The sequence below is a fragment of the Janthinobacterium sp. RA13 genome (assembly GCF_000745325.1).
Classification (GTDB): Bacteria; Pseudomonadota; Gammaproteobacteria; order Burkholderiales; family Burkholderiaceae_D; genus Janthinobacterium; species Janthinobacterium rivuli.
In genome coordinates this window covers 3,544,823-3,658,554 of record NZ_JQNP01000001.1, presented here as the reverse complement: position 1 = coordinate 3,658,554, position 113,732 = coordinate 3,544,823, and the positions used below count along the sequence as shown (strand labels likewise).

The window sequence follows — 113,732 nt, the reverse complement described above, 5'->3', positions numbered from 1 at the left end:
CCGGCGCGGCATCCACCAACCTGGCGCTGGCGACCCTGCGCAACAATGCCCTGATCCGCGTGAGCCGCAGCATCCTGGGCAGCCTGGTGGCCGTCACGGGCGAGACGTGCAACCTGGCCATTCCCGAAGGCAATGCGATCGTCTACGTGGACCGGGTGGAAACGCAGGAACCGCTGCGCCTGCACCTGGTGCTGGGTTCGCGCGCGCCCATGCATTGCACGGCCAGCGGAAAATTATTTCTGGCGCACATGACCCTGCTGGAGCGGCGCGAGCTGCTGGCCATGCTGGGCCTGGAAGCGCGCACGCCGAAAAGCATCACCGACCCCGTGCTGCTGGAACGCGAGATCGTGCGCATCGCCCGCCTGGGCATCGGCATCGATGACGAGGAATTCGTGCACGGCATGGTGGCCGTGGCCGTACCCATCTGCGCGGCCGACGGGCGCATCGTGGCGGCCGTGGCCTGCCACGCGCCCGTGGCGAGAAAGTCCGTGGAGCAACTGCTGCAACACGTGCCGCAGTTAAAAGAAGCGGCCGTCAAGCTGCGGCCGCTATTGCTGGCGGAAAACAGCTAAGGTTTCAAGACCTTTGCTACTTTGGCCGCGCGCAAGCGGAACGCATCGGGCATGCCCGAGCCCAGCAGCGGACGCAGATATAACCTGAAAGCATCGGTGACATCCGTGCCGCTGGCGCTGATGAATTCGTCTTCCATGGTGCGCGTCTTGCCCGCCACTTCGGAAAGCGGCAGCAACTCGTAATCGACGGAATAAAAGCCCGTGCGCTTGATGGCAACAGAGCCGTCACGGTCGCCCCACATGGCGAACTGCACCGCCTTTTCGCCCACTTCGCGCGCTTCGCGTTGATCGACATCAGAGACGCAGCCGATGAAGGAGCGCTGCAGATAGCCGAAGGTATCGCCGCGCACGCGCTTGATGCCCAGTTTGGCCTTGATTTCGTCGCACAGCAGGTCGGCCAGCGCGCCCGTGCCGGACAATTGCACATTGCCGTGCGCATCGCGTTCTACTTCTTTCGCCAGCAGGCTGGCGATCGGTTCGCCCGAGGCGTCGTGGATGCCTTCCGAGACGGCGATCACGCAGCGGCCATATTTTTCATAGGTCGCCTTCACGTCGGCAAGGAAGTTCTCGAGCACGAAGACACGCTCGGGCAGGTAGATCAGGTGCGGGCCATCGTCGGGGAACTTCTTGCCCAGCGCCGAGGCGGCCGTCAAGAAGCCCGCGTGGCGGCCCATCACCACGCCCACGTACACGCCGGGCAAGGCTGCGTTGTCGAGGTTGGCGCCGGCGAACGCTTGTGCGACGAAACGCGCGGCCGAGGGAAAGCCGGGCGTGTGGTCGCTGCCCACCAGGTCGTTGTCGATGGTTTTCGGGATGTGGATGCAGCGCAGCGGATAGCCGGCCTTGTGCGCTTCCTCGCTGACGATGCGCACCGTGTCGGACGAGTCATTGCCACCGATATAAAAAAAATGTTCGATCTCGTGCGCGCGCAGCACTTCGAAGATTTGCTGGCAGTAGGCGATGTCGGGCTTGTCGCGCGTGGAACCGAGGGCCGAAGACGGCGTGGCGGCCACCAGTTCCAGGTTGTGGCTGGTTTCCTGCGTCAGATCGACGAATTCTTCATTGACGATGCCGCGCACGCCATGCAGCGCGCCATACACGCGCGTGACATGCTGAAAGCGCCGCGATTCGAGCACCACGCCCACCAGCGACTGGTTGATGACGGCGGTGGGGCCGCCTCCCTGGGCAACAAGAATTTTTCCAGACGGCATGGGATTTCCTCGTAAATGGAACGGCCCTCCAGCCTACTCCTTTTTTGCCGCGGCGCTGTCTTTTTACCCCAGGTCATGATGCGCTTTTATTCCGGCGCACGGATATGCTCGACCAGCCCCGTGCTGCGGCGTCCCGGCGCCGGCGTCAGCCAGCTGACCAGCACGGCGGCGGCCAGGCCGGCCGGCACGCCGAAGATGCCGGCGGAAATAGGCGCGATATGCATCCATTGACCGCTGGCATTACCGCCCAGCATGGTACTTGTGTGCAGCATGTAATACAGGCATACGCCAAAGCCCATCAGCATGCCGGCCAGCGCGCCCTGATAGTTGGCGCGTTGCCAGAACACGCCCAGCACCAGCGGCGGGAACAGGGTCGAGGCGGCCAGGGAAAAGGCCACGCCCACCAGCGACAAAATGTCCGCCGGCTTTTGCGAGGCCGCATAGGCGGCGATGAAGGCCACGGCCAGCAGCAGCAATTTTGAAATCGTCACGCGCTTTTGCGTCGAGGCCGTGGGATCGACCACCTTGTAATACACGTCGTGCGACAGGGCGTTGGAGATGGCCAGCAGCAAGCCGTCGGCCGTCGACAGGGCGGCGGCCAGGCCGCCGGCCGCCACCAGGCCGGAAATCACGTAGGGCAGGCCGGCGATCTCGGGCGTGGCCAGCACCAGCACGTCGGCATCGATGGAAATTTCCGCCAGTTGCACGATGCCGTCGCGGTTGACGTCGACGATGCTGATCAGGGGACTGAGCTTGTCCACGTTGGCCCAGTACGACACCCAGGTGGGCAGGTTCGCGTATTGCGTGCCCACCAGCGCCGAGTAAATGTCGTATTTGACCAGCACAGCCAGCGCGGGAATCGTGAGGTAGATCAACAAGATGAAGAACAGGGTCCAGAAGACGGAGACGCGCGTCTCGTGCACGGAGGGCGTGGTGTACGATCGCATGAGGATATGCGGCAGGGCGGCCGTGCCCAGCATCATGCAGAACACGAGAGCCAGGAAATTGTTGCGCTTGATGTCAGACTGTTCCCGGTCGGCGGCGGGAAACGGCTGCGCGTGCGGAATGATCGGCTCGGCGCGTTTCTGGTTTTGCGCCTGCGCCGTCTGCCACAGCACGCGTGCCTCGTCCGGACTCTTCGGATAGGCAATCAGATAGCGTTCCGCGTTGCGGATGTCGAACAGTGAGGCATTGCGTTGGCGCAAACTATCGAGCTGGCGCTGGGCCGTCAGATGGCCCTGTTCCCAGGAAGCGGGCAAGCCGTCGATGCGCGCCTGGTAGCTGATGGCGCGCTGGTGGAAGATGGCGCGCACCTCGTTTTCTTTCGGATCCGTTTCCAGCACGTGTTCGCGCGCGCTCAGTTGCGGCAGTACCTTGCCGTAGGCGATCTGCGGCACGGGATTGTCCGCATGCTTGACCGACAGCCATATGGCGGGAATCAGAAAGGCGACGAGGATGATGATGTACTGCGCCACCTGCGTCCAGGTGATGGCGCGCATGCCGCCCAGAAAGGAGCACACGAGGATGCTGGCCAGGCCCAGGAAGATGCCGACGGAAAAATCCACGCCCGTGAAGCGCGAGGCGATCAGGCCGACGGCGTAGATCTGCGCCACCACATACGTAAACGACACGATGATGGTGGCGGCCACGGCCACCACGCGCACGCTGGCGCCCCGTTTGTCGGTGCCGCTGCCATAGCGGGCGGCGAGGAAATCGGGAATCGTGTACTGGCTGAACTTGCGCAGGTAGGGCGCGATCAATAGCGCCACCAGGCAATAGCCGCCCGTCCAGCCCATGATGAAGGCCAGGCCGTCGAAACCGTTCAGGTACAGGCCGCCCGCCAGGCTGATGAAGCTGGCTGCCGAAATCCAGTCGGCGGCCGTGGCCATGCCGTTGAACATGGCCGGCACCCGGCGCCCCGCCACATAGTATTCGGTGACGTTCGAGGTGCGGCTGATGACGCCGATGGTGGCGTACAGGGTGATGGTGACGAGCATGAACAGGTAGCCGATCCATGCGCGCGGCATGCCTTCCTGCTCCAGCACGGACAAAGCCAGCAGGAAGGCGGCGAAACCGGCCGTAAACAGCAGGTAGTAGCGGCACAGGCGGGCAAAAAAGCTGCGCTGGGCGCTCATGTTTGCTCCTCGGCATGAAAAGCCCGGTCCAGGCGCCGCATGCGCCAGGCATAGAAGGCGATGATGGCCAGGTACACCAGCGAGGCGCCCTGGGCCGCCATATAAAAGGGCAGCGGCCAACCGAACAGATTCAGATGCAACAGTTCGCGCGCATAAAACACGGTCAGGAAGCCCGTCAGCAGCCAGACCAGCAACAGGATGGCCGTCAGGCGCCGCGTCTTGCGCCAGTGCACATCGCGGCGCGCCTGCAGCTCGGGGCTGGGCGTGCGCGCCGGCCGCGCCGGGGGAGCGCTTGGGCTTGGCTTATCCATACGTGATGTCATCCTCTTCTGGCGCGTCCGGCAACAGCAGGGCGATGCTCAGGCGCAACAGGGTGCCCGGCAGCTTCGGCGACTGCGCGCGCGGATTGTTAAAAATATCGACTTCGGCGCCATGCTGCTGGGCAATTTCGCGCACGATGGCCAGGCCCAGGCCGCTACCGTCGACATTGCTGCCGAGAATGCGGTAAAAGCGTTCGAACACGTGGGCCCGCTCGGCCGGCGCAATGCCGGGGCCCGTATCTTCCACTTCCAGGATGGCCAGCTCCAGGGTGCTGCGCACGCGCACGGTGACGCTGCCGCCGGCTGGCGTATAGCGCAGGGCATTGTCGATCAGGTTGCTCAGCAGCTCGCGCAGCATCATGGCATTGCCGGAAATCATGATCGAATACGCGGGCTGCTCGAAGCCCAGGTCGATATGCTGGGCAAACGAGGCTTGCACCCAGTCCTGCACCACGCCGCGCGCCAGTTCGCTCAGCTCGATTGGCTCGAACGCCGTGCCCGCCTGCGGCTGGTTTTCCGCGCGCGCCAGGGCCAGCAGCTGGTTGACCAGGCGCGTGGCCGCTTCCGAGCTTTTCGCCAGTTGCAGCAGCGAGCGGTGGATTTCGTCGTGGTCGGTCTGGCGCAGGGCCAGCTCGGACTGCATGCGCATGCCGGCCAGCGGCGTCTTCATCTGGTGCGCGGCATCGGCGATGAAGCGTTTCTGCATGTCGATCGACAGCGACAGCCGCGCCAGCATTTCGTTGAGGGAACCGACCAGCGGCGTGATTTCCTCGGGCACCTGGCCCGATTCGATGGGCGATAAATCGTCGGGCGGCCGGGCGCGTATGCGCTCCTGCAACTGCGCCAGCGGCGACAGGCCGCGCGCCAGGGCAAACCAGACCAGGGCCAGGATCACGGGCAGGATGATGAACTGCGGCAAGATCACGCCCTTGATGATTTCATTGGCCAGCTGGGCGCGCTTTTCCAAGGTTTCCGCCACTTGCACCAGTGCGCGGCTGGGCTCGTCGTCGTTGCTGGACGGAATGTCGAGATAGCTGAACGCTACGCGCACGGGCGCGCCATGGATGGTGTCGTTGCGAAACAGCACCATGCCGCTGCGGTATTTGTCGGGGTCCTGCGGCGGCGGCAAATCGCGGTCGCCGTCGATGTATTCGCCGCGCGGCCCCACCACCAGGTAATACAGGGTGTCGATATCGTCGCCGCGCAGGAAGTCGCGGCCGCTATTATTACTGCTCTTTTCCGGCACGCGGCGCAGCATGGCGCCGTCGGCCTGCTTGACCTGCTGCGTGAGCACGGTCACGCTGTCTTCCAGCGCATGGTCGAACGGCTGATTGGCGATGCCCTTGGCCACCAGATAGGTGATGGCGATGCTCATCGGCCACAGCAGCAACAAGGGCGCCAGCATCCAGTCGAGGATTTCGCCGAACAGCGAATGCTCGATGGTGTCGTCCTGTTCCGTGGTGGGCGGCTCGAACCAGTCGTCGTCGTCCGGCTCGTCTGCTGGCGCCTCGCGCGCCTTCACTTGCTGGCGGGTCCGCTGGCCGGGCTGGCCGACTCGCCTGCTTCGGCGTGCAGGCGCGCCGCTTCCGAGTATTTTTCCAGGCAATAGCCGAGGCCGCGCACGGTGGCGATGCGCACGCCGCCCACCTCGATTTTCTTGCGCAGGCGGTGCACATACACTTCGATGGCGTTGTTCGACACTTCTTCGCCCCATTCGCACAGGTGGTCGACCAGCTGCTCTTTCGAGACGAGGCGGCCGGTGCGGCCCAGCAAGATTTCCAGCAAGCCCAGTTCGCGCGCCGACAGGTCGAGCATCTGGTCGTTGATGTAGGCGCTGCGCCCCACCTGGTCGTAGCTGAGGGGGCCGTGCTTGATGATGGTGGCACCGCCGCCGGCGCCGCGGCGCGTCAGGGCGCGCACTCTTGCCTCCAGTTCCGACAGGGCGAACGGCTTGGCCATATAATCATCGGCACCGAGGTCGAGGCCATTCACGCGTTGCTCGATGGAATCGGCGGCCGTCAGGATCAGCACCGGCAACAGTGAGGCGCGCGCGCGCAGGCGGCGCAGCACTTCCAGGCCGGACATCTTGGGCAGGCCCAGGTCGAGGATCAGCAGGTCGAATTCCTGGGTGGACAGGGCCGTATCGGCCTCTTGCCCCGTCTTGACGTAGTCGATCGCATAACCGGACTGGCGCAGCGAGCGGGTCAGGCCATCGGCCAGCACGCTGTCATCTTCGGCAAGTAAAATACGCATGGTGCACTTCCTATGCTTGCGGCGGTAGAAGTTTGTATTGTGTTTCATTTTCCGCAAGGTGGCGAGTTTTTGTGAGAAACCAGGCTTGTATTGATCTGTTTCAAAACAAATCCACGTTCCGCTTGCATTGATCACTGTTTTTTTATACAGTACTGTCTGTGTAAAGAATTTAACCCACTGGCGCTATCGCAGGCTGCACGGTTCACGTAGATGCGTCACGTGAATCCGCACCTGTAGAACGGCTGAAAGAACATATGGACGATAAAAAAGCTGTAGTACCCGCATCGGAAAAAGCCAAGGCGCTCGCCGCCGCACTGGCGCAGATCGAGAAGCAGTTTGGCAAAGGTTCGGTCATGCGCATGGATGCCAGCGCACCGATCGAAGAAGTGCAAGTCGTGTCGACCGGTTCGCTCGGCCTCGATATCGCCCTGGGCGTGGGCGGCTTGCCGCGCGGCCGCGTGGTGGAGATCTACGGTCCGGAATCGTCGGGTAAAACCACCCTGACCCTGCAAACCATCGCTGAAATGCAAAAACTGGGCGGCACCTGCGCCTTTATCGATGCCGAGCACGCGCTCGACGTCGGTTACGCGCAAAAGCTGGGCGTGAACCTGCATGAGTTGCTGATCTCGCAACCGGACACGGGCGAGCAGGCGCTGGAAATCTGCGACGCCCTCGTGCGTTCGGGCAGCGTCGACCTCGTCGTCATCGACTCCGTTGCCGCACTGACGCCACGCGCCGAGATCGAAGGCGACATGGGCGATTCCCTGCCAGGCCTGCAAGCGCGTCTGATGTCGCAAGCCCTGCGCAAGCTGACCGGTTCCATCAACCGCACGAATACCCTGGTCATCTTCATCAACCAGATCCGCATGAAGATCGGCGTGATGTTCGGCAGCCCGGAAACGACCACCGGCGGCAATGCGCTGAAATTCTACGCCTCCGTGCGCCTCGATATCCGCCGCACCGGCTCGATCAAGTCGGGCGACGAAGTGATCGGCAACGAAACCAAGGTCAAGGTCGTCAAGAACAAGATCGCGCCACCGTTCAAGGAAGCGCACTTCGACATCCTGTACGGCGCCGGCACCTCGCGCGAAGGCGAAATCCTGGACCTGGGTTCGGATGCCAAGATCGTGGAAAAATCCGGTTCGTGGTACAGCTACAACGGCGAACGCATCGGCCAGGGCAAGGACAACGCCCGCGCCTTCCTGCAAGAGCGTCCGGCGCTTGCCCGCGAAATCGAAAACAAGGTCCGCGCGTCGCTGGGCGTGCGCGAACTGCCGCCGCTGGCTGTTGAAAAGCCGGAAAAAGCCGATAAAGCCGCCGACAAGGCTGCCAAGGCTGCGGAAGCCAAGCCAGAGTAGGCCGGGTTCGCGCGGCAAAGCCGCGCGTAATCCGACAACACCACAGACGCCAACAATGTTGTCGGATGACGGCCCAATGGGCCTGATCCGAGCTACGCATGGCTTGCTGCAAGGTAGGACCATGATCGCCGTCCCGCGCTGTTGCGCCGGGCGGCGATTGTGTTTGGGTGGTCTGATCGTGGAATGAAAGACAAGGTGGGTGTATGGCCGCAGTACAACTGAGCCTGAAGGGCAGGGCGCTACGCTTTTTGTCGATGCGTGAGCACAGCCGCATGGAATTGCGGCGCAAGCTGCAGCGCCATGCGCAAGAGGGCGATGACGTGGAAGCCTTGCTCGACAGCCTGGAGCAAGCGAACTGGCTGTCGCAGGAGCGCTTTTCCGAGTCGCTGATCCACCGCCGCTCGGCCCGTTTCGGCAACAGCCGCATCATGGCGGAGTTGCAAAGCCATGGCATCGGTGGCGAGGCGCTGCAGGAACTCAAGGCGGGCCTGGCGGAAGGCGAGACCGCGCGCGCGTGCGAAGTGTGGCGCCGCAAATTTGGTGAAGTGGCGCAGGATGCCGAGCAGCGCAACAAGCAGATGCGTTTTTTGATGCAGCGCGGCTTTTCGCAGCGCGCCGTGCAGGTGGCCCTGAAGGGGCTGGATCCCGACGAGGAATAAGGCAGTTCATGGCGGCCCCGCCGTGCCGCCATGAAGTGCGCTCTCAAACGCCGTCTGTTTCCCGTATGGCGACGCCGCGCGATCGGGTATGCTGGCGCTCGAACGCTGTGCGATGCGCGCGGCACCACTGATCGTGACAGGATGCAAGATGAGCAACTGGAATGCCGGCTATATGGCCGAAATCGCTTATACCTATGGCTATTACGAAGAATTGAATCCCTTGCGCTTGCGGCTGCCCCTGCTGGCCGCCGGCCTTGCCTTGCCGGCCAGCGGCACGGCTTGCGAGCTGGGCTTTGGCCAGGGCATCAGCGCCAACATCCATGCGGCGGCGTCCGCCACGCGCTGGCATGGCAATGATTTCAATCCTTCCCAGGCCGCCTTTGCGCAGGAGCTGGCCAGCGCGGCCGGCGCCGGCGCGCAGTTCACGGACGAATCGTTCGCGCAGTTTTGCCGACGCGACGACTTGCCCGATTTCGACTTTATCTGCCTGCACGGGATCTGGAGCTGGGTCTCGGCGGACAATCGCGCGCTGATCGTCGACTTCCTGCGGCGCAAGCTGAAAGTCGGCGGTGTCGTCTTCATCAGTTACAACACGCAGCCAGGCTGGGCCGCCATGATGCCGATGCGCGACCTGATGGCCGAACATAGTCGCGTCATGAGTGCCCCGGGCCAGGGCGTGCTGGACAGAGTCGCTGGCGCCATCGATTTCGTCGACAGGATGATTGCCGCGCAACCGCGCTTCCTGGAGGCCAACCCGCTCCTGGCGGACCGCATCGACAAGCTCAAGGCGATGGATGGACATTATCTTGCCCATGAGTATTTCAATGCCGACTGGCAGCCGATGGCCTTTTCCAGCGTCGCGGCCATGCTGGGCGAAGCCAAGCTCGAGTTTGCCGCGTCCGCCACCTATACCGCTCTGGTCGACATGCTGAACCTGACGGCCGAGCACCAGCAATTCCTGGCCGAGATACCCGATCCCACCTTCCGCGAGACGACGCGCGCCTTCCTCGTCAACGAGCAGTTCCGCAAGGATTACTGGGTCAAGGGCGCGCGCAGGCTGACGCCGCTCGCCCAGGCCAGCGCCTTGCGGGCCGTGCGCGTGATGCTGGCCGTGCCGCGCGACGAAGTGGTGTTGAGCGTGCATGGCGTGCTGGGCGACGCCGATATGGATGAGCGCGTGTATGCGCCCGTGCTCGATGCCATGGCCGACCATCGCGTCTATACGATAGGCGAGCTGGAGCAGCAACTGGCGGGCAGCGAAGCCAGCCTGGCCGCCTTGCTGCAGATCATGCTGGTGCTGGTCAGCAAGGGCAGCGTGCTGGCTGTCCAGGACGAGGCCGACATCGCCGTGGCGCGGCCGCAGACGGCGCGCCTGAATGCGCACCTGCTGGAACAGGCGCTGGCAAGAACCGATTTGAACATCCTCGCCAGTCCCCTGACGGGCAGCGGCGTGGCTGTACCGCATTTACAACAGCTCTTCCTGTGGGCGAAACTGCAAGGTTGTTCAACGCCGCAAGAATGGGTGCGCGCGACATGGCCGGTGTTGCTGCGCCTGAACCAGTTGGTGACGAAGGACGGGCAGCCCTTGTTGACGGAAGAGGAAAACCTGGCCGAACTGCTGGCGCACGCACAGCATTTCGCTGCGCGTAACTTGCCTATTTTGCGCATACTGGGCGTGACAGACTGAGGCGCGGCGCCGGCCAGCTTGCCAGTGCCTGCCGACCTGCTTCCGAGTTATTTAAATTGTGAATGTTTGTCATTCATTTTGCGATTTTCATTGATAATTTGCGGCGGGCGGCCAGACCAATAAATAATTATGTTGCGGCGCAACTAGCGCCCTGTGTGCTACACTTTTAGGGTTTTTGCGGCGCCGCAGGTGCGGTTGCTGTTCGTAGAAGCTGCGAACGGCGTGCTTTATGCACATGGCTGCTTACTAATTATGGCCGCGCAAGCGGCATCGGTCTTATGCCCCTGTCAACTCCCGTATCCCGGCGCGCCCTACGGCACTCCCGCGTTATCGACGTCCAAGCGTATGTGCGCGACGACGGCCTGTGGGATATTGACGCCCGTATCACCGATATCAAAAGCTATGACGCGACCCTGGCCTCGGGCCCCCGTCCCGCCGGCGCCCCTCTGCATGACCTCCATTTACGCATTACCGTCGATCGCGAACTGACCATTGTCGAGGCCGAAGCTGCCTCCGATGCCGTGCCCTATCCCGGTTTTTGCGATACCATCGGCCCCGCTTACCGGGCGCTGATCGGTCTGAATTTATTGAAGAATTTCCGCCGCGACTTGAAACAGCGCCTGGCGGGAATCGCTGGCTGTACCCATTTGACCGAACTGGCGCAAGTCTTGCCGACTGCGACGGTTCAGGCATTTGCCGGCGATGTCTGGTCGACCCGCGACGGTGCGAATGCTGACTTATCGCATGAAAAGCCGTTTCAACTCGACAAATGCCACGCCCTGCGCACCGATGGCGGGGCGGTGGCACAGTATTACCCGCGCTGGGTAGCCAAGCCGTGACCCCGGCGCTTTCCTGTTTTTTTTGCACCACTAACCGTATTTTTACACATCAGTATCAGAAGGGAAGCCAGCATGAAAATCCATGAGTATCAAGCCAAAGAAATCCTCCGGCAGCACGGAGTGACGGTACCACGCGGTATCCCGTGCATGTCCGTCGAAGAGGCAGTCAAGGCTGCGGAAACCCTGGGCGGCCCGGTGTGGGTCGTCAAGGCACAGATCCACGCAGGTGGCCGCGGCAAGGGCGGCGGCGTGAAAGTGGCAAAATCGATCGAGCAAGTCAAGGAATACGCTGACCAGATCATGGGCATGCAGCTGATCACGCATCAGACCAGCGCCGAAGGCCAGAAAGTCAACCGCCTGCTGGTGGAAGAAGGCGCCGACATCAAACAAGAACTGTACGTGTCGCTGGTCACCGACCGCGTTACCCAGAAAATCGTCCTGATGGCGTCGTCCGAAGGCGGCATGGACATCGAAGAAGTGGCCGAGAGCCACCCTGAGAAGATCCACCACGTCACCATCGATCCAGGCACCGGCCTGACCGATGCCCAGGCAGACGACATCGCCGCCAAAATCGGCGTGCCTGCCGGCTCCATCGCCGACGCCCGCGTCAACCTGCAAGGCCTGTACAAAGCGTACTGGGAAACCGATTGCTCGCTGGCCGAGATCAACCCGCTGATCGTTACCGGCAGCGGCAAAGTCATCGCTCTGGACGCCAAGTTCAACTTTGACCCGAACGCCCTGTTCCGTCATCCGGAAATCGTCGCCCTGCGCGATCTGGACGAAGAAGATCCAGCTGAAATCGAAGCGTCGAAATTCGACCTGGCCTACATTTCGCTCGACGGCAACATCGGTTGCCTGGTGAACGGCGCCGGCCTGGCCATGGCCACCATGGACACGATTAAACTGTTCGGCGGCGAGCCAGCCAACTTCCTGGACGTCGGCGGCGGCGCCACGGCGGAAAAAGTCACCGAAGCGTTCAAGATCATGCTGAAAAACCCAGGCCTGAAAGCCATCCTGGTGAACATTTTCGGCGGCATCATGCGTTGCGACGTGATCGCTGAAGGCGTCATCGCCGCAGTGAAAGCCGTCTCGCTGAACGTGCCACTGGTCGTGCGCATGAAGGGCACCAACGAAGACCTGGGCAAAAAGATGCTGGCCGATTCCGGTCTGCCTATCATCGCAGCCGACACCATGGAAGATGCAGCCAAGAGCGTCGTTGCCGCTGCTGCCGGTCAAGCTTAATTAAGGAATCAACATGTCCATTCTGATCAATAAAGATACCAAAGTCGTTACCCAAGGGATCACCGGCAAGACCGGCCAGTTCCACACCCGCGGTTGCCGCGACTACGCGAACGGCAAAGCTGCCTTCGTGGCAGGCGTGAACCCGAAGAAAGCCGGCGAAGATTTCGAAGGCATTCCAATTTTCGCTAACGTGACCGAAGCGAAAAAAGAAACTGGCGCCAACGTGTCCGTGATCTACGTACCGCCAGCAGGCGCGGCAGCGGCGATCTGGGAAGCTGTCGAAGCTGAAATGGATCTGGCCATTTGCATCACCGAAGGCATTCCTGTCCGCGACATGATGGCTCTGAAAGACCGCATGGCTAAAGCCAACAGCAAAACCTTGCTGCTGGGCCCTAACTGCCCAGGCCTGATCACGCCAGACGAAATCAAGATCGGCATCATGCCAGGTCACATCCACAAGAAGGGCCGTATCGGCGTGGTGTCGCGTTCGGGCACCCTGACCTATGAAGCAGTGGGTCAGCTGACCGCACTGGGCCTGGGCCAATCGTCGGCAGTCGGCATCGGCGGCGACCCGATCAACGGTCTGAAGCACATCGACATCATGAAGATGTTCAATGACGATCCAGATACCGACGCGGTCATCATGATCGGCGAAATCGGTGGTCCAGACGAAGCCAACGCGGCTTATTGGATCAAAGACAACATGAAAAAACCGGTCGTTGGCTTCATCGCTGGCGTGACCGCTCCTCCAGGCAAGCGCATGGGCCACGCCGGCGCGCTGATCTCGGGCGGTGCCGATACGGCACAAGCCAAGCTGGAAATCATGGAAGCTTGCGGCATCACCGTGACCAAAAACCCGTCGGAAATGGCGCGTCTGCTGAAAGCCATGCTGTAATTTCAGCCTGGTCACCGCAGTACAAAAAAGGAGCTTCGGCTCCTTTTTTTTGTCCGCAAGACAGGCCGATTCCCGGCCTGGGCGGACGATGCTGGTCCGAACCTGCCCAAATGTGTCGCTTTTCTTTCCATGCGTGCCACCGCTGCCCGGGCGCGCCGCTGGCATGGCGCTTGCAACGTACCTGGCGTGAGCAATGCACCATGGGAGGATACGATGCACGCGCAAAGCGGATTTACCCTGATAGAACTGATGATCGTGGTGGCCATCGCCGGCATCCTGGCGGCCGTGGCCATTCCCCAGTATGGCGACTATACGATGCGGGCCAAGGTCAGCAACGTGCTGGCGGCCGCTGCCCCGTTAAAAACGGCCGTGGCCCTGTGCGTGCAGGAAAACGGCGGCGAGGCGGCCGCCTGCAGCACGCCCACCCAGGCCGTGCCCAGCGCCATTCCCGTGTTCAGTGCCACGCGCGAAGTGGCCAGCGCCACGGTGAATAAGGGCGATATCGTGCTGACCCTGGCGGCCGACCTGGGCACCGGTATCGGTGGACAAACCGTGACGATGACCATGAAGCCGGGCACGAGCAGTCTGACCTGGTTCAATAGCACCACCGTGACGAATCCGGCGGCGAAGGAGGCGATTACCAAAAACAATATTCCCGACGTGACGCCGACGCTCTAGGTGACGCTTGTCTGCCCGGTGTCAGACGATTTTTTGCCGGTCCGCGATCAGCGCTTCATAGGTGAGGTTTTGCAGCAGGGTGTAGTGGGTCGGTTCCAGGTCGATGAATTGCACGCCATACGTATAGATTTCCGCCACCTCGGCGGCATGGCCATTCGACGGCTTGCCCACGCTGACGTTCTGGATGCGGGCGCGCGTATTGACGCGCATCTGGTGCTTGTTCGGCTGCACCAGCAGGGTAAAGCTCAGGGCCACGCCCTCATCGTCCGGTGTGAGCATGCCGGGCGCCTCGATCAGCGCGCCCGAGACGCTGAGGTTGACGATGAACACGGGCACGGCCGCCACGTCGCGGTAGCTCAGCTGTGCCGGAATGTCCACTTTCACGCGCATGGCCGTGCGCAGGCTGGTGCCCTGGATGGCGTCCGGAAAGCTCAGGTGCACATAGTTGAGCGGGCGGCCAAAGATGCGCAGCACGCTGCAGGAAAACGAACACACGGTGACGCCGGAAAACACGCGGATGGTCAGCTTGTCGCCCTCGTTGAGCACGATGGAAGCGCCGTTTTCCATGGGAATCTTGACGATCAGGTACTCATCTTTCACATAGCCGATCAGGGTCGAGAAATGCTGGATGGGCTTGATGGTGCGGTGTGTGATGAACTGGATGCGGCCACCCACCTGCAGATTCATGGCCTCGAAGTCGAAGTCCTGGAGCTTGGTTTCCACGGCGGGCTGCTTGCTTGTCATGCGATGCTCATCTGGATATGGACGACTCGCAGTATGCATGATTTCTTGATGAAAAAGCATTTATATCAATGAAATTCATATTGGCATCGAAAAATGCCAGGTGCACGCGCCGCCGCGCGGTGCAGGCTTTACAATTGCTTCAATATTGACGAATGTAAATCCTATGCCGCGCAGCTACTTCTGGACCATGTTGTTCCTCATCCTGCATCAAATCGACGCTGCCTACTGGAAAGAGTGGGAGATGTTCCATCTGCCGGGCGGCGTGCAGGGTTTTCTCGTGTTTAACCTGGCGGCGATTGCCGTGGTGCTGGTGGGCTATAAGCACGTGTTGCTGTCCACCGCGCGGGCACCTTTTTATGCGAGCTGCTGCGCGGCCCTGGGCGTGGCCACCTTCCTGATCCATACCGGCTTTGCGCTGGCAGGACAGGAGCAATTTCACTTGCCGCTGTCCAAGGCCATCATCGCGCTGTGCCTGTCCGGCGGCGCCTGGCTAGTGTACGATTTGCGCCGCTTCCAGGAGCAACTGGCGCGCCAGGCAAAATAATTACAGCTCGGCATGCCAGTCACCCGACTTGCCGCCATGCTTTTCCAGTACGCGCACATTCGTCATGACCATGCCCCGGTCGACGGCTTTGCACATGTCATAAATTGTCAGCAAGCCGATCTGCACGGAAGTGAGCGCTTCCATTTCCACGCCCGTCTTGCCCGTCGTGTCGACCTGGGCGCGGCAGTGCACGCTGTTGGCCGCTTCATCGACTTCAAAATCGACGGTGACGCGCGTGAGGGCCAGCGGGTGGCACAGGGGAATCAGGTCGCTGGTACGCTTGGCGCCCATGATGGCGGCGATGCGGGCGATGCCCAGCACGTCGCCTTTTTTTGCATTGCCTGAAATGATCAATGCCAGGGTGGCGGGCTGCATGCGGATGGTGCCGGCGGCCACGGCGCTGCGGCGCGTGTCTTCCTTGCTGCCCACGTCGACCATATGGGCCTGGCCCGTGGCGTCGAAATGGGTCAATTCCCCGGCGGGGGCTTGCTTGTCTGCTGTTGTCATGGCGTCAAAAATAGGTGAGGAGTGGGGCGCGGCACGCGTGGGAATGGGTGCCGCTAACAAGGTATGATAGCACCCGTGAATTCAAAAACTCCCCTCCAGACCGTACTTGAAAACGCCGCCGCCGCATGGCTGCGCCAGCCATGGCGTGTATCCCTGCTGGCCGCGCTGTGCTGCGCTGCCCCTTCTGCGCTGGCGCAAACCTATACCTCCGCGCCAGCGGCGCCGGCCGCCAGCGCGGCGGCCAAGCCGGCGAGCAGCTGGACGCCGCTGGCCGTGCCGCCGGCGCCAAACCTGCCGAACCTGGGCGACACCTCGCGCGAAGACCTGTCGCCGGCGATGGAGCGCAAGATCGGCGAGGAAATCATGCGCGGCATCCGCGGCGACCGCGACTACCTCGATGACGCGCCCTTGCTCGAATATCTGAATACCTTCGGCAACGCGCTTGTGGCGGCGCGTCCCAGCGTGCGCGGCGAAACGAATTACGATTATTTCTTCTTTGCCGTGCGCGATCCCCAGTTGAACGCGTTTGCCTTGCCTGGCGGCTTCATCGGCGTGCACTCGGCCCTGGTGCTGGCGGCGCAAACGGAGGCGGAACTGGCGTCCGTGCTGTCGCACGAGATCGGCCATGTGGCGCAGCGCCATATCGCGCGCATGCTGGGCCAGCAGCGCCAGGATGCCCTGATGCCGCTGGCCGCCATGCTGCTGGCGGCGCTCGCTTCGCGCGCCGGCGGCGACGTTGCCATGGGCGTGTTTGCCGCCGGCCAGGGCCTGGCCATCCAGCGCCAGCTCAATTTCGGCCGCGACGCCGAACGCGAGGCGGACCGCATCGGTTTCCAGATCATGGGCGAAGCCGGTTTCGACACCACCGGCATGGTGGCCTTCTTCGGCCGCATGCAGGCGGCCAGCCGCTCGTACAGCGACCTGATGCCCGCCTACCTGCAGACCCACCCGCTGACGACGGAACGCATCGCCGACATCCAGGCGCGCATCCGTGAGCAGCCGTACAAGCAGCGGGCGGACAGCCTGAGTTTCCACCTGGCCCGCGCCCGCGCCCGCGTGCTGCAGGATGAAAGCGTGCAAGGTTTGTTGAATGCCAAGGCCCTCTTCAAGACGCAGCTGGAACAGCAAAGCCGCTTCCAGGTGACGGCCGCCCACTACGGCTTGTCCTTTGTCGCCGTCAAGCAGGGCAAGCCGGCGGAGGCGCAAAAGGAACTCGATGCGGCCAATGCGGCACTGCACCAGCCGGCCGCGCCAAATGTGCTGACGTCGGGCGGCACGCAGGGTCCCAATTCCCTGCTGGCCGCGATGGCGCTGGAAGTGCTGTTGATGCCGGCGCAAAAGAAGGAAGTGGCGCAACAGGCGTTGAAGGCGGCCGACGCTGCGCGCCAGCAGTTCCCCCTCTCGCGCGGCATTGCCCACCAGTATGCGGAAGCGTTGATGGCTGCCGGCAAGCTGGAGCAATCGACCCTGTATTTGCGCGAGCAGGTGCAGCTGTACAAGGAAGAGCCGGAACTCTACGATTTACTGGCGAAAGCTTATGCGGACCAGGGCAAGATGACCTTGCAGCACATGGCGCTGGCCGAATCGTACGTCTTGCAGGGCGCCACCATGGCCGCGCTGGACCAGCTGACGATCGCCCGCAAATCGACGGACGCGACCTTTTATGACCAGGCCGTGATCGATGCGCGCGAACGCGAACTGCAGGAAAAGCGCCGCGAACAGATCAAGGACCAGAAGGGCTAGTCCTGATCGGCTTGCGGCACCGGCTGGAAGTCGAAGGTTTGCGGCACGGCATCGTAGCGCAGCGGCTGCACGGCAATGTGCTTGCCCGCGTGCAATAGGGTCAAGCTGCCCTGGTGCAATTCCAGCCAGTCCAGCAAGTCGTCGTTGCTGGCCACTTGGCCATCGACATGTAGCGCATCGAGCACCTGCGACAGGTCGCGGTCATCCACCTGCGCCACGATATCGCCATGGCGCAAGATCAGCATGCCGTCGTCGCACCAATACACTTGCTCGATCTGTTCCAGCGGCGCGCCCGTCTGCAAGACAAAACCGTGCTGCGGATCGCTGCGGGCGATATACGGCGTCGCTTCCAGGTTCACATACACGCGCTGCGGGCCGTTCTGAAAAAACCAGCAACCGCGTTCGTCCTGGGCGTAATTGCGGTTGATGAAATTCAACAGGGCCGCGTGGGCGATCTTGTCGCCGGGCAGTTGTTGCTGTTGCGCCTGCTGGTCGCGCATGCGCCAGTGGCCGCGCGCATCCAGGCCCAGCCAGCCGTAGCAGTGCGGTACGTTCGGCCATTTGGCCAGGGCTTGCTTGACGAGTTCATCCATGTGTAGCGTTTTCCATGTGAGTGGGCGCACCGCCAGCGTGCCAGCTTTGCGACACAGACGGCGCCATGTTGCCGTTTTCAAAAAAGGAGAGCAGCCGTTGCGGCAGCCAGCGTGTGCTTCCCGGCAACTTGCCGGCGGCAAAGCCGACGTGGCCGCCGTGGCGCGGATACTCGAGCGTAACCGTCGGCGCGGCGCTGCGCGGCAGGAAGCGTCCGGGCAGGAAAGGATCGTTTTGCGCATTCAGTACCAGGGTCGGCACGGTGATGTCGTGCAAGACGTGCTTGGCGCTGGCGCGGTGCCAGTAATCGTCGGCGTCGCGGTAGCCGTGCAGGGGGGCCGTGACGACATTGTCGAAGGCGTGCAAGTCGCGCGCGGCCAGCATGGCGTCACGCGCGAACAGGCCGGGGAACTGCTCCAGCTTGGCCAGGCATTTCGGTTTCAAGGTGTTCAGGAACATGCGCGTGTAGAGCCGGTTGGCGCCCGAAGACAGAGCCTTGCCCCCTTGCGCCAGGTCCAGCGGGGCCGATACGGCCGCGGCCGCATCGATGAAATCGGCCTGGTGCTGCGACTGGCCCAGCCAGCACAGCAGGGCGTTGCCGCCCAGCGACACGCCGGTCGCGTAAAATTTACCGGTGGCGCGCGGGCGCAGGCGCTGCACGATCCAGTCCACTTCCTGCGCATCGCCCGAATGGTAGAAACGCGGGGCCAGGTTGGCTTCGCCCGAGCAGCCGCGAAAATGCGGCACGGCGCCGGACCAGCCGCGCGCGGCCACCTCGGCCATCAGGGCGCGCGCGTAATGGCTGTTCGACGAGCCTTCCAGGCCGTGGAACAGCACCACGAAGGGCTGGCCAGGCTGGCCGTCGACCAGGTCGACGTCGACGAAATCGCCATCGGGCGCTTGCCAGCGTTCGCGGCGGAAGGCCACGGCCGGCTTGGCAAGGCACACGGCCGGATAAATCGTCTGCGCGTGGCCGCCAGGCAGCCACAGCGGGGCGGTATAGAAAAGAGACAAAGCCATCAGTGCAGAATCTGCGCTCCCGCGGCATCGGCCGGTGCGCCACCGGGGGCGATGGAGGCGTGATGCAAGACGATGCGCCAGCCGCGCGGCGTTTTTACGTACACGTTCGTGGCCAGCAGGTGCGCCGGACCGCCTTCTTCCTGGGTCACGCCTTCGATGACCGTGTGCACCGAGCTCATCAGATTGTGCGTTTCATGCAGCTGCGCTGGCACGATGTGCAGGCCGCCGCCGGTCAGGATGGTTTCCCACGAGGCGCGGATGGCGGCGTGGCCGATCAGGCGCGCGCCGCCCGGGTGGATGCAGACGATCTCTTCATCGTCGGCCCATAGCGCCATCAGCGCTTCGAGGTCGGCGCGGTGCAAGGCATCGTAGAACGCCGCTTCGACTTCGGCGGCGCTGCCATTGAGTTCTTTCAGACGTTTCATGACGACTCCGGCTTGATCGGTACAGCTCAGTGTGCAAATGAAAACGGCGCGCTGGGGGCGCGCCGCTGGGCAGTTTAATGGTGGCCGGCGCTGGCGCCTTCCTTCAGGGTGTAGGCCGTGCCGCAGTAAGGGCACTTGGCGATACCGTCCTTGTTGAATTCCAGGAACACACGCGGATGCGACGACCACAATGGCATGGCCGGGTTAGGGCAGTGGGCTGGCAAGTCTTTACTGTCGAGTTCGACCGCTGGCTGGGTGGTTTTTGTCATCTTGTCATGCTCCGTGAGGCTGTATGGAAGGAAGTCGGCTGCTGCCAAAAGCACGATTTTAACGGATTCAGGCAGACAGCAAAAATCATGGCTAAAATGTCGGCTCGATCATCTTCGGCTGCGGCGCGGGTTTTTGCGGAAATATGGCAGCTGCAGCGCCACACTGACTGGATTTGCCTTGCCGGTATTACCGTTGCGCCATTGCGCCCCGCGCACCATTGTTGTGCAGTTACCACACTACCTCGGCCGGAGCGCCGCGTGAACGCCGTCCCGGCCGCCAAGGACGACGCCCTGCTGAAAGACGCCTGGCGCGCCGGCCTGAACCTGGGTGCGCCCACCCTGCTGGGCATCGCCGCCTGGGGCATGGTGGTGGGCGTGGCCATGGTGAAAAGCGGGTTGACGGTTGCGCAGGCGGGGGCCATGACCCTGTTTGTCTTCGCCGGCTCGGCCCAGCTCGCATCTTTGCCCCTGCTGGCCGCGCAGGCGCCTGTGTGGGTGATCTTCGCCACGGCCCTCGTCGTCAATTTGCGTTTTGTCATCTTTTCCGTGCTGCTGGCGCCGCATTTTTCCCATCTGCCGTGGCGCCAGCGCTTTGCGCTCGGCTATGTGGCGGGCGACATCACGGTGGGCCTGTTCCTGCAGCGCTATCCCCATGAAACGCCGGACCCGGCCAAGCTGCCCTTCCTGAAAGGCTTGATTTACCCCAACTGGCTGGCCTGGCAAATCGGTTCCTTCATCGGCATCGTGCTGGGCGCCGTCGTGCCGGCCGAATGGGGGTTGGGTTTTGCGGGCACCCTGGCGATCCTGTGCGTGACGGTGCCGCTGATTCTCAGCCGCGCCGCCCTGTGCGGCGTGCTGGTGGCGGGCGCGGTGGCCGTGCTGGCCTTCAGCCTGCCGTACAAGCTGGGCTTGCTGGTCGCCGTGGTGGTGGGCATGGTCAGCGCCATGGCCGTGGAAGAATTGACCGAGAAATGGACAAAACGTCATGTTTGACGGCATCGACCTGGGCGGGAGCGACGTGTGGATCGCCATCGCCGTGCTGGTGGTGGCAACGGCCGCCACGCGCAGCACCTTTTGGCTGATCGGCCACCACGTCACCATTCCACGCCGCGTGGGCGAGATGCTGCGCTATGCGCCGGCCTGCGCGCTGGCGGCCATCATCGCGCCCGACCTGCTGATGGAGGGGCAGCAAGTGCACTTGGAATTGTCGAATTTGAAACTCTTGTCGGGGATTGCCGCCACGCTCTTTTTCGTGATCCGCCGCAATATGCTGCAAACCATCGTCTTCGGCATGCTGGTTTTCACGGGCTTGCGACTGTTGCACGTTTTTTAGTAAAGCAGGACAAATCGGGGATTTGCTCTGGTCATTGCGGTAAAATAGCGCACTTCCTTCCACTCGTCATCTGGATCGCCATGTCAGCTGTTCTCAACTTCATCCGTCTGCAAGATTTGATCGCCCAAAATGCACTGCAAGGCAAGCGCGTGTTTATCCGCGCCGACCTGAATGTCCCGCAAGATGACAGTGGCAAGATCACCGAAGATACGCGCATCCGCGCCTCGGTGCCGGCCATCCGCGCCGCCCTCGACGCTGGCGCCGCGGTCATGGTGACGTCGCACTTGGGCCGTCCGACGGAAGGCGAGTTCAAGCCTGCCGACAGCCTGGCGCCCGTAGCCGCCCGCCTGTCCGAGCTGCTGGGCCAGGAAGTTGCATTGAAACAAAATTGGGTCGATGGCGCCGGCCTGGAATCGCTGGCTGCCGGCCAGGTCGTCCTGCTGGAAAACGTGCGCGTCAACAAGGGCGAAAAGAAAAACAGCGATGAGCTGGCGCAAAAAATGGCCAAGCTGTGCGATATCTACGTCAATGACGCGTTCGGCACGGCCCACCGCGCGGAAGCCTCCACGCACGGCATCGCCAAGTTCGCCCCCGTCGCCTGCGCCGGTCCGCTGCTGGCCGCTGAACTGGATGCGCTGGGGAAAGCCTTGCACGCCCCGGCCCGGCCATTGCTGGCCATCGTTGCTGGTTCGAAAGTATCGAGCAAGCTGACCATTTTGAAAGCCCTGTCCGACAAGGTCGATAACCTGATCGTCGGCGGCGGCATCGCCAACACCTTCATGAAGGCCGTCGGCTTGAACGTCGGCAAGTCGCTGGTGGAAGCGGAACTCGTCGAGGAAGCCAAGGCCATCATCGAGATCATGGCCAAGCGCGGCGCGCAAGTGCCGATTCCCGTCGACGTCGTGTGCGCCAAGGAGTTTTCGCCCACGGCCGTTGCCACCGTCAAGGACGTGGCCGACGTGGCGGACGACGACATGATCCTCGATATCGGCCCGAAAACGGCGGCCCTGCTGGCGCAGCAAATCGCCGCGGCTGGCACCATCGTGTGGAACGGCCCGGTCGGCGTGTTCGAATTCGACCAGTTCGGCAACGGCACCAAGACTCTGGCCCTGGCCATTGCCGAGTCGAAAGCTTTCTCGATTGCTGGCGGTGGCGACACCCTGGCGGCGATTGCCAAATACGACATTACCGATAAAATCAGCTATATCTCGACCGGCGGCGGCGCTTTCCTGGAGTTCCTGGAAGGCAAGACTTTGCCAGCCGTCGAGATCCTCATGCAGCGCGCCGCTTGAGGCGCTGCCGTTAGCCGTTCAGTACCAAGCGCAGCCTGATCGCTGCGCTTTTACCTTGCCGGGCGGCATAGCCGCCAGGTCTTGCTCACCTTCGCTCGCGCACAAGGACTCCTATGCCACGCGGTACAAAAATCGTAGCAACAATCGGCCCCGCTTCCACCGACTTCGATATCCTGGTGAAAATGATACGTGCGGGTGTCGACGTGGTGCGCTTGAATTTTTCCCACGGCAAGGCGCAAGACCATATCGACCGCGCGGCGCTGGTGCGCCTGGCGGCGGCCGAGTGCGGCCGCGAAGTGGCCATCATGGCCGACATGCAAGGGCCGAAGATTCGCGTCGGCAAGTTTGAAAACACCCGTATCCAGCTGGAGGCGGGAGAGCGCTTCATCCTCGACGCCAAGTGGGGCGAGAATGGCGAACTGGGCAACCAGGAAAGAGTCGGCCTCGACTACAAAGCCTTGCCGCGCGACTTGCACAAGGGCGACGTGCTGCTGCTGAACGACGGCCTGATCGTGCTGATCGTCGAGCGCATCCACGGCAGCGAAATTCACACCACCGTCAAGATCGGCGGCGAGTTGTCGAACAACAAGGGCATCAACCGCCAGGGCGGCGGCCTGTCCGCGCCCGCGCTCACGGCCAAGGATATGGAAGATATCAAGACGGCCATGAGTTTCCAGGCCGACTATCTGGCCATTTCCTTCCCGAAATGCGCGACCGACATGGAAATGGCGCGTCAGCTGGCCAATATCGCCGGCGAGCCGTACCACCACAAGCCGATGATGATCGCCAAGATCGAGCGCGCGGAAGCCATTCCTGCCCTGCAGGAAATTCTCGACGCTTCCGACGGCATCATGGTGGCCCGTGGCGACCTGGCCGTCGAGGTGGGCAATGCGGCCGTGCCAGCCTTGCAGAAACGCATGATCAAGATGGCGCGCGCATCGAACAAGCTGGCGATCACGGCCACGCAGATGATGGAATCGATGATCGTCAATGCCGTGCCAACCCGCGCGGAAGTGTCCGACGTGGCCAATGCCGTGCTCGACGGCACGGACGCCGTCATGACGTCGGCCGAAACGGCCTCGGGCAAGTACCCGATCGAGACGGTGGAAATGATGGCCGCCATCTGCGTGGAAGCGGAACAGTCCGAATACAACAAGCTCGACGCCGATTTCCTCAACGTCACGTTTACCCGCATCGACCAGTCGATCGCCTACGGCGCGCTGTTTACGGCCCACCATTTGCGCGTCAAAGCCATCGTGGCGCTGACGGAATCCGGTTCCACCGCCTTGTGGATGAGCCGCCACAGTATCGACACGCCGATCTACGCGCTCACGCCCAGCGTGACGACTTTGCGCAAAGCCGCGCTGTACCGCAATGTTCGGGCGTATCATCTGATGCAGAACGCCCCCAGCGCGCAAGTGCTGAAGCAGGCGGAAGACTTGCTGGTGGAACAAGGTATCGTCCGCAAGGGCGACATGATCGTCGTTACCTGGGGTGAACCGATGGGTCAGGTGGGCGGCACGAATGCCCTGAAAATTGTCAAGGTAGGCGACCTCGAAGCAGTGCTGATCTGATGTAAAGAATTCAGGCGCCGCCGCGGTCATCGACCGCGAAGCGCCGCAACGGTTTCTATTGTTATCTGGAGTATTACCATGTCTCTCGTATCCATGCGTCAACTGCTGGACCATGCCGCCGAAAACGGTTATGGCATTCCTGCTTTCAACGTCAACAACCTGGAGCAAGTGCAAGCCATCATGGCCGCCGCCGATGCGCTGAACTCGCCGGTGATCATGCAGGCGTCCGCTGGCGCGCGCAAGTACGCCGGTGAAGCGTTCCTGCGCCACCTGATCGACGCCGCCGTCGAAGCGTATCCGCACATTCCCGTCGTCATGCACCAGGATCACGGCCAGTCGCCGGCCGTCTGCATGGCCGCCATCCGCTCGGGTTTTACTTCCGTGATGATGGACGGTTCGCTGGAAGCGGACGGCAAGTCGGTCGCCTCCTACGACTACAACGTGGAAGTGTCGCGTGAAGTGGTGAAATTCTCGCACGCCATCGGCGTGACGGTGGAAGCGGAACTGGGCGTGCTCGGTTCGCTGGAAACCATGAAGGGCGACAAGGAAGACGGCCACGGCGCGGACGGCACCATGACGCGCGAGCAACTGTTGACGGACGTGGCGCAAGCGGCCGACTTCGTGCAGCGCACCCAGTGCGACGCCCTGGCGATCGCCATCGGCACCTCGCACGGCGCCTACAAATTCACGCGCAAGCCGACGGGCGACATCCTGGCCATCGACCGCATCAAGGAAATCCACGCGCGCATCCCGAATACCCACCTGGTGATGCACGGTTCTTCGTCGGTGCCGCAGGAATTGCTGGCCATCATCCGCGAATTCGGCGGCGACATGAAGGAAACCTACGGCGTGCCAGTCGAGGAAATCCAGGAAGGCATCCGTCACGGCGTGCGCAAGATCAACATCGACACCGACATCCGCCTGGCGATGACGGCTGCCGTGCGCAAGTACCTGTTCGAGAACCCGTCGAAATTCGACCCGCGCGACTTCCTGAAGCCAGCGCGCACCGCCGCCGAGCAAATCGTGCGCGCGCGCATGCAGGCTTTCGGCTGCGAAGGCCAGGCGTCGAAAATCAAGGTCATCACGATGGAAAAAATGGCCGAGCGCTACAAGGCCGGCGAGCTGTCGCAAATTGTGAAGTAAAATTCTGTCTGGAACGGGCCGGAAGCAATGCTCCGTGCCCGATTTTCTCGACCGGCGGGCACCCCCTGCCTGCCGGTTTCGTTTCATCCAACTATTCCCCCGCTATGAACAGCCTCTATCAGACTTCCATCCATTCCCTGCCATTGCTGGGCCACGGCAAGGTCCGCGACAACTACGCCGTTGGCGACGACAAGATTCTGATCGTCACCACGGACCGCCTGTCGGCCTTCGATGTCGTCATGAACGAGCCTATCCCCGGCAAGGGCAAGGTCCTCAACCAGATGAGCGACTTCTGGTTCGAGAAACTGGGCCATATCGTGCCAAACCACCTGACCGGCGTGGCGCCGGAATCCGTGGTGGCAGCTGATGAAGTGGAGCAAGTGCAAGGCCGCGCCGTCGTGGCCAAGCGCTTGAAACCGATCATGGTCGAGGCAGTCGTGCGCGGCTACATCATTGGTTCGGGATGGAAAGATTACCAGGACACGGGCAGCATCTGCGGCATCGCGCTGCCAGCAGGCCTGCAACAGGCGGAAAAACTGCCGGAACCGATCTTCACCCCGGCGGCCAAGGCCGAATTGGGCGAGCATGACGAAAACATCAGTTTTGCCGAAATGGAAGAGCGCATCGGCGCCGACCTGGCCGCCAAGATGCGCGACGTGGCCATTCAACTGTACAAGACGGCCGCCGAATACGCTGCCACGCGCGGCATCATCATCGCCGACACCAAGTTCGAATTCGGCCTGGACGACAATGGCGTCATGCATCTGATGGATGAAGTGCTGACGGCCGACTCGTCGCGTTTCTGGCCTGCCGATTCGTATCAGCCTGGCATTTCGCCGCCATCGTTCGACAAGCAATTCGTGCGCGACTATCTGGAAACCCTGACCTGGGGCAAGACCGCACCGGCGCCTGCGCTGCCGGCCGACGTCATCGAAAAAACCCAGGCCAAGTATTTTGAAGCCATCGAACGCCTGACGGGCGAGAAGCTGAAGGCCTGAGATGACTGAGCAAAACAAGCCGCTGGTCGGCGTCATCATGGGCTCGTCCTCGGACTGGGACGTGATGCAGAACGCGGTCGCCATCCTGAAACAGTTTGGCGTGCCGTACGAAGCGCAAGTCATTTCCGCGCACCGCATGCCCGACGAGATGTATGCGTACGCGAAAAGCGCGCGCGCGCGCGGCTTGCGCGCCATCATCGCCGGCGCCGGCGGCGCGGCCCACCTGCCTGGCATGGTGGCCGCGATGACCATCGTGCCCGTGCTGGGCGTGCCCGTGCCGTCGAAATACTTGCGTGGCGAAGATTCCATGCTGTCCATCCTGCAAATGCCCAAGGGCGTGCCGGTGGCCACCTTCGCCATCGGCGAAGCGGGCGCGGCGAATGCGGCGCTGACGGCGGTGGCGATGCTGGCCGCCAATGACGACGCCCTGGCCGAGCGCCTGGAAGCCTTCCGTGCCACGCAAACGGCCGCCGCCAAGGCCATGGTCTTGCCTGAATAATGTGTTTGAAAAATAATGAATAGTAAATCGACTTCCCCATTGCTGCCTGCCGCCCATCCATCGGCGTGGCTGGGCGTGATGGGCGGCGGCCAGCTCGGCCGCATGTTTGCCCAGGCCGCCCAGAGCATGGGTTATCAGGTTGCAGTTCTTGAACCTGTGCTGGAACCGGCCGCCACTTGCCCTGCGGGGCAGGTGGCGCAGCGCCTCATCAATGCCGGCTATAGCGATGTCGCCGGCCTCGACGCCCTGGCGGCGCAATGCCTGGCCGTCACCACGGAATTCGAGAACGTGCCGGCCGACAGCCTGTCGCGCCTGGCCGAACGCGTGTTCGTGGCCCCGAACGCCCATGGCGTGTCGGTGGCGCAGGACCGCATCGCGGAAAAGCGTTTCTTTGTCGACTGTGCGGAGAAATCGGGCGTGCTGCCGGCGCCGCACATGGTCATCGCCACGCAGCTTGACATCGACGCCATCAGCGACGACTTGCTGCCGGGTATCTTGAAAACCGTGCGCATGGGCTATGACGGCAAGGGCCAGTTCCGCGTGCGCACGCGCGACGATGTGCGCGCCGCGTTCGCGGAAATGGGCGAAGTAACTTGCCTGTTGGAAAAGATGCTGCCGCTGGCGTATGAAGTGTCCGTGCTGACGGCGCGCGGCGTGGATGGCGAATCGGTCGTCTATCCGATCGCCGAAAACGTGCACCGCGACGGCGTGCTGTTTACCACCACCGTGCCGGGTCCGAACGTGTCGGATGACTGCGCCGCCAAGGCGCAGCGGGCGGCGCAAGCCATGGTGGCCGAACTCGGCTATGTCGGCGTGCTGTGCATCGAATTTTTCGTGCTGGAAGATGGCAGCCTGGTGGTCAATGAAATGGCGCCGCGTCCGCACAACAGCGGCCACTACACGATGGATGCCTGCGTCACCAGCCAGTTCGCGCAGCAGGTGCGGGCCATGGCGCGTCTGCCGCTGGGCGACGTGCGCCAGCATTCGCCGGCCGTGATGCTCAACATCCTCGGCGACGCCTGGTTTGCCGGCGACAGCGATGCTGCCTGCGAACCGGCGTGGGACCAGGTGCTGGCGCTGCCGGGCGCTTGCCTGCATCTGTATGGCAAGGATGATCCGCGCCGTGGCCGCAAGATGGGCCACCTGACCTTCATCGCCGCCACCTTGCCGGAAGCGCAGCAGCGCCTGCGCGACGCTTGCCTGATTTTGGGAATCGCGCCGTGAGCGTGTCCGCGCAAGACTTGGCAGCTGCTGCCGCCGTGCTGGAGGCGGGCGGCCTCGTCGCTTTTCCGACGGAAACCGTGTACGGCCTGGGCGCCGATGCGGAAAACCCGGCCGCCGTGGCACGCATCTATGAAGCCAAGGGCCGGCCTTCCGACCACCCCGTGATCGTGCACGTGGCGCCCGGCGCCGATCTGGCGCACTGGTCCGACGACATTCCAGTCGAGGCGCAGCAACTGGTGGACGCTTTCTGGCCCGGTCCGCTGACTCTGATCGTCAAGCGCGCCGCGCATATTCCCGACGCCGTCTCCGGCGGCCAGGACACGGTGGGCTTGCGCTGCCCGTCGCATCCGGTGGCTATCGCCTTGCTACGCACTTTCAAGGGTGGCAAGGGCGGCCTGGCGGCGCCGTCGGCAAACAAATTCGGCAACGTCAGCCCGACCACGGCGCAGCACGTGCGCGATGAATTCGCGGCGGAACTCGCCAGTGGCTTGCTGGGCCAGGTCCTCGATGGCGGGCAGAGCGACGTGGGCATCGAGTCGACCATCGTCGACCTGTCGCGCCTGGCCACACACGGTCCCGTGCTGTTGCGTCCCGGCCATATCAGCAGCGAACAGATCGCCGCCGTCATCGGCCGCGCACCGGCAGTGGCGGACGCTGCCGCGCCGCGCGCCTCGGGCACCTTGGAATCGCACTACGCGCCGCACACGCCTGTTGCGATGCAGCACAGCGACGACGTGCGCGCCACCCTGAACCGCCTGCTCAATGACGGGCGCCGCGTGGCCCTGATCCATTACTCGGATCTGCCGCCGGCCAGCGCCAGCGTGCGCCTGGCCGCGACACCTGAAAATTACGCACATGCGCTGTATGCCTCGCTGCGCACGATGGACCAGGTCGGCGCCGAGCTGATACTTGTCGAAGCCCCACCCACCGGCCCCGCGTGGCTGGGCGTCAACGACCGTCTGCGGCGTGCCGCGTTCGGCTCAAGTGGTATCTTGCAGCAATTCCTGTCCTTCTGAAAAAAGCCCCGCAAGGGGCTTTTTCTTGATGCAGCGCAATAGCGATGCTTGCCACGAAACATAGTAAATCCGCCATAATCCATCTGATCGCCCGGCCATGACAGGGCGCCGTCAGTGTTGTTATTTCGTTGATTTTTAAAACATATTTTCTATACAAGCCTGAGGAACGATGGCATATTAGTTGGGTAGCGAATAGCACGCCCGTTCGTTTAGAAACCAGAAAAAAGACCGAGGAGACAAAATGCATCAAACCAAATTCGCGCTGGCCGTGCTGGCAGCGGCTGTCCTGGCAGGTTGCGGCGGCGCCAGTGGCGGTGATCAAGCCTTGAAAGTCAAATACACGGCGCAGGTGTCGTTCGGCGACAGCCTGTCCGATGTCGGTTCGTATGCCGTCGCCGGCGTGGCGGCGAGCGGTGGCGGCAAATTCACCATCAATGGCGACAATACCAAGATCAATCCTGAGCTGACGGGCAAGAACTGGACCGAGCACCTGGCCGCGCAATTCGGCTTGCCGGCGCCATGCGCCGCCGAAACGGGCCTGGAAGGCAGCGTACCGAGCCTGCAGGCCCCGCGCGTCAAGCATGCCGGCTGCTTCGGCTACGCCATGGGCGGTTCGCGCGTCACCAACCCCGTTGGTCCGAACAACAAGCTGGCGGGCGGTGCGCTGGGCGCCCTGACCGTGCCCGTGGTGACGCAGATCGCGAACCATCTGGCGGTTTCCGGCGGCAAGTTCAGCGGCACGGAAGTCGTTTTCGTGATGGCCGGCGGTAATGACGTGCTGTTCCTGCTAGGTCAATTGCAAGCGGGCGCGACGGACGCCGGCAAGAAGGCGGGCGCTGCCGCGGGTGCGCAAGCATTCGCCACCAATCTGACCATGGCCCTGGCGGCCGGCGCCACCAATCCCAACACGGCAGCGGCAGCCATCGGTGCGGCGGTAGCGACCGCCAGTGCGGCGCCTGGCGCGACATCGACATCGATTGTGCAGGCCGCCGTCTTCGCTGCAGCCAACCAGCCGGGCAATGCCGCCGTCGGTTCGCCCACCGTGTATGGCCCGCTGGTCGCCAAGGCGCAAGCCGATGCGACGGTGACGGGCAATGCTGCCGGCGCCAAGGCCGGTGCCGAATACGCTGCTGCCCAGGGGCCGTTGCTGGTTGCCGAGATGAAAAAAGCTGGTATCGAACTGGTGGCGCAGGTCAAGGACCAGATCATTGCCAAGGGCGCCAACAATGTGGTGCTCAACAACCTGCCGGACGTGGCCGGTACTCCATCGGGCCTGAGCAAGGATGCCAATACCAAGGCGCTCATCAATGCCATGGTCAGCACCTTCAATGGCGAGCTGAGCGCCGGCTTGAACGGCAATGCGAAAGTCTTGCTGGTCGACGTGTATGCCGTCAGCCATGACCAGGGCGTCAATCCTGGCCCGTATGGCTTGACCAACGTCACGGAAACGGCATGCGACCTGTCGCCAGCGAAAAATTCACTGGGCAGTTCGCTGGTCTGCAATGGCACCAACCTGAAAGCGGGCGACGTCAGCCACTACTCGTATGCCGACGATGTGCACCCTACGCCGTTCAACAACCTGTTGCTGGCCCGTTACGTGGCCAAGGACATGGTCGTGCGGGGCTGGCTGTAAGGATGGCCGCGCCAGCTACGTCGACGGGACGTGGCTGGCGCTGGCAGCGACAAGTTTGGATAGCCCGGCTATCCGCACATAATGATCAGGAGACAAGATGAAGAATCGTTTGAATACCGCTGTACGCGTGCTGGCCGCGGCTGCCGCGATGGCCATGGCGACGGGCGCTTCGGCGCAAAGCGCAGGCACCTGGATGGTCAAAGCCGGCCTCAACAAGATCACGCCGCACGTGGACAGTGGCGACATTTCCGCGCCGGCACTGCCTGGCACGAAAGCCGACGTCAAGTCGGATACCAAGCCCATCCTGACCTTTGCCTACATGATCACGGACAATGTTTCCGCTGAAATGATCCTCGGCGTGCCGTACAAGCATGACCTGATCGGCGACGGTTCCATCAAGGGTACGGGCAAGCTGGGGACGGCGGAAGCCTTGCCGCCGACGGCCTTCATCCAGTACCGTTTCTTCCAGCCTAATGCGATGATCCGCCCCTACGTGGGCGCGGGCTTGACGTATGCTTATTTCCAGAAGGAAAAAGGTTCGGGCCAGATGACGGCCTTGCTGGATCCGGGTGGAAAACCAGTGACGTACCGCATGGACAACAAGCTGACCGGCAGCCTGGTGGTCGGCGGCACCGTGGCCTTCAACGAGCGCTGGTTTGCCGACGTGGCCGTGGTCAAGACCTACCTGAAAACCAGGGCGAAATTCTCGACGGGGCAGACGCAGGACATCAAGCTCGACCCGGTTGCGGTGAGTGTCAGCATCGGATACAACTTTACGCTGTAAAACAAAAAATCCGCCTCGGCGGATTTTTTTTTGTCCCGTTCCCGCTCAGGCTGGCGGGGTATTGAACTTTCCATTGTGGAAGATCAAGGGCGGCTGCGCGGCAAACGCGCATTGTTCCACTTCGCCCACGAAAATGACGTGGTCGCCTTCGGGATAGCGGCTGCGGTTGTGGCATTCGAACCAGGCCGATGCGCCTTTCAGGATGGGCTGGCCCGTGCGCGACAGTTCGTAGTCGACGTCGTCGAAGGGATTCGGCGTGCGGCGTGAAAAGCGCGTCGCCAGTTCCGCCTGGTCGGCGCCCAGCACATTGATGACGTAATGCGAGTTGCCGCTGAAAATGGGCATGCTGTTCGCCACGGAACCGAGGCTCCACAGCACCAGCGGCGGCGACAGCGAGACGGAATTGAAGGAACTGGCCGTCAAGCCACGGAAACTGCCGTCGGCCAGGCGCGTCGTGATGACCGTCACGCCGGTGGCAAACTGTGACAGTGCCTGGCGGAAATGTGTCGTATCGAATTCTTGCGCTGGCGCGCGGGGAGAGCGTGTGTTCATGGGTGACCTGTCTATTTGCTGACATTATGCCAAAAATCGGCCGCGCCAGCGCAATCGTGGCCAGCATGTCCCTATGTGCGGTGCTTAACGCGCCGTTTCAAGCGGCGCTGCAGGCCGTTGCGCTTTACGTTACAGTGATGAAATGATACGTCGCAGAGGCGTTGCGGGAGGGCATCATGCATCAACAGACGGAAGTGGCGGTATTCGGCGGTGGCTGTTTCTGGTGCCTGGCCGCCGTGTACGGGGAAGTGCGCGGCGTGACGCGCGTCGAGGCCGGCTACACGGGCGGCAAGGTGCCTGACCCCAGCTATGAACAGGTGTGCACGGGCGAGACGGGCCACGCGGAAGTGGTGCGCCTGGAATTCGATCCCGCCATCATCAGCTATCACGACTTGCTGGAAATCTTTTTTACCTTGCACGACCCCACGACCTTGAATCGCCAGGGAAATGATGTTGGCACGCAATACCGTTCCGTCATCCATTACCAGTCGGCCGCGCAGGAAAGCGTGGCGCGCAAGGTCGTGGCCGAGATGGCCGGTGTGTGGGATGCGCCCATCGTCACGCAGCTGGCGCCGGCCGCCACCTTTTATCCAGCCGAGGAGTGCCATCAGAATTATGTCGAGCAGCATCCCTTGCAGGGCTATTGCGCCCTGGTTGTCGTGCCGAAGGTGGAGAAATTCCGCGCCATGTACGCGGGACGCCTGAAGTGAACGCCCCGCGTGCCTGTCAGTTCTCGAGCACGGGCGCCGGCTTGGCGTCCTGCGCATACATGTAGTTGCGCGACCAGGGCAGCGTGGAAGAGCGCCGGCCCGCCTTCACGCAGACGATCTGGTACAGGCTGATCAAATCTTGCTCGAAGGCATAGGCGCAGCCGGCCAGGTAGACGTGCCAGATGCGGAAGCGCCGCTCGCCCGCCAGCGGACGGATCTGCTCGGCGTGGGCTTCGAAATTCTCCGTCCACAGGGCGCAGGTGCGCGCATAGTGGCGCCGCAGGTTTTCCACATCCAGCACTTCCAGCCCGCCTTGCTGCATGGTTTTCAGGACATTGCCGATGTGCGCCAGCTCGCCGTGCGGAAACACATATTTTTCGATGAATTCGCCGCCGCCATACGGCGTTTCGCCATTCTCCGGATCGGTCGAGGTGATGCCGTGGTTCATCGCCATGCCGTCCGGCGCCAGCAGCTTGTGGATGATGGAAAAGTAGTCGGGCAAGTGTTTCAGGCCCACGTGCTCGAACATGCCCACGCTGGTGATGCGGTCGAACTGGCCGGTCACGTCGCGGTAATCTTGCAGGCGGATGTCGATCAGGTGGGCCAGGCCGGCCGCCGCCACGCGCTCGCGCGCCAGCGCGTACTGGTTTTCCGACAGGGTCACGCCCACGCAGCGGGCGCCATATTGCTGCGCGGCGCGCATGACGAGCGCGCCCCAGCCGCAGCCGATGTCGAGCAGGGTCTGGCCCGGCTGCAGCTGGATTTTCTTCAGGATATGGTCGATCTTCTTGACTTGCGCCTGCGCCAGGGTCTCATCGCCCTGTTCAAAATAGGCGCAGGAATACACGAGGGCGGGGTCGAGAAACTGTTCATAGAAGGCGTTCGACACATCGTAGTGGTAGCGGATGGCTTCGGCATCCTTGCTCTTGTCGTGTGTAAAGCTGCGCACGATGCGGGCCAGCTTGCCTTCCGGCTTCAAGGTATTGCGCGCCAGGGCATTGCAGATGGAAATCATGTCCATCGCTTTGCCCTTGACCTCGATATTGCCTTCCACATAGGCCGAGCCCAGGTTGGCCAGCGACGGGTTCAGCAGATAGCGGGCCGAGGCGACGGTCGGCAAACGGATGGTGACGCTGGGCGTTTCGCTGGACAGGTCGACGTGCTGGCCGTTCCACAATTCTATGCGTAGCGGCAAGGCGGTCTTGCTGCGGATGCTGGCAATCCAGGACTTGAGTTGGTTTTGTACAAACAAAATGGCCTCCAATGCAGCGGCCGCCGTGGCAGCCGCAAATTGAGAAACAATGTCATTTAGTAACTTCTATCCTCATAGCCTACACCGATATTGACCAGCTTGCTTTGCGCCGCCCCGCCTATCCTGCTCAAGGTTGCAAGCGTTGCATGCTCCATTGCCCGTCAGCACCACGCGTAAACACGATGCGGTCGTGGAAGCGCGAACGGCGTCCCTGCCAGAATTCGATGCGTTCCGGCTGCAAGCGGTAGCCGCCCCAGTGTGCCGGGCGCGGCGGCTGCGCGTCGCCGACGGCGGCCACCACGGCCTCATAATTGCTTTCCAGCGCGGCGCGGTCGGCGATGGGGGCGCTTTGCTGCGAGGCAATCGCAGACAGCCGGCTTTGCAGGGGGCGCACATTGAAATACTCGTCGCTCTCGGCCGCCGTGGTTTTCACCACCGTGCCTTCGATGCGCACTTGCCGCTCCAGCTCGCGCCAGAAGAACAGCAGGGCGGCGTGTGGATTGTGTTCGAGCTGCTGGCCCTTGTCGCTGTGGTAATTTGTGTACCAGGTAAAGCCCCGTTCATCGAACTGCTTGATCAGCACGATGCGCGAGCTGGGCTTGCCTTCAGGACTGACGGTGGACAAGTCCATGGCGTTCGGTTCCATCACTTGCGCGTTGACGGCCTCGGCAAACCATTTCTGGAACTGGGCGATGGGATCGGCCAGCACATCCGTCTCGCTCAGGCTCGATTGCACGTAGTCGGTGCGCATGGCGGCCAGCACGGCGGCCGGGTCCGGCACTGCGGGCACTTCCGGCGCGATGCCGCGGCGGCGCTGCATGGCCGTGCCCAGCCGCTCCATTTGTTGCGCGCTGAACAGGCGCTTTGCCATCGGTGCCAAATGCCCCTCTTCCTTAGTCATGTGGGCCTGGTAGGCGGCGACATAGGCGGCCACACCCTCGGCGGCCAGCTGCATGCCCGTGCCGGCCGCGATGGCGTCCAGTTCCGGGCGCAGGGTCAGCCAGGCCTGATCCATGCGCTGGTGGTCGGCGAGGATTTCCGGTACCAGCGTGGACAGCAATGCCGCATCGTCGCCCGTGGCGGTCGCCTGCAGCATGGGCATCAAGTCCTGCTCTTCATCGTCATGGTGCAGATGGGCGGCTTTATTGAAATATTGCAACACCGCCTTGGCCGCCTGCTGCGCGTCCGCCGTGTTGCCGTGCTGCGCCAGATGGCCCAGCAGGTTTTGCAGGGTCGTCAGCTGCTTGCGGATCTTGTCGTGGCAATGCTTGAGCACGGCGATGGGCTGGTCAAAGCCGGGAACGGAGTCGAACAGGGGAGAGGTCATGGCGAGTTCTCGTGGTGGGCGGTGTGGGGGCGTGGCGACAGTACGGCTTGTCGCTGTGTCAATTCGGCTATTTTAGAATATCCGCCAGCGCAGTGTCCGTTAAAATGGCGCCATGCATACCTCCACCAATGAACAAATTTCCATGGACTTGACCGAGATCGATTTTGAGCGGCGTTTCGGCGGCATTGCCCGCCTGTACGGCGCCCCCGCGCTGGAACGCTTCCGCGCCGCGCATGTGTGTGTGATCGGCGTGGGCGGCGTCGGTTCCTGGATCGTCGAAGCGCTGGCGCGCAGCGCCGTCGGCCGCCTGACCCTGATCGACCTCGATAATGTTGCCGAATCGAATATCAACCGCCAGATCCAGGCCATGAGCGACACCATCGGCCAGGCCAAGATCACGGCCCTGGCCGAACGCATCGAACTGATCAACCCGTTTTGCCAGGTCACGCAGATCGAGGATTTTATTACCCCTGATAATCTGGAGCAGTTGCTGGGCGGACGCGATTTCGACTACCTGGTCGACGCCATCGACAATGCCAAGGCGAAAGCGGCCGTGATCGCGTATTGCCGCGCGCGCAACATACCCATGCTGACCATCGGCAGCGCGGGCGGCCAGACGGACCCGACCCTGATCACCGTGCGCGACCTGTCGAAAACGGAACAGGAACCGCTGCTCAAGCGGGTACGAAAACTGTTGCGTACTGAATATGGTTTCCCGCGTGGCGTGAAAAACAAATTCAATGTCGATGCCGTGTTTTCCATGGAACCGTTGAGCACGCCAGAGAGCGCGGAAGCGTGCGCCATCGATGGCAGCACGCCGGCCGGCGTCACGGGCCTCAATTGCGCCGGCTTCGGTTCCAGCGTGGTGGTGACGGCCAGCTTCGGCATGGTGGCGGCCGCCCATGCGCTGAAAAGCTTGCGCCAGGACAAATCAGCCGCCGTGCCGGACGCCGCCTAGCTTAATTTCCTACTGGCCAAGATGCGGTAGTCACCGCTGCTTTTGATCGATTCCACCAGCACCAGCTCGTCCGCCTGCCAGGCAATGGGCGCGAAGTCCCCGATGGCCGGTGGCGGCGCCTGGCGCGCCAGGGTGATGTGCGGCGTGAAGCGGTCGTGTTCGAAGCGCGGCGCCAGTCCCTGTTCCGCCAGGCTCTGCATGCAGGCCGTGCGCAAGTTGAGCAAGGCCGGCGAGGGCTGCGCCAGGGCGGCCCAGGCCAGCGCCAGCTGCGCAAAATGGCTGGCGTGGTCGAACAGCAGGGGCATGGCGCGCGCCTGCATGTGTTCCAGGATACCCAGCAGGGCCGGCAGATCGCTGACCCGGCGCTGGCCCAGGAAGGCCAGGGTCAGGTGCAGCTTGTCCGCGCGCACAGGTTTGCCGTCCAGACGCGCCTGCCAGGCGGCCAGGGCCGCGCGCGTGGCCGCATCGGGCCACAGCGCGTAAAACAGGCGGGGGCAATGGGTATCGGGCGACAAGTTTTTCCTATCGTTGCGGCGGTTTGCTATTATTGGCGTTCCCTGCCGGTTTGCTGGCGCAGGGATCTCACCGAAACTCACTGAAAGAATACATCATGACGCGTAGCTCCGTTTTGTTTGCCCTGATCTGCTCCGTCGCCGCGTCGCTGGCGCAGGCACAGGCGCCAGCGCCTGTTCCCGCCTCCGCCGTCTCGCTGAGCCCCGGCCCTGTCGCCGATAAACTGATCCTGATCGACAACAAGGTCGGCACGGGCAAGGAAGCGTCCGCCGGCAATGCCGTCACCGTGCACTACACGGGCTGGCTGTATCGTCCGCTGGCGAAAGATTCGCGCGGCAAGAAATTCGACAGCTCCGTGGGCCGTGGCCCGTTTGACTTCCCGCTCGGCAAGGGCATGGTCATCAAGGGCTGGGACCAGGGCGTGGCCGGCATGAAAGTGGGCGGCAAGCGCACCCTGATCATTCCAGGCGAACTGGCTTACGGTCCGCGCGGCGCCGGCAATGGCGACATTCCGCCGAACTCGGCACTGATCTTCGACGTGGAATTGCTGGACGTGAAGTAATTGTTCGGTTTGGCGGCGGCGCATCCCCGCGCCGCCGCCATTTACGTTCTGAAACGCGGTAGACTGGGTTCTTCTGTAATTGCTGTGGAGACCACCCCCATGAACATCGCCAACGACGTCACTGAACTGATCGGCAACACCCCCCTGGTGCGCATCAACCGCATCGCCGCCGGCAGTGTGGCCACCATCCTGGCCAAACTCGAATTCTACAATCCCGCGCACAGCGTCAAGGACCGTATCGGCCTGGCCATGATCGTCGCCGCGGAAGCCGCTGGCAAGATTCATCCTGATACCGTCATCGTCGAGCCCACCAGCGGCAACACGGGCATCGCGCTGGCCATGGTGTGCGCCGCGCGCGGCTACCGTTGCACCCTCGTCATGCCCGATACCATGAGCCGCGAGCGCCGCATCCTGCTGCGCGCCTACGGCGCCGAGCTGGTGCTCACGCCCGGCAGCGAAGGCATGCTGGGCGCCATCCGCAAGGCCGAGGAACTGGTGGCGGCCGACCCGCGCTACCTGATGCTGCAGCAATTCAACAATCCCGCCAATCCCGCCATCCACCGCGCCACGACGGCCGAGGAAATCTGGCGCGACACGGATGGGCAAGTCGATATCGTCATCGCCGGCGTGGGCACGGGCGGCACGATTACCGGCATCGGCGAAGTGTTGAAGGAACGCAAACCCGGCGTGCAAGTGATTGCCGTGGAACCGGAAGCGTCGCCGATGCTGTCGAAAGGCACCAAGGGACCGCACCCGATCCAGGGCATCGGCGCCGGTTTCGTGCCGCAGATCCTCAACACGACCATCTACGACGAAATCATCTGCGTCAAGAACGACGATGCGTTCGCCACGGCGCGCCTGGCCGCCAGCGACGAAGGCTTGTTGGTCGGCATCTCGTCGGGTGCCGCCCTGTGGGCCGCCCTGCAAGTGGCGCGCCGTCCGGAAAACGCGGGCAAGACCATCGTCACCATCATTCCGTCGTTTGGCGAACGCTACTTGAGCACGGCTTTGTACGCGGGCCTGGGCGACTGATCTTTACTGTTAAACAGTAGCGACAGGTCTATCCCTTCCGCCAGCGCCAGGTTGCCCGCGTCGCCCGGATGCAGGTGGTCGCCCGAGTCGTAATCGGGCAGCAGGCGCAGCGGGTGGGCCGGGTCGCGCGCCAGCGCGTCGAAGTCGAGGACGGCATCAAACAGGCCGCTGGCGCGTATCCACGCATTCAATTGCTGTCGCAATGCATCTTTATCAAGCTGATAATAGTCGCTCAGGGGCGTGCCGGGCAGAGCGCCTGCGAACGGCGTCAGGGTGGCCGCGATCACGCGCACGCCGCGGCTGCGCGCCTGCTCCACCAGCTGGGCGTAGCCGTTTGTTAACTCCTCCAATGTCGGCCGTTTTTCCCGTGGCGCAAACGCCGTGCCGGGCCAGCTGATGTCATTGATCCCCAATAAAACGATGACCGTGCGCACGCCAGGCTGCGCCAGCACGTCACGCTCGAAGCGGGCCAGGGCATTGTCTCCCATGCCGTCGGACAACAGTCGCCCACCGGAAATGCCCGCATTGACCACGGCCACGCCGTGCGGCGCCAGGCGTTCGGCCAGGAAATCGGGCCATCGCGCATCCATCCCCAGGCTGGCGCTGGCGCCATCGGTGATCGAATCGCCAAGGATGGCTACAGTTTGCGCCCCCGGCGCCGCCTCCACCTGGATGGCCGTCAGTAAAAGGCGCGCCGTGGTGGCTTGCACGCCGGGCCCGTCATCGATGCGCGCCGCCTGCGTCTGGTCAAGCGGGGCGATCCACGTCGTCTCGCGGCCATCCCAGTGAAACGTGGAGACGGGACTGGCTTGCGGCAAATGGATGCTCACCGTCAGCCGGGCCAGGTCCGGCACGGACAGCTCGACGGGGTCGCTGACGAGCGGTGCGCCCGGCGCCACGCTGGCCGCCGGCTGGCCGGAAAACGTCAGCGTGCGCACGCTGCCGGGTTGGATGGCTGAGCCGGACGCGGCCAGGGCCACCGTGGCCGCGCCAATGCGCAGCGGCGCCTTGCCATACGCATTCGACAGCACGATGCGCACGCGCGGGCCGCCCACGCTGAGGCGCGCCACCTGGCGCACGGTGTGCCCGTGCAGCACGGCGGGCACATTGCTGGGGAACAGGAAATCGCTGCTCCACACGGCTTGGGGGCTGGCCGTCCAGCTGGCCAGCCAGGTGGGTGCGGGATCGACCGCATGCGCGGCGGGAGCACTCAGCGCCAGGCTTAGCAGGATGGCGGGGAGAAGGGACAATCGTTGCATGGCGGCTCGCTTCATCAAGGGGAATGTGGGCATGATGAAAGCAAAGCCATTTATGCACTAGACTATCTCATCGAAGAACATTTATGAGTTGAATTCACAATGGCCAGACTGGAAGTGAACCGCTCCGGCGAGCTGGAAGTGTTTGTGCGCGTGGTCGAGCTGGGCGGCTTTTCCGCCGCCGCGCGCACCTGCGGCATGACGCCATCGGCCGTCAGCAAGCTCGTTGCGCGGCTGGAGGAGCGCCTGGGCGCGCGCCTGCTGAACCGCTCCACGCGCCAGCTGCGGCTGACGGCCGAAGGCTGCGGCCTGTACGAACGGGGGCGTCACGTGCTGGCGGCGCTGGACGAGGCCGAGCGCTGCGCGGGCGTGCAGGATGTGCCGCGCGGCAGAATCAAGGTCAATGCGAACGTGCCGTTCGGCCAGCATTTTTTGTTGCCGCTGGCGCCGTTGTTTCTCGAACGCTATCCCGAGGTGACACTCGACATCGTGCTCACGGATGCCGTCGTCGATATCCTTGAGCAGCGCACGGACGTGGCCGTGCGGGCTGGCCCGCTGAAAAGTTCAAACTTGCTAGCGCGCAAGCTGGGCCAGACGCGCATGGCCATCGTGGCGGCGCCCGCCTACCTGGCGCGGCGCGGCATGCCGCAGACAGCGGCCGAGCTGGCATCGCACAATTTGCTCGACGCCAATTACGCGCGCGCCCGCTCGGGCTGGCCGCTGCGCCTGCCCGAGGGCGACGTCGTCGTGCCTGTCGTCGGCAATGCGCAGGCCAGCGATGGCGAAGCCTTGCGGCAGCTGGTGCTGGCGGGACTGGGGCTGGCGCGCCTGGCCGCCTTCCAGGTGCGCGCCGATATCGCGGCCGGCCGTTTGCAGGCCGTGCTGGAAGAGTTCAACCCGGGTGACAGCGAGGAAGTGCATGCCGTGTTTGTGGGCCAAGGCGGACATGTGCCGCTGCGCGTGCGCGTCTTTCTTGATTTCCTGGCGCAGAACGTCAAGCTGAACTGATGCATTAGGCTACAGACGGACACGGCCGCGCAGTACAATATCGGACGGGCCGCAATGGTTCGGCCCGTATTGTGCCTTTGAATGGAAATATGTTCCTGGTAAAACCTGAACGCCGCCGCCTGCTGCAGGTGGGCGCAACCGTGGCTGTCATCGCGCTGGGCCTGGCCTCGCGCGCCTATCCCCAATTCGTCCCCGCCGCGCTCGGCAAGTATCCGGGCGACGCCCTGTGGGCCATGATGATCGTCTTTGCGCTGGGCATCATCGCCACGCGCATGCGCACGTGGCAGCTGGCCTTGTGGTCTCTGCTGATCTGCTTTGGCGTCGAATTCGGCCAGCTGATCCAGGCGCCGTGGCTCGTCGCGCTGCGCGCGCATCCGCTGGGACACCTGGTGCTGGGCTCTGCCTTCGGCTGGGTCGATCTGATCGCCTACACGGCCGGCGTGGCGATCGCGGCGCTGGTGGATAAAGCGGCGCTGTTCAAGCGCCGCTAATCCTGATTACTTCACGTTGCCTTCAGCATCGCGCAGTTCCACCGGCGCCAGTTTCAGCTTGCTCAATTGCGGGGCGATCTTCGCCTTGTCGCCCACGCCGATGACGATCAGCTTTTCCGGCTGCAGGTATTTTTTCGCCACCTGCTGCACCTGCTTGTCCGTCACGCTGGCAAAGCGCTGCGGCAAGGTCGTGTAATAGTCGAGGCCCAGACCGTAGATATACGCGTTCGCCATGCTGGCGCTGATGCTGGCGTTCGTGTCGAACTGGCCGGGCAAGGACAGCACTTGCGAGTTGCGCGCATTCGCCAGTTCCTTGTTGCTCAATGGCTTGGCGATCATGGCGCGCAGTTCCTTGACGGTTTCCGACACGGCCGGACCCGTCACATCGGTGCGCACACTGGCGGCAATCGAGAATGGTCCAGGCTGGTTGCGGTACTGGAATTGCGAGCGCACGCCATACGTGTATCCCTTTTCTTCGCGCAAGTTGGTGTTCAGGCGGCTGGTAAACAAGCCGCCCAGCGCCGCGTTCATCACTTGCAGCGGCGCGTAGTCGGGCGTGGCGCGCGGCACGGCGATGGCGGACAGGCGCACGGCCGTTTGCGGCGCGCCCGGCTTGTCGACCAAAATCAACTTGGCCTTCGTCGTCTGCGGCGCGGCGGCTACGGCCGGCGCCACCGTGCCTGGCTTCCAGCTGCCGAACTTCGCTTCAGCCAGCGCCTTCAATTCCGCTTCGCCGATATCGCCCGAGACGATCAGCGCCGCATTGTTGGGCAGATAATGCTGCTGCCAGAAACCTTGCAGGTCGGCGCGGCTGGCCGCTTTCAGCGCCGCTTCCGTGCCCAGCTGGATGTAGCCATACGGGTGCTGCGGGCCATACAGGGCCGCCGCTTCCACTCTGGCCGCGACAAAGCCCGCGTTTTCGCGCTGCTGCGCCAGCTGTCCGATGCGGCTGGCGCGCTGGCGCTCGACTTCTTCCTGCGGGAATTGCGGGTGCAGCACCACGTCGGCCAGCACGTCGAGCGCCTGCGGGAAGGTGGCTTTGAGCGACGTCAGCTGGGCGAACGAGGCATCCGTGCCGGAGCCGGTGCTCAGCAGGGCGCCCAGTTGCGCCACATCGTCGGCGATCTGCGGCGCCGTGCGCGTGGCCGTGCCTTCCTGCAGCAATTGCGCCGTAAAGCTCGATAAGCCCGGCTGCGCCAGCGGATTGGCGCCCGAGCCGCTCTTGATCACCAGCTGGCTGGACACGAGCGGCACGGCCCCGTTGTAGTGGTGAATCACGGTCAGGCCGTTCGCCAGGGTGAACGATTTTCCTTGCGGTAAAACAATCTTTGGTGCGGGACCAGCCTTCGGCACGGCATTGCGCCATGGCTCGTCCGCATTGATGGCCGTGCCTGGCGCAGGCTTGACCTTGCCCGGCGCCGGTGTCGGCACTTCCGCGCCCAGGTCCGGCGTGCCCGGTACGCCGTAGACGACCACGCGCGACTGGTTTTTCAGGTACTGGTCGACGGCGCGCTGCACGCCGGCCGCCGTCACCTGGCGGTAGCGCGCGATATCCTTGGCCAGGTAGCCGGGGTCGCCCAGGTACTGGTTGTATTCGTTGAGCAAGTTGGCCACGCCGCGCCCGCCCATTTTTTCCACCTGGCTCAGCATGTTGGTCTCGATGCTGTTGCGCGCCCGCTCCAGTTCCTTCTCGGTCGGGCCCTTGGCGCGCAGTTGCTCCAGCTCCGCCTGCAGGGCTTGCTCAATTTCCTCGGGCTTGCGGCCCGGGCGCGCCGTCGCGTCGATGGTGAAGATGGAGGTGAGGGCGTTCGAGCCCTGGCTGGCGCCCACGTCTTGCGCGATCTGCTTGTCGTACACCAGGGATTTATATAAACGGCTGGACTTGCCGCCGGCCAGGATGTGCGCGGCGATCGACAGTTCCGCGTCATCCTTGGTGTAGGCGGACGGCGTCAGCCAGGCCATGAAGACGCGCGGCAATTCGACCCGGTCCTGCACCACGATGCGGCGTTCCTGCGTGATGGGCGGCGTCACGACATCGGGTCTCGGCACGGCCGGGCCGCTCTTGAAGCTGCCGAAATATTTATTCACCAGCTCCTTGGTTTTCGCCTTGTCGATATCGCCGGCGATCACCAGGCTGGCGTTGTTGGGGCCATAGTATTTGCTGAAGAATTCCTTGATGTCGGCCAGTTTCGCGTTCTGGATGTCCGCGTGCGAACCGATGACGCTGGCGTAATACGGGTGGGTCTTGGGAAACAACTGGTGGTACAGGGCTTCCTGCACGATGCCGTAGGGCGCATTTTCCACGCTCTGGCGGCGTTCGTTGCGCACCACGTCCTGCTGGTTCGTCAGCGCAGTCTGGTCGAGCACGTCCAGCAGGTAGCCCATGCGGTCGGAATGCGTCCACAGGGCCAGTTCCAGCTGGTTCGACGGTACCGTGTCGAAATAATTGGTGCGGTCGAAATCCGTGCTGCCGTTCGAATCCGTGGCGCCCGCGCCTTCGAGCAACTGGTCGGCCATGCCGCGCGGCACGTGCTTGGTGGCGGCAAACATCATGTGCTCGAACAAATGCGCAAAGCCCGTCAGGCCCGGCGCTTCATTCGCGGGACCCACGTGGTACCAGATATTGACGGCCGTGACGGGCAATTTATGGTCTTCCACGAGAATGACGTCGAGGCCGTTCGGCAAGGTGTATTTTTCGTAGGCGATATGCGGCACGGCCGCCGCGCCCGTCGTGACGGCCGCATCGGCGGCGTGGGCGAGGGTGAGCGGGGCGCCGTACAGCGACAGCAACAGGGCGGGGAGGGCCAGCAGTTTGATCGGTTTCATGCATGCTTCCAGGGATAGGTGGAGAAGACGCTGCGGCTCGCTCGTGGCTGGCGCAGCGGTACGTTACTACGGCCGGTGCTACGGTCGGTGCTACAGTGTATACAGCAGGGCCGCGCCGCCCAGCACCAGCAGCGCGCTGGCGACGGAGACGATGGCCGCGGCGCCCAGCAAGCGCCATTCGCGCGGAGAAAACCAAGCGGTGGACAGGGGCGCTTGCGGCGCAGGCTGGGGCGCGGCCGCCGGCAAGCCGCCCGCCGCGCGCGCCTGCGCCGCCTGCGCCGCCAGCGCCTGCGTGGCGGCGTCCAGCAGGACCAGCTGGCGCTCGACGGTTTCCGCCAGCACGGCTTCGTTCAGCGCCACGAGAGCGAATATCGGGTCATCGACGTCGACCTTGATGCCCGTCTTGTCGAACACGTGGCTGCGCAGTTTGTGCCGGTCCATCTACCACTGCACCTTGTCGAGCTGTTCGAAGATGTCGCGGTAGACGACCTTGATACGCTGCTTTTCCATGATGTTGAACTTGTCGTTCTGCAGCACTTCCTGCATCGTCAGGCGCGCCGTGTTCATCTTCTTGACGTCCGCGCCGAAGGTGTCGGGATTGCGCTGGCTCAGGGTGATGCTGCCTTTCACGCGCGCGCGGTTGTCGCTGTACGACTGCGATTCGACGAATTGCTTGCCCGACGCCGATTGCAGCAGGCCAAAGTGTTCGTTTTGCCACAGCACCAGCGGCACTGTCGTCGACTGGGCCGTCGCGACAAAGCCCGTGGCCGTGTCGTGCAGGGTGTCGCCGCCGCCGACGATGGTGTGGATGTACACCTTGCGGCCCGATTCTTCCAGCAGCGAGAAACAGTCGTTTTCCAGCAGGTAGCCCATCAGCGGCGAAAAGGTGTTGGCGCCATTGTCGATCACGCAGTTGCCGTCCGTGTCGAGGATGTCGATCATCAGCGCGTCGAAGCGTTTCGGGTCGATGTTGCGCGCATCCGTCATCACGGGCACATGCTTGACGTTCATCGCCTTGTAGCGCGAAAAAGTCGCGTTTTCCTGGTCGGTGTCATAGCAGCGCAAAGGCGTATTGTCCTTGCCGCCTATCCACTGGGCCAGCAGGGTAGAGACGAGGGTCTTGCCGATGCCGCCCTTGCCCTGCAGGATGAAATGTACCGTGTTTTGCATTGCGACTACTCCAAGTTGTTGCGTCAGTGACAATCAAAGATCCGTGACAGCGGCGACTGGCATTTTTACCACAATCCTTTGCAAATATGCCATGCGGAACAGCGAATCTGGTTATGATGTTAATCAGGATACCATTGATACAGAGCAAGTTTTGTGTGAAAAATGCACCCCAGAGTGTGAACGAGGACGCAGTGCCGATCTCCAGTCTCGATAAAGCCGACATTGACCGTCTGAATCAGCAAGCCCTGGCTTGCCTGGTCGGCAACCGCCGCCAGGCGCGCCGGCTGGCGCAGATGGCGCTGGCGGCGGCGCAACGGCAACAGTATGCGCGCGGCGGCGCGTATGCGGAACTCAATCATTGCTGGCTCGCGTATTACGCGGGCGAGGCCGAGCCGTCGTGCGAGCGTCTGGGCGCGTATTTTCAGCACAGCGGCGACCTGGAAGGGGGCATGGAAGTGGCCGCCCTGCAGGGCGCATATGCGAGCCGGCGTGGCGATTTTGCCGATGCCGAGCAGCATTTCCTGCAGGCGCGCAGCCAGGCCGCGCAGATCCCCGATTCCTTGCACAAGTTCATGCTGTACGCGCGCCTGGGCGTCGATGCCCTGAACCGTGGCGATACGCAGGACGGCCCGCGCAACTTTTTGCTGGCGCTGGACATCGCCGAACGCTTCGGCAGTCCCGCGCACCGGGTCAACAGCCTGTCGAACCTGGCCTCGTCGCAGCATGACCTGGGCAACGATGAGGACGCGATCCCCCTGCTGGTCGAGGCGCTCGAGATCATCGGCACGCAAAAGCTCAAATACCAGCAAACCATCGTCTCGGCCAACCTGGCCATGTGCTTATTGGCCACCGGCAAGCCGGCCGAGGCGCTGGCGCTGGTGGAGCCGTTTTACGAGTGGCCGGAAGAAGACCTGGCCGTGCGCGCCTTCCTGTTCTGCATCGCCGCCCACGCGGCCATCCTGCTGCGCCAGCCCGAGAGCGCCCTGCAATTGCTGTTGCGCGCAGAAGAATATGCGCGCCGGGGCCAGGACCTGGAAGAGCAGATGCATGCGTGGCTGGTGCGCGGCAAGCTGGACTTGCATGCGGGCCAGACGGCGCAGGCGCTGGCCTCGCTGACGCAGGCGCACAGCCTGCTGAGCTGGACGCGCAATCCGTTTCACCAGCAGCAGATTTTGCGCGGCTTGTCCGATATCAATGCCCAGCTGGGAGAATGGCAGGCCGCGTATGGCTATTTGCAGCAATACCAGGCCGCCTACGAGGCCAGCAGCAAGTCGGCGCGCGCCTCGCGCAGCCTGATGCGCAACCTGGAAAAGGAAATGCACAGCCTGAAGGCCGAGCGCGACAAGGCGCTGGAACTGCAGGCGGCGCGCGAGACGGAAAACGCCAAGCTCGAGCACCTGAACCGCGAACTGGCGCACCAGATCCTGCACGTCAATTCCCTGCAGGACAGCCTGAAGGAACAGGCCATGCGCGACCACCTGACGGGCTTGTACAACCGCCGCCATTTTGAAACGTGTCTCAATGCCATCCTGCACGAGGCCGATGCGGATGCGCCCGTGGCCATCGCCATCATCGACCTCGATTTTTTCAAGCGCGTCAACGACACCTACGGACACAACTTCGGCGATGAAGTGCTGATCCAGTTCGCGCGCCTGGTGGAAGGCCAGTTGCGCGGCAGCGACATGGTGTGCCGTTATGGCGGCGAGGAATTCTGCCTGCTGTTGCGCGAAGCCGACAGCCTCATCGCCGCGCACAAGATCGACGATATCGCCGCGCGCTACCGCCAGCTGCTGATCCAGCAGGCGCCGCACAGCTTGACGGGCTGTACCTTTTCGGCCGGCATCGCCGAATATCCGCGCCACGGCGCTGGCCGCCACGAATTGCTGATGCGCGCCGACAGCGCCCTGTACGCGGCCAAGCAGGCGGGCCGCGACCGCGCCTGCATCGCCGACGCTACTGGATAAAGCGCAGCAGTTCGCGCAGCGCGTGCGCCACGGCCTGCTCGCGCACGGCTTGCCGGTCGCCCGCGAATACCCGCCGCTGCGTCTGCACGCGTCCGTCCATGGCCCAGCCGAAACAGACGGTGCCGACGGGTTTGCCCGGCACGCCGCCCGTGGGGCCGGCGATGCCCGTGGTCGAGACGGCCACCTGGGCTTCGCTGTGGGCCAGGGTGCCTTGCGCCATGGCGGCGGCCACTTCCTCGCTGACGGCGCCGTGTGCGGCGATCAGTTCGGCAGGTACGCCCAGCATGCTGGTCTTGGCCCCGTTGGAATAGGTGACGAAGCCCCGTTCGAACCAGGCGCTTGAGCCTGAGACGTCCGTGACGGCCTGGGCCACGCCGCCGCCCGTGCACGATTCGGCCGTGGCCAGCAGCAGTCCCTTCGCCTGCAAGGCCAGGCCGACGGCGGTGGAGAGGGGGACGAGTTCCTTGCTCATGGATGGCTCCTGCATGCGGTGAAAATGATGGCAAGACTGTAGCATGGTCAACGGTAAAAGAAACTTTCCCCGGTCACAGCGAAAATGCGTACACTCTTTTATACATTTGCTACCACTTCGGGCCGGCAGGCGGGCCGCCGCTGCGCTACCCGGGTGCGCATCGCTCGAACAGGCAAGCGGCATGGTGCCGCGCCTTCGGATTGCATTATCTTTACTCGGTTGTCATGGTAATTCTGAACTGGACCTGGTGGCGTCATCCTGGCCCCCTGCGCCGCCCCGCGCGCGGCCGCCGCCTCCCTCTTCGCTGGGGCTGGCTATTGCTGCTTTTGGGCGTGCTGTGCGCCGATGCGCGGGCACAGGTGCCGGGGGAGCTGGAACGCCAGGTCAAGGCCGGGTATCTGTACAAGTTTGCCGGCTTTGTCGAATGGCCCGACGGCAGCTTTGCCCGGCCCGACTCTCCGCTGGTGATCGGCGTGGCGGGCGCCGATGCGCTGGCCGAGCAGCTCGAACAGAGCGTGGCCGGGCATAGCGTCAACGGCCGCGCCGTGCAAGTGAAAAAAGTGCGCCGCGGCGAAACGCTGGCCGGGCTGCACGTGCTGTACCTGGGCGCGCTGGAGAAAACGGCGCTGCAGGAAATGCTGGCCGCCAGCCGTGGCCTGGCGTTGCTGACGGTATCCGATTCGGATGAGGTCTACGCGATGGGCAGCATGATCAATTTTGTGATGGCCGAAGACAAGGTCCGCTTCGACGTGGCCTTGAAACCCGTGGCGCAGGCGCATATCCGCATCAGCGCGCGCATGCTGCTGGCCGCCTACCGCGTGCAGACGGGAGGCGCCTAGATGATCAGACTGCGTTCCATCCGCCACAAGCTGATGTCGGTGGTCTTGCTGACCACCCTGGTGGCGCTCGTCATTTCGCTGGGCACCATCGTCGTCTACGACTTGCGCGCCTACCACCGCAATCTGGTGGCCGACATCAGTACCCAGGCCGAGCTGCTGGGGCATATGAGCTCGGCCGCGCTGGCCTTCGACGACGAGCGCCTGGCGCTGGAAAACCTCAACCTGATGCGCATCCGTCCGCGCGTCACGGCCGGCGCCCTGTACAAGGCCGACGGCAGTCTGTTCGCCAGCTACCGCGCGCATCAGCACGTGGGCGAGCTGCCGTCGATGGCGGGCAAGGAAGGCGTCAGCATCGCGGGCAAATCCGTCGAATTGTTCAAGCCCATCGTCGACAATGGCGAACTGCTGGGCACCGTGTATCTGCGCGCCGATTACGAACTGGCCGGCCGCACGGCCGATTACCTGGCCATCGCGCTGAGCGTGACGGTGCTGGCGCTGCTGGTGGCCTTGCTGCTGCTGCGCCGCCTCGATTTCGTCATCACGCAGCCGATCCTCGATATCGCCGACGTGGCGCGCGAAGTGATCGAGACGGGCGACTATTCGCGCCGCGCGCGCAAGCTCAGCGTCGACGAAGTGGCGCAGCTGGTCGATTCCTTCAACAAGATGCTGGCCGAGATCGAGCTGCGCACGCAGGCGCTGGAGCGCTCGAACGGCGAGCTGGCGAGCGAAGGCGAACAGCGCACCGAGGCGCAGCAGGAAGTCATGCGCCTGAACCAGGAACTGGAAGTGCGCGTGCACGAGCGCACGATGCAGCTGGAAATGACGAATGGCGAACTGGCCATGGCGATGGAAGAGGCGCGCAGCGCCAACTATGCCAAGTCGGCGTTCCTGTCGTCGATGAGCCACGAATTGCGCACGCCGCTCAACGCCATCCTGGGCTTCGCGCAAATCCTCAGTTCCGACCGTCTGCCGTCGACCCTCGAGCAAAAGAAGGAGTTCGCCGGGCATATCCTGAAATCGGGACGCCATTTGCTCACCCTGATCAATGAAATCCTCGATCTGGCGAAGGTGGAATCGGGCACGGTCAGCCTGTCGCTCGAACCCGTGGGCCTGGACGCCATCTTGCAGGAATGCCGCGACATGATCGCGCCGCTGGCCAGCCAGCGCGGCATCGGCATGGCCTTCCCCGACGCTTGCCCGCTGAACGTGCTGGCCGACCGCACGCGCCTCAAGCAAATCCTGCTGAACCTGCTGTCGAATGCGCTCAAGTACAACCGCGAGCGGGGGCAGGTGGCCATCGATTGCGCGCCGCAGGCGGGCGGGCGGGTGCGCATCAGCGTGCGCGACACGGGCGTGGGCCTCGACGGCGAACAGGTGGCGCTGCTGTTCCAGCCTTTCAACCGGCTGGGGCAGGAAGGCGGCACGGAAGAAGGCAGCGGCATCGGCCTGGTGGTCACCAAGCGCCTGGTCGAGCTGATGGATGGCAGCATCGGCGTGACCAGCGTGCCCGGCGAGGGCAGCACCTTCTGGATCGAGCTGCGCGTGGTCGACGCCTTGCCCGCACCCGACACGCTGGCCTTGCCGCGGCCGGACCTGGCCGGCGCGCTGCTCGAGCACAGCGGCCCCGTGACCTTGCTGTACGTGGAAGACAATCCTGCCAACCTGACCCTGGTCGAGGAAATCGTGCGCTACTGCCCGCAATTGCAACTGCTGACGGCGACCGATGGCCGCCTGGGCGTGGAAATGGCGCGCACGCACTTGCCGCAGCTGATCCTGATGGACATCAACCTGCCGAACGTGAACGGCACGGACGCGCTGAAACTGCTGCGCGCCGATCCGCGCACGGCGCACATCCCCGTCATCGCCCTGACGGCCAACGCCATGCCGGGCGACGTCGAGCGCAGCCTGGCGCTGGGCTTTTACCGCTACCTGACCAAGCCGATCAACCTCGATGAATTTACCGAGGCGATCAACAGCACCCTGGCCTATGTGGCGCAGCAGCGCCGGCAGAAGGGAACCGGCGCACCATGATCAGCCAGGCCGATATCTATGCGGCGAAAATTCTCATCGTCGACGACCAGGAAGTCAATCTGCGCCTGCTCGAGCATTTGCTGCACAGCGGCGGCTACACGGCCCTCACCAGCACCCTCGACGCGCACGCCGTGGCCGGCCTGCACCAGCGCCACCAGTTCGACCTGATCATCCTCGACCTGGTGATGCCTGGCATGAGCGGCTACGAGGTGATGGATACCTTGCGCCCGCTGGAACTGGAAGGCTATTTGCCCGTGCTGGTGATCGCCGCCGACCCGGACGCCAAGCTGGCGGCGCTGGAAGCGGGCGCACGCGACTTCATCAGTAAACCGTTCGATGCGCTCGAGGTACTCACGCGCATCCGCAACATGCTCGAAGTGCGGTTGCTGCACCGCGCCGCGCGCCACTACAACATCCTGCTCGAACGCACGGTGGGCCAGCGCACGGCGGAACTGCAGCGCTTTCGCGGCGCCATGGACGCCACCACCGACGCCATCTTCCTCGTCGACGTGCTGGGCATGACCCTGGTCGACGTCAACGATGGCGCGTGCCGCCTGCTCGGCTATGCGCGCACCGAACTGCTGGCGCTGGCCCCTGGCACCTTGCTGCCGTCGCCGCCGGCCCCGCCGCTGGCCGCGATGCCGGGCGGCCCGGCCCACCTGGCCACGGAAGTGACGGAGTGCGAACTGGTGCGGCGCGACCTGAGCCTGATCCCCGTGGAGCTGGGCTGGCACTGGTATGCGCAGGCGCCCGTGGGGGGAGGGCAGGGCACGGGCGGTCTGCTGCTGATCGCCGTGGCGCGCGACATCAGCGAGCGGCGCCAGGCGCAGGAGCGCCTCAAGCACCTGGCCCATTACGATGGCTTGACGGGGCTGCCGAACCGCAGCCTGTTTTACCAGACGCTGGCCCAGGCTGTCGAACTGGCGCAAGAGAAAAGCTGGCGCATCGTGGTGCTGTTCATCGCGCTCGACCGTTTTAAAAGCATCAACGACACCTTGGGCGCGGCGCTGGGCGACGAATTGCTGCGTCAGTTCAGCAACCGCCTGGTCGAATGCGTGCGCCTGCGCGACACGGTGGGGCGATTGGGCAACGACGAATTCGCGTTGATACTCACCATGAGCCGCAACCAGCAGGAAGCCGTGGCCGTGGCCAACCAGGTGCGCGAAGCCTTGAGGGCGCCATTCGATTTGCGCGGCCATGCGGCCACCCTGACGGCCAGCATCGGCATCGCCATGTATCCGGACGACGCCACCGACCCGGAAACCCTGATCAAATACGCGAATACGGCCATGGGCGGCGCCAAGCAGGCGGGCCGCGACGGCTACCGCTTTTTCACGGCCGGCATGAACGTGCAGGTGCTGGCGCGCCTGGACCTGGAACTGGCGCTGCGCCATGCGCTCGAACACGAGCAGTTCATCCTGTACTACCAACCGAAGGTGGATTTGCGCACGGGGCGCATCAGCGGCGTCGAAGCGCTGCTGCGCTGGCGTCGTCCCGGCTACGGCCTGGTGGCGCCGGCCGAATTCGTGCCGGTGCTGGAAGACACGGGACTGATCGTGCGCGTGGGGGCCTGGGTGATCCAGGCCGCCTGCCGCCAGATCGCCGAGTGGCGCGACAGCGAAGTGGGACCCGTGCACGTGGCCGTCAATGTGTCGAGCCGCCAGTTTGCCGAAGGCGACCTGGAAGGCGAAGTGACGCGCGCGCTGGCGCAGCATGGCGTGGCGCCGGAATTGCTGGAACTGGAACTGACGGAAACGGCGCTGATGTCGAATGCCGAGCGCACCATCGTCGTACTGGGCAAACTGAAGAAAATCGGCGTGAAGGTAGCCATTGACGATTTCGGCACCGGCTATTCGAGCCTGGCGTATCTGCAGCGCTTCCCCATCGACAAGCTGAAAATCGACATCGCCTTCGTGCGCAACATCACCAGCAATCCGAATGACGCGGCCATCGCGCTGGCCATCGTCAGCATGGCGCACAGCCTGAAACTGAGCGTGGTGGCCGAGGGCGTGGAATCGCGCCCGCAGCTCGAATACCTGCGGCGCAACCGCTGCGACGAAATCCAGGGTTTCTATTTCAGCCGCGCCCTGCCGGCGCTGGAGCTGGGACAGATGATCGTCGCCGGCGCCGGCCTGCCGCCCGGCCACGACCCGGCCGCGCAACCGGCGCAAACGCTGCTCATCGTCGATGACGACGTCAACGTGCTGTCGTCATTGCACCGCCTGTTCCGTCCCGAGGGCTACCAGATCCTCACGGCCAGCACGCCGGCCGAAGGGTTTGAAATGCTGGCCCTGCACAGGGTCCACGTGATCGTCTGCGACCAGCGCATGCCGAGCATGAGCGGCACGGAATTCCTCAGTAAAGTGAAAGAGCTGTACCCGGAAACCATCCGCATCATCCTGTCCGGCTACACGGGCCTCGAAGCCGTGCTCGACTCGATCAACCGCGGCGCCATCTACCGTTTCTATACGAAACCGTGGGACGACACCCAGCTGCGCGACAACATCCGCCTGGCTTTTCAACACTACTGGATGGTGAACCAGCCGGGGCTGGCGCGCGTGGCGGTGCGTTAGCTCAATCGCTGAAGTGGTCGAAAGAGCTCAAGGCCAGATCCAGCGCTACTCCCTTTGCATCCACCAGCCGCAAGCCTGTGTGCGCCTCGATGCGCCCGACCCTGGTGACAGGCGTGCCGCAGCTGGCCGCCAGGGCGGCGATGGCGTCGCGTGACGCTGCGGGCGCCGTGAAGCACAGTTCATAGTCGTCGCCGCCGGCGGCCGTGTAGCGGCGGCGCAGTTGCATGTCTTGCCGCGCCAGCACGGGGCCGGCGGGCAGGGCGTCGACGTCGAGGGTGGCGCCTACTTGCGACGCTTTTAATATGTGGCCCAAATCTCCCACCAGGCCGTCCGAAATGTCGATGGCCGCATGCGCGAGGCCCGCTTCGGCCAGCGCGCAGCCGAGCGCCACGCGCGGCGTGGGCGTGTGCATGCGCGCACCAGCAGTGGCCAGGTCCTCTGGCGCCAGCTCCTGTTCCATGCGGTAGCCAGCCAGCGCCAGTCGCGCGTCGCCCAGGGTGCCGCTGACCCAGATATCGTCGCCCGCTACGGCCGCGCTGCGGCGCAGGGCCTGGCCCGGCGCCAGTTCGCCAAACACGGTGATGCAGATATTCAAAGGACCCTTGGTGGTGTCGCCGCCGATGAGTTCGCAATTAAACGCGTCGGCCAGCGCAAACAGGCCGTCGGCAAAGCCGGCCAGCCAGGCGCGTTCGGCTTGCGGCAGCGCCAGGGCCAACGTGAATGCCACGGGACGCGCGCCCATGGCGGCCAGGTCGGACAAATTCACGGCCAGGCTTTTGTGACCGAGCATGCGGGCGTCGGCGCCGGCAAAGAAATGCCGGTCCTCGACCAGCATGTCCGATGAGATGGCGATCTGCTTGCCGGCGCCGGGCGTCATCAGCGCGCAATCGTCGCCGATGCCCAGGGTGGCGCGGCCGGGGCGCTGGCGCACGAAATATTGTTTGATCAGGTCGAATTCGGAAAGCGCGTCGTGTGGGGCCATGGCGTGGTCAGTTCGTTGAATGAGGGTGTGGCCCGGCTATTATAGGCTGGCCTACAATACGGGTCTTTTCCACTGCCGAGCAACCTGCCATGCCCATTCTCGATATTCACGACCTGCTGCAATCCTGGCTCGACCATGGCTGGCTGCGCGACCCGCAAGCCGTCGGCCTGGCCTCCTTCGAGGCGCAGGAACTGGTGGCGTGGGGCTTCGACGCCATCAGCGACGGCGGCCAGTTGTGCCTGTATGAAGACGAGCGCCTGTTCCGCAGGGGCAAGCGGTCTGTGCAGGCGTCGTTCAAGGCGTATCTGCAGCGCGGCCAGCTGGGCGCGAATGGCCTGGATCTTGGCTATCAGGTGCACCTGGCAGGTTTCCTGCGCGCGGCGCGGCAGCCTTTGCCGGCGTTTCGTGTGCTGCTGGAACAGGGGGAGCGCAGCGGCGCCTTGCTGTTCGAGAATGGCCTGGTGCTGCAGTTTGCCGCCAACTTGCGCGGCAAGCCACGCCATTACTATCTGACCTTGGTCGAGGGCCACGTGGCCGATGCCCAGCTTCCCGACCGCGACAGCGATATCGACTTGCGCGCGGCCAGCGCGCGCCATGTCCAGGCCATCTACGACAGCCGCGACCCTGCCGAACTGCAGCGCCTGGCCCGGCGCGGCAATGCGGCGCTGCGCGAACTGGCGCACCTGCTTTCCTAAATTTTCTTCGCCTGCGCCATGCCGTGCAGCAGCTTGGCCAGCAACTGGTCGAGCTGGCGCTGCTCCTCCGCGTTCAAAGCCGAGAGCATGGCGCGCTCGTTCTCCACGTGCAGCAGCACGAGTTTTTCTATCAGTTCCAACCCCTTTTGCGTCAGGGCCACCAGCACGCCGCGCCGGTCCGTCGGGTGCTTCTGGCGTTCGATCAGGCCGGCCGCTTCCAGCCGGTCGATGCGGTTGGTCATGCCGCCCGAGGACAGCATGGCCGCTTCGTACAGGGCCGTCGGCGTCAAGCTGTAGGGCGCGCCCGAGCGGCGCAAGGTCGCCAGCACGTCGAATTCGCCCGGTTGCAAGCCGTGTTCGGCGAACAGCGGGTTGAGCCAGTCGCGCGCCATCAGCTGCGCCACCGTGCCCAATTGGCCCACCAGCTGCATGGCGCGCGTATCCATCTGCGGCAGCTCGCGCTGCCATTGTGCGGCGGCAAATTGCGCGCGCGTGTGTTCTTGCGGGGTGTCTGTCATGGGGATCCATTTATCTTGACCTCAAGATAGATTTCTATCTTTATGTTAAGATACTTTTCATCGAGTCATATTTGATGACGCATTAAACCATGTGCCTCCCAGCGAGGCAAGGACTATCCCATGCCTTCCACACGCCCTGCCGCTTCCCCTTCATCTTCATCTTCAGCTTCTTCGGCCCTGCTGGTGGCCGCCATCATCCTGCTGGGCCTGAACCTGCGGCCCATCCTGGCCGCCATCGGCCCCTTGCTCGACAGCATCCAGGCCAGCACGGGCCTCAGCAATGCCGACGCGGGCTTGCTGACCACGGTGCCCGTGTTTGCCATGGGCTTGTGCGCGCTGGCGGGCGCGCAGTTGCAGCGCCGGCTCGGCGTGGCGCGCGGCATTAGCTTGGGCATCGCCATCATCGCCGCCGCCTGCGCGCTGCGCTGGCCCTTGCACGGCAGCGGCGGCCTGATCGCCACGGCGGCCCTGGGCGGCCTGGGCATCGCGCTGGTGCAGGCGCTGCTGCCGGCCTTCATCAAGCGTCATTTCCCCGAACGGGCAGGCCAGCTGATGGGCTTTTATACGACGGGCATCATGGGCGGCGCGGCCATTGCCGCCGCGTCCGCTTCACCGTTGGCGCAATCGCTGGGCTGGCAGGCGCTGCTGGCACTGTGGGCGCTGCCTGCCGTGGCCGCTGCGCTGCTGTGGCGCCGCGCATCGGCTGCGCGCGTGGACGTGTCCGGCGGCGCGGGCGCCAGCCTGCCCGTGGGCAGTGGCCGCGCCTGGCTGCTGATGGTATTTTTCGGTATTGGCACGGGCGCCTACACCCTGGTGCTGGCCTGGCTGCCGCCGTTTTACACGGAACTGGGCTGGAGCGCGGCCGACAGCGGCTTGCTGCTCGGCGCCTTGACCCTGGTGGAAGTGCTGGCGGGACTGGTGATTTCCAGCGTCATCCACCGCTTCCCCGACCGCCGCATCCTGTTATTGCCCGTATTGTTGTCCGTGCTGGCCGGCCTGGCTTGCCTGATCGTGGCGCCCGTGCAACTGGCCATTCCTGCCGTGATATTGCTGGGCTGCGGCATCGGCTCCCTGTTCCCCTTGTCGCTGATCGTCAGCATGGACCACGTGCGTGACCCGGCCGGCGCCGGCGCGCTGCTCGGTTTTGTGCAGGGCGGCGGCTACATCATCGCCAGCAGCATGCCGTTCATTGCCGGCCTGATCCGCCAGCACTCGTCCAGCCTGGCCCAGGCGTGGATGGTGATGGCGGGCGGCGTGGTGCTGTTGTTGCTGATCGCCGTGCGCTTCGCGCCCGGTGCGCGGCTGGCGTCGCCGGCGGCAAAAATCGCGTAGGCTGTCGGCTTGTCCTTGATAGAAAGATCCGCCATGGCTGACCATCCCGCCACGCCACCATCCCTGCTGCCCGCCAACCGCCGCATCGTGCTGTCCGGCGAGGATGCGCTGCGCATCCTGCGCGAGATCGAATTCCTGCTGCAGTCGCTGCATCACATCGGCCGCCATTATTATCCCGATGGCGACGATGACGGCGCCGATGCCGAGCGTCGCGCGCGGTATTGCGCGGAGACGACGCGCTTCATCGACGCGCAGCAAGCGACGACGCGCCTGGCGCTGATGCGCAGCATTTTGTCCGCCCAATTCGACACGACACTGGGCGCGGACGACATGGACGATATCGAGCGCGCCGTCGAAGCGTTGCCGCTATGGCGCGCCTCCGATGATCCATCACAAAAACTAATTGAAATCTAAAATTTGATAGTTTTTCCTGTTCAGGACGTTTGCATCGCCGGACGGCCTTACAATGCTAGGTTATGCGTTTTCGTGATATCAGACTGTGGCTAGCGGAAAATACCTAGCTAATTGAAAGAATCGGTCTGATAAAATCCGGAACACCCGATCGACCAAACAGGAAGGCAGCACAGCATGGATTCGTCATCTGATAAAAAAGAAGAATTGCGTCAACAATTGCGCTTGGCCGCACTCGAGTATCACGAGTGCCCGCGCCCCGGCAAAATCAGCGTGACGCCGACCAAACAACTGACCAACCAGCGCGACCTGGCACTGGCCTACTCGCCAGGCGTGGCGGCACCGTGCGAAGAAATCGTCATCGATCCGGCGAATGCCTATAAATATACGGCGCGCGGCAACCTCGTGGCCGTCATCACCAACGGCACGGCCGTGTTGGGACTGGGCAATATCGGCCCGCTGGCCGCCAAGCCGGTGATGGAAGGCAAGGGCGTGCTGTTCAAGAAATTCGCCGGCATCGACGTCTTCGACATCGAGATCAACGAGATGGACCCGGACAAGCTGGTCGACATCATCGCTTCGCTGGAACCGACCTTCGGCGGCGTGAACCTGGAAGACATCAAGGCGCCCGAGTGCTTCTACATCGAGCGCCAGCTGCGCGACCGCATGAAGATTCCCGTCTTCCATGACGACCAGCACGGCACCGCCATCATCGTCGGCGCGGCCATCCTGAACGGCCTGAAAGCCGTCGGCAAGAAAATCGAAGACTGCAAGCTGGTCGTGTCGGGCGCGGGCGCCGCGGCGCTGGCCTGCCTCGACCTGATCGTCGACCTGGGCTTCCCGCTGAAAAACATCTACGTCACCGACCTGGCCGGCGTCGTCTACAAGGGCCGCACGGAACTGATGGACCCGGACAAGGAACGCTTCGCGCAAGACACGCCGCTGCGCACCCTGGCCGAGATCATCCCGGACGCCGACATTTTCCTCGGCGTCTCCGCCGGCGGCGTGCTGAAACAAGACATGGTGCGCAAGATGGCGCCAAACCCATTGATCCTGGCGCTGGCCAACCCGAATCCGGAAATCCTGCCGGAAGAAGTCAAGGCCGTGCGCAGCGACGCCATCATCGCCACGGGCCGTTCGGATTACCCGAACCAGGTCAACAACGTGCTGTGCTTCCCGTACATCTTCCGCGGCGCCCTCGATTGCGGCGCGACGACGATCACGCGCGAAATGGAAATCGCCGTCGTGCACGCGATCGCCGACCTGGCGCATGCCGAGCAGTCGGACATCGTGGCCACCACCTATGGCATCAGCAACCTGTCGTTCGGTCCTGAGTACCTGATCCCGATGCCGTTCGATCCGCGCTTGCTGATCAAGATCGCGCCAGCGGTGGCCAAGGCGGCCGAGGATTCCGGCGTTGCCACGCGTCCGATCAAGGACTTGCAAGCGTACGCGGACAGCCTGCAGCAATTCGTCTACCGCAGCGGCACCTTCATGAAGCCGCTGTTCCTGATGGCGAAATCCACGCCGGCCGAACTCAAACGCATCGTCTACGCCGAAGGCGAAGAAGAGCGCGTGCTGCGCGCCGTGCAAGTGGTGGTCGATGAAAAACTGGCGCGTCCTATCCTGGTCGGCCGTCCACCGGTGCTCGAAGCACGCATCCAGAAATTCGGCCTGCGTCTCAAGCAAGGCGTCGACTTCGACGTCATCAACCCGGACTTCGACGAGCGCTATCGCGATTACTGGAACACGTATTATGCGATGACGAGCCGCAAGGGCGTCACCGAGGAATACGCGAAGCTGGAAATGCGCCGCCGCCACACCCTGATCGGTTCGATGATGATCCACAAGGGCGACGCCGACGGCATGATCTGCGGCACCTTCGGCACCACCCAGCTGCACCTGAAATACATCGACCAGGTGCTGGGCAAGCGCGCCGGCAGCAATGTCTACGCCGCCATGAACGTGCTGATCATGCCGGAGCGCCAGCTGGTGATGGTCGACACGCACGTCAATGAAAACCCGGACGCCGAGCAGCTGGCCGAGATCACCATCATGGCCGCCGAAGAGATGACCCGTTTCGGCCTGTCGCCGCGCGCGGCCCTGCTGTCGCACTCGAACTTCGGTTCCAGCGACAGCGCCTCGGCGCAAAAGATGCGCGCCGCCTTGGCCATCGTCAAGGAACGCGCGCCGGACCTGGAAATCGACGGCGAAATGCACGGCGATACGGCCCTCGACAGCAAGCTGCGTCAAAAACTGATGCCCAATTCGGCACTGAAGAACGACGCCAACCTGCTCGTCATGCCGAACATCGAATCGGCCAACATCGCCTACAACCTGGTGAAAACGGCGGCCGGCAACGGCATCGCCGTGGGCCCGATCCTGCTCGGCTGCGCCAAACCCGTGCACATTCTGACGCCATCGGCCACCGTGCGCCGCATCGTCAACATGACGGCGCTGTGCGTCGTGGATGCTGTCGCCCAGCGTAAAGCCTAAGCCTTAGCAGCACATGAAAAGCCGCCCCGTCCGCAAGGAGGGGCGGCTTTTTTACATGGGTGGCACGGGCAGGGCCGTGGCCGGATGGCGGCGCAGGTAATAGTGGCGGTACAGCATGATCTCGCCCCACACCAGCAGCAGCGCGGCCAGCGCGAGCAGGCCCAGCGTGATCTTGAGCGAATTGAAATAGGCGCCGGCCTGGCGTTTGACGGCGTCGATGAAAATCATCGGCACTGATTTGTCGAGTTTGCTGAAATCGGCCTGGCGCGCCACATCGGTGGTCAGGCGCACTGCCAGGTCGGTGCCCAGACTGGCCAGGTCGCCCGTCGCCTGGCCACGGAAGCCGGCGCCCTTGAGCGCTTCGCCCAGCACAGTTGCCCTGGCGATCAGCTGTTCCTGCAGCACCTGCGTCAGCAGCACGCTGCCGCGGCGCAGGATGAATTCATTGATCCAGCGCGCCTTGCTGCGTTCCCAGTAACTGCCTGATGTAGGCCGGTAATACATGTCTTGCACGAAGGGTTCGATCAGGCTGCGCATGCTGATAGCCTGGCCCGGGGCGATCAGCCTGACCTGCTGTTCCAGGTAGACGCGCAGCGCCGGCATCTGCGCTTCGACCACAGGCTGCAGGTCGCGCTCAAGGGCCTGGTTGACGACGCGGTGCACGCTGTGCACGGCGCCAAACCCGCCACCGAGGAGCGGCAGCGCGACGAGGATCAACACATAGCTGAGCTTGGCGGCCACATGCCAGGCGGGCGGGCGGCGCACCAGCAGGCATTTTCTGGCCAGCTGGTAGCAGATGCCGAGCGCCAGCACAAAGCCGATCACGCCATACAGCAGCATCCACGGCAGGACCGTCCACAGCAGGTCGCTGCCGAACGGCGCCAGGGTGCTACTCCAGTTGAGCAGTTGTTGCTTCATGTACATTGCCTTGAGGTAAGTAATCAGGCAATTATAGCTATTTAGCAAATAAACATGGCGCGCTTGACGTCAATGCGCCATCAGCACCGGTACCGTCATCTGGCGCAAGATCGTTTCCGTCACGCCGCCGAGTAAAATTTCGCGGAAGCGCGCGTGGCCGTAGCCGCCCATCACCAGCAAGTCCGCATGCACTTCGGCGGCCATGGCCAGCAGCGCCGCGCCGATGTCGCCCGTGGTGGTGGCCGAACGCACCTCGACGGGCACGCCATGGCGGCTCAGGTAGGCGGCGATGTCGGCGCCCGGGTGGCGCGCCGGCTGCGCGTGGCCGGCCGGCGGGTGCAGCAGGGCCAGCACCACCAAGCGCGCCGCGCGCAAGAGGGGCAGGGCGTGGCCGATGGCGCGCGTCGCTTCCATGCTGCCATCCCAGGCCACCACGACGGTGTTGTCCACTTGCGCGAATTGGCCGCTGCGCGGCACGATCAGCACGGGACGGGCCGCGTTCAGCATCACGTAGGGCACCAGGTCGCTCATGGCGCCGGGCAGGGCTTCGCTGTCGTCGTGCTGGCTGAGCACCGTCAAGTCGCTGTAGCGGGCGCTGACGGCCATGCCGCCATCTTCATCGTCTTCGATCAGGCGCCGTTCCAGCGAGGCGGCGCCGGCCTGGCGCGCCAGCGTTTCAAACTGGGCCAGCGCCTGTTCCGCCTGCCCGTGCAGGGCTGAAATCTGCGCCGCCACGGCGCCGCCGCGCATGCCGCGGTTGTTTTCCACGTAAAAGCGCGACAGGCCCGTCATGGCTGCGCCGATCAGGTGCGCCTGGTGCGCGTGCGCCAGCCGCGCCGCGATGGCGATGCGCTGCGGCGCATGGCGCGACAGGTCGGCGTGGACGAGGATGGATTTATAGGCCATGGTGTCATTCGCTAGTCAGGATGGCAACAAGGCTAGAACGGCAACAGGGGCAAGTCCAGCATTGCCGTGCTGACGGACGTTTTTCTTATGCGGGGCTTGATATGGGTCAAAAAAATACGGACCATGGCCATCTGCAAGGCCACAGCCAGGAAATTGCGAGCTGTTTGATGCGCGTCAAAATGCCTGGCCCACAGCCAGCCATAATGGGATTGAACTCCTTGCCCTTCCAGTGGTCTGCATCGGCGCCGGCGCCATCTGTCCGGCACTTGCTTGTGTGACGCAACAACGCTGGCCGTGGCGGGAGTTCACTCGTCAAGCCGGCGCCTGGTGTTCGGCTTTCTCCGCCCAGCGCAGCCGGATGGCGTCGATGGCGGGCAGTTCCTGCACAAACAGTTCGACCAGGCGTGCATCGAAATGGCTGCCTTGTTGCGCTTGCAGATAGCCCACGGCGTCCGTCACCGACCACGCGCGCTTGTACGGGCGCACCGAGGTCAGCGCGTCGAAGACGTCGGCCACGGCGACGATGCGCCCGGCCAGCGGAATCGCTTCGCCCGCCAAGCCGTCCGGATAACCGCTGCCATCCCATTTTTCATGGTGCGACAGGGCGATTGCGCGCGCCAGCGCCAGCATGCCGCCTTCGGCATGTTCGCCGATGATGTCGCCGCCGATGCGCGCATGCGTCTGCATGATGGCCCATTCGTCCGCGTCGAGCTTGCCCGGCTTTTGCAGGATGCGGTCGGGGATGCCGATCTTGCCCACATCGTGCATGGGCGCCGCGTGCAGCAGGTCGTCCGCGGCGGCCTCGTCCATGCCTGCGGCCACGCCCAGCAGGCGCGCGTAATGGCTCATGCGGATCACGTGCAAGCCTGTTTCATTGTCCTTGTATTCGGCCGCCAGACCCAGGCGCTGGACGATCTGCAGCCGCGTTTCCTTCAATTCATCGATGCGCACCAGCGACAGGTGCGTGCGCACGCGGGCGCGCACGATGGCGGGGCTGAGCGGCTTGGTGATGTAATCGACGGCGCCCGCTTCAAAGCCGCTGAGTTCGTCGCGCATGTCGTTCAGGGCCGTGACGAAAATGACGGGGATGGCGGCTGTCAGCGGCGCCGCTTTCAGCTGGCGGCAGGTGTCGTGGCCGCTCATGCCGGGCATCATCACGTCGAGCAGGATCAGGGCCGGGCGTTCCTGCTGCGCCAGTGCCAGCGCCCGCGCGCCATCCTTGGCGAACAGCAGCGCGTAATCGTTCTGCAAGATCTGGCGCAGCAACTGCAAATTGGCCGCCTCATCGTCGACGACGAGAATCACGGGCCGGGCGGATGCATTCATGGGGACTCCGGGGCGTAGGTGTGCAGCAAGTCGTGCAGCAGCGACTGCGCCAGGGGGAAATCAAAGTCGTCGATGGCGTGCAAGAGTGGGGCCAGTGCGTCCGCTTGCGCGCCCATGGCGTGCTGCAACTGTGCTTGCGCCGCGTCATCGAGTTCGCCGCGCCGCAAGGCGCTTAATAGTGTACTGGCCGCTTGTCGGGCGGCGGGCGCGTCGATGGCAGCCGCCGTTGCCACCGGCAAGGCAGGCGGCGCCAGCCGGGCGATGGCGGCCACGGCCGCCGGCCATTGCGTCAGCAGGGCGCCCAGCGTTGCGTCGAGCTGTTGTGCCGTGGCGGGGCCGGGGCTGGCGCAGCATTGCTCCAGCGCCGCCAGGCTGGCGGCCAATTGCTCCAGGCCGAGGTTGGCCGCCACGCCGCGCAGTTGGTGACTCTGCGGCAAGAGCGCTAGGTGGTCGCGCGCCTCGATGGCGGCCAGCAGGGCCGGCGGCAGGCGGGGATGCTCGATTCCGAAACGGGCCAGCGCCGCGCGGTAGGCGCCGTCGTTGCCAGCCCAGCGCTGCAGGGCGCCCGCATGGTGCAGCACCCGTCCGCCAGCGGGCGCCGGCGCGTGGCTGGCGTCGGTCGGGTCCGCCGCCAGGCCCAGCACGCGGGCGATTTCCTGCGACAGCGCCTGCCATTCGACGGGTTTTGTCGCGAAACCGTCCATGCCGGCCGCGCGCGCCGCCTTGCGGTGCGCATCGAGCACGCTGGCCGTCATGGCGATCACGGGCACGCGCGGGCGGCCATCGCGCAGGGCGGCGGCACGGATGGCTTGCGTGGCGGCCAGGCCATCCATGCGCGGCATTTGCAAGTCCAGCAGCAGCACGTCGAAGTCGTCCTGCTGCGCCAGTTGCAAGGCTTGCGCGCCATCGCCGGCCGTGATCACCGTGTGGCCGCGCTTGCCCAATAGTAAGCTCAGCAGTTCCAGGTTTTGCGGCACGTCGTCGGCCGCCAGCACGCGCAGCGGCGGCAGGCGCACGCTGCGGCGTTCGCTGGCGGGCAGCGCCGCCTGGCGTGCCGGCAACAAGGGCAGCATGACGTGGAACACGCTGCCGTGCGGCAAGGCGGCGTCGGCCCAGATGCGCCCTTGCATCAGGGTCACCAGCTGCCGGCTGATGGTGGTGCCCAGGCCCGTGCCGCCAAAGCGCCGCGTGGTCGATGCGTCGGCCTGCACGAACGGATCAAAAATGGCGTCGCGCCGTTCCGCGGGGATGCCGATGCCGCTGTCCCGCACCAGCAGGTGCAGCTGGCCATCGTCGCGGCGCGCCGTCAGGCTGACGGCGCCGCCGGGCGTGAACTTGATGGCGTTGTCGAGCAGGTTGCCCAGCACTTGCCGCATGCGCAATTCGTCGCCATGCAGCACGGCCGGCAGTTGCGGGTCGTACTGCACCTCCATGCGCAAGCCTTTGGCGCGCGCGTGGATGCCATACGTGGACGCCAGTTCATCGACCAGCGCCAGCAGGCTGTAGTCGCGCAATTCCAGCGCCACGGCCCCCTTGTCCAGCTTGGCCGTATCGAGCACTTCGTTGAGCAGGCGCAATAGCGAGCGGCCGGACTGGCGCACGGTGTCGAGGTGGCGCCGCTGTTCCGGCGCCAGCGGCGAGTCGAGCAGCACATCGGTAAAGCCGAGGATGGAATTCATCGGCGTGCGGATTTCATGGCTCATGTTGGCGACAAAGCTGGCCCGCGTGGCGGCCGCCAGCTCCGCTTTTTCCTTGGCCATGCGCAAGTCTTCCTCCATTTGCCGGCGTTCGCTGATGTCGAGGATGACGCCGTCGACCCAGCGCACGGCGCCGGCCGCATCGTGCACGACGGTGCCCCGTTCCCACAGCCAGCGCGCCGTGCCGTCGGCATGCAGCAAGCGGTATTCGAGCAGGTAGGGCTCGCCGCTGGCGACGCTGCGGTTGAAGACGTCGATGACGTAGGCGCGCTCTTCGCTGGCGATCAGGCCCGTGATGCTGCGGCGCGGCGCCGCGCCGAGAAAGTCGGCGGGCGGATAGCCGGTGACAGCTTCCACGCCATCGCTGATGAACAGCATGGGCTGGTTTTCCGCCGTGGTGCAGCGAAAGGCGATGCCGGGAATATTGCCGATCAGCGAGCGCAACTGCTGCTCGCTTTCGCGCAGGGCGGCCAGCATGGCGCGCCGTTCGCTGATGTCCGTAATGAACAGCACATATAAATCCTGGTCGGCCAGGCGCGCGCTGGCCATCGAGCGCTGCACGGCGACCGGGGCGCCATCCTTGCGCAGGTAGACGATTTCCTCGCTGGTATGGACCGTCTCGCCTTCGCCCGTGCGCAGGTAGTGCAGCAGGCCGTGCTGTTCCGACTGGCGCACGTCGCTGACCAGCACGCTGACATGGCGGCCGACAATTTCCGCCGACCGCCAGCCGAGGATGCGCTCGGCGGCGCCGTTGAAGTCGACGATGTTGCCGTGGCGGTCGATGGTGATGACGCCGTCAACCGTGCTCGTCAGCAGCGAACGGGTCCAGTGTTCGCTCTGGTTCAGGTGGCGAAACAGTTCGCGATAGCGCAAGATGCCCACGGCCGAGGCGACCAGGATGGTCAGGGCGATGGTCAGCAGGGTCACGCTGATCACCAGCATGGGCCGGTTGGCATCGGCATCATTGCCTGGAGGAATCGTCCCCACGAAGCGGGCCGCCTGCATGCCCATGTAGTGCATGCCGGTAATCGCGCACCCCATGACGCAGGCGCTGATCAGCGTGCGCTGCGCTGCGACTATGCGGCTGCTCCAGCCGCGCAAGCCGAAACGTATCCACAGGGCCAGGGTGGCCAGCGCCACGGCAACGGCGAGCGACAGCGCAAACAGCAGCGGATCGTAGCGCAGCGACAGGCCCATGCGCATGGCCTGCATGCCCGTGTAATGCATGGCGCCGATGCCCAGGCCCACCAGCAGGCCGCTCCCGAGCAGCAGCGGCGCCGTGACGGCGCGCCGGCTGATGGTGGCCAGGGCGACGAATGAGGCCGCCACGCTGGGCACGATGGACAGGAGGGTCAGGCCCGGATCGTAGGCGACGCTGGTGCCCAGCTCGAAGGCCAGCATGCCGATGAAATGCATGGCCCACACGCCACAGCCGAGCGCCAGGCTGCCGGCCAGCAGGCACAGCAGGTGCAAGCGGCGGCTGATGCTCGCCTGCGCGCGGCTGTACGCCGTCATCTGGAAAGCCATCCACGACGTGAAAATGGCGATCACGAGCGACAGCAGCACGAGTCCCGGCGCATGCTGGCCGTGATGCAGCTGGGCCGGATCGGCGGGAAGGTGGAACAGGTGCTGGACGCTGGCAGGTATCATCGTGGGCAAACAGGTGGCGCGTGTGGCGCTGGCGTGGGCGCCTGCCGCCACGGCGGGTGATCGATGCGGATTACCTTACCAGATTTCCGGAAACAAATATCTTAATTGTAATTATTTTCCCTGTCGTGCAAGTCATTTCCAGGGGGATGAGTGGGGCGCTCACCTTGTCGTGCCCGTGGAATGGCCGTGCTGGCGAGGAAATTGCCATCAGGAATTGTGTGGTTTTTTTGCAAGGTGCGACGCCTTGCCATGCGTCATGCTACATTCGCGTCCTGTTTTTTCTGAAAGGATGACTATGCCTTTAAGTAACAACTTCTTGCAGCATAATCAGCAAGCCTGGGATGCCCAGGCTGCACAGAACAGCCCATGGTCGCAGCCTGTCGACCGCGCCACCATCGCCGCGGCGCGTGCCGGGCAGTGGCAAATCCATTTGACGCCCGGCTCCTTGCCGGCCGGCTGGCTGGGCGAGGTGCATGGCAAGCGTATCCTGTGCCTGGCCGGCGCCGGCGGACAGCAGGCGCCCGTGCTGGCGGCCGCCGGCGCGCACGTGACCGTCTTCGATTTGTCCGGGCAGCAACTGGCGAAAGACCGCATGGTGGCTGAACGTGACGGCTTGCATCTGGCCACCGTGCAGGGCGATATGCGCGACCTGAGCCGCTTTGCCGATGCCAGTTTCGATGTCATCGTCCATCCTGTATCGAACCAGTACGTACCCGACATCGGCCCCGTATGGCGCGAATGCGCGCGCGTGCTGGCCGACGGCGGCGTGCTGCTGAGCAGTTTTTTCAATCCGGCCGTGTTCATCGGCGACCGCGACCCGCAATGGGCACAGCAGGGCTTGATACGGCCCCGCTTCGTGCTGCCGTATTCGGATCTGGAGGATATGGACGCCGATGCGCTGGCATTGCGCATGGAGCAGGGCGATGCGCTGATCTTCGGTCACGGGCTGGACAGTCAGATCGGCGGCCAGCTGGCGGCGGGCTTCGTGCTGGCGGGGTATCACGAGGAAATGCATCCGCACCCGCGCTTTGAAATTGAAAAATACTTGCCCAGCTTTATCGCCACGCGCGCCATCAGGCAGGCGCGCGCGGTGTAGTGCTTATCAGTTGTACGGCTGCAAATCGAGCCACACGGCATATGACAGGCGCTTGCCATTCCACAGTCCGCCACCGCGGATGACGGCGTCGCACGAAGTCAGCTGGCCCACCAGATCCATGCGGCCCAGGTTGCGGCGCAGGCGCAGCGCGTCGTTGTGCGACAGGTAGCCGACCAGCAGGCCATCGATGAAGACGGCGATGGCCTTGTCCTGGAACGGGTTGGCATCGTCGCAGACGAGCAGGGCCAGGCATTTTTCTTCCGCATTGCCGGGACCATGCTCGCCGGCCAGTTTGGCGATGGCGCTCTGGTACATCGCTTCGTTTTCCACTTCCGACGCAAAGCGTCCCTCGTCGCTCCAATGATGCGCGGGGGCGCCCGCAGGAATCGCCGGCACGTACTGGCGCACCGAGACGAGCGGCTTGTGCAGCGGTTTGACGGGCGTGCGGCCGCTGAAGACGTAGTACAGCAGGGCGATGACGATCACGATGGCAAGCAGGTAAAGCATGGTATCTCTCTGATTTCTAAGGGGGGAGCCGGGATCGCGGGCGCGCCGCGCGGCGTTGCCGCTACTATAGCAAGTTCGCCGCCCGGTTCCGCGTAAATCTGGCCATGATTTGCCGCCGGCGCCGCAGCGCCAGCGGGTCGTTCAGCACGATGGGCGAGGCGCCCGTCAGGCCCGAATAGTACTGGCCATGCTGGCGCAGGACGATGGCATAGTCGCGCGGCGCGTGGCCGTGCGCCAGCATGCGCGCGTCGCAATCGACTTCGATGGCAAAGCGCAGCCGGTGCAACTGCCACCACAGGGGCAGATTCCACGGCATGAGAATAATCAAGGCGTATGCCAGGGCCAGCAGCAGCGGATCGTGCGCGGCCAGCCGGCATTGCGCGTGCGCCAGCAGCAGCGCCTGTTGCTGGGGCGAAATCAGTTGCAGCCAGACGGGCATCACGATGCGCGGCCGCAGCAGCCCCGCCACGCAGGGACCGATGCCGCCGCTCAAGTACACGGGCGTGCCCAGCAACGATGTTTTCTGCCAGCGCCGCTGGTGCGACAGCAGCCAGACGCTGCGCAGCGCCAACAGCAACAGCATGCCGCTCGATAAGACAAACCAGCCCAGTTTCAGCTGCGCCTGTTCCGCCGGCATGGCCGCCAGCACGCCGGGCAGCCATGCCAGCGGCAAGATGGCGGACGCGGCGATGGCCGCCAGCCACAGCCAGCGCGTCGTGCGCCCGCGCCGCTGCAGCAGGCGCTCGGCGCCCCAGGCGGCAGCGCTCAACAGCAGCGCCAGCGCCATGCTGGCAGCCAGCCAGGCCGGCACTAGCGTACCAGCGCCATGCCGACGGAGGCGGGCGCCGTGTGCTTGAAACCGAATTGCGCATACAGTTCTTGCGCCTGGCCATCGGCGATCAGGCTGACATACGCGCTTTGCGGCACCTCCGTTTCGATGAATTGCATGATCTCGCGCATGATGCGCTTGCCCAGGCCCTTGCCCTGGTGGGCCGGCAGCACGGCGATATCGGTGACCTGGAAGAAGCAGCCGCCGTCTCCGATGATGCGCCCGATCCCCACCACCTCGTCGCCATGCAGGATTTGCACGGCAAACAGGGAATTCGGCAAGCCCTTGGCCGCCGCCGCCGTGCTTTTCGCGCTCATGCCGGCGGCCACGCGCAAGTGCTGGTAGGTGGCGATGGAGGGGATGGCCAGGCGGGTGATATAAGGCGATGCAGCGGTCAAGACGATCTCCTGTGCAATATGGATGGAATGACCATTATAGGGGCACGCTTTATTCGCCGCACACTATGTCGTCCGCGCCGCTTTTGCGCTATGGTGGCGTCATCCACATATTTGTTGAAAGCACGCCATGTCCGCAGGATTTACCGCTACCGAGTTGTCCGTCATTAATGAAGACGACGCCCTGATCACTACCCTGGCCGCGCCAGCCGGCAAAGGCGAGCCCGTCTACCTGATGCTGCAGCGCGCCGACGAGTATGACGAGCAGGACGTGGCCATGGGCATGGACGAGCCCTACATCGAATACTGCGGCCAAGAATTTGCCTGGTACGGCCACATGCACGCCGTGATCCTGCACCCGAACCGTTTATCCGTGCAGATGGATGCCGAGGCCGCCATGCAGATGGATGACGACGGCCAGATCGACGTGCGCTTCAACTTGACGCCCGAGCGCTACGCCCAGCTGCAGCAGGCGCTGCGCACCACGTTCGAAGGCTGCGATTATTATCGCGAGGAGCGTTGATTTGCGCGGACGGCGCCGACCAGCTGGCCGGCTTGCTGTCCCTGCGGGCGCGCTGGCGTAAAAAAACCCGCTACATCTGCTGACGTGCGGGTTTGATCTGGTACAACTGAAGTGTTCTGTGGTGCCGGGAGCCGGAATCGAACCGGCACGCTGTTTCCAGCGCGGGATTTTGAGTCCCGTGCGTCTACCTATTCCGCCATCCCGGCAACGCGAGACGCATTATCACTGATTTATCGTGATCCGGCAAGTTTTTCGCTTTACACACTGTTTAGCGCATTTGCCGGGCGTCGTGCGATTCAGTTATGCACGCAGTTCAGCAGACGCGCGATGATGTCGTGGTTGAGCCAGACGACCGGTGCTGGCGGTTCCGACATGGTGTGGAACATCAACGGGCCCGTGCCTTCCAGCACCAAGGAACTCAGGTGGTCGGTGATCAGTTCCTTGCGGTCCTTGTGCAGCTTGGTGATGTCGTCCGAGGTACCGATCATGACGTCGGCCAGCTCTGGCGTGTTGTCCATCGGCCAGGCGGCGAAGTTGCGGAACTGTACGCTGGTGGCGTCGCCGTTGTAGGCGGCGATACGGTCGAGCAAGTCTTGCAGCGCAACGCCGTCTTCCAGCAAGCCCTGGCAGATTTTCCATTGCTCTTCGGCCCAGGCCGCGCCGCCTTCTTTTTTCAGCGCGTCGAGCAGGGGGAATAGCGACAGTTCCACGCCGACAAAAATGTCGGACGAGTTCGTGCGGATTTCCGGGCAGTTGAAGACGGTGGCCTTGATGCCTTTGTCCCACGCGGCCTTGGCCACGTTTTCCAGGCGCATCTTCGCCAGGCCTTGCGTGTAGTTGCTGTAGGTTTGCCACTGGTACTTGCCGTCGATCAAGATCTCGGTGCCGTGGTAGCCGTAGGCGCTGTAGCGCACCTGGCCGCCCGTTTGCTCGATGCGGGCGCGGATGGCGGCGCTGCCGTCGATCAGGTGTTGCAGAGTGTTGGCCGTGACTTCGTCGAAGTTCATCAGGATCAGCTTGCCCAGGTCGCTGTCGAGCAGGGCGCGCGAGGACATGAAGCGCTCGCCGCGGCCTTTATAGATGCGGTTGGCGATGGCCAGGAAGACTTTGACCTTTGGAATGCCGCCAGCCATGGTGTGGGCGAAATACACATTGCTGCCGTCAGGAATCAGGCTGTCCAGCTCGGCCATGGCTTTGGCCACGGAAGCGCTGAAGCGGGCGATGCCGGCTTCGCGGCAGCGTTCGATCTGCGCCCAGTCCAGCTTGTCTTCCTGCCAGCTTTTCAGGGTCATGTCGGCCAGCAGGGCTGTCGGCGTCGGTTCGCCGGCTGGCGCGTCGAGGTCGAAACCGGCCATCAGCGGCACATTGATGATGCGGCCGCCCAGGTTGGCTTCGGCTTCGGCCAGCTCTTCCGCGTTCAGCGGACGCAGCGCCATGTTTTCATCGCGGCGGCCGACTGTCATGCCGACGATATTCATGCCCGCCTTGCGCGCTTCGTCCAGCAAGCCATTCACATAGCCGCGGCCGAACAGCTCGCCGAACAGCACAAAGGTGTCGCCCTTGCGGAAGATATTTTTTTGCGGGATGTCTCTTAAGGACGTGATCTCGGTCATGGTGTCAATTCATTCAAAAAATAGCAGGGGAGGCGCATACCGCACAGCCTGCTGGTTCAACATAGTGATAAATTATGCGCCCTTTCAGTGGCGACAATCTTCTTGCGAACGATTCTCGTCCGGAGCGGCATCTTCTTCTTTGGAACAGCTCTTATTCTTTCGCCATGGCGTATTTTACGCTGCCACGGCGCACAGCGCCCGTGGACAGGGTCAGATAAGCCCGGCAGGCGCCGATATTACCTCAGCTTGGCCGCGCAGGTAAGCAGAATTGATCTAAAACAAATCCTGCTGGCCGGACACAAGCCGTGAAAAATCGTCGCCCAGGAAGGGCAGGATCGCGTCGGCCACCGGTTGCAGCTGGCGCGTCAGGTAATGGTGGTAGTCGATGGGCGAGCGCTGCGTTTCCAGCGGTTCCGGCCCCGCCACCGTGATGACATAGCTGATCCAGCCGCCGTTCTGGTATTGCAGCGGCCGTCCCTGCGCCAGGTTGTAGGCGTCGGCCGTGCGCGCCGCGCGCACATGGGGCGGTACGTTGCGCTGGTAGTCGTCGAGCGGACGGCGCAGGCGTTTGCGGTAGACCAATAAAGCGTCGAATTCGCCGCGCACGGTGCGCGCCACGTAGTCGCGCACATAGTCCTGGTAGGCGGCGCGCTGGAAGATGCGCCGGTACAAATCCTGCTGGAATTGCTGCGCCAGCGGCGTCCAGTCGCTGCGTACGGTTTCCAGGCCCTTGTAGACCATGTCCTCGCTGCCATCCGGCTTGCCCACCAGGCCCGCGTAGCGCTTCTTGCTGCCTTCTTCCGAGCCGCGGATGGTGGGCATCAGGAAACGCCGGTAATGCGTTTCGAATTCCAGCTCCAGCGCATTGTCCAGGCCGAATTCATCGCGCAGATAGGTATTCCACCAGGCGTTCACATGCGCGACCAGCGCGCGGCCGATCTTGCCCGCCGCTTCGTCGCTATGCGCCGTTTTCAGCCACACGAAGGTGGAATCCGTGTCGCCATAAATCACCTGATAACCCTGCCCGGTGATCAATTCTCGCGTGCGGTGCATGATGTCGTGGCCGCGCAGGGTGATCGACGAGGCCAGGCGCGGGTCGAAAAAGCGGCAGCCGCTCGATCCCAGCACGCCATAAAACGCATTCATGATGATTTTTAACGCTTGCGACAACGGTGCATTGCGCTCGCGCTTGGCCGTCTCGCGGCCTTGCCACACCTGTTCCACGATGGCCGGCAGGCAATGCTTGATCCTTGAAAACTGCGCGCCACGGTAGCCGGGCACGGTATCGGCTTCATCGCCGCTGGTGCCCACCACCAGGCCGACTGGGTCGATCAGGAAGGTGCGGATGATGGACGGGTACAGGCTTTTGTAGTCGAGCACGAGCACGGAGTCGTACAAGCCCGACTGCGAATCCATGACGAAGCCGCCGGGGCTGTTTTCGCCGGACACATCGCCCAGGTTGGGCGCCACGTAGCCTTGCCGGTGCATCAGCGGCAAGTACAGATGCTCGAAGGCGGCCACGGAGCCGCCGCTGCGGTCGGCCGCCAGGCCCGTCACGCTGGCCCGTTCCAGCAAGAAGGTCAGCAGCTCGGTCTTGGCGAAGATGCGCGTGACCAGTTCGCAATCCTTGAGGTTGTAGCGGGCCAGCGCCGGTTTGTCTTCGCGAAAACGCCGGTCGATCTCGGCCATGCGCTGGTAGGGATTGTCGATGGACTTGCCTTCGCCCAAGAGCGTTTGCGCCACGTTTTCCAGGCTGAACGAGGAAAAATTCCACGTCGCCGACTTCAAGGCTTCGATGCCGTCGATGATCAGACGGCCCGCCGCGGCCGCAAAATAGTGTTCCTGCTTGCCGCCGTGTTCGCGCCATTCCATCACGGCGCCGCCGCGTCCCAGTTTCAACGGTATCTGGTAGCGCTCGGCGTGCTGGCGCAGCACGCGCAAGTCGAACTGCACCAGGTTCCAGCCGATGATGGCGTCAGGGTCGTGGCGTTCCATCCACGTGTTCAGGCGTTCGAGGATCTGTGCGCGGCTGTCGCAGTATTCGAGGTCGAAGTCCAAGGCGTCATCGCCGCCGTTTGGCGGCCCCAGCATGTAGACCTGGCGCTGGCCGCAGCCTTCCAGGGCCAGCGAATACAGCTCGCCATGCGCCGTCGTCTCGATATCGAGCGACACCAATTGCAATGTGGGGCGATAGCCGGGTGCCGGTTTCAGCTGCACTTCCGTTTCTCCGCTGAAGGTCACCGGTGCCGTGATGAAACGCTCCATCAGGTAGCGTTCGGGCGGGCGGATGTCGGCTTCATACACGTCGATGCCGTGCGCCCGCAGCTGCTTTTCCAGCTTCAGCAAATGCCGGTATTGCTTGCAGTACAGCCCCAGCACGGGGCGGTGATGAAAATCGCACAGCGACAGGGGACGCAGCTCCGCGTGGCGCTCGCCGCGCAGCAACTGTTGCGCCTGTTCCTGCTGCTCCATGGGGAGGAAGGCGACGGCCGTTTGCACGGGCAGGCGCACGTGGCGGGGCCCGGCATCCGTTGCCAGCCAGAAATCGACTTCCGTGCCGTCGCGCGTGTCGCGCCAGTGGCGGGTCAGGATGAAGCCCTGTTCGAGCGGGTGCTGCGTGTTGCCTGTCATGGTGCCGTGAGTGTCTGGTGTACTGGCCTGCACATTACAGCAAGCTGCGCAGGACGGGGGCGGTTGCGGCTATAATTTTCTGCATCGAAGACGATAACAAGAGCGCGTCGCGCCATACACCCTGGAGACAGCATGCAAGCAATGAGTTATGTACACGGCGCCCACGAGACGCCGTTGATCGGCGAAACGATAGGTGCCTACCTGGACGGCATTGCCGTCCGCTACGGCCAGCACGACGCCCTGATCGTGGCGCACCAGAACGTGCGCTGGACGTATCGTGAGTTCCAGCAACGCGTGCACCGTCTGGCTGCCGGCTTGCTGAAACTGGGCTTGCAGCCGGGCGACCGGGTTGGCATCTGGTCGCAAAACTGCGCGGAATGGGTGCTGACCCAGTTCGCCACGGCGAAAGCCGGCTTGATCATGGTCAACATCAACCCCGCCTACCGTCGCTCGGAACTCGAATACGTGCTCGACAAAGTGCAGTGCAGCGCGCTGATCCTGTCGCCCAGCTTCAAGTCCAGCGATTACCTGGCCATCGTGCAGGACGTGGTGCCGGAAATCGCCCGTTCGCGCGCTGGTGCCCTGCAGTCGCCGCGTCTGCCGCAATTGCGCCACGTCATCCGGCTGGGTACGGACGCCACGCCGGGCATGCACAACTTCGACGCCCTGATGGATGGCATTGCCGACGCCGACCTGGCGCACCTGGAAGCAGTCAGCGCTGGCTTGCAGTTTGACGACGCCGTCAACATTCAGTTCACGTCCGGCACCACGGGCGCGCCGAAAGGCGCCACCTTGACGCACCACAATATCCTGAACAACGGTTTTTTCATCGGCGAAGCCATGCGCCTCACCGAACAGGACCGCTTGTGCATCCCCGTGCCCTTGTACCACTGCTTCGGCATGGTGCTGGGCAACCTGGCTTGTGTCACGCATGGCGCGGCCATGGTGTTTCCTGGCGAGGGCTTCGACCCGAAGGCCGTGCTGGAAACCGTGCAGGCCGAACGCTGCACGGGGCTGCACGGCGTGCCGACGATGTTCATCGCCATCCTCGACCATCCTGATTTCAAGCAATATGATCTGTCCCAGTTGCGCACTGGCATCATGGCCGGTTCGCCCTGCCCGATGGAAGTCATGACGCGGGTTATCGAATTGATGCACATGGCGGAAATCACGATTGCGTATGGCATGACGGAAACGTCGCCCGTCAGCTTCCAGACGGCGATCGAGGATCCGCGCGAAATGCGCGTGTCGTCCATCGGCCGTGTCCACCCGCACCTGGAAGTGAAAATCGTCGATGCGGAAGGGCGCATCGTGCCGCGCGGCGAAAAGGGCGAATTGCTCACGCGCGGCTATTCCGTGATGCAGGGCTACTGGGGCGATCCGGAAAAAACGGCCGAGGCCATCGACGCGGCGCGCTGGATGCACACGGGCGACCTGGCCGTGATCGATGAGAACGGCTTTTGCAGCATCGTCGGCCGCTCCAAGGACATGGTGATACGCGGCGGTGAAAACATCTATCCGCGCGAAGTCGAGGAATTCCTGTACCGCCACCCGAGCGTGCTTGACGTGCAATGCGTGGGCGTGCCCGATGCCAAGTATGGCGAAGAGTTGTGCGCCTGCATCATCCTGCGTCCGGGCACACAGGCGACCAGCGATGACATCCGCGCCTTTTGCGATGGGCAGATCGCCTATTACAAGATTCCCCGCTATGTGCGTTTCGTCGAGGAATTCCCCATGACGGTGACGGGCAAGATCCAGAAATACCTGTTGCGCAAGCAGGTGGCGACGGATTTGGGCTTGAGCGTGGAATAAATTTTTCGTCAGCGCATAAAAAAACACCGGGACGCTCGCGCGGCCCGGTGTTTCGCATTGATTCAGCGTAAAGCTTAAGCCATCGCGGCTTGTGGTGCGCGCGCTGGCGTGCGGCGGCGCACGAAGGCGAGCAGGCCCAGGCCGGCCAGCAGCATGGCGTAGGTGCCTGGTTCCGGCACGGCCGAGACGCTCACCGTGTTGAAGCCGGCGCCGTTCATCGACACGTGGCCATAATTGATCGAGCTGACCGAATTGGCGACCAGGGTGCCGTTCATGCTGCCCGAACCGGAAAACGCGCTGTTCGGTGCCAGGATGCTGCCGTTGATGCCGACGTTGTTCAGGTTGGTGGTGGTGGCGTTGGCGAAGTTCAGCAGCGTACGGTCGGCGAAGCTGCCGAAATTGTCGAAGCCGCCGCTCATGGTGATGTTGGTGGCCGTGCCGTTGATGATGATGCTGGCCGTGCTTTTCAGCGACGATACGTCCAGGGTCAGGTTATGCAGGTCGTTCGCCGCGATGGTGAAGACGTTGACGTCGGCGTTGACATCGCCGACCAGCTTGAAGCCGCCGTATTGCGAGATCACGGTGCCATTCGATTGCAGCTTGGCCACATCGCCCGACAGGGTCGTCAGTTGCTGCTGGGCAGCCGCAAAGTCCAGGGTGGAGGCATTGCCCTTGCTGAAGGTGCCCGATGGGTACCACGATGGCGCCGTCACGCTGCCGCTGGCATTGCTCACGCCATACACGCCCGTACCATTGATGGTGCCGCCGCCGATGTTCAGGCTGTTACCGGCGACCAAGGTGTTGACGGCGCTGCCCGGCTTCTTGTTCGAGCCGACGCTGTAGCCGTCCAGGTAGATATTGCCGCCAGCGGCCAGGCTGCCGCCGACGCTGGTAAAGCCGCTGGCGTTGCTGCTGCCGATGTTGCCGAAGATAAAGGCCGAGTAGCCGTTGGCGACGCCGAGGTCAATCACGGTCGCCTGGGCCGAAGCGCTGAAGGAGAAGGCGAACAGGGCGGCGCTGATGAGCGGCAAGGTGCGGGTAGTAAATAATTTCATGGACAATCTCATGGTGAATGGGGGGACGAATCGGGCGGGAAAGCAAGACACCGCCATCGCGCAAGCCAGCATTATAATCTAAAAAACAATTTTAGTTCAATTTAGGTAATTAACTATATTTAAAAGCAACACTTTTCCTGTCGCCAGTGTTTGTCTGGCGGACATGAAAAAACCGGGACTGGCCCGGTTTTTCGTGTGTTACCTGACGCGCTGGTACAGGCGGAAGCGTTCCACGTCATCCGTGGGACGGCGTCCTTCCCACAGCTTGATCCAGTCCGCGCCATGGTGCTCGGGCAATTGTTCCTTGCTGTCGGGCACCTTGATGCTGTCTTGCAACAAGAACACATCGCATTGCTGTTGCCCCACCTTGGCGAACGGCAAGTGGCCGAAGTAGGCGAACGAGGCACGCTGGGCAGCGCCGACGTTGCTGTTGATGCACTTGCTGCCTGGCGGCAGGTGGACGGAAATCTGGTGCGCCACGCTGGCGTAGCTCTTGCTGTAGTTCAGCGGCGGCAGGTACAAGGTCATGATCAGCACCCAGATCAGGATCAGGCCACCGGACGACAGCACCACGGCGCGCCACAGCACGGCCGGCTGGCGCGAGATGCGCCAGTGCACCAGCGCCACCCAGCCCGCGCTGGCGCAGGCGGCCACGAAAAAGGCCAGCAAGTCCAGCTCGGGCTTGAAGCCTGGCATGAGTTTCAGGGCATTGTGCGACGGTTTCGGCGGCCAGCCCGTCAGGATGGCGAACCAGAACACCCACAGCGCGAGGGCGCAGATGGTCAGCACCATCACGGAGAACCAGTCGATGGCGTTGATGGCGCCCCGTTTCATCGTCAGCAGGCCGAACGCGGCCATCACGGCCAGCGGCGGCAGCAGGGGCAGCAACTGGCTCGGATCCGGATCGGGATGACACAGGCCCAGGATGGCCAGCATGGCGACAAAAGTCAGCGGCACGACGATGTGCAGCACGTGGTGCTGGCGGCGCCAGGCATACACGGCCCAGGCGGCGAACGGCCAGGCGGGCCAGAAGAACCAGATGCCGACACGCAAGAAATATTGCAGGCTCTTCAGGCTCGGGGCGCTGAACTGGCGGCAATTCCATTCCATCCACGCTTGCAGCGGCGAATGGCCGTACGGCTGCAGCCACTCGCCCGGCAGCAGCCAGACGAGGGTCAGCGCAACGCCGATCAGGATGGCCAGCGCCAGGTGGCGTATGCTGCGCAGCAAGGGCAGGCGCAGGAAGATGGTGCACAGCAGCAGGGCGATGCTCAGCGCCGCCGGCGTGATCCAGCCGCGCGCCAGGGTCAGGCCGCCCATCGCCAGGCCCAGCAGGGCCGCATTGCGCACGGACGGGCCTTCCATGTAGCGCACGGCGCGGTACAGCAAATAGGCCATCAGGGACACGTACAGCGCTTCGGCCGTGATGTCATGGCTGTGCTGCAGCAGGCCCAGGCAGCCCAGGTAGATGAGCACGGCGGCATCGGCCAGGGTACGGCCGAAGTCGTCCGGCTCGGGCTGGCCGCCGAAGGCCAGGCGCAGCGGCTGGGCGTCGTTGCGGCGGCCCAGGTTGAAGGCGGTGTACCAGACGGACAGGGTGCTGACGACGAAGATGCCGATGGTCGACATGCGCGCGCCGAAGACGTCGCCGTCGATCCAGCCGAACAGCTTGATGAAAATGGCGCCCAGCCAGAAGGCCAGCGGGCCTTCGTCGGGCAGCGACAGACCGGCCACGTTGGGCCACAGCCAGTCGTTCAGGCCGCCATGCGCCATGGTCCACATGATGCCGAAACTGGCGGCATCATCGTTCTTCCACGGTTCGCGGCCGATCAGGCCAGGCAGGATGTACAGCAGGCCGAGCGCAAACAAGGCCCATCGTGGCAGCGCGAGTGTGGCAGCGGCGGGAAGGCGGACTGGCTTCATCGATAATCGGTATCAGAATAGTGGCAAGACGCGACGAATGGCGTCGGGTATGCGCGAGTATAAAGTAAAGCGGCCAAAGACAAAAAAGGCAGCCGTGGCTGCCTTTTCTCTGGCAGCCGAAGCTGCCCTTTTTTGCCGCAAAGCGGCAAAAATCAGCCTGCTGCGACTGCGGTTTTCGAACCAACCGAACCGAACTTCTGACGGAACTTCTCGACGCGACCAGCGGTATCGACGATTTTGTGCTTGCCCGTGAAGAATGGGTGCGATTCAGCCGAAACCTCGATCTTCACCAGTGGGTATTCTTTACCGTCGTGGGTGATTTTTTCGCGGGTCTGGATGGTCGAGCGGGTAACGAATTTGAAATCGCACGACAGATCGTGGAAAACAACTTCGCGGTATTCTGGATGGGTATCGACTTTCATGGTCTTCTCTCTAGTTTGGTAGCCAAACAGCACTTCGTCGGTCGTCCAGCTTCTTGACCCGATTGCCGATCACTTGCCAGGGTTTAAAATAATGCAACCGTCGATTATATAGCGCTTTCGGGCCGCAGGCAATAAAAAAGCCGCTCGAAAGCGGCTTTGCATCGATAACCCAAGGCAAAAACTGGGGTCGGACCCTGAGGGTCCGACCCCGGCGGTTCAAGGGTTCACACCAAATCAGCCGCCGCGGCGCATCATGTCGAAGAACTCTGCGTTGTTTTTGGTCGCTTTCATCTTGTCCAGAATGAACTCCATCGCCTCGATCTCGTCCATCGAGTACAGCAACTTGCGCAAAATCCAGATTTTTTGCAGTTCGTTCGGCTTGATCAGCAGTTCTTCGCGGCGGGTACCCGATTTGTTCAGGTTGATCGCCGGGTAGACGCGTTTTTCGGCCAGACGGCGTTCCAGATGCACTTCCATGTTGCCGGTACCCTTGAATTCTTCAAAGATCACGTCATCCATGCGCGAACCCGTTTCGATCAGCGCCGTGGCGATGATGGTCAGCGAGCCGCCTTCTTCGATATTGCGCGCGGCGCCGAAGAAGCGTTTTGGACGTTGCAGCGCGTTCGCGTCGACACCACCGGTCAGGACCTTGCCCGAGGCAGGGATGACGGTGTTGTAGGCGCGCGCCAGACGGGTGATCGAGTCGAGCAGAATCACCACGTCTTTTTTCATTTCGACCAAGCGCTTGGCTTTTTCCAGCACCATCTCGGCCACTTGCACGTGGCGCGTGGCCGGCTCGTCGAAGGTCGAGGCGACGACTTCGCCGCGCACGGAGCGTTGCATTTCCGTCACTTCTTCCGGACGTTCGTCGATCAGCAGCACGATCAGGGTGATGTCCGGGTGATTGGCCGTGATCGCATGCGCGATGTGCTGCAGGATCACGGATTTACCGGATTTCGGCGATGCCACCAGCAAGCCGCGCTGGCCTTTGCCGATCGGGGCGATCAGGTCGATGATGCGGCCGGTGATGTTTTCCTGGCCATTCATTTCACGTTCCAGGCGCAGCGGCTCGTTCGGGTGCAGCGGCGTCAGGTTTTCAAACAGGATGCGGTGTTTCGACATCTCCGGCGATTCGCCGTTGACCTTGTCGACTTTGACCAATGCGAAATAGCGTTCGCCATCTTTCGGGGTCCGTACCTCGCCTTCGATCGAATCGCCGGTGTGCAGATTGAAGCGGCGGATTTGCGAAGGGGAGATGTAAATGTCGTCGGTGGACGCCATGTAGCTGGCGTCGGGCGAGCGCAGGAAGCCGAAGCCGTCAGGCAACACTTCCAGGGCGCCGTCGCCAAAAATCTGTTCGCCGGACTTGGCGCGTTTTTTCAGGATAGCGAACATCAGCTCCTGTTTGCGCAAGCGGGCTGCGTTGTCAATGTCAAGACCGATCGCCATCTCAAGCAGGGCGGATACGTGTAGGGCCTTTAGTTCGGATAAATGCATATATGTTGAGTGTCCCGAGACGGGAGGTAAAGGTAGGGGAGGGGACTGCGTGGCGTTGATTAATTATTGGGGAAGGCTGTGCACGAATGAGGGCAAAGCCGCTTCCCGGTGGTTCCAGTCAGGCGGCGCTGCGGGCGCAGCGCTGCCCATCATACATTAAATGTTGCTGTCGACGAAAGTGGTCAACTGGCCCTTGGCCATGGCGCCCACTTTTTGAGCAGCTGCAACACCATCCTTGAACAGGATCAGGGTCGGGATGCCGCGGATGCCGAACTTGGCAGGCACTGCCTGGTTCGCGTCCACGTCCATCTTGGCGATCAGGATGCGGCCGGCGTATTCCTTGGCCACTTCTTCCAGGATCGGGGCGATGGCCTTGCAGGGACCGCACCATTCTGCCCAGAAGTCGACCAGTACGGGCAACTCGGATTGCAGGACGTCTGCTTCAAAAGATGCATCGCTAATGTGTTTGATATTTTCGCTCATATTTTCCTCAAATGAGGGTGGGATCAATAATGCCTGGAATTAACCATACGCTGGTTCGCCATCCATGCTTCCTGGAATGCAATGAGAAGATGGGGACAATGGGCACGACTTCAATGTCTTGGAAGGTGCGACCAGAGGTATGCAGGCGGGGATGGCTGAAATAATAACCCATTTTTTCAAAGCGTGGCGATTATTGCAGAAAAACTTGAGGCATATCGTCGCTGCAGTTGCCGGCAGGGCGGCAAAGCCGCATGCCTGCTGGCCTGCAGCGCCGTGTCCGCCCTCCCGGCCGGCCTGCGCGCTCAGGCTTGTACGCTGGCCTGACGCGCCGTGTGCTGCAGTTGCAAGTTCACCATCAGCTGCAATTCCGCGCTTTCCATCGGCTTGCGGAAGGTGCCCAATATATGCAGGCCGTTGGCCATGGCCAGGCGTTCGGCCGCCAGGCGCACGGCCGAATGCAGGCCCGACAGCAGAACCACGCCGCCGCGGAAGCCGTTTTCCGCCGCCATGCGCAAAAATTCGATGCCGTCGATGTCGGGCATGGACAGGTCGCAGATCAGCAGGTCGGGTTGGTGCTGCTTGAGGGTCGACAGCGCCTGTTCGCTGTGCGACTCGCAGCGGATGTCGAACGAGCCCATTTGCTCAAGCATGTCGCTGAGCACGTCGAGCATGAAAACGTCGTCGTCCAGCAGCAGCACGCGCAATGGCGCCAGGCCTGCTTCGTTGTGTTCCTGGCTTGCTTGGTTTGATACAGTGTTCATCGTCATGTCTTTCTGTTGATATGCATCGCTGTCGATGCCGATACCTTGCCGCAATCCAATTTGGCGGTAGCTAATCGTCATTGGCAAAGCTGGTGTTATTCATGATTTGTTCGGTAATCTGTTCCAGCAGGGGCCACAGGCGCGTGACGATGCGCCGCGCCCGCTCCGCCTCGTCGTCCGGTTCGCCCGGCGCCAGGGTTTCCAGGTTGTGGCACAGCTCGGCCAGTCCCAGGGCGCCCACGGTGCGCGCCGACGACTTGATACGGTGCCCCAGTTCGCGCACCTGGTGCACGTCGCCGCGCGCCAGGGCCGCATCGATGTCGCCAAAGCCATCCTGCGTGGTCTGCAGGAACTTGAAGGCGAACTTGCGCACCTTTTCCGGGTTGTAGCCCAGCAACTTTGCCAGGATGGACAGGTCGATCACTTGCGGGTCGCCGGCCAGCGTGGTCTTGAAGGCGGGCGCGGCGCGGCTGCGCGCCGGTGGTGGCGGCGTCTCGCGCGCCGGCAGCCAGCTGGCGATGGTCTGGTACATCATGGCCGGCTGGATGGGCTTGGAAATGAAATCGTCCATGCCCGCCTCCAGGCAGCGCACGCGGTCTTCGCTGGTGGCCGTGGCCGTCATGGCCAGCACGCGCAGGTGCGCCAGCTGCGGGTCGGCGCGGATGTGGCGCGTCGCCTGCAAGCCATCCATCAGCGGCATCTGCACGTCCATCAGCACGCAGTCGAATTGGGTCTGGCGCAGCAGGTCGAGCGCCTCTTCGCCATTGTTGGCCAGACAGACGGAGGCGCCCGCTTCTTCCAGCAATTCCAGCGCCACCTGCTGGTTGAAGGTGTTGTCTTCCACCAGCAGGATGCGTGCATGCTTGAGCGTGCGCATCACCAGGGCCGCGTCGGCGCTGGCGCGCATGGCCGCCGCCGTCTGCACCATGCTGTCGAGCATGGCGGGCGCGGCCTGGTCGGAAATGCCCAGGTTGGCCGTGAACCAGAAGGTGCTGCCGGCGCCGGGACGGCTGTCGACGCCCACGTCGCCGCCCATCAGCTGGGCCAGCTGCTTGCAGATGGCCAGGCCCAGGCCCGTGCCGCCATATTCGCGCGTGGTGGAGGTGTCGGCTTGCTGGAAGGACTGGAAGAGTTTGCTCATTTCATCCTGCGACAGGCCGATGCCGTGGTCGCACACTTCAAAGCGCACGAGGCAGTGTTTCGCGTCCGCCACCACCCTGCGCACTTTCACGGTAATGCTGCCCTGTTCGCTGAACTTGATGGCGTTATTGGCGTAGTTGATCAGCACCTGCCCCAGACGCAGCGGGTCGCCCACGAGCACGGCGGGCAATTGCGGGTCGATCTCGAACAGCAGTTCCAGGTTCTTGCCGGCGGCGCGCGGCGCCACCACCGTCATCAGCGTTTGCACGACGTGGTCGAAACTGAAGTTGACGTGCTCGATTTCCAGCTTGCCCGCCTCGATTTTCGAGATGTCGAGGATATCGTCGATGATGCCCAGCAAGTGTTCACCGGCGAAGCGGATTTTTTCCAGGTAATCGCGCTGGCGCGGTTCCAGGTCCGTTTTGAGGGCCAGATACGCCATGCCGATCACGCCATTCATCGGCGTGCGGATTTCATGGCTCATGTTGGCCAGGAATTGTCCCTTCGCCAGGCTCGCTTCTTCGGCCACCTGCTTGGCCTGATCGAGCTGTTCCGTGCGCTGCGCCACGCGCTCTTCCAGATGTTCATTGAGCTCGCGCAAGGCGCTCTCGCTGCGCTTGTGATACGTGATGTCCGTCAGGCTGGCCACCACCATGCCCACCTTGCCGTACTCATCGCGGATGGCCTCGGTATTCACGGACAGCCATGACAGGCTGCCGTCGGGCTGCAGCACGCCCATCAGCACGTCGCGCATGGCTTCGCCCGTCGACAGGGTAATGTGCACGGGATGGCTGCGCTGGTCGAAGGCGGAGCCGTCTTCGCGGATGGCTTGCCACAGGCTGTTGCCGGCCGGACTGGCCGCCAGCATGCGCTCGGCGGCGGCATTGCTTTCCAGGATGTGACCGTGGCTGTCCTGCACCACCAGGCCATTCGTCACGGCGCCGAACACGGACGCCATGCGCTGGCTCGAGTTCGACAGCGCGATCGACGCCTGGCGCCGCTCGGTGATGTCGGTGATCATCGCCAGGGTGCCGCCCGGCTCGCCATTGTCCGACTGGATGCTGGTGCTCGACAGCAAGCCCCACAGGCTGGACTGATCTTTGCGGAAGAAGCGGAAATCGACCTGGTCCGGCTGGCTGGCGAAGCTGCCGTGGCTGGCCAGGCGGCGCTGCATCAGCAGCTGGCTGTCGCGGTCCATGAAGTCGAGCAGGGGACGGCCCAGCATTTCCTGCACCGTGTAGCCGAGCATGTGCGCCATCTTCGGGTTGACGAAGGTGGTCTTGCCGTTCGCATCCGTCATCCAGATGCCTTCGGCGGCCGTCTGCACGATCAGGCGGTAGCGTTCCGAACTGGCGTGCAGCGCTTCCTCGGCGCGTTGCCGCTGCGTCATGTCGCGCAGCGAGACGATGGAAAACACTTGCCCGGCCATGCGCAGCGGCGACAGGCTGACCTTGGCGGGGAAGTGCGTGCCGTCGCGGCGGCGCGCCATCATCACCCGGCCAGGCAGGCTGTGCCGTCCTTGCGGGTCGCCCGCGGAGTGGCTGGTCGTGCTTTCCGGTACCAATTGCTCCAGCGACATGCCAATCAATTCGGCCAGCGGATAGCCGAAGCAGCGCGCGCCGATCTGGTTGGCGTAATGCACCTTGCCCTCGACATCGGCCACCAGCATGGCTTCGGGCGCCGCTTCCAGCATCGAGCGCATGCGCGATTGCTCGTCCTGCTTGCGCTCGCTGATGTCGCAGACGATGCCGCTGGCCTGCGTGGCGCTGCCATCCGAGGCGCGCGACAGGACGGCGCCGCGCGCCAGCAGCCAGCGCCAGTGGCCGTCGCTGTGGCGCAAACGGAATTCGCAATTGAAGGTGCCAGGCGCCTGGCCGTCCAGATGCTGGCGAAAGGCCAGGCTCAGGCGCGCTCGGTCATCGCGGTGGACTTCGGCCAGCCAGTCGGCCAGTGCATGTTCGAGCCTGGCATGCTTGTCGCCCAGGACGTCCTGGTACTGGGGCGCGAACTGCAGCCGGTCGGACTGGCGCCGCCAGGTCCAGCCGGCCATGGTGGCGCCGCGCAAGGCTTGCACGGCATCCTGTTCGGCCTGGGCCTGCGCGGGCTGGGGCTGGTGGCGCAACTGCTGGCGCAGGCGCCAGGCTTGCCAGCAAGCCAGTCCCGCCAGGGCGGTGGCGCTGGCGGCGGCATACGGCCACAGCAATGCCGGCGTCATGCCGTGCGCCGCCTGCACCGGCAGCGAAAGCGTCATGCCTGCCGCCAGCATCGTACGCGCGAGCCGGCGCAGCGCAGGGCGCCGTGGGCGTGGTGCGCCGAAACTCGTGTGGCTGCAATACGACAAATGCATCCCTTTCTGGGGCGTGATTGGACTAGGCTGGCAGTACATGAGGCGCGCTCAAATAAACGCCTGCGGCGCTTTCTGGCGGCAACTATAGCATCGAATATTTACTCGGAGTATTTAAGTTCGGAAACGGCCAAAACGGGATTTTTTTTGCCCCGAAATGGCTGTTTTTTTCGCGATTTAGTGAGAATTCGTGAGAAAGTTTGCGCGAAATCGTGCTACTCAATCGCGGTGGTAGCCTCAGGTAAAGCTGCCGGCGAACTGATAGCGGTGTCCGGGATGCCACATGGTGGCGGTCGAGGCGATCTTGCCGCCTGAACGCGTCTGGCGGCGCAGCACCAGGCAAGGCTGCTTGGTGTCGATGGCCAGCATTTCGGCGATGTCGCGCGGCGCCGACAGCGCTTCGATGCTGTAGGTGGCGCCTTGCAGAGGGGCCGCTGCCATCAGGTATTCGTTCGGCGTGATGCTGGAAAAATCCTGCGTCATGTAGTCGGGTGCGCATTCGGGATTGACCCAGCGGTCCTCGACCTGGATCGGCACGCCGTTTTCAAAATGCACGATCAGCGAATGAAACAGCGGGTGTTCCGGCGGCAGGCCGAATTGCTTGGCCAGCAAGTCGGAGGCCTTGGTGCGTTCCAGCAATTGCAAGCTGCTGCGATGGATATGTCCGCGCGCCCGCACTTCATCGGCGATACTCTTGATTTCCAACAAGGTCGCCTGGTATTTTTGCTGCGCCACATAGGTACCGGAACCCTGGCGCCGCGTCAGTATTTGCTCGCTGGTCAGTTCGCGCACGGCGCGGTTGACCGTCATGCGCGAGACGCCGAATTGTTTTACCAGTGCTTGCTCGGAGGGAATCACGTCGCCTTCCTTCCAGCGTCCGGCGGCGATGCCGGCCAGCAGAAAATCCTTGATGCGCTGGAAAATGGGCGTATTTTCTTGTGTAGTGTGGTCGTCCAATGCGGTTTCTCCGGGGCACGGGCAGGGCGCGCCGCCGGCTGGAGGCGCGATGGCCGATTTTAGCACCGAGCACGATGCCTGCCGCCAGCCTTTTTTTGAATTCAAAAGCAAGCGCCGGAGTGTGGCGCCGGCCAGCGCTGGCTATGCTGGCTACTTGCCAATGACAAGCACGGAGTCCGACATGGATCACTCTTACACCACCGATGATGAGCGCTGGGATGCCCTGCAGCGGCGCGCCCCCGACGCCGACGGCGTCTTTTATTACTCGGTACGCACGACGGGCGTGTATTGCCGCCCTTCCTGCGCGGCGCGTCCCGCCTTGCGCCGCAACGTGGCTTTCCACGCCACGTGCGAGCAGGCGGAGGCGGCCGGCTTTCGGCCCTGCCTGCGCTGCAAACCCAACTTGCCGCCGCTGGCCCAGCGCCAGGCGGCCATCGTGGCCGACATCTGCCGGCTGATCGACGCCAGCGACGAGCTGCCCGACCTGGACTCGTTGGCGCAGGCTGCCGGCATGAGCCGCTTTCACTTCCACCGCGTCTTCAAGGCGCACACGGGCATCACGCCGAAAGCGTACGCGGCGGCGCGGCGCGGCGAACGCCTGAAGGCCGGCTTGCAGGGCGCGGCGAATGTCACGGAAACCTTGTATGCGGCCGGCTTCAATTCCAGCGGCCGCCTGTATGCCGCCACGCCGGGCTTGCTGGGCATGACGCCGGGCGCCTTTCGCGCCGGCGGCAGCGGCGCCGTGATCCGCTTTGCCATCGGCGCCTGCTCGCTGGGCGCCATCCTCGTGGCCAGCACGGACAAGGGCATTTGCGCCATTTTGATCGATGACGATCCGGAAGTGCTGCTGCGCAACTTGCAGGACCGCTTTCCCCAAGCCGAGTTGCACGGCGCGGAAGCTGAATACGAACAGACGGTGGCGCAAGTGGTGGGCCTGGTCGAGGCGCCGGGCCTGGGACTGGACTTGCCGCTCGACGTGCGCGGCACGGTGTTCCAGCAGCGCGTGTGGCAAGCCTTGCGCGAGATTCCTGCCGGCAGCACCGTCAGCTATGCCGAGTTGGCCCGGCGCATCGGCGCTCCGCACGGCGCGCGCGCCGTGGCCGGTGCCTGCGCGGCCAATGCCCTGGCCGTCGCCATTCCCTGCCACCGGGTGGTGCGCAACGATGGCGCGCTGTCCGGCTACCGCTGGGGCGTGGAGCGCAAGCAGGCGCTGCTGGAACGCGAGGGCGAACGGTGAGGGCGCTGGACTGGCGCCAGATCGAGGATGATCTCAATCAATACGGCTGCGCCGTCGTGCCGGGCTTGCTGGATGCGGATGCCTGCGTGGCGCTGGCGGCGCAGTATGAGGACGCGTCGCGCTTTCGCAGCAAGGTGGTGATGCAGCGCCATGGTTTTGGCCAGGGCGAGTACCAGTATTTCGCGCATCCGCTGCCGGAGGTGGTGGCCGCCTTGCGCACGGGCTTGTATTCCCCCTTGGCGGCGATTGCCAACCGCTGGCACGCCGCCATGGGCATCGAGACGCGCTTTCCGTCCAGCCACGCCGATTTCCTCGCGCGCTGCCATGCGGCGGGGCAGACGCGGCCCACGCCCTTGCTGCTGCGCTACCGTGAAGGCGATTACAACTGTTTGCACCAGGATCTGTATGGCGAGCACGTGTTTCCGCTGCAACTGGCCGTGCTGCTGTCGCGCCCGCAAGACGATTTCTCGGGCGGCGAGTTCGTGCTGACGGAGCAGCGCCCGCGCATGCAGTCGCGCGCCGAAGTGGTGCCGCTGGCGCAGGGCGACGCCGTCCTCTTTCCCGTCGCGCAGCGTCCCGTGAATGGCACGCGCGGCACTTACCGCGTGAACATGCGCCACGGCGTGTCGCGCCTGCGTTCGGGCTTGCGTCACACCTTGGGCATCATTTTTCATGATGCGAGCTGAATGCTAGCGGCGGCGCTTGAGTTTCCAGGATTACATGGCATGATGGCTACTCCCTGTCACTTTTCATTGCTGCCATGTCCGCGTTGCTCCGCCTGTTATGCCTGTTGACCATGTTTTTGTTGCCCGCAGCCCATGCGGACGAGGGCGTGCCCGCGCTCGTTGCGGAGGCCGCATCCGTCGTGGCGCCATCGCAGCTTGCTGCGGCCAGGACGGCGCCGCTGATGTTCGCCAACCGCAAGGTATTTGTCTTCCGCGCCGCGCTGGCCGGCTATCCGCCCGATGAGCGGGCCATCGGTGCGCAGCGTCGCCTGGACAGTGTGCTGGCGAAGAATGGTCCCTTGCAGACGAGCACGCGCATGATTCCCGAAGGCACGCAAGTGCTGCTCGATGGCGTGCAACTGTTCGTCGTCGTGCCCGGCGACGTCAACCAGCTGGCCGGCGACACGACGGAAAGCGTGGCGAAAACGGCAGCCGGCGAACTGAGCAAGGCTGTGCTCGACTACCGCGAACAGGGCAGCTGGCGCTACCTGGCGATTGCCGCCGCCGTGTGCGCCGTCGCCACGCTCGTGTTCTGGCTCGTGTGGATGGGCCTGACGCGTTTGCACCACTGGGCCAAGCGCCGCAGCGGTGTGTTGCTGGCCTCGCGCCTGCGCGACGTGCGCCTGAAAAACGTGCGCGTGCTCGACGCCGAGCACTACATCGCCTTTGCGTATCAACTGCTGAGCGCCGTGCTGTGGGGCTTGCGTCTGATGGCCACTTATCTGTGGGCCGCCTTCGTGCTGGGGCGCTTGCCGTACACGCGTTCCTGGGGCGAAAGCCTGAGCGGCTACCTGTTCGATGTGGCGGCCGACGTCTTCCACGCCATCATCGGCGCCTTGCCGGGGCTGGTGCTGGTCTGCGTGATTTTCGCCATCGCGCGCCTGATCGCCGCCACGGCCGCCTCGCTGTTCAAGCGCGTGGAAAGCGGCGAATTGCAAATCGGCTGGCTCGACAAGGACACGGCCCTGCCCACGCGCCGCATCGCCAGCGTGGTGATCTGGCTGTTCGCGCTGGCCATGGCATATCCGTATCTGCCCGGCTCGCACACGGCCGCCTTCCAGGGCCTGTCCGTGCTGGTGGGCCTGATGGTGTCGATCGGCGCGTCGAGCATCGTGGGCCAGGGCGCCAGCGGCCTGATCCTCATGTACACGCGCGCCCTGCGCAAGGGAGAATATGTGCGCGTGGGCGACAGCGAAGGCACGGTGGTCGACGTGGGCATGTTCGAGACGCGTTTGCGTACAGGCCTCGGTGAAGAGGTCGCCTTGCCGAACGCGTGGGTGATGTCGCAAACGACAAAGAACTATTCGCGCGCCCAGCCCGGCGGCGGCTTCGTGCTCGACTCCACGGTCACCATCGGCTACGCCACGCCGTGGCGGCAAGTGCACGCCATGCTGGAACTGGCCGCCTCGCGCACGCCGGAACTGTCGACCACGCCAAAACCGTACGTGATGCAGCTGGCCCTGCAGGATTATTATGTGCAATACCGCCTCGTCGCCTACGCCAGCGCCGAAGTCCCCCGCCAGCGTGCCGAAGTACTGAACCGCTTGCACCAGAATATCATCGATGTCTTCAACGAATTCGACGTGCAGATCACGTCGCCGCACTACATCGATGATCCGAAAGAGTCGCAGGTGGTGCCGCCGGAGGAATGGTTCAGGGCGCCGGCGAGGCGGGGGGAGGAAGATAAATGACGTCGGACTATGGGAGGGATGGATGGGGTGGGCAGATTTCAGTGCGCCACTCCTGCATGTCGCTGCTAATAGGAATGACTTGCTGACCGTCAGCAGCCGTAGCTTTCACGCAGAATTTTCCTTGATAGCCATAGGTTGGATCGGATGGATCTTTGGGGCGGCCATTCAGGAATACGCTATAGAAATGTCCGGGTATCAGCTTTCCAGCGCGTATGCCCGTCGCACCGGTAGGCACGTTTCCATAGCGGATGCATGTGCTGGCACGGATGGATAAGGGCATGTCTGGCGGTAGGGAGAACCCCCATACTTCCTTTACCGGTTGCACGGACATGTCAGAAACCATGAGTGCGCCAAGAAATGGCAGGCCATTGCGTGCCTCTTCTTTTTTTGTAATGGAGAAGCAGGGCATGCCGTTGACAGAGTGAATGAGGGCATCAGCGATGCGCGACCACGCCGAGGCATCGATAGCCGTCAGGGTGGCAAGCAGGAATAGCAGCGTGTGACGATATGGCATGGCGACCCTCGCACTATCTGATGAGCGAATGTTCTGGACAGATTTCATCTATCCAGGCTTGGCTATCGCTGTCGATACGGAGAATTTTTCGCTCCCCGGAGATGCCGGTGATTAAGCAAAATTTCCCCACGTAACCGCGAGTAGGGTCCGATGGATCGGCTGGCCCACCGTTCAGAAAGACGTCATACATGCGCCCCGTTTTCAGTGGCGGGGCTTTGGGTGGTTTGACCTCTGCTGTTGCTGGTGCAACTCCATACAGAAGACAGGACTTGGCATGCACAGGAATAGTCGCTGCGCCCGGTAAAAGAAAGGACCATACTTTGACTGCTGGCTTGACGGATACATCTGTCAGTACGACCGCACTAATCTGCGGAACCCCGTTACGCGCTTCTTCCTTTTCAGAAATAGAGAAACAGGGAGTGCCATTTTTTAGCTGTACTTCCGCGTATGCCATGCGGGACATGCCGAAAGCGTCATGGTATGTCAAACAAAGGCTCATGCTCAGCATTACGGCCAGGCAGATTTGCCTTGCTTTTCCTATCTTTAAAAAACTCATGTAGTACCTCTTCATAAAGTTTTAGTGAGTGTTGATATTTAGGTTGACGCATTGCGTCTGGATCTTTTAAGTACTTCAATGTGTGATAGTCGGCGAGCAGATCACCCTGGGCTTCCATGTTGTAGTCTGATAATTTTTTCTTCGGAAGTAGCACATACTTGTAATCCAAACCTAGCCTGACAAGTCCCCGTATCGCTACTGGATAATTCAATTGATGCTGCCAAACATGCACCATTTCATGCATGAACCAGTTTTTTGGCCTTGGTTTCTCCTTTGAGAAGTCCTTTCGGAATTCCGACTCATGAAAATACATCTCCCCATCCGGTGTCATGGCCACATTTTTGGGCTGCAAGCCAAACCATAGATACGGCTCCCCATGCACCTTGACCTTGTCGTAGTCGATCGCATCCTGGAACAGCATCCACGCCATGTCGATCTCGCCCTTGGTCAGCGGGCGAACCTTGTCCTTCACTTTGACCTGTTTCACGGACGAACCGACATCCTTGTCGGTCGTCTTGATGCCTTCCAGCTGAATGACCTTGACCGCAGGCGCAGCGTGTTTTGGCGCGGCGGCGCAGCATGGTGATTTATCCGCGTGCGGCAGGAATTCGGCCTGGATGATTTGCGCCTCAAGCTTGCTGGTGACGCGCCCCGTGCGCCCCTTCGCATCCGTCGTGCCCGTCCACGTTTCGCCATTGCTCAAGGTGAGCCGGTAGTCGGCGTGCGCCAGCGGCACGTCGGCTTGCGAGACGAATTCCAGCTGCTCGTCATAACCGCAGCACCAGCATTCGTCGGGCTGGCCGGCCAGGCGGTGCAGTTCGCAGCCGCTTGTCGCGTTGCGCAGGGTGGCGCCCAGCACGGGCTGGCCACCGGCGCTGAAGGTGACGATCATGCTGTCGAAGCGCGCGCCCAGGCTGCTCTTCTGGTGCGCCACGAGCTTGAAGAACACGTCGCACGCGGTGGTGCTGATGACATGGTGCCTGGCCATGGGGTATTCCACCTGAAAACCTCAGCGTAGACCTGTGGAGCCTTGCAAGTATTGACTGGGCGCAAGGCCTGCGCGCTTGCGTTAAGATGCCGGGCGTTTCAATGAGAAGAAAGAGTCCCCATGTCCAGTCCATCCAACATCGAATCCTCCCGTACCGCCCGCAGCTTGGCCGCCGCCCTGGTCGGCGATCCGTTCTACCGCACCGTCACGGTGGCGTGCGGCGACGACGAGGCGGCGCGGCACGCCATGCTGGAAGCCTACTTCGCGCTGGCGCTGGCCGAGGGGTGGCAGGCGGGGCGCGTCGATATGGCGGATGACGCGGGCAATGGCGCCGCCATCTGGACGACGGATACGCCGGCGGCCGTGCGCCAGGCCGCGTATGCGCAACGCGAACCCGCCTTGCACGCGTTGCTGGGGGAGCGCGGCTTCGCGCATTTCACGGCCATCGTCGGGAATATGGAGCTCGCGCTGGCGCCGCACGGGTTGCAGGATGCCTGGTATCTGTCGATCGCCGGCATCGCTCCGGCCGCGCAAGGGCAGGGGCTGGGTGCGTCCGTGCTGGCGCCGGGCCTGGCGGCCGTCGATGCGGCCGGCGCCGCGTGCTTCCTGGAGACGTATAACGAACGCAGCCTGCCGTTCTATGCCCGCCTGGGCTTCGTGGTGGCGGGGCGGTACGCGGAAGCTGTCACGGGCTGCGATTACTGGCTGATGGTAAGGGAGCCTCACGCTGCCTGATTGACCATTTTGCTAATTTCTATACACTCGTCTTTTTATTCAAGACCTGGAGATGGAAATGCCGACCCCGCGCCGCACCCTGCTCGTTCTCGCCTGCCTGGGCGCCCTGACCCACGTCTACGCCCATGCCGATACCGTCATCGACAACGCCAACGGCTACACGCTCAATGCTGCCGGCAAGGTGGTGCGCTTCACGGCGCTGGCCTTTGACGATGCGGGCAAACTGCTCGCCGTCGGCAGCGCCGCGCAGGTGAAACGCAAGGCGGCCAAGGGCGCCCTGCACGTCGACGTGCAGGGAAAAACCGTGCTGCCGGGCCTGATCGACGCGCATGGCCACGTGTTCGGCCTGGGGACGATTGCCAGCGGCGTGATGTTGTACGGTTCGTCCTCGCTGCCGGCCGCCGTGCAAGCCGTGGGCGACTTCGCGCGCGCGCATCCGGATCGCAGCTGGGTCGTCGGCAATGGCTGGAACCAGGAAATCTGGAAGCTGGGGCGCTTTCCCACGGCTTTGGAACTCGATGCGGCGGAAAGCGCGCGGCCCGTGTGGCTGCGCCGGGTCGACGGCCACGCGGGCTGGGCCAACAGCCGCGCGCTGGCGCTGGCCGGCATCACGCGCGCCACGCCAGATCCGGCGGGCGGCAAGATCGAACGCGACGCGGACGGCAATGCCACCGGCGTGCTGGTCGACAATGCCATGGACTTGATGGACGCCGTGCTGCCCAAGCCGGGCGACGTGGAAAACCGCGCCGCCCTCGATGGCGCGCTGGCGCAGCTGTCGCAGGTGGGCCTGACCAGCGTGCACGATGCGGGCATCGGCCAGATGCAGGACCGGCTGTTCCGCGACTACGCGGACCATGGCAAGCTGACGGTGCGCGTGTACGGCATGATTGCCGACACGACGGAAGACTTTGACGCGCTGTCGAAAAACGGCCCCTTAAATAGTTATGCGCGCGACCTGTACGCCCTGCGCGCCGTGAAACTGCTGTCCGACGGCGCCCTGGGCAGCCGCGGCGCGGCCCTGCTGGCGCCGTACAGTGACGATCCGTCCACCAGCGGCCTGCTGTTCTTCAAAGATGACGCCATGCGCGCGAAGATGGAAAAAGCCATGCGGGCCGGCTACCAGGTGAACGTGCATGCCATCGGCGACGCGGGCAACCATCAAATCCTCGATGGCTATGCAGCCTTGACCGCGCAATACCGCAGCGTGGGCCTGCGCCACCGCATGGAGCATGCGCAGGTGGTGCAATTGAGCGACATCCCCCGTTTCAAGGCGCTGGGCATCGTGCCGTCGATGCAACCGACGCATGCCACGTCCGACCAGAACATGGCGGAGCAGCGCGTGGGCCACGAGCGCATCAAGGGCGCGTATGCGTGGCGCACCTTCCTTGCGCAAGGCTCGCGCATCGCCTGCGGATCAGACTTTCCCATCGAGTCGCCGAACCCGTTCGAAGGCATCCACGCGGCCGTGACGCGGCAAAACAGCGAAGGATTCCCGGCCGGCGGCTGGTATCCCCAGCAAGCCATGACGGTCACCGAGGCGCTGCGCTGCTTCACCCTCGACGCGGCCTGGGCAGCGCACCAGGAAAAGGTCATCGGCAGCCTGGAGGCGGGAAAATGGGCGGACTTCATCGTCGTCGACCAGGACCTGTTCACCGTCGCGCCGGCCGCCATCGGCAAGACGCAGGTACTGCAGACATGGGTGGCGGGCAAGCGCGTGTTCGAGAAAAAGTAGGCTGTTTTCGCTTGTAAAAATCTGTTGACTTGGTTGTATAGACAACCTATGCTGGGAGCACAAGGGCGGGTCAGGTACCGGGTCAGGTACGCCCGCTCGCACCCTACGAGGAGACAGCATGAACAGCACAATGGACACCGATCCACGCTTTGATGCCAGCCGTACCATCCGCGCGCCGCGCGGCACGGTCATGGCTTGCAAGAGTTGGCAGGCCGAGGCGGCCTACCGCATGTTGCAAAACAACCTGGACCCGGAAGTGGCGGAAAATCCGCAGCACCTGGTCGTCTACGGCGGCATCGGCCGCGCCGCCCGCAACTGGGCCTGCTTCGACCAGATCCTCGCTTCCTTGCGCGAACTGGAAGACGACCAGACCTTGTTGATCCAGTCCGGCAAGCCGGTGGGCGTGTTCCAGACCCACGCGGACGCGCCGCGCGTACTGATCGCGAACTCCAACCTGGTGCCGAAATGGGCCAACTGGGAACACTTCAACGAACTCGATCGCCAAGGCTTGTTCATGTACGGCCAGATGACGGCCGGCAGCTGGATCTACATCGGCACGCAGGGCATCGTGCAGGGCACGTATGAAACCTTTGCCGAAGCGGGCCGCCAACATTTCGGCGGCGACTGGGGCGGGCGCTGGATTTTGACGGCGGGCCTGGGCGGCATGGGCGGCGCGCAGCCGCTGGCCGCCACCATGGCGGGCGCCGTCTCGCTCAATATCGAATGCCAGCAAAGCAGCATCGACTTCCGCTTGCGCACGCGCTACCTGGACAAGCAGGCGGCCAGCCTGGATGAAGCCTTGGAGCTGGTCAAATATCACACGGAACGCAAGGAAGCCATTTCCATCGGCTTGCTGGGCAACGCGGCCGAAGTGCTGCCGGAACTGGTGCGCCGCGCGAAAGCGGGCGGCCTGGTGCCCGACCTGGTGACGGATCAGACCTCCGCGCATGACCTGGTCAACGGCTACCTGCCGCGCGGCTGGAGCGTGTCGGACTGGAAGGCGGCGCAGCAAGACCCGCAGCGCCATGCGCGCCTGACGGTGGCCGCCGCCGACTCCTGCGCCGCCCACGTGCAAGCCATGCTCGATTTCCACGCCATGGGCGTGCACACCGTCGATTACGGTAATAACATCCGCCAGGTGGCGTTCGACCAGGGCGTGCAGAACGCCTTCGACTTCCCCGGTTTCGTGCCCGCGTATATCCGCCCGCAGTTCTGCGAAGGACGCGGCCCGTTCCGCTGGGTGGCCCTGTCGGGCGATCCGGAAGACATCTATAAAACGGATGCGAAGATCAAGGAGCTGTTCCCGCACCACACGCAGGTGCACCACTGGCTGGACATGGCGCGCGAGCGCATCGCCTTCCAGGGCCTGCCGGCGCGCATCTGCTGGCTGGGACTGGGCGAGCGCCACATCGCCGGCCTGGCCTTCAACGAGATGGTGCGCACGGGCGAACTGAAGGCCCCCATCGTCATCGGCCGCGACCACCTCGATACGGGCTCCGTCGCCAGCCCGAACCGCGAGACGGAAAGCATGAAGGATGGCACCGACGCCGTCTCCGATTGGCCGCTACTCAACGCCATGCTGAACACGGCCGGCGGCGCCACCTGGGTCTCGCTGCACCATGGCGGCGGCGTAGGAATGGGGTATTCTCAGCATGCGGGCATGGTCATCGTGGCCGATGGCAGTGAAGCGGCGGTGAAACGCCTGGCCAGGGTGCTGGTCAACGACAGCGGCTCGGGCGTGATGCGCCATGCCGATGCCGGCTACGAAACAGCGGCCGCCTGCGCCAAGCGCAACAATCTGAACCTGCCGATGCTTAATACGAAGTGAAAGCAAACATGACACAGCACTCCAAAAGTTGGACCCTGAAACCGGGCGCGATGACCCTGGGCGACCTGCGCGCCGTGTGGGCCGCCCCCGCGAAACTGATTCTCGCCGCCGAAGCCTATCCCGTCATCGAGGTGTCGGCCGCCGCCGTGCAAGCCATCGTCGCCAAGGGCGATGCGGCGTATGGCATCAACACGGGTTTTGGCTTGCTGGCCAAGACGCGCATCCCCGATGAAAAACTCGAGCAATTGCAGCGCAACCTGATCTTGTCGCACTCGGTCGGCACGGGTGAACTGCTGTCGGACGCCGTCGTGCGCCTGATCATGCTGATGAAGATCGGCAGCCTGGCGCGCGGCTATTCCGGCGTGCGCCCGTTGATCGTCGACACCCTGATCGCCCTGTACAACGCGGGCATCATGCCGGCCATTCCCGCCAAGGGTTCCGTCGGCGCCTCGGGCGACCTGGCGCCGCTGTCGCACATGACCTTGGCCATGCTGGGCGTGGGCGACGTGCGCGTCAACGGTGAATTGATGGCGGCGCCCGAAGCGCTGGCGCAGGCGGGCATCGCGCCCGTGGTGCTGGCGGCGAAAGAGGGCCTGGCGCTGATCAACGGCACGCAAGTGTCGAACGCGCTGACGCTGCATGGCTTGTTCATGGCCGAGCGCCTGCTGGAAGCGGCCATGGTCACGGGCGCACTGTCGCTCGACGCGGCCAAGGGCAGCGACTCGCCGTTCGACGCGCGCGTGCACGCCGTGCGCGGACAGCCGGGGCAAATCCTGGCTGCGCAGATGTACCGCCAGCTGGTGGCGCATAGCGCGATTCGCGCCTCGCACCTGGAAGGCGACGAGCGCGTGCAAGACCCGTACAGCCTGCGCTGCCAGCCGCAAGTCATGGGCGCCTGCCTGGACCTGATTGGTAACGTCGGCCGCACCCTGCTGATCGAAGCCAATGCAGTCACGGACAATCCGCTGATCTTCCAGGATGGTCCCAACGGGCAGGCGGAAATCGTCTCGGGCGGTAATTTCCACGCCGAGCCGGTGGCTTTTGCCGCCGACACGCTGGCGCTGGCGATTGCTGAAATCGGCGCGCTGGCCGAGCGCCGCATCGCGCTGCTGATCGACGCCACGCTTTCCGGCTTGCCGCCCTTCCTCGTGCGCGACCCGGGCGTCAATTCCGGCTTCATGATCGCCCACGTGACGGCGGCCGCGCTGGCGTCGGAAAACAAGTCGCTCGCGCATCCGGCCAGCGTCGACAGCCTGCCGACGTCCGCCAACCAGGAAGACCATGTGAGCATGGCCACGTTCGCCGGGCGCCGCCTGGACGACATGGCACACAACACGGCCGTCATCGTCGGTATCGAGCTGCTGGCCGCCGCGCAGGGCATCGACTTCCATCGTCCGCTGAAAACCTCGCCGCACCTCGAACATATACACCAGCAGCTGCGCCAGAAAGTGCCGTTCTTCGACGCCGACCGTTTCTTCGCGCCCGATATCGAAGCGGCCAAGCAGATGGTGCTGCAGGGTGAGTTGAGCAGCACGTGCAAGAATTTGTTCGCCCCGTTGTACGCCTGAGCGGGCGCAAGGAGACAAGCATGGATTTCCGCTTCAACGAAGGCAGCATCCCGCTGCTGGTGTCGATGCCCCACGTGGGCACCGACATACCCGACGATATCGCCGCGCGCATGACGCCGCAGGCCCTGATCAAGGCCGACACGGACTGGCATTTGCGCGAACTGTATGGCTTTTTGCAGGAGATGGACGCGTCCGTGCTGTCGGCGCGCTGGTCGCGCTACACCATCGACTTGAACCGGCCGCAGGAAGACACGAATCTGTATCCGGGCCAGGATACGACGGGCTTGCTGCCCAGCGATACCTTTCACCGCGAGCCGCTGTACCTGGCCGGCCGCGAACCCGATGCGGCCGACGTACAGCAGCGGCTGCGGCGCTACTGGGCGCCGTATCATGCGCAGCTGCGCGCGGAACTGGACCGCCTGCTGCGCGTGCATGGCGCCGTGGTGCTGTGGGATGCCCACTCCATCGCCTCGCGCGTGCCGCGTTTTTTTGACGGCAAGCTGCCCGACCTGAACTTCGGCACGGCCGATGGCGCCAGCTGCGATGCGGGCCTGACGTCGACCGTGGTCGATATCGCGCGCGCGCAGGAGACATTTACCGTGGCCTTGAATGGCCGCTTCAAGGGCGGCCACATCACCCGCCATTACGGCCAGCCGGCCGGCCGCGTGCATGCGATCCAGCTGGAGATGTGCCAGTGCCTGTACATGAATGAGCCTGGCATGGATGACGCGGCGCCATTTGGCTACCGTCCCGACCTGGCCGCGCAAGTGCAGCCGCTGCTGCGCCAGATGATGGCAGCGGCCGTGGCATGGGTGGCGCGTTGAGCGGCTGTCTGTTCGCGCGCCATGCGCTGCTGCCGCAAGGCTGGCGCCGCGACGTGCTGCTGGAGTGGGACGCGGCCGGCGATCTGACGGCGGTGACGGAAAACGCCGCAGCGCCTCTTGGCGCGGAAGTGGCCGAATATGTCTTGCCCGGCATGGTCAACCTGCATTCGCATGCCTTCCAGCGGGCGCTGGGCGGCATGACGGAAGTCGCGGGGGACGGGCCGGATAGCTTCTGGACCTGGCGCGACCTGATGTACCGCTTCGCGCGCCACATCACGCCGGAGCAAATGGAAACCATCGCCGCGCAGCTGTTTGCCGAATGCCTGCGCCATGGCTACACGGCCGTGTGCGAATTCCACTACCTGCAGCGCGATATGGCCGGCGCGCTGTATGCGCGCCCTGCGGAAACGGCGGAACGGGTGCTGGCCGCGGCGCGCCTCAGCGGCATCGGCCTGACCATGCTGCCCGTGCTGTACAGCCATGCGGGCTTTGGCGCGCAAGCTTTGAAAGAGGAACAGGCGCGCTTTCGCACCGATGCGGATGACGTGCTGCGCATCGTCGAAGCGCTGGCGCCGCGGCGCGGCGGGCAGGTGGAGGTGGGCTTTGCGCCGCACTCGCTGCGCGCCGCCGGCGTGGCGCAGATCCGTGAAGTGGCGCAAGCGCTGCCCGCGGGCCGTCCCATCCACATCCACATCGCCGAGCAGCAGGGTGAGGTACGCCAGTGTCTGGACTACAGCGGCCGGCGCCCGGTGCAGTATTTGTACGATCAGATCGACATCGATGCGCGCTGGTGCCTCGTGCATGCGACGCATGTGCAGCCCGATGAAGTGGCGCTGATGGCGGCCAGCGGCGCCGTGGCGGGCCTGTGTCCGACGACGGAAGCGAACCTGGGCGACGGCTTGTTTCCGCTGGCCGAATTCATCGCCGCCGGCGGGCGTTTCGGCGTCGGCAGCGACAGCCACGTGTCGCAGTCGCCGGTGGAAGAATTGCGATGGCTTGAATATGGCCAGCGCCTGCAACGGCAGCAACGCAATGTGGCCGCCACGCCGGAACAGCGCCATGTGGGCGACTATCTGTGGCAGGCGGCCTTGCAGGGCGGTGCGCAGGCGTCCGGGCGCAAGCTCGGCGCCCTGGCGCCCGGCTGCCGCGCCGACTTGCTGGTGCTCGACGACGCGCATGTGAACCTGTGCGGCGTGGCCATCGCCGATGTGCTGGGCAGTGTACTTTTCTGCGGCAACGACAAGCTGGTGCGCGACGTGCTGTGCGGCGGCCGATGGCAGGTGCGCGATGGGCGCCACGTGGCGCAGGATGCCATCGCCGCCGCCTACAAGCGCACCCTGGCGCAACTGAGGGCGCTCTGATGGCGATCTTCATCCCGCAGGAATGCCTGCGCGCCGCGCCGTGGAAAAACGGCGGCGGCAGCACGACGGAAATCGCCATTGCCCCCCCCGGCGCCGGCTTCGATGATTTCGACTGGCGTATCAGCCTGGCGACGATCACGGCCAGCGGGCCGTTTTCCAGCTTTCCCGGTATCGACCGCAGCCTGATGCTGGTCGATGGCGACAGCGTGCAACTGACGTTCGACGGCGCGCGCAAGGTGGTCTTGAGCGCGGCGCAACCGATGCTGTGGTTTCCCGGCGAGGCGGCCGTGGAGGCGCAGGTCAAGGGAACGACGACGGATTTCAATGTGATGACGCGGCGCGACCGCTGCCGCCACCAGCTGGAAAAAATCACGGCCCCGTGCAGGCTGGTACGGCGCAGCGCGGCGACCTTGCTGTTTGTCGCCGGAGAAGGCCACGTGCTGGCGCGCGGCGCGGAACAGCAGTTCGCGCTGGCCCGTTATGACGCGCTGCTGCTCGATGCCGACGATGCGTCGGAGTGGCGGCTCGACGCCTTGCAGCGTTCGGCCGTGTTGTGCGTCGACCTGTTCATCTAGGAGAGAAAAGCCATGCAAGACTGGGATATGGTCATCCACAACGTCCACCTGGCCACCATGGTACACGGTTATGGCGAATTGCTCGACGCGGCCATCGCCGTCAAGGATGGCCGCATCGCGTGGTTCGGCCCCGGCGACGAGCTGCCGGCCAGCGGCGCCGTGCTGCACGATGGTCAGGGTTGCTGGCTGACGCCCGGCCTGATCGACTGCCATACGCACATCGTCCATGCGGGCAACCGCAGCGACGAATTCGAGGCGCGCCTGAATGGCGCCAGCTATGAAGACATCAGCCGCGCCGGCGGCGGCATCATGTCCACCGTGCGCGCCACCCGCGCGGCCAGCGATGACGAGTTGCTGCGGCAAAGCCTGCCCCGCGTGCTGGCGCTGCTGGCCGAGGGCGTGACGACCCTGGAGATCAAGTCCGGTTATGGTCTCGACGCGGACAGCGAGGCGAAGATGCTGCGCGTGGCGCGCAGGATAGGGCAACAGCTGCCCGTATCTGTGCGCACCACCTTCCTCGGCGCGCACGCGCTGCCGCCCGAATATGCGGGCCAGGCCGACGCGTATATCGACCTGCTGTGCGCGCAGATGCTGCCGAAGCTGGCGGGCGCTGGACTGGTCGACGCCGTCGACGCGTTTTGCGAGCGCATCGGCTTTACGCCGGCGCAGACTGAAAGGGTGTTCGAGGCGGCGCGCGCCTTGAATCTGCCCGTGAAACTGCATGCGGAGCAGCTGTCGGACCTGGGCGGCGCGGCGCTGGTGGCCCGTTACGATGGCCTGTCGGCCGACCATCTGGAATTCCTGTCGGAAGAGGGTGTGGTCGCCATGGCGCAACATGGCACGGTGGCCGTGCTGCTGCCGGGCGCGTATTACTTTTTGCGCGAAACGCAGCCGCCGCCGGTGGCGGCTTTGCGCGCGGCCGGCGTGCCGATGGCCGTGTCCACCGATTGCAACCCGGGCACGTCGCCGATGACGTCCCTGCTGCTGGCGATGAACATGGCGTGCACCCTGTGGCGCCTGACGCCGCAGGAAGCGCTGGCCGGCTGCACGCTGCATGCGGCGCGCGCGCTGGGCTTGCAGCATGAAACGGGCAGCCTGGCGGTGGGCAAGCGCGCCGATTTTGCCCTGTGGCGCATCGCGCGCCCGGCCGACCTGGCGTATGCGCTGGGCCTGAACCCGTGCGCGGGCGTGGTGCATGGCGGTGTCTGGCGCGCGCCGGTGGTAAGCTTGCCGGATTGATCATCCGTCCTGGAGCGCCGCGTGCGTGTTGTTTACCTGTTGTTGTTGCTGGTCTTTGCCGCCGCGCCCATGTCCTCCCTTGCCCAGGATGGCGGCACCCTGAAGGTGGGCTCGAAGCGCTTCACGGAATCGTACATCCTCGGCGAAATCATCCAGCAGAGCGCCGCGCCGCACGTCAAGGCGCAGCACCGCCAGGGCCTGGGCAACACGGCCATCGTGCTCGCTGCGCTGCAGGCGGGCAGCATCGACGTGTATGCCGAATACATGGGCACCATCGGCAGCGAAATCCTCAAGCACGACAAAGCCATCGACCTGGCGCAGATGCGGCGCGAGCTGGCGACGCTGGGCTTGGGCGTGGCCGTGCCGCTGGGCTTTAACAATACCTATGCGCTGGCCGTGCGCAGCGATGAAAAAACCATCGCCAGCCTGGCGCAGCTGGCCCAGCACCCGGCCCTGACATTCGGCCTGTCGCATGAATTCATCGGCAGGGTCGATGGCTGGCCGGGCCTGGCCGCCCGCTATGGCTTGCCGCAGCGCCCGCGCGGGCTCGATCACGGCATCGCTTATGAAGCGCTGGCGCAGCGCCAGGTGGACGTGATCGACATCTATTCGACGGACGCGAAGATACGCCAGTACGGCTTGCGCGTGCTGGCCGACACGCAGCAGTATTTTCCCCGCTACGACGCCATGCTGCTGTACCGGCTCGACGTGCCGCAGCGCTTTCCCGCCGCCTGGCTGGCGCTGCAAGGCTTGCAGGGGCGTATCAGCGAGAGCGACATGATCGCCATGAATGCGGCCGTGGAAATCGATGGCAAGACTTTTTCCGACGTGGCGCGCCAGTGGCTGGCCTCCGGCACGCAGGCGAACAAACCGGCCGCCGCGCGCGGCAAGCTGCTCGATAAAATCATCGGCGACGATTTGTGGACACTGACGCGCCAGCATCTGACCCTGGTGCTGCTGTCGGTGGCATTGGCGTGCGTGATCGGCATTCCGCTGGGCGTGCTGGCGGCGTTTTCGGCGCCGCTGCGGCAAACGGTGCTGGCCTTCGTCGGCGTACTGCAGACGGTGCCCTCGCTGGCCCTGCTGGCGATATTGATCCCCGTGCTGGGCATGATCGGCACCGTGCCGGCACTGGTGGCACTATTCGTGTATGCCTTGCTGCCCATCGTGCGCAACACGTGCACGGGCATCCTGCAGGTGCCGCAAGGCTTGCGCATGGCGGCGCTGGCGCTGGGCTTGAATAAGCGCGACCGCTTGCTGCACGTGGACTTGCCGCTGGCCTTGCCCGTCATGCTGGCGGGCGTGAAAACGGCGGCCGTGATGAGCGTGGGCACGGCCACCATCGCCGCCTTCATCGGCGCGGGCGGTTACGGCGAACGCATCACCATCGGCCTGGCGCTGAACGACAACGACATGCTGCTGGCCGGCGCGATCCCCGCAGCCGTGCTGGCCCTGCTGACGCAAGGCTTGTTCGAGCTGGTGGAGCGCTGGGCCGTGGCCGGCCGGCAGCACTGACGGCATCACGGTTACAGCGAATGCAGTTTGGAGCGCACCGAGACGACGGCCTGGTGCAGGATGCGTTCAGCCTGGAAGTCGTTCTCGCGCTGTTCGGCGATGGCTTGCAAGTCGCGCGTATAGCGCTCCAGGCGGGAGCGCAGGTAGGCGCGGTAGATTTTCATGACGAGCGGTTTGGCAGAAACATTCATGATGTGGCTCCCAGGTGCGTAATGATGCGTTCATTTTGTGTGAGCGGAATGCCGCCACTTTGCGCCATATCAAATGCCATGACCCCGTCAAATTGGCGTGTTTGACATTGCACAATGCCCGCCAGGGCGAAGATGCCACACTGAATCTTCCCTGCTCGCCCGGTCATCATCAGGTGCCGCAGGCCCTGATTCCTTCAAGCATATTCAAGGAGCGTCGCATGGTCATTTTTGCCGTGGTTGCTGGCTGCATCGCCTGCCTGACAGTGTACCAAATCTATAGAAAATCGCAGGGTGGCGGTGGGGTTGCGCAACAACATATCGGCTTGCACGGCACATTGATTGAACCACGGAAATAATCAGTGTCTTTCAAGCGACACTTGGTGAAACTTGGTTAGCAGATTTAAGTCAAATGTAAGGCCCGGTAAGCAAATGTAAAGGTCTGCGCTATCGCAAGCGACAGCGTTTATATTGATAACCGTTGATTGCATTCTCCCCCTCCCACTTGACAATGGGTTCTACCCCGCGGTGCCGCTAGCCCGCGGGGATTTTTTTTGGGCAATTGGTTTATGCAGATATCGGCGTGCCTGCCGACAATTGCGTCAAGGCATCTCCAGTGACCCGGCAGATGCGCCAGTCCGGCATCACGTCCGCGCCCATGCCCTTGTAGAAATTGATCGCGTTTTCATTCCAGTCCAGCACCGACCATTCGAAGCGGCCGCAATCGCGTTCGACGGCCAGTTGCGCCAGCGCTACCAGCATCTGCTTGCCATAACCCTTGCCGCGCACCGATTGCTTTACATACAGGTCTTCCAGGTACAAGCCCTTGCGGCACAGGAAAGTGGAAAAATTATGGAAGAACAGGGCAAAGGTCACCACTTCGCCATTTTCCGTGCCCACCAGCGCTTCGCATGCGGGGTGGGCGCCGAACAGGCTGTCGTGCAACATGGATTCCCTGGCGATTATCATGTGTTCGAGTTTTTCAAACACGGCCAGTTCGTGGATCATGCCAAAGATGGCGGCCACGTCGGATGCGGTCGCGGGACGGATGGCGAGGGAGGAAGAGGTGCTCATGTTGCCTTTGTTGATGGAGTGGTGGAAAGGGAAGCGATGGTATTCGTCTTGCGCGCCCCCGACGTCAGGGCCCAGGCCACGCTGGACAGGCACAACACCATGCCCACCCATTCGATGGCGGCGGGCCGGTAGTGTTCGAACTGCACCGACAGCAGGACGGAAATGACGGGCGTGACGACGCCGATGTACACGGTCTTTTGCGTGCCGATGCGGGCGATTAAGGTGAAATAGGCGCTGAAGGCGATCACCGAACCGAAGATGGCGAGGTACACCAATCCCATCCAGTAACTGGGGCGCGTGGGCAATTGCCAGGACTGTTCCGTGGCGACGGCCCAGACGGCCACCATCAAGGTGCCCCACAGCATGGTCCAGGCCATGGTCAGCATCACGTTGCCGGAGTGTTCGCGCACTTTCATGACGAGGGCGTTGCCTGCAGTGCTCGACACGGTTGCCACCAGCGCCAGGATAAAACCGAGCAGAAAATGGCCATTGCCGCCGCCCAGAATATCTTGCAGCGCCGCGCCGATGGACTGGTAAAACAGCAGCACGATGCCGCAGATGGCGACGAATGCGGCGCAGCAGGTGCTCAAGGTGATCGGTGTGCCGAAGGCGATGCGGTTGAGCAACGGCGTCCAGAAGACCATCAGCGCAAACAGCACGCTGACGAGGGCCGACACCAGATACTGTTCGGAACTATACGTGCACACATAGCTGAGGGCGAACGAGGCCAGTCCCTGCAGCAGCATCCATTTTTGCGCGCGCCAGGGCAGGCGCAGGCGGTCGCCGCGCACGGCGCACCAGGCAAACAGGGTGGCGGACGCGAGGCCGAAGCGGTAGACCACGGAAACGGCGGGGGCGACATCGCCCAGCTGCAAGGTGATGGCCCAGAAGGTGGAGCCCCAGATCAGGCAGGCAATGATGAACAGGAGAGGAGAGGACATCGCGCAAGTATACGGGCATCGCGCGTCCCGGTCGAGTTTGGCAAATGCGCAGGCAGGCATTGAGCCAGCGCAGTGCTTCTGGAAAATGTTGAATTTATGAAAATATTTACTTTATTATCAAGTAAATATTTTCTGAATTGCATTTTTGAAGGGGACCGCCATGCCAGCCTCACTGCAGATCAAAGTATGGAGCGTGCTTGTGTATGTCGTCGTGACGGCTGTGATTGCCATCTGGCTGCACCCCTCCGCCTTGCTCGCTGCCGGCGCATTCGGCTGAGCGCATGCGCCGGCAAGCGGATCAATGCGTGACGCGGGTCTTGCGGCCATCGGACAGCAGGCGCACGCGCTCGCCCGGGCGGAACAGCTCGTCGGCGTCCTGCACGATGGCGCGCATGTCGCCATTGTCCAAGCGCACGGTGATTTCCAGGCCGGCCTTGTTCGAGGCATTCGCTTCGATGCTCTTGCCGGCCATGCCGCCAGCGACGGCGCCGAGGATGCTGGCCGCGATGGCGCCTTTGCCGCCGCCGATAGTCGAGCCGGCCACACCGCCCAGCGCCGCGCCAGCCAGCACGCCCGTGCCCGTTTCACCCTTGTCGATGGTTACCTGGCGCACGGATTCAACCGTACCCATGCGAACCGATTGTTCATTCTGCGCCTGGCGCGCATTGTAGACATTTGCCGAGTTCGGTTGTACGGCGCAACCGGCCAGGGTGGCGAGCAATGCCACTGCAATAATTGGTGCTTTCATATGGGACTCCCTTGGACAAAAGTTGCTTGCCGATTGCGTCGACCGGCAGATGATGACTTATCATAAGGACACTTGCCTCAGATAACTAGTTACGAATGGTAAAAATCTGTTACCAACTTCGCGTAAGCGCTTGCCGCTCAATACGCCAGCCGCAGGCGCCTGTATAAAAATCCCAGCACGAACAGCGGCCCCACCAGTAAAAAGCGCAAGTCGTCGAGGAACGACGGTTTCTTGCCTTCGATCTGGTGGCCGATGAACTGGCCTATCCAGGCCAGCACGAACAGTGCCAGCGACACGGGCAGGATGGTCAGCGCCGGCATGAGCAGAAGCAGGCCCAGCATGGCGGCCAGCATCGCCAGCATGCCCGCAGCAAACGGGCGCGACAGCTTGTAATAATAGTATAAGGCCAGAATACTGCCGAGCAGCGCCACGCTGGGATGCATGCTCCACAGCAGCCCCAGCAGGCTGAAAACGATCAGCGGCACGCACACGATGTGCACCCATTCATTGACGTGGTTGCGGTGGCTTTCGCCATACTGTGCCAGCAGGGTGTCGATGGTGCGCATGGGCGGTCTCTTGTGTAGGCAGGGTTGTCCGGGAATTCTACACCGTCGCGTGGCCGGGTAAAATGGGCCATCATTTTCCTTTTCGGAACGCTCATTTGAATAGCCCAGCCATCTTGCCAGCCATCTTGCCAGACGCTGCCGCCGATCCGCGCAAGCGCTGTTTCGACCCTGTCGTCAATGCCGATACGCGCTTGCTGATACTGGGCAGCCTGCCCGGCGAAAAATCGCTGGCGCACAGCCAGTACTATGCGCATCCGCAAAACAGGTTCTGGATGCTGCTGGGCGAAGTGCTGGGTGTGGAGTTGAAGAACCAGCCCTATGAGGAACGTCTGGCGACCTTGTTGGCGCACGGCGTGGGCCTGTGGGACGTGGTGGCGCAGGCGCAGCGCACGGGCAGCCTGGACAGCAACATCCGCGAACGCGACGACAACGACCTCGTGGCCCTGGCCGCCAGCCTGCCGCAGCTGCGCACGATCGCTTTCAATGGCGGCACGGCCGCGAAGCTGGGCATCAAGGTGCTGGGTGAACATGCGCAGCGCTACCGCATCGTCAGCTTGCCGTCGAGCAGTCCCGCCTACACCTTGGCGTATGCGCAGAAATTGCAGGCGTGGCTGGCTTTGCGTGGCTGATGTCAGGCGGCAAGCCTGTGCATGAGGCGCTGCGCCCGTTCTTGCCGGTACTGGCGCCGCCAGAACCAAGCGATGCAAATCAAGCCCAGCAGGGATGGCGCCAACTGCGTCCAAGGCTGGCCCATGCGCAGCAGGTTGCCGGCGGCAGCGGAAAGCATGGCGAACAGCGAGGCGAGCAGCTTGTAGATATGTTCATAGCGCCACAATATGCCGTGCCAGCGGCGGGGAAAGGCCCAGCGCGCGCCGTCGTAGACGAGGATGGTGGCCAGGCCGCCCAGCGATGACAGCACGACGATGGCTTGCTGTCCGGAAGCATCGTGCTGCAGGCGCAACAGGATCAACCCGCCCGCCACCAGCGCGGCTGCCGTCATCGCGCCATCGACGGCTTGCGGACCGGCATCGCGCGTGTAGACGGCGCGCCAACCGCTCAGCAACTGGTACAGCACCAGCACCGTCAGCACGGCAAAGACGGGACGATAGTCAAACAGCAGATTGCCGATGGCGGCCGTGGCGCAGACCAGCAAGGTCAGCCACGCGAACAGCCTGCCGCGGCGGCGGTGCCGCGGCGTGCCCTTGGCTGTCACCAGCAGGAACAAGCCCATGCCGATGGCGGCGCTGCCGGCCAGCACATGGGTGGCAATATTGATCAGTTGCGGCTGGGGCATGCGCATCTCCGGAAGGTGCGCCAGGCTGGTCGCACGCTAACGGGAGATGGTATCTTGATAACTGCCGCTTGTCGAGATGGCGGGGCAGGACTTACGCCGGCGCGTACGGCTGCGCTTCCAGCGGCTGTCCCTTGGCATCGAATTTCAGCGCGACGGACAGTTGCGTCACGCCGATGGTGGCCAGCGCATCGCAGATGTCGTCGACTTCGTCCTGCAGGTCGGCAGCCAGGTCCAGCGGCTTGTCGGCGCTGTGCAGCAGCTGGCCGTTTGCCGTGCTGACGTTGACGCGCAGCAGCATTTCGCCATGTTCATCGGCCGGGCCGACGACGACTGATACATCGCTGGCGTCGACTTTGTTTTCCGCCAAGGCATGGTTGATGCCGGACATCATTTGCAGCATCGCGTACTCGCTCATGCCTTGTTCCTTGCCGCCGTGGAACAAATCCTGGTACAGGAAGCTCACTTCCAGGGCGCTGCCGGCCGGCGCCATGCAGCGTTTCACCAGCTCGCCCACTTCCGTCGTCCATTGCTGGTAGCGGGCCATGCGCGCGTCGAACCAGGCGTCGAGCGCCGCTTCGTCCTTCGGTTCCGCATAGAACGGGTCGTCCACGCGTTTCAATGCAAAGCCCAGCAGGAAGCGCAGTTCGACGGCCGTGTCCTGCGGGCCGAAGGCCGTTTCGCTCCAGCCGACGATGCTGCTTTCCAGGCCCGGCGTGGCGACGATTTTCTTGTCCGTCATCGACGAGTACGCATCGCGCACCATTTCGTGCAAATGGCTATACGTGATGCGGTCGATTTCATCGAGGTCGTAGGCATGGCTCATCAGGACTACCTTGGCCTTGGCGCTTTCCAGTTCTGCCTGCTGGAAACTTTTCACCAGTGCTTCGAAAGCGTCCTGGTCCTGGAAACCGTCCGCTTCCTTCAGGCCGCCCGTGCTTTGCACCAGCAGGGGCACGACGAAGGCGTTGATTTCCATCGCCGGTGCGTTGTCGCGGCGGATCACGGAAATGGACGCCGCTTCCTCGATATGGCTGCGCAAATACTGGTAGGCGCCCACGTCTTCGTATTTCGAACGCTCGATGGCGTCGTACAGGATTTCATCCTTCTTTTGATTCAGGGCCTTGCGGATCAGGCGGCCAAATTCCACGGCTTGCTCGGCCAGCACCGTGCCTTGCGATTCGCTGTCTTCCTGCTCCGCCAGGTTCAGGGCCATCGTGCACAGCATGCGTGTGACGGATTCATCCTTGTCTTCAGGCGTGTTGGCGGATTTACGGGGGACAGGGCGCTTATTTTTGGGCATGGCGATCAACAGGTTAAGAAATACGGGTCAGGCAAACGGAAACAGGCGCCAGGGCTCAGGCCAGGCGCCGGGACAGATCATACAGGCGGACGCGGCCGCCTGATACCTCAATGGTCGGTATCGAACATCTCGTGCAATTCGTCGAGCAGGTCGGCGGCTTCTTCCTGAGACAGGCCGAGATGCTGGCAGGCAAGCTCGCCGCCCTTGTCCCACTCGAGCGAGGTACTGTTGCCATGGTAGCGCTGAATGCCCTTTTCGGCCAGCAGCGACAGGGCGACGAGCGAGCGGATGGCGTCGTCCGTGGACGGGTCCGCCAGCACCGTGTAGTCGTGGTGATGCAAAATGGCCCAGGAGACATCGGAGGACAGGCCCCAATTGCGCGCCAGCAAGCAGCCGATGGCCGCATGGTTGGTCTGGTGGCGCGCGTCTTCCAGTGCCGTAAAACAATTGTTCGCATCGTTGGCCGCCGCCGCATACGTGTTGACGTAGTCGGGAAAGCGGTTCATCAGCAGGGGCACGCCGATATCGCAGAACAGGCCGAAGGTGTGGGCGATGTCGGGCGGGGCGATGCGCAGCTTGCGCGAGGTAAATACCAGGGCGCGCGCGCGTTTGGCCGATACATCCCAGAAGTTGGTCAGTTCCACGCCTTCCGCTTCCAGCGCCTGGCGTGCCAGCAAGCCCGTCATCATGGCGCTGCACTGGTTGATGCCAAGAAAATTGATGCCTTGCTCGACGGACTTGGCTTTGCGCGCGGCGCCATAGAACGGCGAGTTGGCCAGTTTCAGCAGGGCGCCGGACATGCCGACGTCATCGGCGATGATGCGCGCGATGCGGCGCGGCGACGGGTCCTGTTCCGCCAGTTCGCGCTGCAAGTCGACCAGCAGGCTGGGACGCGGCGGGATGCGGATGGAACGCATCAGGGCGTCAACCGGATCTTCCTGCACTACCTGCTTTTGCGCTGCCGCTCTCATCATCACGCTTTCATCATCATTTTTGTGCCCGGTGCTTATTCTGTCGCGCGCTGCCGCTGCCCGCTTCATGAGCGTCTGGCGCAGTGCCCGACGATTATCGCTGTTTATGCATGGCAATAGTTCATCTCTGCAATATATTCTCGCAAAAATCCCTGTTTTGGCCTGCTCCAGCCCCGATTTTCGTCATTTTACGACGCTGCCCATGAAGATGATTGTGATGAAAAGAGCAAGTTTCATTTGTTTTCAAGGCGGGGCAGGGCGTGCGGCGGGATGCGCGGCGGTACAATTGCCGGATGAAAAAAATCCTCGCGGGTATCGATTTTGCGGACGATTCCAGCAGCGTGGCGCGCCAGCTGATCGGCGTGACGGTGCTGGTCGACGGCGTGGGCGGGCGCATCGTGGAAACGGAAGCGTATGACCGGCTGGACCCGGCTTCGCACACGTATGGCGGCATGACGCCGCGCAATGCGGCCATGTTCGGTCCGCCCGCGCACGCCTATGTCTACCGCTCGTATGGCATCCACTGGTGCCTGAACTTTGTGTGCCGCGAGCCTGGCCATGGCGCGGGCGTGCTGATCCGCGCCATCGAACCTTTGGAGGGCCTTGACATCATGCGCGAGCGGCGCGGCGTCGACGATGCGCGGCTGCTGTGCTCGGGGCCGGGCAAGGTGTGCCAGGCGCTCGGTGTCACGCACATGCACAACCGGCTGGCGCTCGATGCGCCGCCGTTCATGCTGTTGCCCCGCGAACAAGAGGTGACGGTGCAGGCGGGTTTGCGCATCGGCATTTCCAAGGCGATGGACACGCCGTGGCGTTTCGTGCTGGCCGGCTCGCGCTATCTCAGCAAACCGATGCGCGCGCCAGCCGCCTAGCTGCGGCGGCGCTGCGGCGTCGTGTTTGTGCCGGGCAAGGCGGACTTGCCGCGCAGCGGGCTGTGCAGTGCGCGCCGCTCCTGCTGCGCACTGGCCGGATGCTGGAATGCTTCTTCCTCGGTCGGGCCGCTCGGCGCGGCGGGGCGCTGGTCCAGGGTGAAGACGCTGACTGCCGCCGACAATTTGACGGCCTGGTCCTGCAAACTGGCCGCCGCCGCTGCCGCCTGCTCCACCAGGGCCGCATTTTGCTGGGTGACATCATCCATTTGCGTGACGGCCTGATTCACTTCCGTGATGCCGGACGCCTGCTCCGCGCTGGCATCCTTTACGCGCTGGATGATTTCATTGACTTGCTGCACCGAGGCCACGATGGCGCCCATGCTGTCGCCCGCTTGCTGCACGGCCACGCTGCCGCCATCGATGGTGGTCACCGAGGTGGCGATCAGAGTCTTGATTTCCTTGGCCGCCTGCGCCGAGCGCTGCGCCAGGGTACGCACTTCGGACGCCACCACGGCAAAGCCGCGGCCTTGTTCGCCTGCGCGCGCCGCTTCCACCGCCGCGTTCAGCGCGAGGATATTGGTCTGGAAGGAAATACCGTCGATCACGCCGATTATATCCACGATCTGGCGCGAATTGGCGCGTATCGTCGCCATCGTCGTCACCGCCTGCTGCATCGACGCGCCCCCTTGCACAGCCAGGGTGGATGCTTGTCCCGCCAGCTCGCAAGCCAGCTGGGCATTGTCGGCGTTGTCATTGACGGCTTGCGTCAGCGCTTCCATGGCGCTCGATGTTTCTTCCAGCGAACTGGCCTGCATTTCCGTGCGCGCCGATAAATCCAGGTTGCCGGTGGCAATTTCGTGCGAGGCCGTGTCGATTGATTGCACAGCGTCCATGATGGTGCGCAAGGTTTGGTTCAGGTGGGCGATGGTCTGGTCCAGCACGCGCGAGGTGGCGGCGATTTCGTCATTGCCCTGCTTGGGCGCGCCGGCCGTCAGTTTGCCCGCCGCCAGGTCTTGCACGGCGTCGGCAATGCCGCGGATTTCCACCAGCATGGCGCGCCGCACCAGCATGGTCACGACGATGGAGACGAGGATAGACAGCAGCACCGTCAGCAGCAGGCTCCAGCCCAAGGTGCGAAACTCGGCGCTGGCCGTCGCATGGGCCTGGCTGCTGAGCGTCGTTTCCAGAGCGGACAGTTGCGCCAGCTGCGTGTTGAACTGGCCAAATTGCGTTTCCGCCTTGAGCATGGAATTGGTGGCGATCGATTGATCCATCTGCGCCATTTCCATGGTTTCCAGCACTGCCTTGCGATAGCCGGCCAGCGCTGCGATGGCCGCATCGACCAAAGTGCGCTCGGCGCCCGTGGCCGTGGAACGCAGCGTGGTCAGCTGGGTGCCGATGGCCGCGTGGCGCACCTTGATCTGTTGTTCAAGTGCATCGAGGCGGGCCTTGGCGAAGCTGCCATTGGTCCACGACAGCAACTGGTACATATTGCCATGCACCTGCCTGGCTTCGCCGAGTACATCGGCGGCCGCCTTCAAATGCGTGATGCGCACCCGCACCATGTTTTCCAGCGAGGCATTTTGCCGCACCATGCCATACCATGCGCCGGTCGAGCTGAGTATCAGCAACAGCAAGACCAGTATGGGCGCCAGCAATAATTTTGGTCCGATGCGTAATTGATTGAGCATGCTTGACTCCTGGCTATGGCTGTTCACACCGCAGGCGGCGCGCGGTGTGCATGCGCGCCGCCCCTGCCTTATTTTTTGTAGATCCCCGCTTCCAGCACCACATCGTTGACGCGCAGGATGTACGTGGTCTTCGGTTCGATCTTGCCGCTGGTGGGATTCTTGTACTGGTAATCGACCCAGCCCTTGCCTTGTTTTTGCGCCAGTTCAATGATTTCACGGCGATATTTCTTGCCATTCGCATCGGGCACATCCGTCAAATCCTTGCCCACGATGGAAGGATTGATGGGGTGGGCCAGCACGATGCCCGTCTTGATGTCGCGCATGTCCACGTATAGCGAGCCCTGCACGAAGTCCGGGTCTTTCGCCGTGATTTTCTTCATCATTTCTTCCTTGCCATGCGCCTTCATGAAGGCGGCGCCCCGTTCGGCCATGGCGATGGCGTCTTTTTCCGTTGGTTCGACGGCGGCACTGACGCTGCCGCCGGCAAATGCCAGGCACAGCAGGCTACCCGTGAATAAGCGTTTCATGAAAGCTCCTTGTGATATCGAGGGATATGTTGCCAAGTCGTAATTTACGTCGCCGACGCTTCCCTCAAATTGCGATGGAACAAACTAAGGTGTTGCTTGTAGGCAGCATGCAACGTATCGACGGCTTGTTGATATGTAGCAATTTGGTTCCGAACGGCAAGAATTATGATGACTTTCACAGCATGCCGGGCGGGTCTGGCATGAGGGGGGAGAGGCTGGAATTGGACGATGTAGGGCTGATTTCATGCAAGTTATCGCTATTTACAGGCAAGGAGCTTATCGTGTCCGCACCCATTACCGAGCCGTTTTCACCCAAGTTCAAGCCGTATACGCGGCAGACCATTCAACAGGCGCGGCAGTGGGAATGGCTGCCGGAAGAGCAGCGTGAAGCCGTGCAAGTGGTGTCGCACGTCTTGCCGTTTCGCACCAATGAATATGTGCTCGATCAGCTGATCGACTGGAACAATATTCCTGACGACCCCATCTATCGCCTCGTCTTTCCCCACCGCGACATGCTGCCACCCGAGCAGTACGCGCACTTGCGCGACCTGGTGCTGGTCAAGCAGGACAAGGCTGCCATCGATGCCTATGTGCATGGCTTGCGCCTGGGCATGAATCCCCACCCAGCTGGCCAGATGACGCATAACGTGCCGAAGGTCAACGATGCGCCCGTGCGCGGCTTGCAGCATAAATATGCGCAGACGGTGCTGTTTTTTCCCAGCGCGGGCCAGACCTGCCACGCGTATTGCACCTTCTGCTTCCGCTGGCCCCAGTTCGTCGGCATGGACGACATGAAGTTCGATGCGCGCGAATCGCATGAGCTGGCCGC

The 113,732-nt window shown here is 63.3% G+C and carries 106 protein-coding genes and 1 tRNA gene (2 of these 107 running past the window's edge); 54 read left to right on the top strand and 53 right to left on the bottom strand.

Annotated features, from left to right (window positions below):
• Nucleotides 1–572, top strand: the 3' portion of a protein-coding gene (locus tag FG13_RS16260) for an IclR family transcriptional regulator (protein ID WP_081922604.1). Its footprint begins 265 nt before the window's first position; only the last 572 of its 837 coding nucleotides appear in the window; its start codon lies off the left edge, out of view; it ends in the stop codon at nt 570–572.
• On the opposite strand, the gene FG13_RS16255 is transcribed toward FG13_RS16260, so the two are convergent.
• The 5 genes from FG13_RS16255 to FG13_RS16235 all read right to left on the bottom strand — a co-directional run bounded on the left by FG13_RS16255 (nt 569) and on the right by FG13_RS16235 (nt 6,491).
• A complete protein-coding gene (locus tag FG13_RS16255; RefSeq protein ID WP_035822534.1) occupies nt 569–1,783 on the bottom strand; it encodes a 6-phosphofructokinase in 1,215 nt (404 codons plus the stop codon). The two genes, FG13_RS16260 and FG13_RS16255, sit on opposite strands and share 4 nt — an antisense overlap.
• Nucleotides 1,784–1,869: 86 nt before the next feature.
• Nucleotides 1,870–3,918: a sodium:solute symporter family protein gene (locus tag FG13_RS16250; protein WP_035822532.1), complete on the bottom strand. Its 2,049-nt coding sequence runs from the start codon at nt 3,916–3,918 to the stop codon at nt 1,870–1,872.
• A complete protein-coding gene (locus FG13_RS16245; RefSeq protein WP_035822530.1) occupies nt 3,915–4,229 on the bottom strand; it encodes a DUF4212 domain-containing protein in 315 nt (104 codons plus the stop codon). The genes FG13_RS16250 and FG13_RS16245 overlap by 4 nt, the downstream gene beginning before the upstream one ends.
• Nucleotides 4,222–5,760, bottom strand: coding sequence for a sensor histidine kinase (locus tag FG13_RS16240; RefSeq protein WP_035822527.1), 1,539 nt, complete (start codon nt 5,758–5,760; stop codon nt 4,222–4,224). Before FG13_RS16240 ends, FG13_RS16245 begins: the two co-directional genes overlap by 8 nt.
• Complete coding sequence (locus FG13_RS16235) at nt 5,757–6,491, bottom strand: response regulator (protein ID WP_035822525.1); 735 nt, start codon at nt 6,489–6,491, stop codon at nt 5,757–5,759. Before FG13_RS16235 ends, FG13_RS16240 begins: the two co-directional genes overlap by 4 nt.
• A 254-nt stretch (nt 6,492–6,745) precedes the next feature.
• On the opposite strand from FG13_RS16235, the gene recA reads away from it, so the two are divergent.
• From recA to FG13_RS16200, 7 genes are all read left to right on the top strand, one after another.
• Nucleotides 6,746–7,849, top strand: a complete 1,104-nt coding sequence (gene recA / locus FG13_RS16230) for a recombinase RecA (protein ID WP_035822522.1) — start codon at nt 6,746–6,748, stop codon at nt 7,847–7,849.
• Between the two features lie 203 nt (nt 7,850–8,052).
• On the top strand, nt 8,053–8,508 hold the full coding sequence (recX, locus tag FG13_RS16225) for a recombination regulator RecX (RefSeq protein ID WP_035822520.1): 456 nt from the start codon (nt 8,053–8,055) through the stop codon (nt 8,506–8,508).
• Nucleotides 8,509–8,656: 148 nt separating this feature from the next.
• Complete coding sequence (locus FG13_RS16220; protein WP_035828303.1) at nt 8,657–10,195, top strand: class I SAM-dependent methyltransferase; 1,539 nt, start codon at nt 8,657–8,659, stop codon at nt 10,193–10,195.
• 278 nt (nt 10,196–10,473) lie between these two features.
• Nucleotides 10,474–11,034, top strand: coding sequence for a DUF2889 domain-containing protein (locus FG13_RS16215; RefSeq protein WP_035822519.1), 561 nt, complete (start codon nt 10,474–10,476; stop codon nt 11,032–11,034).
• A gap of 72 nt (nt 11,035–11,106) precedes the next feature.
• Nucleotides 11,107–12,276, top strand: a complete 1,170-nt coding sequence (sucC, locus tag FG13_RS16210) for an ADP-forming succinate--CoA ligase subunit beta (protein WP_034746081.1) — start codon at nt 11,107–11,109, stop codon at nt 12,274–12,276.
• A gap of 13 nt (nt 12,277–12,289) precedes the next feature.
• On the top strand, nt 12,290–13,171 hold the full coding sequence (gene sucD, locus FG13_RS16205) for a succinate--CoA ligase subunit alpha (protein ID WP_034746085.1): 882 nt from the start codon (nt 12,290–12,292) through the stop codon (nt 13,169–13,171).
• Nucleotides 13,172–13,384: 213 nt separating this feature from the next.
• A complete protein-coding gene (locus tag FG13_RS16200; RefSeq protein WP_035822518.1) occupies nt 13,385–13,849 on the top strand; it encodes a pilin in 465 nt (154 codons plus the stop codon).
• A 21-nt stretch (nt 13,850–13,870) separates the two neighbouring features.
• Here FG13_RS16200 and FG13_RS16195 read toward each other — a convergent pair whose 3' ends face one another.
• Complete coding sequence (locus FG13_RS16195; protein ID WP_035822515.1) at nt 13,871–14,593, bottom strand: flagellar brake protein; 723 nt, start codon at nt 14,591–14,593, stop codon at nt 13,871–13,873.
• Nucleotides 14,594–14,756: 163 nt separating this feature from the next.
• Here FG13_RS16195 and FG13_RS16190 point away from each other — a divergent pair, with 163 nt between their 5' ends.
• On the top strand, nt 14,757–15,137 hold the full coding sequence (locus FG13_RS16190; protein ID WP_035822513.1) for a DUF6713 family protein: 381 nt from the start codon (nt 14,757–14,759) through the stop codon (nt 15,135–15,137).
• Here FG13_RS16190 and moaC read toward each other — a convergent pair whose 3' ends face one another.
• Entirely contained in the window at nt 15,138–15,644 is a 507-nt protein-coding gene (gene moaC, locus FG13_RS16185) for a cyclic pyranopterin monophosphate synthase MoaC (protein WP_035822511.1), read from the bottom strand. It lies immediately after the preceding gene.
• Between the two features lie 153 nt (nt 15,645–15,797).
• Between moaC and FG13_RS16180 the strand changes: the two genes are divergently transcribed.
• Nucleotides 15,798–17,387: a beta-barrel assembly-enhancing protease gene (locus tag FG13_RS16180; protein WP_035828300.1), complete on the top strand. Its 1,590-nt coding sequence runs from the start codon at nt 15,798–15,800 to the stop codon at nt 17,385–17,387.
• On the opposite strand, the gene FG13_RS16175 is transcribed toward FG13_RS16180, so the two are convergent.
• The 4 genes from FG13_RS16175 to FG13_RS16160 form a co-directional block, all read right to left on the bottom strand.
• Entirely contained in the window at nt 17,384–17,980 is a 597-nt protein-coding gene (locus FG13_RS16175) for a DUF2946 family protein (RefSeq protein WP_035822509.1), read from the bottom strand. The two genes, FG13_RS16180 and FG13_RS16175, sit on opposite strands and share 4 nt — an antisense overlap.
• The gene (locus FG13_RS16170) at nt 17,973–18,998 is read right to left on the bottom strand and encodes a YheT family hydrolase (protein ID WP_035822507.1); all 1,026 of its coding nucleotides are present in this window, start codon (nt 18,996–18,998) and stop codon (nt 17,973–17,975) included. The genes FG13_RS16175 and FG13_RS16170 overlap by 8 nt, the downstream gene beginning before the upstream one ends.
• Nucleotides 18,998–19,423, bottom strand: coding sequence for a YybH family protein (locus tag FG13_RS16165; RefSeq protein ID WP_035822505.1), 426 nt, complete (start codon nt 19,421–19,423; stop codon nt 18,998–19,000). Before FG13_RS16165 ends, FG13_RS16170 begins: the two co-directional genes overlap by 1 nt.
• Nucleotides 19,424–19,497: 74 nt before the next feature.
• Nucleotides 19,498–19,692 (bottom strand): zinc-finger domain-containing protein, encoded by a 195-nt coding sequence (locus FG13_RS16160; RefSeq protein WP_034780619.1) that lies wholly within the window; start codon nt 19,690–19,692, stop codon nt 19,498–19,500.
• Between the two features lie 258 nt (nt 19,693–19,950).
• Between FG13_RS16160 and FG13_RS16155 the strand changes: the two genes are divergently transcribed.
• From FG13_RS16155 to FG13_RS16105, 11 genes are all read left to right on the top strand, one after another.
• Nucleotides 19,951–20,685 carry an AzlC family ABC transporter permease gene (locus FG13_RS16155; RefSeq protein WP_035822502.1) on the top strand — a complete coding sequence of 245 codons (735 nt, stop codon included), beginning with the start codon at nt 19,951–19,953 and terminating at the stop codon, nt 20,683–20,685.
• Nucleotides 20,678–21,025 carry an AzlD domain-containing protein gene (locus tag FG13_RS16150; RefSeq protein ID WP_035822500.1) on the top strand — a complete coding sequence of 116 codons (348 nt, stop codon included), beginning with the start codon at nt 20,678–20,680 and terminating at the stop codon, nt 21,023–21,025. Before FG13_RS16155 ends, FG13_RS16150 begins: the two co-directional genes overlap by 8 nt.
• Before the next feature lie 80 nt (nt 21,026–21,105).
• On the top strand, nt 21,106–22,317 hold the full coding sequence (locus tag FG13_RS16145) for a phosphoglycerate kinase (protein ID WP_035822498.1): 1,212 nt from the start codon (nt 21,106–21,108) through the stop codon (nt 22,315–22,317).
• A 113-nt stretch (nt 22,318–22,430) separates the two neighbouring features.
• On the top strand, nt 22,431–23,891 hold the full coding sequence (pyk, locus tag FG13_RS16140; protein ID WP_035822495.1) for a pyruvate kinase: 1,461 nt from the start codon (nt 22,431–22,433) through the stop codon (nt 23,889–23,891).
• 78 nt (nt 23,892–23,969) lie between these two features.
• On the top strand, nt 23,970–25,034 hold the full coding sequence (fba, locus tag FG13_RS16135; protein WP_035822493.1) for a class II fructose-bisphosphate aldolase: 1,065 nt from the start codon (nt 23,970–23,972) through the stop codon (nt 25,032–25,034).
• Between the two features lie 104 nt (nt 25,035–25,138).
• Entirely contained in the window at nt 25,139–26,032 is an 894-nt protein-coding gene (locus tag FG13_RS16130; RefSeq protein ID WP_035822489.1) for a phosphoribosylaminoimidazolesuccinocarboxamide synthase, read from the top strand.
• Between the two features lies 1 nt (nt 26,033).
• Nucleotides 26,034–26,531 carry a 5-(carboxyamino)imidazole ribonucleotide mutase gene (purE, locus tag FG13_RS16125; RefSeq protein ID WP_035822487.1) on the top strand — a complete coding sequence of 166 codons (498 nt, stop codon included), beginning with the start codon at nt 26,034–26,036 and terminating at the stop codon, nt 26,529–26,531.
• Between the two features lie 15 nt (nt 26,532–26,546).
• On the top strand, nt 26,547–27,755 hold the full coding sequence (locus FG13_RS16120) for a 5-(carboxyamino)imidazole ribonucleotide synthase (RefSeq protein ID WP_035822484.1): 1,209 nt from the start codon (nt 26,547–26,549) through the stop codon (nt 27,753–27,755).
• Nucleotides 27,752–28,771 (top strand): L-threonylcarbamoyladenylate synthase, encoded by a 1,020-nt coding sequence (locus tag FG13_RS16115; RefSeq protein ID WP_035822480.1) that lies wholly within the window; start codon nt 27,752–27,754, stop codon nt 28,769–28,771. The genes FG13_RS16120 and FG13_RS16115 overlap by 4 nt, the downstream gene beginning before the upstream one ends.
• 241 nt (nt 28,772–29,012) lie before the next feature.
• On the top strand, nt 29,013–30,404 hold the full coding sequence (locus FG13_RS16110; protein WP_035822477.1) for an SGNH/GDSL hydrolase family protein: 1,392 nt from the start codon (nt 29,013–29,015) through the stop codon (nt 30,402–30,404).
• 97 nt (nt 30,405–30,501) lie between these two features.
• Nucleotides 30,502–31,188 carry an OmpW/AlkL family protein gene (locus FG13_RS16105; protein WP_035822474.1) on the top strand — a complete coding sequence of 229 codons (687 nt, stop codon included), beginning with the start codon at nt 30,502–30,504 and terminating at the stop codon, nt 31,186–31,188.
• Nucleotides 31,189–31,233: 45 nt separating this feature from the next.
• On the opposite strand, the gene FG13_RS16100 is transcribed toward FG13_RS16105, so the two are convergent.
• Complete coding sequence (locus FG13_RS16100; protein WP_035822470.1) at nt 31,234–31,740, bottom strand: flavin reductase family protein; 507 nt, start codon at nt 31,738–31,740, stop codon at nt 31,234–31,236.
• A 176-nt stretch (nt 31,741–31,916) separates the two neighbouring features.
• Here FG13_RS16100 and msrA point away from each other — a divergent pair, with 176 nt between their 5' ends.
• Nucleotides 31,917–32,450 carry a peptide-methionine (S)-S-oxide reductase MsrA gene (msrA, locus tag FG13_RS16095; protein ID WP_035822468.1) on the top strand — a complete coding sequence of 178 codons (534 nt, stop codon included), beginning with the start codon at nt 31,917–31,919 and terminating at the stop codon, nt 32,448–32,450.
• 16 nt (nt 32,451–32,466) lie between these two features.
• Here the strand turns inward: msrA and FG13_RS16090 are convergent, their stop codons facing one another.
• Together FG13_RS16090 and pdxH are read right to left on the bottom strand one after the other, a co-directional pair.
• Complete coding sequence (locus FG13_RS16090; protein WP_035828297.1) at nt 32,467–33,702, bottom strand: SAM-dependent methyltransferase; 1,236 nt, start codon at nt 33,700–33,702, stop codon at nt 32,467–32,469.
• Nucleotides 33,703–33,829: 127 nt separating this feature from the next.
• Nucleotides 33,830–35,029: a pyridoxamine 5'-phosphate oxidase gene (gene pdxH, locus FG13_RS16085; protein WP_035822466.1), complete on the bottom strand. Its 1,200-nt coding sequence runs from the start codon at nt 35,027–35,029 to the stop codon at nt 33,830–33,832.
• A gap of 112 nt (nt 35,030–35,141) precedes the next feature.
• Here pdxH and tcdA point away from each other — a divergent pair, with 112 nt between their 5' ends.
• The gene (gene tcdA / locus FG13_RS16080; RefSeq protein ID WP_051959142.1) at nt 35,142–35,987 is read left to right on the top strand and encodes a tRNA cyclic N6-threonylcarbamoyladenosine(37) synthase TcdA; all 846 of its coding nucleotides are present in this window, start codon (nt 35,142–35,144) and stop codon (nt 35,985–35,987) included.
• Here the strand turns inward: tcdA and thpR are convergent.
• Nucleotides 35,984–36,502 (bottom strand): RNA 2',3'-cyclic phosphodiesterase, encoded by a 519-nt coding sequence (thpR, locus tag FG13_RS16075; protein WP_035822463.1) that lies wholly within the window; start codon nt 36,500–36,502, stop codon nt 35,984–35,986. The genes tcdA and thpR overlap by 4 nt on opposite strands.
• A 95-nt stretch (nt 36,503–36,597) precedes the next feature.
• On the opposite strand from thpR, the gene FG13_RS16070 reads away from it, so the two are divergent.
• Both FG13_RS16070 and cysK read left to right on the top strand, forming a co-directional pair.
• The gene (locus FG13_RS16070; protein ID WP_035822462.1) at nt 36,598–37,062 is read left to right on the top strand and encodes an FKBP-type peptidyl-prolyl cis-trans isomerase; all 465 of its coding nucleotides are present in this window, start codon (nt 36,598–36,600) and stop codon (nt 37,060–37,062) included.
• A 99-nt stretch (nt 37,063–37,161) separates the two neighbouring features.
• Nucleotides 37,162–38,094 carry a cysteine synthase A gene (cysK, locus tag FG13_RS16065; RefSeq protein WP_035822460.1) on the top strand — a complete coding sequence of 311 codons (933 nt, stop codon included), beginning with the start codon at nt 37,162–37,164 and terminating at the stop codon, nt 38,092–38,094.
• Here cysK and FG13_RS16060 read toward each other — a convergent pair.
• Nucleotides 38,055–39,353, bottom strand: coding sequence for an SGNH/GDSL hydrolase family protein (locus FG13_RS16060; RefSeq protein ID WP_152598786.1), 1,299 nt, complete (start codon nt 39,351–39,353; stop codon nt 38,055–38,057). The genes cysK and FG13_RS16060 overlap by 40 nt on opposite strands.
• 99 nt (nt 39,354–39,452) lie before the next feature.
• Here FG13_RS16060 and FG13_RS16055 point away from each other — a divergent pair, with 99 nt between their 5' ends.
• Both FG13_RS16055 and FG13_RS16050 read left to right on the top strand, forming a co-directional pair.
• On the top strand, nt 39,453–40,358 hold the full coding sequence (locus tag FG13_RS16055; RefSeq protein ID WP_035822458.1) for a LysR family transcriptional regulator: 906 nt from the start codon (nt 39,453–39,455) through the stop codon (nt 40,356–40,358).
• Between the two features lie 89 nt (nt 40,359–40,447).
• Nucleotides 40,448–40,849 carry a ribosomal maturation YjgA family protein gene (locus FG13_RS16050; protein ID WP_035822456.1) on the top strand — a complete coding sequence of 134 codons (402 nt, stop codon included), beginning with the start codon at nt 40,448–40,450 and terminating at the stop codon, nt 40,847–40,849.
• Between the two features lie 6 nt (nt 40,850–40,855).
• Here FG13_RS16050 and FG13_RS16045 read toward each other — a convergent pair whose 3' ends face one another.
• From FG13_RS16045 to FG13_RS16035, 3 genes are all read right to left on the bottom strand, one after another.
• Complete coding sequence (locus FG13_RS16045) at nt 40,856–43,675, bottom strand: M16 family metallopeptidase (RefSeq protein ID WP_035822454.1); 2,820 nt, start codon at nt 43,673–43,675, stop codon at nt 40,856–40,858.
• Nucleotides 43,676–43,765: 90 nt separating this feature from the next.
• Nucleotides 43,766–44,116 (bottom strand): hypothetical protein, encoded by a 351-nt coding sequence (locus tag FG13_RS16040; protein ID WP_051959139.1) that lies wholly within the window; start codon nt 44,114–44,116, stop codon nt 43,766–43,768.
• Nucleotides 44,117–44,845 carry a hypothetical protein gene (locus FG13_RS16035; RefSeq protein ID WP_035822452.1) on the bottom strand — a complete coding sequence of 243 codons (729 nt, stop codon included), beginning with the start codon at nt 44,843–44,845 and terminating at the stop codon, nt 44,117–44,119. It lies immediately after the preceding gene.
• A gap of 191 nt (nt 44,846–45,036) precedes the next feature.
• Between FG13_RS16035 and FG13_RS16030 the strand changes: the two genes are divergently transcribed.
• Complete coding sequence (locus FG13_RS16030) at nt 45,037–46,809, top strand: GGDEF domain-containing protein (protein ID WP_035828289.1); 1,773 nt, start codon at nt 45,037–45,039, stop codon at nt 46,807–46,809.
• Here the strand turns inward: FG13_RS16030 and FG13_RS16025 are convergent.
• A complete protein-coding gene (locus FG13_RS16025; RefSeq protein WP_035822450.1) occupies nt 46,799–47,281 on the bottom strand; it encodes a CinA family protein in 483 nt (160 codons plus the stop codon). The genes FG13_RS16030 and FG13_RS16025 overlap by 11 nt on opposite strands.
• Before the next feature lie 224 nt (nt 47,282–47,505).
• On the opposite strand from FG13_RS16025, the gene FG13_RS29530 reads away from it, so the two are divergent.
• The 3 genes from FG13_RS29530 to FG13_RS16010 are packed head-to-tail and all read left to right on the top strand — an operon-like array spanning nt 47,506 to nt 52,724.
• Nucleotides 47,506–48,120 carry a YfiR family protein gene (locus FG13_RS29530; RefSeq protein ID WP_161784182.1) on the top strand — a complete coding sequence of 205 codons (615 nt, stop codon included), beginning with the start codon at nt 47,506–47,508 and terminating at the stop codon, nt 48,118–48,120.
• On the top strand, nt 48,121–50,151 hold the full coding sequence (locus FG13_RS16015) for an ATP-binding protein (RefSeq protein ID WP_035822446.1): 2,031 nt from the start codon (nt 48,121–48,123) through the stop codon (nt 50,149–50,151).
• Nucleotides 50,148–52,724 (top strand): EAL domain-containing protein, encoded by a 2,577-nt coding sequence (locus tag FG13_RS16010; protein WP_035822444.1) that lies wholly within the window; start codon nt 50,148–50,150, stop codon nt 52,722–52,724. The genes FG13_RS16015 and FG13_RS16010 overlap by 4 nt, the downstream gene beginning before the upstream one ends.
• Before the next feature lies 1 nt (nt 52,725).
• Here the strand turns inward: FG13_RS16010 and thiL are convergent, their stop codons facing one another.
• A complete protein-coding gene (gene thiL / locus FG13_RS16005) occupies nt 52,726–53,706 on the bottom strand; it encodes a thiamine-phosphate kinase (protein ID WP_035822441.1) in 981 nt (326 codons plus the stop codon).
• An 89-nt stretch (nt 53,707–53,795) separates the two neighbouring features.
• On the opposite strand from thiL, the gene FG13_RS16000 reads away from it, so the two are divergent.
• On the top strand, nt 53,796–54,401 hold the full coding sequence (locus FG13_RS16000; protein WP_035822439.1) for a hypothetical protein: 606 nt from the start codon (nt 53,796–53,798) through the stop codon (nt 54,399–54,401).
• Here FG13_RS16000 and FG13_RS15995 read toward each other — a convergent pair.
• Complete coding sequence (locus FG13_RS15995; RefSeq protein ID WP_035822437.1) at nt 54,398–54,919, bottom strand: MarR family winged helix-turn-helix transcriptional regulator; 522 nt, start codon at nt 54,917–54,919, stop codon at nt 54,398–54,400. The genes FG13_RS16000 and FG13_RS15995 overlap by 4 nt on opposite strands.
• Nucleotides 54,920–55,039: 120 nt before the next feature.
• Between FG13_RS15995 and FG13_RS15990 the strand changes: the two genes are divergently transcribed.
• The 3 genes from FG13_RS15990 to FG13_RS15980 all read left to right on the top strand — a co-directional run bounded on the left by FG13_RS15990 (nt 55,040) and on the right by FG13_RS15980 (nt 59,158).
• Entirely contained in the window at nt 55,040–56,251 is a 1,212-nt protein-coding gene (locus tag FG13_RS15990) for an MFS transporter (RefSeq protein WP_035822435.1), read from the top strand.
• Nucleotides 56,252–56,284: 33 nt separating this feature from the next.
• Nucleotides 56,285–56,665, top strand: a complete 381-nt coding sequence (locus tag FG13_RS15985) for a hypothetical protein (RefSeq protein ID WP_200880288.1) — start codon at nt 56,285–56,287, stop codon at nt 56,663–56,665.
• Nucleotides 56,666–56,839: 174 nt separating this feature from the next.
• Complete coding sequence (locus FG13_RS15980) at nt 56,840–59,158, top strand: NADP-dependent malic enzyme (protein ID WP_035822433.1); 2,319 nt, start codon at nt 56,840–56,842, stop codon at nt 59,156–59,158.
• A gap of 51 nt (nt 59,159–59,209) precedes the next feature.
• Here the strand turns inward: FG13_RS15980 and FG13_RS15975 are convergent, their stop codons facing one another.
• From FG13_RS15975 to FG13_RS15960, 4 genes are all read right to left on the bottom strand, one after another.
• A complete protein-coding gene (locus tag FG13_RS15975) occupies nt 59,210–60,076 on the bottom strand; it encodes a hypothetical protein (RefSeq protein ID WP_035822431.1) in 867 nt (288 codons plus the stop codon).
• 69 nt (nt 60,077–60,145) lie between these two features.
• Nucleotides 60,146–60,982 (bottom strand): universal stress protein, encoded by an 837-nt coding sequence (locus FG13_RS15970; RefSeq protein ID WP_035822427.1) that lies wholly within the window; start codon nt 60,980–60,982, stop codon nt 60,146–60,148.
• A gap of 312 nt (nt 60,983–61,294) precedes the next feature.
• The gene (locus tag FG13_RS15965) at nt 61,295–62,308 is read right to left on the bottom strand and encodes a response regulator (RefSeq protein ID WP_035822423.1); all 1,014 of its coding nucleotides are present in this window, start codon (nt 62,306–62,308) and stop codon (nt 61,295–61,297) included.
• The gene (locus FG13_RS15960) at nt 62,305–65,706 is read right to left on the bottom strand and encodes an MHYT domain-containing protein (RefSeq protein WP_235211745.1); all 3,402 of its coding nucleotides are present in this window, start codon (nt 65,704–65,706) and stop codon (nt 62,305–62,307) included. The genes FG13_RS15965 and FG13_RS15960 overlap by 4 nt, the downstream gene beginning before the upstream one ends.
• A gap of 238 nt (nt 65,707–65,944) precedes the next feature.
• Between FG13_RS15960 and FG13_RS15955 the strand changes: the two genes are divergently transcribed.
• Nucleotides 65,945–66,751: a class I SAM-dependent methyltransferase gene (locus FG13_RS15955; RefSeq protein WP_442905205.1), complete on the top strand. Its 807-nt coding sequence runs from the start codon at nt 65,945–65,947 to the stop codon at nt 66,749–66,751.
• A 6-nt stretch (nt 66,752–66,757) separates the two neighbouring features.
• Here FG13_RS15955 and FG13_RS15950 read toward each other — a convergent pair whose 3' ends face one another.
• From FG13_RS15950 to FG13_RS15940, 3 genes are all read right to left on the bottom strand, one after another.
• A complete protein-coding gene (locus tag FG13_RS15950) occupies nt 66,758–67,258 on the bottom strand; it encodes a hypothetical protein (RefSeq protein WP_035822417.1) in 501 nt (166 codons plus the stop codon).
• 64 nt (nt 67,259–67,322) lie between these two features.
• Nucleotides 67,323–68,069 (bottom strand): M56 family metallopeptidase, encoded by a 747-nt coding sequence (locus FG13_RS15945; RefSeq protein WP_051959137.1) that lies wholly within the window; start codon nt 68,067–68,069, stop codon nt 67,323–67,325.
• On the bottom strand, nt 68,069–68,485 hold the full coding sequence (locus tag FG13_RS15940) for a GNAT family N-acetyltransferase (protein WP_035822414.1): 417 nt from the start codon (nt 68,483–68,485) through the stop codon (nt 68,069–68,071). Before FG13_RS15940 ends, FG13_RS15945 begins: the two co-directional genes overlap by 1 nt.
• 127 nt (nt 68,486–68,612) lie before the next feature.
• Here FG13_RS15940 and FG13_RS29070 point away from each other — a divergent pair, with 127 nt between their 5' ends.
• The gene (locus FG13_RS29070; RefSeq protein WP_052140012.1) at nt 68,613–69,005 is read left to right on the top strand and encodes an Imm10 family immunity protein; all 393 of its coding nucleotides are present in this window, start codon (nt 68,613–68,615) and stop codon (nt 69,003–69,005) included.
• A gap of 119 nt (nt 69,006–69,124) precedes the next feature.
• Here FG13_RS29070 and FG13_RS15930 read toward each other — a convergent pair.
• The 3 genes from FG13_RS15930 to FG13_RS15920 all read right to left on the bottom strand — a co-directional run bounded on the left by FG13_RS15930 (nt 69,125) and on the right by FG13_RS15920 (nt 73,249).
• Nucleotides 69,125–69,211 (bottom strand) — tRNA-Leu (locus tag FG13_RS15930).
• Nucleotides 69,212–69,301: 90 nt separating this feature from the next.
• Nucleotides 69,302–70,618, bottom strand: a complete 1,317-nt coding sequence (locus tag FG13_RS15925) for an enoyl ACP reductase FabMG family protein (RefSeq protein WP_035822410.1) — start codon at nt 70,616–70,618, stop codon at nt 69,302–69,304.
• A 273-nt stretch (nt 70,619–70,891) separates the two neighbouring features.
• Nucleotides 70,892–73,249 carry a DNA polymerase II gene (locus tag FG13_RS15920; protein WP_035822407.1) on the bottom strand — a complete coding sequence of 786 codons (2,358 nt, stop codon included), beginning with the start codon at nt 73,247–73,249 and terminating at the stop codon, nt 70,892–70,894.
• 132 nt (nt 73,250–73,381) lie between these two features.
• On the opposite strand from FG13_RS15920, the gene FG13_RS15915 reads away from it, so the two are divergent.
• A complete protein-coding gene (locus FG13_RS15915; RefSeq protein WP_035822404.1) occupies nt 73,382–75,061 on the top strand; it encodes an AMP-binding protein in 1,680 nt (559 codons plus the stop codon).
• 74 nt (nt 75,062–75,135) lie between these two features.
• Here FG13_RS15915 and FG13_RS15910 read toward each other — a convergent pair whose 3' ends face one another.
• The 8 genes from FG13_RS15910 to hutC all read right to left on the bottom strand — a co-directional run bounded on the left by FG13_RS15910 (nt 75,136) and on the right by hutC (nt 85,643).
• Nucleotides 75,136–76,116, bottom strand: a complete 981-nt coding sequence (locus FG13_RS15910) for a choice-of-anchor A family protein (RefSeq protein ID WP_035822402.1) — start codon at nt 76,114–76,116, stop codon at nt 75,136–75,138.
• A gap of 198 nt (nt 76,117–76,314) precedes the next feature.
• Nucleotides 76,315–78,039 carry an ArnT family glycosyltransferase gene (locus FG13_RS15905; RefSeq protein ID WP_035822399.1) on the bottom strand — a complete coding sequence of 575 codons (1,725 nt, stop codon included), beginning with the start codon at nt 78,037–78,039 and terminating at the stop codon, nt 76,315–76,317.
• Nucleotides 78,040–78,191: 152 nt separating this feature from the next.
• Nucleotides 78,192–78,461 carry a type B 50S ribosomal protein L31 gene (locus FG13_RS15900; RefSeq protein WP_034746247.1) on the bottom strand — a complete coding sequence of 90 codons (270 nt, stop codon included), beginning with the start codon at nt 78,459–78,461 and terminating at the stop codon, nt 78,192–78,194.
• Between the two features lie 234 nt (nt 78,462–78,695).
• Nucleotides 78,696–79,958, bottom strand: coding sequence for a transcription termination factor Rho (gene rho / locus FG13_RS15895; protein WP_034746249.1), 1,263 nt, complete (start codon nt 79,956–79,958; stop codon nt 78,696–78,698).
• Nucleotides 79,959–80,114: 156 nt separating this feature from the next.
• Nucleotides 80,115–80,441 carry a thioredoxin TrxA gene (trxA, locus tag FG13_RS15890; RefSeq protein WP_035822396.1) on the bottom strand — a complete coding sequence of 109 codons (327 nt, stop codon included), beginning with the start codon at nt 80,439–80,441 and terminating at the stop codon, nt 80,115–80,117.
• Nucleotides 80,442–80,743: 302 nt separating this feature from the next.
• Entirely contained in the window at nt 80,744–81,202 is a 459-nt protein-coding gene (locus FG13_RS15885; RefSeq protein WP_051959621.1) for a response regulator, read from the bottom strand.
• Between the two features lie 70 nt (nt 81,203–81,272).
• A complete protein-coding gene (locus tag FG13_RS15880) occupies nt 81,273–84,593 on the bottom strand; it encodes a PAS domain-containing hybrid sensor histidine kinase/response regulator (protein ID WP_035828278.1) in 3,321 nt (1,106 codons plus the stop codon).
• Between the two features lie 330 nt (nt 84,594–84,923).
• Complete coding sequence (gene hutC / locus FG13_RS15875) at nt 84,924–85,643, bottom strand: histidine utilization repressor (protein ID WP_035822394.1); 720 nt, start codon at nt 85,641–85,643, stop codon at nt 84,924–84,926.
• A 181-nt stretch (nt 85,644–85,824) separates the two neighbouring features.
• Between hutC and ada the strand changes: the two genes are divergently transcribed.
• The 3 genes from ada to FG13_RS15860 all read left to right on the top strand — a co-directional run bounded on the left by ada (nt 85,825) and on the right by FG13_RS15860 (nt 89,296).
• Nucleotides 85,825–86,880, top strand: a complete 1,056-nt coding sequence (gene ada, locus FG13_RS15870; RefSeq protein WP_081922822.1) for a bifunctional DNA-binding transcriptional regulator/O6-methylguanine-DNA methyltransferase Ada — start codon at nt 85,825–85,827, stop codon at nt 86,878–86,880.
• The gene (locus tag FG13_RS15865) at nt 86,877–87,566 is read left to right on the top strand and encodes a 2OG-Fe(II) oxygenase (RefSeq protein WP_200880287.1); all 690 of its coding nucleotides are present in this window, start codon (nt 86,877–86,879) and stop codon (nt 87,564–87,566) included. Before ada ends, FG13_RS15865 begins: the two co-directional genes overlap by 4 nt.
• Before the next feature lie 74 nt (nt 87,567–87,640).
• Nucleotides 87,641–89,296: a mechanosensitive ion channel family protein gene (locus FG13_RS15860; protein ID WP_035822392.1), complete on the top strand. Its 1,656-nt coding sequence runs from the start codon at nt 87,641–87,643 to the stop codon at nt 89,294–89,296.
• Nucleotides 89,297–89,303: 7 nt separating this feature from the next.
• Here FG13_RS15860 and FG13_RS30120 read toward each other — a convergent pair whose 3' ends face one another.
• The 3 genes from FG13_RS30120 to FG13_RS30960 are packed head-to-tail and all read right to left on the bottom strand — an operon-like array spanning nt 89,304 to nt 91,354.
• On the bottom strand, nt 89,304–89,810 hold the full coding sequence (locus FG13_RS30120) for a hypothetical protein (protein WP_152598785.1): 507 nt from the start codon (nt 89,808–89,810) through the stop codon (nt 89,304–89,306).
• A gap of 13 nt (nt 89,811–89,823) precedes the next feature.
• Entirely contained in the window at nt 89,824–90,264 is a 441-nt protein-coding gene (locus FG13_RS30115; RefSeq protein ID WP_152598784.1) for a hypothetical protein, read from the bottom strand.
• 19 nt (nt 90,265–90,283) lie between these two features.
• Entirely contained in the window at nt 90,284–91,354 is a 1,071-nt protein-coding gene (locus FG13_RS30960) for a hypothetical protein (RefSeq protein WP_152598783.1), read from the bottom strand.
• Between the two features lie 120 nt (nt 91,355–91,474).
• On the opposite strand from FG13_RS30960, the gene FG13_RS15845 reads away from it, so the two are divergent.
• The 9 genes from FG13_RS15845 to FG13_RS15805 all read left to right on the top strand — a co-directional run bounded on the left by FG13_RS15845 (nt 91,475) and on the right by FG13_RS15805 (nt 102,731).
• Nucleotides 91,475–92,089 carry a GNAT family N-acetyltransferase gene (locus tag FG13_RS15845; protein ID WP_035822388.1) on the top strand — a complete coding sequence of 205 codons (615 nt, stop codon included), beginning with the start codon at nt 91,475–91,477 and terminating at the stop codon, nt 92,087–92,089.
• Between the two features lie 58 nt (nt 92,090–92,147).
• Complete coding sequence (locus FG13_RS15840) at nt 92,148–93,821, top strand: amidohydrolase (protein ID WP_035822385.1); 1,674 nt, start codon at nt 92,148–92,150, stop codon at nt 93,819–93,821.
• A 118-nt stretch (nt 93,822–93,939) separates the two neighbouring features.
• Complete coding sequence (gene hutU / locus FG13_RS15835; RefSeq protein ID WP_035822383.1) at nt 93,940–95,649, top strand: urocanate hydratase; 1,710 nt, start codon at nt 93,940–93,942, stop codon at nt 95,647–95,649.
• Nucleotides 95,650–95,657: 8 nt separating this feature from the next.
• Nucleotides 95,658–97,217: a histidine ammonia-lyase gene (gene hutH / locus FG13_RS15830; protein ID WP_035822381.1), complete on the top strand. Its 1,560-nt coding sequence runs from the start codon at nt 95,658–95,660 to the stop codon at nt 97,215–97,217.
• A 20-nt stretch (nt 97,218–97,237) separates the two neighbouring features.
• A complete protein-coding gene (gene hutG, locus FG13_RS15825; protein ID WP_035822379.1) occupies nt 97,238–98,041 on the top strand; it encodes an N-formylglutamate deformylase in 804 nt (267 codons plus the stop codon).
• Complete coding sequence (locus FG13_RS15820; RefSeq protein ID WP_035822378.1) at nt 98,026–99,402, top strand: formimidoylglutamate deiminase; 1,377 nt, start codon at nt 98,026–98,028, stop codon at nt 99,400–99,402. The genes hutG and FG13_RS15820 overlap by 16 nt, the downstream gene beginning before the upstream one ends.
• On the top strand, nt 99,402–99,977 hold the full coding sequence (locus FG13_RS15815; RefSeq protein WP_035822376.1) for a HutD/Ves family protein: 576 nt from the start codon (nt 99,402–99,404) through the stop codon (nt 99,975–99,977). Before FG13_RS15820 ends, FG13_RS15815 begins: the two co-directional genes overlap by 1 nt.
• 12 nt (nt 99,978–99,989) lie before the next feature.
• Entirely contained in the window at nt 99,990–101,216 is a 1,227-nt protein-coding gene (gene hutI / locus FG13_RS15810) for an imidazolonepropionase (RefSeq protein WP_035822373.1), read from the top strand.
• 69 nt (nt 101,217–101,285) lie between these two features.
• Nucleotides 101,286–102,731: a glycine betaine ABC transporter substrate-binding protein gene (locus FG13_RS15805; RefSeq protein ID WP_051959620.1), complete on the top strand. Its 1,446-nt coding sequence runs from the start codon at nt 101,286–101,288 to the stop codon at nt 102,729–102,731.
• Between the two features lie 11 nt (nt 102,732–102,742).
• Here the strand turns inward: FG13_RS15805 and FG13_RS15800 are convergent, their stop codons facing one another.
• On the bottom strand, nt 102,743–102,922 hold the full coding sequence (locus FG13_RS15800; protein WP_034746290.1) for a hypothetical protein: 180 nt from the start codon (nt 102,920–102,922) through the stop codon (nt 102,743–102,745).
• 14 nt (nt 102,923–102,936) lie between these two features.
• On the opposite strand from FG13_RS15800, the gene FG13_RS30105 reads away from it, so the two are divergent.
• Nucleotides 102,937–103,278 (top strand): hypothetical protein, encoded by a 342-nt coding sequence (locus tag FG13_RS30105; RefSeq protein ID WP_152598782.1) that lies wholly within the window; start codon nt 102,937–102,939, stop codon nt 103,276–103,278.
• A 208-nt stretch (nt 103,279–103,486) separates the two neighbouring features.
• Here the strand turns inward: FG13_RS30105 and FG13_RS15795 are convergent, their stop codons facing one another.
• The 4 genes from FG13_RS15795 to FG13_RS15780 all read right to left on the bottom strand — a co-directional run bounded on the left by FG13_RS15795 (nt 103,487) and on the right by FG13_RS15780 (nt 106,248).
• Nucleotides 103,487–103,993 carry a GNAT family N-acetyltransferase gene (locus FG13_RS15795; RefSeq protein WP_035822367.1) on the bottom strand — a complete coding sequence of 169 codons (507 nt, stop codon included), beginning with the start codon at nt 103,991–103,993 and terminating at the stop codon, nt 103,487–103,489.
• Nucleotides 103,990–104,934, bottom strand: a complete 945-nt coding sequence (locus FG13_RS15790; protein ID WP_035822365.1) for a DMT family transporter — start codon at nt 104,932–104,934, stop codon at nt 103,990–103,992. The genes FG13_RS15795 and FG13_RS15790 overlap by 4 nt, the downstream gene beginning before the upstream one ends.
• 298 nt (nt 104,935–105,232) lie before the next feature.
• Entirely contained in the window at nt 105,233–105,682 is a 450-nt protein-coding gene (locus FG13_RS15785; RefSeq protein ID WP_035822363.1) for a glycine zipper 2TM domain-containing protein, read from the bottom strand.
• Nucleotides 105,683–105,819: 137 nt separating this feature from the next.
• A complete protein-coding gene (locus FG13_RS15780) occupies nt 105,820–106,248 on the bottom strand; it encodes an Mpo1 family 2-hydroxy fatty acid dioxygenase (protein ID WP_035822361.1) in 429 nt (142 codons plus the stop codon).
• A gap of 95 nt (nt 106,249–106,343) precedes the next feature.
• Here FG13_RS15780 and FG13_RS15775 point away from each other — a divergent pair, with 95 nt between their 5' ends.
• Nucleotides 106,344–106,877, top strand: a complete 534-nt coding sequence (locus FG13_RS15775) for a DNA-deoxyinosine glycosylase (RefSeq protein ID WP_051959134.1) — start codon at nt 106,344–106,346, stop codon at nt 106,875–106,877.
• 2 nt (nt 106,878–106,879) lie between these two features.
• Here the strand turns inward: FG13_RS15775 and FG13_RS15770 are convergent, their stop codons facing one another.
• From FG13_RS15770 to FG13_RS15760, 3 genes are all read right to left on the bottom strand, one after another.
• Nucleotides 106,880–107,542: a hypothetical protein gene (locus FG13_RS15770; protein ID WP_035822359.1), complete on the bottom strand. Its 663-nt coding sequence runs from the start codon at nt 107,540–107,542 to the stop codon at nt 106,880–106,882.
• A gap of 91 nt (nt 107,543–107,633) precedes the next feature.
• On the bottom strand, nt 107,634–108,842 hold the full coding sequence (locus tag FG13_RS15765; RefSeq protein WP_035828269.1) for a hypothetical protein: 1,209 nt from the start codon (nt 108,840–108,842) through the stop codon (nt 107,634–107,636).
• A 107-nt stretch (nt 108,843–108,949) separates the two neighbouring features.
• Nucleotides 108,950–109,816 (bottom strand): HDOD domain-containing protein, encoded by an 867-nt coding sequence (locus FG13_RS15760; protein ID WP_035822356.1) that lies wholly within the window; start codon nt 109,814–109,816, stop codon nt 108,950–108,952.
• Between the two features lie 290 nt (nt 109,817–110,106).
• On the opposite strand from FG13_RS15760, the gene FG13_RS15755 reads away from it, so the two are divergent.
• Nucleotides 110,107–110,685, top strand: coding sequence for a DNA-3-methyladenine glycosylase (locus FG13_RS15755; protein ID WP_035822354.1), 579 nt, complete (start codon nt 110,107–110,109; stop codon nt 110,683–110,685).
• Here FG13_RS15755 and FG13_RS15750 read toward each other — a convergent pair.
• Nucleotides 110,682–112,376, bottom strand: a complete 1,695-nt coding sequence (locus FG13_RS15750) for a methyl-accepting chemotaxis protein (RefSeq protein ID WP_035822352.1) — start codon at nt 112,374–112,376, stop codon at nt 110,682–110,684. The two genes, FG13_RS15755 and FG13_RS15750, sit on opposite strands and share 4 nt — an antisense overlap.
• A gap of 68 nt (nt 112,377–112,444) precedes the next feature.
• Nucleotides 112,445–112,903, bottom strand: coding sequence for a cache domain-containing protein (locus FG13_RS15745; RefSeq protein WP_034780434.1), 459 nt, complete (start codon nt 112,901–112,903; stop codon nt 112,445–112,447).
• Between the two features lie 281 nt (nt 112,904–113,184).
• Between FG13_RS15745 and FG13_RS15740 the strand changes: the two genes are divergently transcribed.
• Nucleotides 113,185–113,732, top strand: partial view of a KamA family radical SAM protein gene (locus tag FG13_RS15740; RefSeq protein WP_035822350.1) — the beginning only. It continues 817 nt past the right edge of the window; the window shows 548 of its 1,365 coding nt (coding positions 1–548); the start codon lies at nt 113,185–113,187; the stop codon falls past the right edge of the window.

Coding starts and splice junctions, on each gene's coding strand:
- msrA (WP_035822468.1), top strand. CDS start 31,917: ATGCATCAACAGACGGAAGTGGCGGTATTCGGCGGTGGCTGTTTCTGG.
- ada (WP_081922822.1), top strand. CDS start 85,825: ATGGATCACTCTTACACCACCGATGATGAGCGCTGGGATGCCCTGCAG.
- recA (WP_035822522.1), top strand. CDS start 6,746: ATGGACGATAAAAAAGCTGTAGTACCCGCATCGGAAAAAGCCAAGGCG.
- cysK (WP_035822460.1), top strand. CDS start 37,162: ATGAACATCGCCAACGACGTCACTGAACTGATCGGCAACACCCCCCTG.
- FG13_RS16105 (WP_035822474.1), top strand. CDS start 30,502: ATGAAGAATCGTTTGAATACCGCTGTACGCGTGCTGGCCGCGGCTGCC.
- FG13_RS16070 (WP_035822462.1), top strand. CDS start 36,598: ATGACGCGTAGCTCCGTTTTGTTTGCCCTGATCTGCTCCGTCGCCGCG.
- FG13_RS16025 (WP_035822450.1), bottom strand. CDS start 47,281: ATGAGCAAGGAACTCGTCCCCCTCTCCACCGCCGTCGGCCTGGCCTTG.
- FG13_RS16235 (WP_035822525.1), bottom strand. CDS start 6,491: ATGCGTATTTTACTTGCCGAAGATGACAGCGTGCTGGCCGATGGCCTG.
- FG13_RS16100 (WP_035822470.1), bottom strand. CDS start 31,740: ATGAACACACGCTCTCCCCGCGCGCCAGCGCAAGAATTCGATACGACA.
- FG13_RS16060 (WP_152598786.1), bottom strand. CDS start 39,353: ATGCAACGATTGTCCCTTCTCCCCGCCATCCTGCTAAGCCTGGCGCTG.
- FG13_RS15900 (WP_034746247.1), bottom strand. CDS start 78,461: ATGAAAGTCGATACCCATCCAGAATACCGCGAAGTTGTTTTCCACGAT.
- FG13_RS15805 (WP_051959620.1), top strand. CDS start 101,286: ATGTCCTCCCTTGCCCAGGATGGCGGCACCCTGAAGGTGGGCTCGAAG.
- FG13_RS15790 (WP_035822365.1), bottom strand. CDS start 104,934: ATGTCCTCTCCTCTCCTGTTCATCATTGCCTGCCTGATCTGGGGCTCC.
- FG13_RS15920 (WP_035822407.1), bottom strand. CDS start 73,249: ATGACAGGCAACACGCAGCACCCGCTCGAACAGGGCTTCATCCTGACC.
- FG13_RS15955 (WP_442905205.1), top strand. CDS start 65,945: ATGACTATGCCTTTAAGTAACAACTTCTTGCAGCATAATCAGCAAGCC.
- FG13_RS15745 (WP_034780434.1), bottom strand. CDS start 112,903: ATGAAACGCTTATTCACGGGTAGCCTGCTGTGCCTGGCATTTGCCGGC.
- tcdA (WP_051959142.1), top strand. CDS start 35,142: ATGCATACCTCCACCAATGAACAAATTTCCATGGACTTGACCGAGATC.
- hutI (WP_035822373.1), top strand. CDS start 99,990: ATGCAAGACTGGGATATGGTCATCCACAACGTCCACCTGGCCACCATG.
- FG13_RS16200 (WP_035822518.1), top strand. CDS start 13,385: ATGCACGCGCAAAGCGGATTTACCCTGATAGAACTGATGATCGTGGTG.
- FG13_RS16220 (WP_035828303.1), top strand. CDS start 8,657: ATGAGCAACTGGAATGCCGGCTATATGGCCGAAATCGCTTATACCTAT.
- FG13_RS15780 (WP_035822361.1), bottom strand. CDS start 106,248: ATGCGCACCATCGACACCCTGCTGGCACAGTATGGCGAAAGCCACCGC.
- thiL (WP_035822441.1), bottom strand. CDS start 53,706: ATGGCCCCACACGACGCGCTTTCCGAATTCGACCTGATCAAACAATAT.
- FG13_RS16055 (WP_035822458.1), top strand. CDS start 39,453: ATGGCCAGACTGGAAGTGAACCGCTCCGGCGAGCTGGAAGTGTTTGTG.
- hutH (WP_035822381.1), top strand. CDS start 95,658: ATGACACAGCACTCCAAAAGTTGGACCCTGAAACCGGGCGCGATGACC.
- FG13_RS15840 (WP_035822385.1), top strand. CDS start 92,148: ATGCCGACCCCGCGCCGCACCCTGCTCGTTCTCGCCTGCCTGGGCGCC.
- FG13_RS16150 (WP_035822500.1), top strand. CDS start 20,678: ATGTTTGACGGCATCGACCTGGGCGGGAGCGACGTGTGGATCGCCATC.
- FG13_RS15755 (WP_035822354.1), top strand. CDS start 110,107: ATGAAAAAAATCCTCGCGGGTATCGATTTTGCGGACGATTCCAGCAGC.
- purE (WP_035822487.1), top strand. CDS start 26,034: ATGACTGAGCAAAACAAGCCGCTGGTCGGCGTCATCATGGGCTCGTCC.
- FG13_RS16050 (WP_035822456.1), top strand. CDS start 40,448: ATGTTCCTGGTAAAACCTGAACGCCGCCGCCTGCTGCAGGTGGGCGCA.
- FG13_RS15785 (WP_035822363.1), bottom strand. CDS start 105,682: ATGAAAGCACCAATTATTGCAGTGGCATTGCTCGCCACCCTGGCCGGT.
- FG13_RS30960 (WP_152598783.1), bottom strand. CDS start 91,354: ATGGCCAGGCACCATGTCATCAGCACCACCGCGTGCGACGTGTTCTTC.
- FG13_RS16120 (WP_035822484.1), top strand. CDS start 26,547: ATGAATAGTAAATCGACTTCCCCATTGCTGCCTGCCGCCCATCCATCG.
- FG13_RS16000 (WP_035822439.1), top strand. CDS start 53,796: ATGCCCATTCTCGATATTCACGACCTGCTGCAATCCTGGCTCGACCAT.
- FG13_RS15985 (WP_200880288.1), top strand. CDS start 56,285: ATGGCTGACCATCCCGCCACGCCACCATCCCTGCTGCCCGCCAACCGC.
- FG13_RS15950 (WP_035822417.1), bottom strand. CDS start 67,258: ATGCTTTACCTGCTTGCCATCGTGATCGTCATCGCCCTGCTGTACTAC.
- FG13_RS15970 (WP_035822427.1), bottom strand. CDS start 60,982: ATGGCCTATAAATCCATCCTCGTCCACGCCGACCTGTCGCGCCATGCG.
- FG13_RS16040 (WP_051959139.1), bottom strand. CDS start 44,116: ATGGACCGGCACAAACTGCGCAGCCACGTGTTCGACAAGACGGGCATC.
- FG13_RS15905 (WP_035822399.1), bottom strand. CDS start 78,039: ATGAAGCCAGTCCGCCTTCCCGCCGCTGCCACACTCGCGCTGCCACGA.
- FG13_RS30120 (WP_152598785.1), bottom strand. CDS start 89,810: ATGCCATATCGTCACACGCTGCTATTCCTGCTTGCCACCCTGACGGCT.
- FG13_RS15820 (WP_035822378.1), top strand. CDS start 98,026: ATGGGTGGCGCGTTGAGCGGCTGTCTGTTCGCGCGCCATGCGCTGCTG.
- FG13_RS15910 (WP_035822402.1), bottom strand. CDS start 76,116: ATGAAATTATTTACTACCCGCACCTTGCCGCTCATCAGCGCCGCCCTG.
- FG13_RS15995 (WP_035822437.1), bottom strand. CDS start 54,919: ATGACAGACACCCCGCAAGAACACACGCGCGCGCAATTTGCCGCCGCA.
- FG13_RS16015 (WP_035822446.1), top strand. CDS start 48,121: ATGATCAGACTGCGTTCCATCCGCCACAAGCTGATGTCGGTGGTCTTG.
- FG13_RS30115 (WP_152598784.1), bottom strand. CDS start 90,264: ATGGCATACGCGGAAGTACAGCTAAAAAATGGCACTCCCTGTTTCTCT.
- FG13_RS15975 (WP_035822431.1), bottom strand. CDS start 60,076: ATGAAGCAACAACTGCTCAACTGGAGTAGCACCCTGGCGCCGTTCGGC.
- FG13_RS15980 (WP_035822433.1), top strand. CDS start 56,840: ATGGATTCGTCATCTGATAAAAAAGAAGAATTGCGTCAACAATTGCGC.
- FG13_RS15860 (WP_035822392.1), top strand. CDS start 87,641: ATGTCCGCGTTGCTCCGCCTGTTATGCCTGTTGACCATGTTTTTGTTG.
- FG13_RS16035 (WP_035822452.1), bottom strand. CDS start 44,845: ATGCAAAACACGGTACATTTCATCCTGCAGGGCAAGGGCGGCATCGGC.
- FG13_RS15815 (WP_035822376.1), top strand. CDS start 99,402: ATGGCGATCTTCATCCCGCAGGAATGCCTGCGCGCCGCGCCGTGGAAA.
- FG13_RS16215 (WP_035822519.1), top strand. CDS start 10,474: ATGCCCCTGTCAACTCCCGTATCCCGGCGCGCCCTACGGCACTCCCGC.
- sucD (WP_034746085.1), top strand. CDS start 12,290: ATGTCCATTCTGATCAATAAAGATACCAAAGTCGTTACCCAAGGGATC.
- FG13_RS15795 (WP_035822367.1), bottom strand. CDS start 103,993: ATGAGCACCTCTTCCTCCCTCGCCATCCGTCCCGCGACCGCATCCGAC.
- FG13_RS16255 (WP_035822534.1), bottom strand. CDS start 1,783: ATGCCGTCTGGAAAAATTCTTGTTGCCCAGGGAGGCGGCCCCACCGCC.
- FG13_RS15965 (WP_035822423.1), bottom strand. CDS start 62,308: ATGAATGCATCCGCCCGGCCCGTGATTCTCGTCGTCGACGATGAGGCG.
- trxA (WP_035822396.1), bottom strand. CDS start 80,441: ATGAGCGAAAATATCAAACACATTAGCGATGCATCTTTTGAAGCAGAC.
- FG13_RS15800 (WP_034746290.1), bottom strand. CDS start 102,922: ATGAATGTTTCTGCCAAACCGCTCGTCATGAAAATCTACCGCGCCTAC.
- sucC (WP_034746081.1), top strand. CDS start 11,107: ATGAAAATCCATGAGTATCAAGCCAAAGAAATCCTCCGGCAGCACGGA.
- FG13_RS16170 (WP_035822507.1), bottom strand. CDS start 18,998: ATGGCTTTGTCTCTTTTCTATACCGCCCCGCTGTGGCTGCCTGGCGGC.
- FG13_RS15765 (WP_035828269.1), bottom strand. CDS start 108,842: ATGCCCAAAAATAAGCGCCCTGTCCCCCGTAAATCCGCCAACACGCCT.
- recX (WP_035822520.1), top strand. CDS start 8,053: ATGGCCGCAGTACAACTGAGCCTGAAGGGCAGGGCGCTACGCTTTTTG.
- FG13_RS15760 (WP_035822356.1), bottom strand. CDS start 109,816: ATGATGAGAGCGGCAGCGCAAAAGCAGGTAGTGCAGGAAGATCCGGTT.
- hutU (WP_035822383.1), top strand. CDS start 93,940: ATGAACAGCACAATGGACACCGATCCACGCTTTGATGCCAGCCGTACC.
- FG13_RS15880 (WP_035828278.1), bottom strand. CDS start 84,593: ATGACGCTTTCGCTGCCGGTGCAGGCGGCGCACGGCATGACGCCGGCA.
- FG13_RS15770 (WP_035822359.1), bottom strand. CDS start 107,542: ATGCCCCAGCCGCAACTGATCAATATTGCCACCCATGTGCTGGCCGGC.
- FG13_RS15750 (WP_035822352.1), bottom strand. CDS start 112,376: ATGCTCAATCAATTACGCATCGGACCAAAATTATTGCTGGCGCCCATA.
- FG13_RS16010 (WP_035822444.1), top strand. CDS start 50,148: ATGATCAGCCAGGCCGATATCTATGCGGCGAAAATTCTCATCGTCGAC.
- FG13_RS29070 (WP_052140012.1), top strand. CDS start 68,613: ATGTCCGCAGGATTTACCGCTACCGAGTTGTCCGTCATTAATGAAGAC.
- FG13_RS16245 (WP_035822530.1), bottom strand. CDS start 4,229: ATGGATAAGCCAAGCCCAAGCGCTCCCCCGGCGCGGCCGGCGCGCACG.
- rho (WP_034746249.1), bottom strand. CDS start 79,958: ATGCATTTATCCGAACTAAAGGCCCTACACGTATCCGCCCTGCTTGAG.
- FG13_RS16110 (WP_035822477.1), top strand. CDS start 29,013: ATGCATCAAACCAAATTCGCGCTGGCCGTGCTGGCAGCGGCTGTCCTG.
- FG13_RS16145 (WP_035822498.1), top strand. CDS start 21,106: ATGTCAGCTGTTCTCAACTTCATCCGTCTGCAAGATTTGATCGCCCAA.
- pdxH (WP_035822466.1), bottom strand. CDS start 35,029: ATGACCTCTCCCCTGTTCGACTCCGTTCCCGGCTTTGACCAGCCCATC.
- moaC (WP_035822511.1), bottom strand. CDS start 15,644: ATGACAACAGCAGACAAGCAAGCCCCCGCCGGGGAATTGACCCATTTC.
- FG13_RS15915 (WP_035822404.1), top strand. CDS start 73,382: ATGCAAGCAATGAGTTATGTACACGGCGCCCACGAGACGCCGTTGATC.
- FG13_RS16045 (WP_035822454.1), bottom strand. CDS start 43,675: ATGAAACCGATCAAACTGCTGGCCCTCCCCGCCCTGTTGCTGTCGCTG.
- FG13_RS15885 (WP_051959621.1), bottom strand. CDS start 81,202: ATGAACACTGTATCAAACCAAGCAAGCCAGGAACACAACGAAGCAGGC.
- FG13_RS15925 (WP_035822410.1), bottom strand. CDS start 70,618: ATGACCGAGATCACGTCCTTAAGAGACATCCCGCAAAAAAATATCTTC.
- FG13_RS29530 (WP_161784182.1), top strand. CDS start 47,506: ATGGTAATTCTGAACTGGACCTGGTGGCGTCATCCTGGCCCCCTGCGC.
- FG13_RS16130 (WP_035822489.1), top strand. CDS start 25,139: ATGAACAGCCTCTATCAGACTTCCATCCATTCCCTGCCATTGCTGGGC.
- FG13_RS15990 (WP_035822435.1), top strand. CDS start 55,040: ATGCCTTCCACACGCCCTGCCGCTTCCCCTTCATCTTCATCTTCAGCT.
- hutG (WP_035822379.1), top strand. CDS start 97,238: ATGGATTTCCGCTTCAACGAAGGCAGCATCCCGCTGCTGGTGTCGATG.
- FG13_RS16160 (WP_034780619.1), bottom strand. CDS start 19,692: ATGACAAAAACCACCCAGCCAGCGGTCGAACTCGACAGTAAAGACTTG.
- FG13_RS16190 (WP_035822513.1), top strand. CDS start 14,757: ATGCCGCGCAGCTACTTCTGGACCATGTTGTTCCTCATCCTGCATCAA.
- FG13_RS16250 (WP_035822532.1), bottom strand. CDS start 3,918: ATGAGCGCCCAGCGCAGCTTTTTTGCCCGCCTGTGCCGCTACTACCTG.
- FG13_RS16195 (WP_035822515.1), bottom strand. CDS start 14,593: ATGACAAGCAAGCAGCCCGCCGTGGAAACCAAGCTCCAGGACTTCGAC.
- FG13_RS16175 (WP_035822509.1), bottom strand. CDS start 17,980: ATGGATGAACTCGTCAAGCAAGCCCTGGCCAAATGGCCGAACGTACCG.
- pyk (WP_035822495.1), top strand. CDS start 22,431: ATGCCACGCGGTACAAAAATCGTAGCAACAATCGGCCCCGCTTCCACC.
- FG13_RS15845 (WP_035822388.1), top strand. CDS start 91,475: ATGTCCAGTCCATCCAACATCGAATCCTCCCGTACCGCCCGCAGCTTG.
- FG13_RS16165 (WP_035822505.1), bottom strand. CDS start 19,423: ATGAAACGTCTGAAAGAACTCAATGGCAGCGCCGCCGAAGTCGAAGCG.
- fba (WP_035822493.1), top strand. CDS start 23,970: ATGTCTCTCGTATCCATGCGTCAACTGCTGGACCATGCCGCCGAAAAC.